The organism is Bacillus sp. B25(2016b), from assembly GCF_001679765.1.
Lineage (GTDB): Bacteria > Bacillota > Bacilli > Bacillales > Bacillaceae_G > Bacillus_A > Bacillus_A thuringiensis_K.
In genome coordinates, this window is record NZ_CP016285.1 from 2,101,954 (window position 1) to 2,202,191 (window position 100,238).

Genomic DNA, 100,238 nt, shown 5'->3' on the forward strand with positions numbered 1-100,238 from the left:
GACGTAAACGCTGCACGTTATGATATTTCCGCCATTTATAGTAGCCAGCCTTAGAAACCTCCGCGATTTGAAGCAACCATCGGAGTGGATAGGCTTGGCGTAATGAATCGATAAGAGAAAATCGTTCTTTCTTTAGGACCATTCCTTCCCGTGTAGATTTGGATTGCGCTTTTTTAAATACTCAACCTGTGCCTTCAAATAAGCATTTTCTTCTTCTAGACTATTAAAATTCTTTCGATTCCAGACACCACGTTGATCATCAAAGGACTCCCCTTGTTGCGCACGTTTTACCCACTCAATAATCTGGGCATCGCTCTTCACACCGAGTTGTTCACGAATTTCTCGCAATGATTTTCTCTCTTCTAATCGAAGACGAACTGCTTCTCGCTTTAGTTCTTCTGTATATTTTTGAAATGATTGTCCTTTTCTTGCCATAAAAAAATCCCCTCCAGATAAAACAGTATTGAGTCCATCATATCAGATGGACTCTTTTTTTACTGTCTACCTATAGGGGATAATACCAGTAAATGCTCTCTTTTCTTATGCTTTGTGAGTTCGTTCATCATAGTATATGTTTTCAGTTATAGATGGTTAATAAACGATAAAAATTTAAAACTTTTTCGTTTAGGCAGGGATTTTATATTTGAGTAAACAAATATACTATGAAGTATTTTTTATACGAATACTGGAGGAGTATAAAATGAGTTTAGCAAGTTACATAGGCTGTAATATAGAAATTCCGTTAACGGATCCGGATTCTAATAATCTAATTGTTTTTGGACCGTGTTTTTCAGATGAAAGTATGCTTGAAATTGTACAAGATTATCAATTCCAAACAAATTACACGTATGAGGTTTCAACTAGTTGGGGAATTGAACTTGTCGAGTGGCAAAATGTAAAGGAAAAAAAGAAGCGAAAGAAAAACTTTTAACTTTATGCAAGATTATGGAAGGTTATTTGGAAGATGGAGACTATTTCGAATTATGTAGTTGTTGGGTTGGTGATGAAGATAAGGAACGAGTAGGGGAATTGAACTTAAAAATAAATCATTTTAATATAGATGAATTATGTATTCCAGAAAGAACATTAGTTAGGATAGAAAAATAAGCTTTGAAATATTTTTTAGAAAAAGGCGATTTCACTTTGGGTGAAGTCGCCTTTTAGTTGTTATATGCATGTTATATAAGAAATGAGAAGTTTATTTGATAAAGGAAAAAAGTATGGAGATAAATAAAATTATGTTTTTTGTTAAGAAATAATAAGTATGGCTCTTCTCAAAAGAACGTAAGTTCGTGTATAATAAGAACAAATGTTCTTTTAAGAGGTAACCTAATTATAGTTTAGAAGTAAATCCGAGTTTAGTGAGTATTAAAAATAACTAAGGGATAGTATGGCTAAATAAATGTATAAATGATCAAGGAGATAAAAAATGAACGATGTAAAGATACAAAAAGAAGAAAGAGAGTGGGTTCCGTTTACAGTAATGTCCGAACAACTTTTAAATATGAGAAAGATTATTGGAGAGAAATTAAAAGTACAAAAACCGCTTTTAACAAATGAAGCAAAAGAGAGAATTTCTGATAAATTATTAACGTCATTATTGTCTGAGAAAGAAATATTGGTAACATATTTTGAAGATGGTTACATACTAACAAGCTACATGACTGTTGTACATATCAATCCGGTAAAACAAATTGTAATTTGTACAGACGCCTTTTATAAAACTTACGTATTTAACGCTATGGATATTATTGAAATAACGTAAAAGAAGCTGAATATTAAATGGCAGCTTCTTTTATTTCTGATTTATGAGACAAATAATACAAGAAAAAGCAGCTAGCTTCGTGCTAGCTGCTGAGCCCCAGGGAAAGGGAGAAAAAGATAGGGTACTCCAAAATCAACAAGAGCTGTCAAACAGCCTGATTATAGTATAGACAAATTAAAATTTTCTATACAGAAAGTTGAACATAAGATTAGGCTGTACCCACTTGGTTTTGATCTGCAAGGTCAGAATCAAATGTATTGGTCGCGCTAACACCGCTAAAAGTATTAACAACAAAACCAACGTTTGATGCGCCGGAACCATTATAAGCTTTCGTATTTTCTTTCGGAGATACGTTGTAGAAATCACCTAAGTTAAATGATCCATTGCTATTTTGTACAACTAAATTTCCTACAACTGAGGGCATAATTTTCACCTGCTTTATAATAAGTTGTTAACATTACTATATGGAGTTATAGTCCAGATGGTTCATACAATAAAAATTGTGGAATAGTAAAACGTTTGGAGCGTGGATTTCAATAAAAGTGTGTTAAAATTAATATAATAAAGTTGAGTAATTTTTTTTAAAAATTTTGTATAATTGATATATATGAAAATAAAGGAGGCAAAATGTAATGAAAGATATTATGAAAAAAGTTGATTTAACAGATGCCAAATCAAGTAATCTTGTTGCATTAATTTATAGTAATGAAGTTATATTAGTTGAAGACGCATTTTGTCCAAATGAAATAAAATTAAAGTTTAATGAAATTGCAATTTTATCTGCAATTAAAACAGCTCATATTGCGAAAGTGTCTATTAGGAAAGAACTTGAAGCGCTTTTTCATGACACGGGTGTTATATTAGTGAAACAAAATGTTGATTATGGCAGTAGCCAATCTATTACCATGCATTTTGAGCAATTTAAAAAATTGCAAGATGAGATTGAACATTTAAATAAAAGTATGTAATAAAGCAGCTAAATAAAGGTTCTATCATAAAGGTGGAATGTGTTGTGTTGAAAAAGTGGTTTAAAAATTATTTGGGTGAATCGCATTGTAAACATAAATATATTTTTATTAAGAGGCAGGATAATGAGGATTTTAAAAAAGGATTTACCAGTGTGAGAAATGTGAAAAAGAGAAGTTGAAATGTAAAAACAATAATGAAATAAACAATGAATTTTTAGATATATAGCAAAAAGTAACCATGATGGTTACTTTTTTTGCTTATGTATGCAATATCAAAACCATTACTAAAGTATGAGTTGAGTTGATACTATAGTAAATCGCTGAATAAAAATGAAGAGAGTAAGATATAGGGAAGGAGGATGAGAGAAATGAAGCGAAAAGAAATTAGTAAATCTGTAATTATTACAGGCGTGACACAAGGGTTAGGACGTGCGATGGTTGATCGATTTCATGAATTAGGGTGGAACATATATGGTTGTGGACGTTCAAAAAATAAAATTGAAGAACTAAAAAAACAGCACAGTAAAATACATGATTTCCAAGTAATTGATGTTTCAGATTCTCAGCAAGTTAATAACTGGGCAAATTATATACTTAATAGACATACGGCTCCCGATCTGATAATAAATAATGCATCGATTGTAAATCAAAATGCACAACTTTGGAAAATTACGGCTCAAGAATTCGAAAATGTAATGAATGTAAACGTGAATGGTGTAGTAAATGTAATAAGAGCGTTTGTTCCCGCAATGGTATCTAGGAAAGAAGGAATTATCATTAATATGAGTTCTAGTTGGGGGAGAGAAGGTGAAGCTGAGCTTGCGCCATATTGTGCCTCGAAATTTGCAATTGAAGGTATCACTAAATCTATGGCCCTGGAATTACCCCATGGCATGGCTGTAGTTGCTTTAGATCCTGGAGGGAGTATTAGTACTCCAATGCTGAAGTCATGTGCGCCACAATATATAAATGAATCGCCTACACCTGAAACTTGGTCACATAAAGCAATTGAATATATATTGAATATAACAATAGATAAAAATGGAGATTCATTGACATGCCCAGCATGCATATAAAAAGCACATTATATCATTCACAAAATTACATCTGAAAAATAAAATAAAAGATTAAGGGTGAGATTTGTTTGTTTTGAAAGCTTTAGAAAATATTTGAATAGGTGATAAAAATGAATCCAAGCAGTTTAAAAGTGACAGGGGCATGGTTTCAAGTAGGGGGGAATCTTACAGCTGCTATTGGAACGACAAGAGGATTTATTGGAGAAGAGAAAGTTGAATCGGAACTTGTTATTGTAGGAAGCTCATTACAAGCCCTCGGGTATATATTACAAATCATTGCGAGCAATTATGATGATGGGGAAGAAAAAAGAGAGAATCAAAGTAAATTACTTGATCAAATAGGAATTGAGTTATTAGCATTAGGAAATATATCAAATGTAATAGGAATATATTTTAATATAAATGAACAATTGAAAGAAAATGATTATCTTATCATTACAGGGAACAGTTTACAATCGATTGGTGCTTTTCTAGGAGTAGAAGCAGCTTTGGTGGATATAAATGTATTACAGAAAATTATTATACTGGGTAACTCCATGCAAAGTTTAGGAGCTGGATTACAAGCGTATCAAGGTGTTTTAAATGTATTGAAAGATGAGAAAGAAAATAAAGATAGTATTTTTGATAAGAAGGATGAGAGAATCATTGCACTCATTGGTATTTGGATACAAGCGACAGGAACGTTAATTTCCGCAATTGGAATAACTGCAATAGAGGAAGAAAATAGGCTAGAAAACAATGAAAAGTCTGAAATACTTATATAAATAGAAGGAGATACATTGATTTTAGAGGCAGGTTAAGATTAAAATGGTAGTAGGTTTTTTTGCGTATATTTTGAAAAGTGATATATAAAATACAAAATAAGGAGTTTTCAAGGGATGATGTATTTATTAGCAATTTTTCTTCCACCTGTTGCTGTATTATTTTGTGGAAAACCAATTCAGGCAATCATAAATTTCATATTAACATTAATATTTTGGGTTCCAGGGGTTATACATGCAATTCTTGTAGTGCATGATAAAAAAGCTGATCGGCGTTTGAAAAAACAAATTCAAGCATATGATGAAATTAATAAGAGGAATCGAAGATAATTCATCTGCAAAATGTTTTTAAAAGAAAGGAGGATTAACCTCCTTTCTTTTTTAGTGGGTGTTAAGTTTAAATTTTTGTGTGGCGGAAAGAATTTTTAATGTAAGTATTATGATAATAACTTTTAGATTGTGCATGTAATAGGCCAGTATAAATGCTTTCTGGTACATTAAAGAAATCATACATACCATTCTTTAATTGGATTCGCAAAATCATAGAAAAAGGATTATAACCAACAGCAACTATATTTTTTGAGGTAACCGGAGATAGCTTCATTATTATGCAACTCCTTATTTTTCATTTTTAATAATTCTTTGTAGGAAACGGTATTGTGGTGTTGAAATCTTTATAATTAAAGAGGTATTATACTTATATGCAATATATTAAATATTTGTTATACGTAATTATAAGGAAGTTCACACGAAGTACATATCGTTGTGCTATTTTTATTTCACCTTTGATTTATAAATAAGAAAATATTGACCATTTGAAAAAAAGGTATATTATTTATACGAGGTATTAAAAATTCACTTTTTACATTCTATGCTTAGAGGGGCAGCGTTATTAGGAAAAATAGAAGTGAAAATAGTTTGTATAAGAAGTATTCTAAAATTTATAATCTGTGAATTAGGAAAATATTGAATGCTCCAGGTCAATATACTTTCTTAATCAAATTCATTTTAGAAGGTGACCTCAATATTTTTAAGTAAATCAACGGGAGAATTGAAAGGCAGGAGAAAGTAACATGTCAGAAAATTATCGTTCTCGAGAGGAACGACGACAAGTTAAAAAGAAAAAACAGCCAGCTTCTAAAACACAAAAACCAAAAGGTAAAACATCATTCTTTCGCAAGTTTTTAATTACTTGTTTATTACTTGGTATTGTTGGTTTAGTGGCGGGGGTTGCTACCTTTTTCGTAATGATTAAGGACGCACCAAAACTGGAAAAAGCAAAACTTGTTAATCCGTTATCCTCAAAAATTTATGATAAAAACGGGGATTTGGTATATGAATATGGAAAAGAAAAAAGGACGAATGTTACGTATGATCAAATACCTAAATTAGTAGAAAATGCATTTTTAGCGACAGAAGATTCACGTTTTTATGAGCATAGCGGAGTAGACTTTAAAGGTACTGCCCGTGCTGTTTTAGTGAGTCTTAAAGGAGATTATGGCTCTCAAGGTGGAAGTACGATAACGCAGCAAGTTATTAAAAACTACTTCTTATCAATGGATAAAACACCAAAGCGTAAGGCGCAAGAAATATATCTAGCTTATAAACTAGAACAACAGTATTCAAAACATGAAATATTAGAGATGTACTTAAATAAAATTAACTTAGGTAATCGTTCATATGGTATCGCAACAGCAGCACAAAACTACTATGGTAAAGAATTGAAGGACTTAACATTACCAGAAGTTGCGATGCTTGCAGGTTTACCGAAAGCACCGAATAACTATGATCCAACGAAAAAAGAAAATGTTCAAAAAGCAACAGAAAGAAGAAATGTTGTTCTAAGTTTAATGAACAGACATGGATATATAACAAAACAGGAAATGGAAGAAGCATCAAAAGTTGACGTAGAAAAGGGGCTTAAGCCTGCAGCTCAACTACAAACAATGCCATACCCTGCATTTATGGATGCAGTTGTGAAAGAAGTAGAAAAAGAATTACCAGATGCTAATATCGGTTCTGACGGTTTAGAAATTTATACAACGTTAGATCCGAAAGCACAGAAACTTGCTGATAATATTTTAAATAATAATATCATTGATTATCCGAACGATAAATTCCAAGGTGCATTCACATTTATGGATACGAAAACAGGAGAAGTTCGTGCTATAGGTAGTGGCCGTGGAGAAAATAAAGCTGTATTTAAAGGGCATAATATGGCAATTGAATTAGATCGTGCAGCTGGTTCAACGATGAAGCCGATTTTCGATTACGCTCCTGCAATTGAATATTTAAAATGGGCTACGTACCATCAAATTGATGACTCTCCATTTAAGTATTCAACGGGTCAAGAAGTTCGAAATGCAGATAGAAGTCATATGGGCCCTATTACAATGCGTGTAGCATTAGAAAAGTCACGAAATATCCCAGCAATTAAGACTGCGAAAGAAGTGGGAATTAATAAATCAAAAGACTTCTCTGAGAAATTAGGAATTACATTTAATGCAGCACCGACTGAATCAACAGCGATTGGTACAAATGAAGTATCACCAACTGAAATAGCGGGCGCTTATGCGGCATTTGGTAATGAGGGTAAATATACGAAACCGCATTTTGTTAAGAAAGTCGTTTATCCAGATGGTAAGTCACAAAGTTTTGGACAAAAACCAAAACAAGTTATGGCAGACTCTACAGCATATATGATTACAGATATGCTTCGTTCTGTAGTTACATCAGGTACTGGTACAGCTGCAAATATAGCATCTTTAGATGTAGCTGGTAAAACGGGTACGACAAACTACTCATCAAAACAATTAGCTCAATATAAAATTCCAGAAAGTGCAACTCGTGATAGTTGGTTTGCTGGATATACACCGCAATATACGATGGCAGTATGGACTGGGTATATGAAAGATGGCAAAGACGAGTATATTAGTAGTAAAAATACGAAAATTGCACAGTTGATTTTTAAAGAAATGATGAGTGAAATGGCTACAGATAAATCACGCTTTAAAATGCCAAGTAGCGTTATTCAAGAAGGTAGTGAGCTACGTATAAAAGGTGAAAAACGTGATTCATCGCCAAATACTAGCGTACCGGATACAACGGAGCAACCAAAACAAGATCAACAGCAAAAAACTGAAGAAGAGAAAAAGCAAGAAGAATTAAAGAAACAAGAAGAACTGAAAAAACAAGAAGAACAAAAGAAACAAGAGGAACTTAAGAAGCAAGAAGAACAAAAGAAACTAGAAGAGCAAAAGAAACAAGAAGAAGAAAAGAAACAAAATGAACAAAATAACGGAAATGGTCAAGGAACGACACCTCCAGCGAATAACGGAGGAGGCCAAGGAACGACACCTCCAGCGAATAACGGAGGAGGCCAAGGAACGACACCTCCAGCAAATAACGGAGGAGGCCAAGGAACGACACCTCCAGCAAATAACGGAGGAGGTCAAGGAACGACACCTCCAGCGAATAATAATGGAGGTCAAGGAACTCCAACCCCACCTGCAACAGTACAACCAAATAATGGTGGAAATGCAGGAGAGGTTCCTGCCAATAATGGACAATAAGAAAAATTTATAGAAAAGTTTTCAAAAAGCACTTAAGATTTGTGGAAATTTACAATCTTAAGTGCTTTTTTCATTTTGCTACAGAAAATGTAATGTTAAGGGCTGGATAGAAGAAAAAGAGTGAATTAACGTAAAGAGAGAAAAGTCTACTTGCAAATGATGGTATGTGTTGGTTATCCTGCAAAGGGACTAACTATGATGAATCATATAAAGTATTAAATAAGTAAAAATTATATTCAAATCTTTAATAAATGTCTTTCTTTAACGGTTACTTTAGTTTGAAAAACAATTAAAAAGTCGAATTTCTTATTTAAGGAATTCGACTTTGTTATGTTAAAACTGGATTAAAGGTTCGCCTTATTAAAATGTAGGGGTAATACAGTGATAGCTATTAAATGTTAAACGTACCATGAAAATTTTGAAAAAAAATTGAAGGGAAATGATAAAAGACTTGAGTCGGAGGTAGTGGAGGATAACTATGGCTATGAATGGGAGTGCTACTGGGGTGTGTACCATGATGCCAAAATGATGGGGTAACTTGACCGGGAATTTGATATTGCTGCCAAGTTGCGGGAAGTTCAATTCCTACATCGGAGCTAGCTGTATGAACTGCAGGAACATGTATCCCAGGAGTCGAAGGAACTACGGCAGTTACTCTTAATAATACCCACATAAAATATTCACTCCTAAGTTGTGTTAATAAATTAGTATATTCTTTTCACACGTATAAAGGTACATATATAGGACTTTCGTTTAAAATATGCGTACAAAGTCTTAAGACTAATGTAAGCTGATGGTGGACTATTTAATATGAAAAGATACGTCTATTTGAGGAGGGAAAAGAGATAAAAAAAATATACAATGAGGGTGTTAATCGTAATATTTTACGAGTGTATGGAGGTATTTTTATGGAACGATTATGGACGAAATCATTTATTCAAATGACTTTCGCAATGTTATTTTTATTTACAGGATTTTATTTACTTGTTCCAACGCTCCCGCTCTTTATTAAAGAGATAGGCGGCAATGAATCGCAAGTTGGACTTATGATGGGGATGTTTACAATAGCTGCTGTTGTAATACGACCGATTATTGGAGGAATGTTAGATCAATATGGTAGAAGATCCTTTATTATTTTCGGACTCATCTTTTTTGGCTTAACGATGTACTCCTATAATATAGCATCGACTATTGTCCTTTTAGTTGTTTTACGTGTTATTCACGGAGTAACATGGGCTGTTTCTACAACAGCTGTTGGAACAGCAATAACGGATATTATTCCAGATTCACGCCGCGGTGAAGGTATGGGTTGGTATGGGATGGCGATGACAATTGCAATGGCGATTGGACCTATGATTGGATTATGGGTTGTGCAAAATTATTCATTTGATGGTCTATTTTTATTAGCGACGTTGTTATCTTTTATGGCAGTTGTATTATCATTAATAACGAAGATCCCATTTACGCCACAAAAAGAAAAAGGGAAAATTCAGCTATTTGAGAAATCCGTATTAACAATCACGATTGTAGTATTCTTTTTATCGTTTGCATATGGAGGAATAACAACCTTTTTACCGTTATTTGCATCATCAATTCATGTAAACCCGGGAACTTTCTTTCTTGTATATGCAATTGCATTAACAATTGTAAGACCAATTTCAGGGAAACTATTAGATAAGTATGGAGAAGTATTCATCATACTTCCAGCATTATGTATTACTATTTTAGCTATAGTTGTTTTAACTATCTCAAATGGTTTGATAGGTGTAATTATCGCAGCAACATTATACGGTATTGGATTTGGTTCAGCGCAGCCAGCTTTGCAAGCGGCAATGCTTACAATTGTCGATCCGAGTAAAAGAGGAGTTGCAAATGCTTCATTTTTTACAGCGTTTGATTTAGGAATCGGGTTAGGTGCTATTTTACTTGGAGTTGTTTCACAAATGTTTGGTTATCGTATTTTATTTTCAGGGAGTGCAATTTCAGCATTGATAGCCTTAATTATTTTCGTCTTCTTTGTAAAACAACGATTAGGAAAAAAAGAGTTTGCGTAAACTGGAGGAATAAAGATGAGAATTTCAATTGATCGTAAAGCTCTGCAATGGTTCCAGGAAGAATTACGTATAAAGCACGGTGAATCTGTACGTTTTACTGTAAGGTACGGAGGGGATAGTTCAATTCAGCCCGGATATTCTTTAGGGGTTGTTGCTGAGAAACCCGATGGCGAAATAGTGTCAGTTGAGAAGGAAGGTATTATATTTTTTGTAGATTCTGATGATCTTTGGTATTTTCAAAACTATGATTTATTTGTAAGTTATCATGAGGAAATGGAAGAAATTCAATTTAATTATGTAAAATAATAACTTTATTAAAAATGAATAAGTTTTATATAAAAATTATATTTAAGAGATAGTGAAATAAATATCATATAGTAACGAGCTGTATTTATGTACAGCTCGTTTTTTCTATTTCTCAAATAAAATTAGAATAATTGTATATTTGGCGGTGTTATATGAAAAATCTTTATATCTTGTTTTTGAAAATACGCAAAGAAGTCTATCCTTTCTTTATAAAATATAAGAATTATTTTCAAAAAATTGTATTGTTACAGTAAGAAAAGTGTAGGAAACTTATCATTATAAAATAAATTGAAATCTTCTAAAAACTCTGATACATTGAAATAGAAATGTAGTTTCACAATATTGTAAAGGCTTACAGTTATGTGCACGAAGATCTATTAGGATTGGAGGAAATAATGATGAAAGCTGAAGAGAAATTTTCCCCGGGATTAGATGGTATAGTGGCAGCGGAGACGAAAATCTCGTTTCTTGACACAGTAAAAGGTGAAATTGTAATTCAAGGGTATGACTTAATCGAACTCTCAAAAACAAAAGAGTATTTAGACATTGTGCACCTTTTATTGGAGGAACACCTACCGAATGAAGATGAAAAAGTAACACTTGAAAAGAAATTAAAAGAAGAATATGCAGTACCAGAAGGTGTATTCAACGTACTAAAGGCATTGCCTAAAGAGACGCATCCCATGGATGGATTACGTACAGGTGTGTCAGCGTTAGCTGGTTACGATAATGATATCGAAAACCGCTCGTTAGAAGTGAATAAAAGCCGAGGGTACAAGCTGTTAAGTAAAGTGCCAAACATTGTAGCGAATAGCTATCATATTTTAAATAATGAGGAGCCAATTGAACCTCTTAAAGAATTATCTTATAGTGCGAATTTCTTCTATATGTTAACTGGTAAAAAACCAACTGAACTTGAGGAAAAGATCTTTGATCGTTCCCTTGTTTTATATAGTGAGCATGAAATGCCAAACTCTACATTTACAGCTCGCGTTATTGCATCAACACAATCAGATTTATACGGTGCTTTAACAGGTGCAGTTGCATCTTTAAAAGGAAGTTTACATGGCGGTGCAAATGAAGCGGTTATGTACATGCTTTTAGAAGCTGGTAATGTTGAGAAATTTGAAGAGTTATTACAGAAGAAACTATATAACAAAGAAAAAATTATGGGCTTTGGACACCGTGTTTATATGAAGAAGATGGATCCAAGAGCACTTATGATGAAGGAAGCTTTAAAACAGTTATGTGATGTAAAAGGTGATTATACACTATATGAAATGTGTGAAGCTGGAGAAAAGATTATGGAAAAAGAAAAAGGAATTTATCCAAATCTTGATTATTATGCAGCTCCAGTATATTGGATGTTAGGTATTCCAATTCAACTTTACACACCAATCTTCTTTAGCTCTAGAACAGTGGGGTTATGTGCGCACGTTATTGAGCAACATGCAAATAATCGTTTGTTCCGTCCTCGTGTAAATTATATTGGCGAGCGACATGTACTTAGTAAATAAGAACAACTGGGGAGTTGTTAGCGCCGCCCGCCAGATGGGTGTTTGACCGACACCCATCATTAATAATAACGAATTTTCGACAGAAAGGGAAGAATAGCATGATTAAAACAAATGAAATTAAGCAAAAAGATGCATTATTAGAAGAGATTACCGATTATGTATTAAATAAAGAGGTTACTAGTGCAGAAGCATTCAGTACAGCTCGTTACGTATTACTTGATACACTTGGATGTGGAATTTTAGCACTGCAATATCCAGAATGTACGAAATTACTAGGACCAGTTGTGCCAGGAACAATCGTGCCAAATGGTACACGTGTACCAGGTACGTCTTATGTACTAGATCCAGTAAAAGGTGCATTTAATATCGGATGTATGATCCGTTGGTTAGACTATAACGATACTTGGCTTGCAGCAGAGTGGGGACATCCATCTGATAACCTAGGCGGAATTTTAGCAGTTGCAGATTATATTAGCCGTGTTCGTATTTCAGAAGGAAAAGAAGCTTTAAAAGTACGTGAAGTATTAGAAATGATGATTAAAGCACATGAAATTCAAGGCGTGCTTGCTTTAGAAAACAGCTTAAACAGAGTTGGTCTTGACCATGTATTATATGTAAAAGTAGCAACAACTGCAGTAGTTGCGAAAATGCTTGGCGGAACACGTGAAGAAATCTTTAATGCATTATCACATGCGTGGATTGATAATTCTAGTCTTCGTACATATCGTCATGCTCCAAATACGGGCTCACGTAAATCATGGGCTGCAGGCGACGCAACGAGCCGCGGTGTTCATCTTGCAATGACTGCTCTAAAAGGTGAAATGGGTTATCCAACAGCATTATCTGCGCCAGGATGGGGATTCCAAGATGTATTATTCAATAAACAAGAATTAAAATTAGCAAGACCACTAGAGTCATATGTAATGGAAAATGTATTATTTAAAGTGTCATATCCAGCAGAATTCCATGCACAAACGGCTGCAGAATGTGCAGTGAAGTTGCATCCGGAAATTAAAGAGAGATTAGATGAAATTGACCGTATTACAATTACAACTCATGAATCAGCAATTCGTATTATTGATAAAGAAGGTCCATTAAATAACCCAGCTGATCGTGATCATTGTTTACAATACATTACGGCAATTGGTTTATTAAAAGGAGATATCGTTGCAGACGATTATGAAGATGCAGTAGCAAACGATCCACGTGTAGATGAATTACGTAATAAGATGGTTGTTGTTGAAAACAAACAGTACAGTTTAGATTACCTTGACCCGAACAAGCGCTCAATCGCCAACGCTGTTCAAGTTCACTTTAAAGATGGCACAGTAACAGAAAATGTGGAATGTGAATATCCACTTGGTCACCGCTTCCGTAGAGACGAAGCAATTCCAAAAGTTGTTCAAAAATTCACTGCAAATATGGCAGGTCATTATTCTAGTAAGCAACAAGAACAAATTCATGAAGTTTGTTTAAATGAAGAAAAACTAGAAAATATGAATGTAAACGAATTTGTAGATCTATTCTTAATTTAATAATAGGGGGGAATTTAGAATGGCTTGGGTTGTGAAAAAGCAGTCAACACAAGAGGAGCTTGCGAATCGATTCCGAGCTTTAGTAGAAGCAAATGAAATTTTGCAAATTCCAGGTGCTCATGATGCAATGGCAGCTCTTGTTGCGAAAAATACAGGTTTTTCAGCTCTTTATTTATCAGGAGCTGCTTATACTGCAAGTAAAGGCTTACCAGATTTAGGTATCGTGACGTCTACTGAAGTGGCTGAGAGAGCAAGAGATTTAGTAAGAGCTACAGACTTACCTGTTCTTGTTGACATTGATACAGGATTTGGTGGTGTACTAAATGTGGCGAGAACAGCTGTAGAAATGGTGGAAGCGAAAGTAGCAGCTGTCCAAATTGAAGATCAGCAATTACCAAAAAAATGTGGACATTTAAATGGTAAGAAACTTGTTACTACAGAAGAATTGGTTCAAAAAATTAAAGCGATTAAAGAAGTTGCACCGAGCTTATACATTGTAGCACGTACTGATGCTCGTGGCGTTGAAGGATTAGATGAAGCAATTGAAAGAGCAAATGCATATGTAAAAGCAGGTGCAGACGCAATTTTCCCTGAAGCGCTTCAATCAGAGGAAGAATTCCGTCTATTTAATAGTAAGGTAAATGCACCTTTGCTTGCGAATATGACTGAATTCGGAAAAACTCCATATTATAGTGCAGAGGAATTTGCGAATATGGGTTTCCAAATGGTTATTTATCCTGTAACTTCACTTCGCGTTGCAGCGAAAGCGTATGAAAATGTGTTTGCTTTAATTAAAGAAACAGGTTCTCAAAAAGATGCACTTTCTAATATGCAAACGAGAAGTGAATTATACGAAACAATTTCATATCATGACTTTGAAGAGTTAGATACTGGTATTGCAAAAACAGTATTATCAGAAGATCAATAGATAAAGCAGCGAAGGCGATGAAAATACATCTTTGGCAAAATAAAATGCTTGATGTGAAAAATCATCGCCTTCTATTTTCAAAAAAGATATTCCACTCATCGTAGACGAGCATAAGCAAAAAGCTATGAAAGCCGAATGATAGGGGGATACATATGGAGAAAACGAAGTTACCATGGGATGAATTTTTTTCACTTAATAAAGATATAAATCATACTTACTTTACACTAGAAGATTTTTCAGGTGATGAAGATTTAATCGCAAAAACGACAGAACAATTCGTTAAACAAGAAATTGTTCCACAAATGGAGAATATTGAACAACATAACTATAAAGTTTCTCGTCAATTATTTGAGAAAGCTGGGGAACTTGGATTATTAGGCATTGAGGTACCAGAAGATTATGGCGGGTTCGAGTTAGGAAAGGCTGTCTCAGGTCTTGTAGCAGAGAAAATGGGTTACGCTGGTGCGTTTAGCGTTTCTTTTAATATACACGCTGGTGTCGGTACATTGCCTTACATATATTATGGAACGAAAGAGCAAAAAGAAAAATATTTACCGAAAATCGCATCGGGAGAATGGATTGGGGCTTATGCTTTAACAGAGCCAAATGCTGGTTCGGATGCATTAAGTGCAAAAACAAGCGCCGTATTGAATGAAGAGGGAACAGCTTGGAAGTTAAATGGTGAGAAGCAATGGATTACAAATGCTCATATGGCAGATGTATACGTTGTTTTTGCGAAGACAAATAAAGGAATGACAGCGTTTATTGTCGAAAGAACATGTGAAGGTGTATCTATTGGATTAGAAGAAAAGAAAATGGGGATTAAAGGTTCTTCAACAGCGACTCTTATTTTAGAAGATGTTGTCATCCCTGCTGATAATGTTTTAGGGGAAGTTGGGAAAGGGCATCACGTAGCCCTTAATATTCTTAACTTTGCTAGACTTAAACTTGCTTTTGGAAATATTGGAACAGCAAAACAAGCAATTGGTTTGTCGGTTCAATATGGAAAAGAGCGAAAACAGTTCCAAACGGAATTAGTAGACTTTACGATGATTCAAGAGAAAATTGCAAATATGATCATTGCTACATATGGAGCCGAAAGTGCAGCTTATCGTACAGCAGGTGTAATCGATGAAGCAATTCATGAGAGCGATGAAGATCTTATGAAGAAAATGTCCCAATTTGCAATTGAATGTGCACTGAATAAAGTAAATGCTTCTGAAACACTTGCTTATATCGTAGATGAAGCTGTACAAATTCATGGTGGTTACGGTTATATGCAAGAGTATGAGGTAGAACGATTATATCGTGATGCAAGAATTAGTCGTATTTTTGAAGGAACGAACGAAATTAATAGATTAACAGTTGCTAAAATGTTATTGAAACAAATCGAACAATTAGAAGACACTGAAGTAGAAAGTAATGTAGCAAATGTAGAAAGAAACCATCGTTACATTTTATTAGCGAAAAAATTGTTGAAACAATCTTTGAAAACGCTCTCTAAAACTCCAGGCCTAAAAATTGACCAAGAACAAGAATATTCACGTGTAATTTCAAATATGTTGACGGACGTGTACGTCATGGAATCAGCGTTTTTACGTACGAGAAAAGCGGTACGTAAAAATGGAGAGGAAAAAGAACGTACGAAGCAACTAATAACGGATGTTATTTGTGAAGAAGGATACCGTAAAGTAGAAGAAGCGGCGATCTCTGTACTTTCAGCGGCTGTTACAGAAGAACAAGATAGACATGTGATTTTAGCTGAAATCCGTCAATTATTAGTGCCTTTATACACGAACGTATTTACGAAGAAGAGAGAAATTGCGAAAGCTATTATAAATCGCGGGAAATATATTGTGTAAATAGGAGGAAAGCGATATGAAAAAGATTGGTTTTATCGGTTTAGGTAACATGGGCCTTCCAATGTCAAAAAATCTAGTTAAATCAGGTTACACAGTATATGGCGTGGACTTAAATAAAGAGGCGGAAGCGTCCTTTGAAAAAGAAGGCGGAATTATCGGTCTATCAATCTCAAAACTAGCAGAAACATGTGATGTAGTTTTTACAAGTTTACCTTCACCTCGCGCTGTTGAAGCGGTATATTTTGGAGCTGAAGGATTATTTGAAAATGGTCACTCGAATGTAGTTTTCATTGATACAAGTACGGTATCGCCGCAGTTAAACAAACAGTTAGAGGAAGCTGCAAAGGAAAAGAAAGTAGACTTTTTAGCAGCACCTGTGAGCGGTGGTGTAATCGGAGCCGAAAACCGTACATTAACGTTTATGGTTGGTGGATCAAAAGAGGTATATGAGAAAACGGAATCTATCATGGGCGTACTAGGCGCGAACATTTTCCACGTTAGTGAGCAGATTGATAGTGGTACAACTGTTAAGTTAATTAATAACTTATTAATTGGTTTTTATACAGCTGGTGTGAGTGAAGCTTTAACATTAGCGAAAAAGAACAATATGGATTTAGATAAAATGTTTGATATTTTAAATGTAAGTTACGGTCAAAGTAGAATTTATGAACGTAATTATAAAAGTTTTATAGCACCTGAAAACTATGAGCCAGGATTTACTGTGAACTTATTGAAGAAAGATTTAGGATTTGCAGTTGACTTAGCTAAGGAAAGCGAACTCCATTTACCGGTAAGCGAAATGTTATTAAACGTATATGACGAAGCGAGTCAAGCTGGATATGGTGAAAACGATATGGCTGCTTTATATAAGAAAGTTAGCGAGCAATTAATTTCTAATCAAAAATAAATTATACAAAGGAGAGAATACAATGATTACAACTGAAATTAAACGAGTAAAAAATCACATTAACGGTGAGTGGGTTGAATCGACAGGTACGGAAGTAGAAGCAGTTCCAAATCCAGCGACTGGAAAAATTATCGCTTACGTTCCACTATCTCCAAAAGAAGATGTTGAAAAAGCTGTTGAAGCGGCAAAAGCAGCATTCGAAACATGGTCTAAAGTACCAGTTCCAAATCGTTCAAGAAATTTATATAAATATTTACAGCTATTACAAGAAAACAAAGATGAGCTTGCAAAAATCATTACGCTAGAAAATGGTAAAACGCTAACGGATGCAACAGGTGAAGTACAGCGTGGTATTGAAGCGGTAGAACTTGCAACATCTACGCCAAATTTAATGATGGGTCAAGCACTTCCGAATATCGCTAGCGGAATTGATGGATCAATTTGGCGCTACCCAATCGGAGTTGTTGCTGGTATTACGCCGTTTAACTTCCCGATGATGATTCCGTTATGGATGTTCCCACTTGCAATTGCTTGCGGTAATACATTCGTATTAAAAACATCTGAAAGAACGCCACTTTTAGCGGAGCGACTTGTAGAATTATTCTATGAAGCAGGATTCCCAAAAGGCGTATTAAATTTAGTACAAGGCGGAAAAGATGTTGTAAATAGCATTTTAGAAAATAAAGATATTCAGGCTGTCTCGTTCGTTGGCTCTGAGCCGGTAGCACGTTACGTATATGAAACTGGTACGAAACACGGAAAACGTGTACAAGCGTTAGCAGGTGCGAAAAACCATGCGATTGTAATGCCAGATTGCAATCTTGAGAAAACAGTACAAGGTGTAATTGGATCTGCATTTGCAAGTAGTGGAGAGCGCTGCATGGCATGCTCAGTAGTAGCAGTAGTGGATGAAATTGCTGATGAATTCATTGATGTATTAGTAGCAGAAACGAAAAAATTAAAAGTAGGCGATGGCTTTAACGAAGAGAACTATGTTGGACCATTAATCCGTGAATCTCATAAAGAGCGCGTTTTAGGCTACATTAATAGCGGTGTAGCAGATGGGGCAACTTTATTAGTAGATGGCCGTAAAATTAATGAAGAAGTTGGAGAAGGTTACTTTGTAGGTGCGACAATCTTTGATGGTGTGAATCAAGAAATGAAAATTTGGCAAGATGAGATTTTTGCTCCAGTATTAAGCATTGTACGAGTTAAAGATTTAGAAGAAGGTATTAAACTAACAAATCAATCTAAATTTGCAAATGGTGCAGTTATTTATACGTCAAACGGTAAACATGCACAAACGTTCCGTGATAATATCGATGCTGGTATGATCGGTGTAAACGTAAACGTTCCAGCACCAATGGCATTCTTCGCATTTGCAGGAAATAAAGCGTCATTCTTTGGTGATTTAGGTACAAATGGTACAGATGGCGTTCAATTCTATACACGTAAAAAAGTTGTAACTGAGCGCTGGTTTTAATATAAAATAAACAGTCAAATTAGTTATTAAATGAAAACCACCACTATTAATAGTGGTGGTTTTCATCTTGTTAATTACTTTTTTCAAAAGCAAGTTTAATACCAAAACCAATTAAGACGACTCCCGTTAACCCTTGAATATAACGTTGCGTCTTCGGTTTTTTCATAAAAGCACTAATTTTATCAATTAAAAATATATAAAAAGCGAACCAAATGGCTGTTAAAACGAGGTAAGTAAGGCCCATTACGAGTAGTTGGATAAACGTATTATGATTTGGATTTAAAAATTGCGGTAAAAACGTTAAAAAGAATACTGCAACTTTAGGGTTTAATAAATTCGTAAGAAACCCTTGTCGAAAGCAAGAGGTGTGTTCATCTTCATTATTCAAAGATATATCGTTCGTATCAATGCCTTCTTTATTTCTTACTGCTAAAAGTGCTTTAATACCAATATAAATTAAATATAGAGCCCCAACGTACTTGAAAATAGAAAATAAAAGAGCTGACTTTACAATAAGTGCAGAAAGACCAATTACAGCAGCTAAAGTATGAATTAATAGTGCAACACATGTACCAAACACTGTTTTTACTCCGCCGACTTTACCAGCAACTAATGTATTTTTTGTAGCCATTGCTGTATCAGGACCAGGTAAAATAATAAGACAAATAGACATAATGATGAAAAGAAAATAATTTTCAATCATAGTCGCTCCTCCTTTTTTATTTTTAGAATATTTGATTAAAAATAGTGTAGCATATATTTGGATTTAATAAAATTAAATTTTATTAAAAATCATTAAATAAAAAAGGCTATATAGTAGCTGTAAGTACACTACTATATAGCTTCGATTTTATACTGCTATTTGCGGGTAGTAAGATTTTCACCGCACAAGATTTAGCTGAAGCAAAGAAGTTAGGTGGGGGATGAACGAGACACCCCCTCATGACAGTTTCATTTTATGCATTAAGTAAGTTAAAGAAACGATTCACATCTTCTTCTGAAACGTCACTTAACTGTTTATATTTATAATTCGGATTTTGATCTTTATCAACGACAACGGAGCGTACTCCTTCGAAGAAATCTTCATGTCTCATGAAATTTTTAGCAAGTATAAGGTCCGTAGCGAAACATTCTTTAACGGATTTATCTTTTCCATCAATAAACTGTTTTAATGTTACTTTTAGTGAAATAGGGGATTTTGATAACAGTGTTTCTTTCGTTTTTAGAGCAAAGGAACTTTCATCTTTCTCCAATGAATGGATGATTTCTTCAATTGTATCGAAAGCAAAATGTGAATTGATTACTTCTATTGAAGGAGCAAGCTCGCTTTCTAAGTTTGGAGCAGTTGCAAATGTACGAATAACTTCTTTTAAATTAGTATGTACATCATCTTCTTTATGCCAATTTACACTTTCAAGTTCAGTAAGAAACTTTGGTAATGAATCAGATGTCATAAAGTAATCAGCAGCATTAATAAATAATACGTCAGAAGCTTTTAAAATCGATGCTGTTAAAGCAACGAATCGTCCTGTATATCCAGGCGCTTTATTTAAGAAATATGCAGCTCCGACGTCTGGGAAGAAGCCGATATTCATCTCTGGCATTGCCCATTTCGTACGCTCAGTTACAATGCGATACTTCGCACCATTTGTAAGACCGACACCACCACCCATTACAATTCCATCTAAACAAGCAATAATCGGTTTTGTATATTGATAAATATATGTATCAATTTCATACTCTTCTTCAAAAAAACGTTCTGCATGTTGCAATGCCACTTCATTGGAATGCGCTTCATAAAGAGTTTTAATGTCGCCGCCTGCACAAAAACCTTTTGTGCCAGCTCCTTTTAACACGATAAGTGCAATACGCTCATCGTGTTCCCATTCTTTCAGTTTTTGTCCGATAGGCTGTAACATGTCATAAGATAAAGAATTAAGTGCTTTTGGACGGTTTAAAGTAATTGTCGCAACGCCGTTTTCACTAACAGAAAATAAAACGTGTTCAGTCATAATGCTTCCTCCCTTACATATCTTCTTATTCTTAATTCTTGATATGTACTGAAATGTCCTTTATAAATTTTGTCAAAAGTTGACGGTAAATATTAATTTGGTCACTGCATATTTTGACGAGTTATCTTTGCAGGATTTCAGAGACTGAGGGGGAATATTACAACATTACTGTAAGTGTAATTATTTGAAGTTATAATGATAAAAGCGCTATTATATAGGTGTGAAATGTTCATTATCAATTCTAAAAGTGTGTTTGAAGAAAAAATAAATCGTACAATTGTAATAAAAAATTTTACACTGAATTAGAAATAGAGAAAGGAGAAATCGGAATGCCAGGACCTTTACTATTGTCGGTTATTATTTTGTCTTTTTTAATGATAGGAATAACGCAGTATTTTCATCATACAGATACGACAGAAGAAGTGAAGGATAAAGTACGTCTCGTATTTCCGATTTTTATAATATCTATTTCATTCTGTATTTTATTAAATAAAGATGGGTACATTGTCGCAGTGTTCTCATTTTTCGTCGCAATCGTTTTAATTACCGTTTTATATTATGTAATGAAAGACTTTATACAAAAATAAAGATGTCATAATAGGCATTTTTATTTTGGGGAAAATATAAAATTTCACATACCGTATTTTATATAAAATACATAAAACATATAACAATAGAAAAGTGTGTACTTTGCTGTGTATGTACTTGTCAATCTTGCATAGCCACTATACTATTAAAATGTAGAGATTATAAAAAGGGGTTGTATCTATCATGAAATTTGAGATGCACACAAAAATTATTTCAAATGAAAAAGAAGTAAGATTACATATTGAAGAAAATATATTTCAATTAATATTGGATGGTTATCACTTATTTACAGTTCAAGAAATATTGCCTTTATATAAATCAAATGAAGAAAGAATTGGAAGTGCAACGATATTGAAGCTAGAGTGGGAGAACGGAAAAACTACAATAAACTATCAACTCGTTTCACTAAAATCAGTAAATTAAAAGGAGTAGAAAAATATGAAGTTATTTCATACAGCGGATTGGCATTTAGGTAAGCTTGTTCATGGCGTGTATATGACTGAAGACCAAAAGATTGTATTAGATCAGTTTGTACAGGCTGTTGAAGAAGAAAAACCAGATGCTGTAATTATTGCAGGGGATTTATATGATCGAGCAATTCCACCTACAGAAGCAGTAGACTTATTAAATGATGTGCTGCAAAAAATAGTTATTGATTTACAAACACCAGTTATTGCAGTAGCTGGTAATCATGATAGTCCGGATCGTATCCATTTTGGAAGTAGTTTAATGAAAAAACAGGGCTTACATATTGCAGGTCAATTTCAATTCCCGTATGAACCTGTTGTACTAAATGATGAATATGGAGAGGTTCACTTCCATCTAATACCGTATGCAGACCCAAGCATAGTGAGGCATGTGTTAAAAAATGAAGACGTACGTTCTCATGATGATGCGATGCGCATTTTTATGAATGAGCTCTCTGAAACGATGGATAAAGAAGCTAGACATGTATTTGTTGGACATGCATTTGTAACTTCTTCAGGAGAAGCGGAGGAGAATACAAGTGATGCAGAACGACCACTTTCAATTGGTGGTGCTGAATATGTAAATAGTCATTATTTTGATAAGTTTCATTACACAGCGCTTGGACATTTACATCAAGCGCATTTCGTACGTAATGAGACGATTCGATATTCAGGTTCACCACTTGCCTATTCAATTTCTGAAGAGAAACATAAAAAAGGTTATTACATTGTAGAACTGAATGAAACTGGTGAAGTAGTAATTGAAAAAAGGTTACTTTCACCACGTCGCAAAATGCGAACAGTAGAAGAGAAAATAGATGAATTATTACAGCACCCAGTAAGTGAAGATTACGTATTTGTAAAATTATTAGACGAAAACCCCGTCTTACAACCAATGGAGAAAATACGATCTGTATATCCAAATGCAATGCACGTTGAAAGAGCGATGCAAAGGCGAGAACTAACAGATACAAATGAAGTAACTGTTTCAAGACATAAAACGGATGATTTATCTCTTTTAAAGGCTTTCTATAAAGAAATGAAAGGGTTAGATTTATCAGAAGAGAAAGAACGCCTATTTATAGATGTATTACAAACAGTGCAAGAACGGGAAGGTGAACGAGGATGAGACCGATTCAGCTTATTATGACAGCATTCGGGCCATATAAACAGAAAGAAGTAATCGATTTTGAAGATCTTGGAGAACATCGTATTTTCGCTATTTCTGGGAATACAGGAGCTGGAAAAACAACGATTTTTGATGCGATTTGTTATGTGTTATATGGTGAGGCTAGTGGAGAAGAACGTAGTGATACGAGCATGCTTCGAAGTCAATTTGCTGATGATAATGTTTATACAAGTGTTGAACTAACCTTTCAGTTAAAAGGGAAACGCTATGAAATAAAACGACAACTTGGACATAAAAAACAAGGGAACAAGACGATCACAGGACATGCAGTAGAATTATATGAAGTAATTGATGAAGAGAAGGTTCCAGCCGTTGATCGTTTTCATGTAACGGATGTAAATAAAAAAGTAGAAGATTTAATTGGTTTAAGTAAACATCAATTTAGCCAAATTGTTATGTTACCCCAAGGGGAATTCCGAAAACTATTAACATCTGAGACGGAAAACAAAGAAGAGATCTTACGTCGTATTTTTAAAACGGATCGTTATAAGTTAATGCGTGAGTTACTTGACCAAAAACGAAAACAATGGAAAGACGTCTTACAAGAAAAGCAGAAAGAGCGAGAGTTATACTTCCGCAATGTTTTTAAATTACCAATCCGTGATGGAGCATTATTAGAGACTTTAGTGGAACAAGAACATGTAAATACGCATCAAGTAGTAGAAGCATTAGAACAAGAAACAGCTGTGTATAAGGCAGAGGTTGAGCAATTACAAGTAGAACAAGATGTTCAAACGAAGCAATTAAAAGATGCTGAAACACGTTTTCATGCAGCGAAATCTGTAAATGATAAATTTATAGATTTACAACAAAAGAATGAGAAATATAACACTTTACAAGAGAACCGTGCAGCAATTGAAAGGAAAGAAAAATTCTTTAAACGTGCGGAACAAGCAAAGCGCTTATTACCATTTGAACAATGGTATGAAGAAGCGATGCAAAATGAGCAGAAAGCTGAAAGTTTGTTAAAACAGATAATTGTCAAACAAGAACAGATAATGAATAGTTTTGAACTTGCTCAGGAGAAGTATGAAGTAGTAAAGAATAAAGAAGCTGAACGAGAAGAGGCTAAAAAACTTGTTCAAAGATTAGAAGAGTTACAAGCGATTATTGCATCATTAGCTGAGAGAAAGTTGAATTTACAAAATGCCGAAATTCAAATAGGGAAATTAAAAGAAAGTATGCAAAAGTTGGATCAACAACTAGAAGAACATACAAACCAAAAACAGAGAATGTCTGATGAAATGCAGCAATTAGAACAAGCACTTGAGCAATATGTAGCTAAAGTGGAAGAACTAACGAATATGCGAGAAGATGCAAAAGTTTTAAAGCAAGCATATGATGTTTGGCAAGAAAAACAAAAATTCGAGCAAGAAAAAGAAGCGGCAAATAATAAAATGCAAGTGGCAGTTCGTGCATATGAAAACATGGAGCGCCGCTGGTTAAGTGAACAAGCTGGTATATTAGCTCGTCATTTACATGACGGTGAATCTTGTCCGGTATGTGGTAGTACGAATCATCCTCAAAAAGCTACAGAGCAAAGTAATGCGATCGATGAAAAAGAGTTAAACGATTTAAGAGATAAGAAGAACATTGCTGAAAAATTCCATGTGCAAGTAGAGGAGAAATGGAATTTCTATCGACTACAATATGAACAAGTGATAGAAGAAGTTGTGAAGCGTGGCTATAACTCCGAAAAATTAGTTGAAACATATAGTGCACTTGTTCAAAAAGGAAAACAATTAGCAGCAGACGTTAATACGTTAAAAGCAAGTGAAGAAACACGTAAGCAGATTGCTGCGAACATGAAAAGCGTAGAAGAAAAAATAGAAGAACTTCAGAAACAAAAACGAGAAGTGGAAACAATGCAGCACCGTACAGAAATCGAGTGTATGCAACTTCGTACGTCATATGAACATGATAAACGAAATATTCCAGAAAACTTACAAACAGTACAAGCTTGGAAAGCACAGTTTAATCAAGCTATGCAGGAACTTAGGTTAATGGAGGACGAATGGAAGAAAGTCCAGGAAGCGTATCAGCATAGGCAAAATGAAAATATACGTATTCAAGCTGAACAAAAAGGTGCTTCTAATCAATTTGAAAGTGCAAAATTAAAGAAAGAAGAGACTTTCGCACGCTTTATGAAAGAGCTAGAACAAAGCGGGTTTACAGATCAATTCACGTATAAAGAAGCCAAATTAAGCGATGCCGAGATGGAGATGTTACAAAAAGAAATTCAAGGTTATTATTCATCGCTTGAAGTACTTGCAAAACAAATTGAAGAGTTAAACTCAGAATTAAAAGATAAAGAGTATATGGATATTACATCTTTAGGTGAACACATAAAAGATCTAGAAATTAATCTCGATATAATTAAAGAAAAACGTCAACGTGCGCAAAATGCGGTAACATATATTTCTGATTTACATGAAAACATTAGACGTATTGACGAACAAATTCACGAGGAAGAAAAAGCCTTCCAAGAACTAGTTGATTTATATGAAGTAATGAAAGGTGATAACGAAAGTCGTATATCATTTGAACGTTACATCTTAATTGAGTATTTAGAACAAATTGTTCAAATCGCAAACGAACGACTACGTAAATTATCAAATGGACAATTTTATTTAAAACGAAGTGAGCGAGTTGAAAAAAGAAACCGCCAAAGTGGATTAGGTTTAGATGTGTACGATGCATACACTGGCCAAACGCGCGATGTAAAAACATTATCCGGCGGAGAGAAATTTAACGCATCACTTTGCCTAGCGCTAGGAATGGCAGATGTCATTCAAGCATATGAAGGCGGTATTTCCATCGAAACGATGTTCATCGATGAAGGGTTCGGTTCATTAGATGAAGAATCATTAACGAAAGCAGTAGATGCCTTAATTGACCTACAAAAATCAGGCCGATTTATCGGTGTCATTTCACACGTACAAGAGCTGAAAAACGCAATGCCAGCTGTATTAGAAGTAACGAAGCAGAAAGATGGATGTAGTCAGACTAGGTTTGTGGTGAAGTAAGCTTAGAGAATGTAGTAGGGAATCTACCGATACTTTTAGTCTCGTATGTAATAAAATAAAACGTCGTCTCTTCATTGGAGACGACGTTTTATTTATATATCTATGAATTATCGGAAGAAGGCGGCGTATTCTCCAAACGATTATAAGCTTGAAAAGCTGAAATTGCCGATATAGCCCCGCCTACTAAAAATAAAGTCGATCCTCCAACTAAGATGATATGACTGACATATGTTTCCCGTGCTTCTTCGACTTCTTCTTGTAACGCTGTAGGCATATGAATTCCCCTTTATAAAAGTTGCTTTATTTCGCTATTTGCCGTGCAGTAAGACGCCCATCTCAAAATTCAGCGGAAGCAAAGAAATTATGAGGGGGGCAGGTTGCCCGTAAAAGCACGATTGGTGAGGGCTGATTAAAGTTTTACTTTATAAATAGTATATACAAACGCCTAAAATGTGTTAAAATAACTGATGATTTTATGCAGTGAGTAATTAGATGAGTAGGATGCGAGTGGCTAAATAAATCTTCATCACAAATTTATGTGAACTTCACATAGAGCACATATTAACATTGTATTATGTATATGTACCAAATAAATAAATAAAGTGAATGTAAGTTCTGTTTTCAAAAATTTAAAATCCTTTTATTTCTATATAAAAGTTTTAATCAAGGGTTTTAAAAAATTTGGAAATAGATCTTATGAATATGGAATTCATATAAAAGGGGAATGTCTTATGACAACATATACGAGTGAAATGAGAAAAACTTTAGTTTCAGAAGAAGATGTAGATATTTTAAAAATTATGGCGCATCCAATCCGACTGCAAATTGTAAATGAATTAAGTACGAGAAAAACTTGTAATGTAACACAATTAACAGAGTTACTGAATATTCCGCAATCTACTGTTTCACAACATTTATCAAAAATGAAGGGTAAAGTGTTACGAGCAGAGAGAAGAGGTTTAGAAATTTATTATCATATTAACAATTTAAAAGCGAGTAAGATTGTTAATGTTTTAGGGTATATAAACTAGTGAAATATTTTTATATAAAATAGCCCCTGCTGTTGAGCAGGGGCTATTTTGTGTTGTTTTATGTATTTGTATTTAAAACTTTATAGTTTTTATGATTTACAATTGTTCGATCAAATTCAAAAGTACCACCGCTTACATTTGTAATTTCAACTAAGACCGATTCAGTATAAAGTTTTAATACAGATCCTGTAATCTTTAAATTATTTCGTTGAAAAAGTATAGTATCCCCTATGTTTGCTTTCATAGTACCTCCTCATTAAAGACAGAAATTTTTTTATTATATATATTAAACCACGGATAGATATATTAGTGAATATTTAGTTTGATTTATCAAAAAAATATTTGTTGTCTATGTGTGCAGAATTAAAAGAGGTTTTAACAAGACGTATTAAAAATGCTTTCATTATGATGGAATTTGTTTGTTAAATCTTCACATTTTAATAAACAATTATGAGCGTATAAAGAAAGTCAGGATTTTGAATTGACTTAATAAAACCGTTTCTTTAATAAATAGTTTTTTGTATTTCGTCCTTCATTTTCTGTAACTGATTCCATGTTTTTGACGCTCTATCTTGTAAGTGCTTACATAAATGAAAACATCTTATACAATGAAGGTGTCAAATCAAAAGAGGTGACCAAAATGAACATAAAAAAATTAAATTTAGCGAATAGCATTGAAATAGAAAGAGGGGGCGGAAAGATATGAAAAAATCAACTGTTAATCCATGGCTTGTTGTCCTTGGCACAGTTATAGTACAGATGGGGCTTGGGACGATATATACATGGAGTTTATTCAATCAGCCTTTAGTTAGTAAATATGGTTGGAGTCTTAACGCTGTTGCGATAACTTTCTCAATTACTAGTCTTTCTTTAGCATTTTCAACTTTATTTGCGAGTAAATTGCAAGAAAAATGGGGACTTCGTAAACTTATTATGATAGCTGGATTAGCATTAGGACTAGGATTAATACTTAGTTCACAAGCATCCTCACTAATATTATTTTATGTACTAGCGGGAGTTGTTGTAGGTTATGCAGATGGTACAGCATATATCACTTCACTATCAAATTTAATAAAGTGGTTTCCAGAGCGTAAAGGTTTAATTGCTGGTATTTCTGTCTCTGCATATGGTTCAGGTAGCTTAATCTTTAAATACGTTAACGCACAGTTGATTGAATCAGTTGGTGTATCCCAAGCATTTATATACTGGGGTTTAATTGTTACAGCTATGATTGTAATTGGTGCTTGTTTAATCCATCAAGCTGCAGATCAAGGAGCAGTTCATGAAACAAAAACTAAGGAATACACAACGAAAGAAATGTTAGGCACAAAACAAGTATACTTATTATTTATCATGTTATTTACATCATGTATGAGTGGCTTATACTTAATTGGTATGGTAAAAGACATTGGTGTTCAACTTGTAGGACTTAGCGCAGCAACAGCAGCTAATGCGGTGGCTATGGTTGCAATCTTCAATACATTAGGTCGTATCATTTTAGGACCATTATCGGATAAAATTGGGCGTTTAAAAATCGTTACTAGTACTTTTGTTGTTATGGCGAGTTCAGTCTTAGTTCTAAGTTTTGTAGATTTAAATTATGGTATTTACTTCGTATGTGTAGCAAGTGTAGCGTTTTGCTTTGGTGGAAATATCACTATTTTCCCAGCTATTGTTGGTGATTTCTTCGGTATGAAAAACCATAGTAAGAACTACGGAATTGTGTATCAAGGGTTTGGATTTGGGGCGCTTGCAGGTTCCTTTATCGGTGCACTTCTAGGTGGATTCAAACCAACGTTCATGGTAATAGGTGTATTATGTGTCGTGTCATTCATTATCGCAATTTTAATTCAAGCACCTAAGCAGAAAAAAGAAAAAGAAGAAGAGTATCGCAGCGTAGCATAAGTATACAAATCTTCTATAACACTATGATTACGAAAAAGCATCCTATTCTATTAATTAGGATGCTTTTTTTATGAGTTATTTTAACAAGGTTAAATTACTTTTGGGATTTTTATAGATGTAAAAGTGAGTGGAATACCCATTTGGAATATAATAAATTGATACATCGTATTCGAAATATATATTAAATCTTAAATGACAAAAAAGACATTCATTAGTATTTGTAAGATATATTTTCAGAAAAATATTGAGAAAATATATACTTGAGTTTTTCATAAAGCATTGTAAATGAACGTATCTCTAGTTTAGTTTCTTCAATTTTAAAAAGAGGACTTTGAATTTTATTTATAATATAAGTACTTTTAATGCGTTTACATATGATTTTATTAAGAAGCATTAAAATGGTTTATCTGAAAAATAAAAAAAGATTGACAAGTTTATTGAGAAACATTATCATTTCGGTGTAAGATGGTAAATGAAAAACATTATCAATAAAATGGATTTTAAAGTAATGCGCACTTGACCAATTAGTTTAGTAAGTGTATTATTTTTTACAACACAACTGATAATGAAAATCAATATCATCGGTGTTACCTAATGAAATTAATGTTTATGTGAAAGGATAGAGAAAATGAACTTAGGGGAATTTGATGGGCAAACAGTTTTAGTAACAGGTGCAGCACAAGGCATAGGCAGTGTCGTTGCCAAAATGTTTTTAGAAAGAGGAGCCAAAGTTATTGCGGTTGATCAAAATGAAGAGGGGTTAAATGTACTCTTAAATCAAAATGAATTAAATAATACACGTATGAAAACGTTTCGTTTAGATGTGAGTGATAGCGCCGCTGTTGAAGACATGGTAAATCATATTACAAATGAAATAGCGCCAATAGATATTTTAATAAATGTTGCAGGGGTTTTACGTATGGGACCAATTCATTCGTTAAGTGATGAAGATTGGAATAAAACATTCTCTGTAAATACGACAGGGGTTTTCAATATGTCCCGAGCGGTAAGTAAAAATATGATGTTAAGAAAATCGGGGGCAATTGTTACAGTCGGTTCAAATGCGGCAAATACGCCAAGAATGGAGATGGCTGCGTATGCTGCGTCAAAGGCCGCAACGACGATGTTTATGAAATGTTTAGGACTAGAGCTTGCGGCATACAATATACGCTGCAACTTAGTTTCTCCAGGTTCTACTGAAACTGAGATGCAAAGATTACTATGGGCTGATGAGAATGGAGCTAAAAATATAATTGCTGGTTCTCAAAATACATATAGACTCGGAATTCCATTACAAAAAATTGCACAACCTTCAGAAGTTGCTGAAGCAGTGTTATTTTTAGCCTCAGATAGAGCGAGTCATATTACAATGCAAAATTTATGTGTCGATGGCGGTGCTACGTTAGGAGTTTAATAAAAATTCAGGAGGTTATTATATTATGAATGAACATATAGCTGTAAAGGAATTGTCAGAAAAACTTTTAGATGATTATAAGACTGAATCTTCATTCTTTTTCGCTTCACCAACTCGAACGATATTAACAGAAGGAGAGTTTACTACAGTAAAGCATCGTGAAATTGAAAGTTTCCCAGAGCTTGTGCAAACGACATTAAGTAATGCGAAACAAGCTGGAAATCCAAATCCTATCGTTGTGGGTGCTTTGCCATTTGATCGTAGAAAAGAAGTCCAACTCATCGTACCAGAATATAGCAGAATTTCTGAGCGGTTACAATTGGATACAACAAATCAGCTTGAAACAAATGAGAACGCAACATTTGAAATGACGCCAATGCCAGACCCTGAAGTTTATATGAATGGTGTGAAGCAAGGAATTGAAAAAATACAGGACGGTGATTTAAAGAAAATCGTTCTATCCAGATCGTTAGATGTTAAATCTTCCGAAAAGATTGATAAGCAAAAACTTCTGCGAGAATTAGCAGAGCATAATAAGCATGGTTATACATTTGCTGTGAATTTACCGAAAGATGAAAAGGAGAACAGTAAAACGCTAATTGGAGCAAGCCCTGAATTACTTATTTCACGTAATGGTATGCAAGTTATTTCTAACCCGTTAGCTGGTTCAAGGCCACGTAGTGAGGACCCAGTAGAAGATAAAAGAAGAGCAGAGGAATTACTTTCTTCTCCAAAAGATTTACATGAACATGCGGTAGTAGTGGAAGCGGTTGCCGCTGCACTTCGTCCGTATTGTCATACATTACATGTTCCAGAAAAGCCATCAGTTATTCATAGTGAAGCGATGTGGCATTTGTCTACAGAAGTGAAAGGTGAACTTAAGGATCCAAATACTTCTTCTTTACAATTAGCAATTGCCCTTCATCCTACGCCAGCAGTTTGCGGAACTCCGATGGAAAAAGCAAGAGAGGCTATACAGCATATTGAGCCATTTGACCGCGAGTTCTTTACAGGAATGCTAGGATGGAGCGATTTAAATGGAGATGGAGAATGGATTGTTACAATTCGTTGTGCTGAAGTACAAGAAAATACACTTCGTTTATATGCAGGAGCTGGAGTTGTTGCTGAGTCAAAACCAGAAGATGAGTTAGCAGAAACATCAGCTAAGTTCCAAACAATGCTAAAAGCTTTAAGGTTAAGAGATAGTTCACTTAATGAAAAATAGGGGGAAGAAAGAATGCTAGTAGGTTATACAGAATGGCCAAAAGAATTTGCCGATCGTTACCGAGAAGCAGGATGTTGGCTTGGTGAAACATTTGGAGGAGTGTTAAGAGAGCGAGCTGAGAAATATGGAAATCAAATCGCGGTTGTAAGCGGTAAGACGCATATAACGTACAGTGAACTTAATAAAAAGGTAGATCGTTTAGCAGCAGGTTTACTGAATTTAGGAATAAAGAAAGAGGACAGAGTTGTAATCCAGTTACCTAACATTATCGAGTTTTTCGAAATATGTTTTGCACTATTTAGAATTGGAGCGCTTCCTGTCTTTGCACTACCTTCACATCGAAGCAGTGAAATTAGTTATTTTTGTGAGTTTGGCGAGGCGAGCGCTTACGTTATTTCAGATAAGGCTCTCGGTTTTGATTATCGAAAACTAGCAAGAGAAGTGAAAGAGAAAGTGCCAAATTTACAACAAGTCATTGTAGTGGGAGAAGAAGAAGAATTTGTGAACATAAATGATCTGTATATGGATCCCGTCTCATTACCAGAAGTTCAGCCAAGTGATGTTGCGTTTCTCCAATTATCAGGAGGGACAACAGGACTTTCTAAATTAATTCCTCGAACGCATGATGATTATATTTATAGTTTACGTGTTAGCGCTGAAATTTGTAATTTAAGTGCAGAGAGTGTCTATATGGCCGTTCTTCCAGTAGCACATAATTACCCGATGAGCTCTCCTGGAACATTTGGAACTTTCTATGCAGGTGGAAAAGTTGTGCTGGGAACTGGGGGTAGTCCGGATGAGGCATTTGCACTTATCGAAAAAGAAAAAGTTACAATTACTGCTCTCGTACCGCCATTAGCAATGATATGGCTTGACGCTGCATCTTCTCGTAATGCTGATTTATCGAGTCTAGAGGTTATTCAAGTAGGTGGTGCTAAGTTTAGTGCTGAGGTTGCAAAACGTATACGCCCTACATTTGGATGTACGTTACAGCAAGTATTCGGTATGGCGGAAGGATTAGTGAACTATACAAGATTAGACGATCCGGAAGAAATTATTATTCATACACAAGGTAGACCAATGTCTGCACTCGATGAAGTACGAGTTGTTGATGAAAATGACAACGATGTAAAACCTGGCGAAGTAGGTAGTTTATTAACACGAGGTCCATATACAATTCGTGGTTACTATAAAGCCGAAGAGCATAATGCCCGATCATTTACAAAGGATGGGTTTTATCGCACAGGTGATCTTGTAAAAGTAAATGAACAAGGATACATCATTGTAGAAGGAAGAGATAAAGATCAAATTAACCGTGGTGGTGAGAAAGTTGCTGCGGAAGAAGTTGAAAATCATCTATTAGCACACGATGCGGTTCATGATGTAGCAATTGTATCTATGCCTGACGATTATTTAGGTGAACGCACCTGTGCTTTTGTTATAGCTCGCGGACAAGTTCCGGCAGTAAGTGAATTAAAAATGTTTTTAAGAGAACGTGGTATAGCGGCTTATAAAATTCCAGATCGAATTGAATTTATTGAATCATTCCCGCAAACAGGAGTCGGAAAAGTCAGCAAAAAGGAACTACGTAAAGTCATTGCTGAAAAACTTATTACAGTAAAACAATAATAAAAACCGGAAGGAAGTGATTAGATGGCTATCCCATCTATTTCAGTATATAAAATGCCAATTGAATCAGAACTACCAAAAAATAAAGTGAATTGGACACCAGATCCGAAACGTGCAGTGCTTTTAATTCATGACATGCAAGAATATTTTCTTGATGCATATAGCGATAAAGAATCACCAAAAGTAGAACTTATTTCAAATATTAAAATGATAAGAGAAAAATGTAAGGAACTTGGTATACCAGTTGTTTATACAGCACAACCTGGTGGGCAAACGTTAGAACAACGAGGTTTATTACAAGACTTTTGGGGTGACGGTATTCCTGCTGGACCAGATAAAAAGAAAATTGTTGATGAACTTACTCCTGATGAGGATGATATATTCCTAACAAAATGGAGATATAGTGCATTTAAAAAGACAAATCTATTAGAAATTTTAAATGAACAAGGAAAAGATCAACTGATTATTTGCGGTATTTATGCGCATATTGGCTGTCTTTTAACAGCTTGTGAAGCATTTATGGATGGTATAGAGCCGTTCTTTGTAGCAGATGCAGTTGCTGATTTTTCACTAGAGCATCATAAACAAGCATTGGAGTATGCATCTAATAGATGTGCAGTAACGACATCAACAAACCTACTGTTAAACGATTTACAAAGTGTAAAAGGTGATGAGAGTGAAGGAACCGCTATACAGGAAGTGCATGAACTAGTTGCACAACTACTTCGTGAGCCAGTAGAGAGTATTGATATTGATGAAGACTTATTAAATAGAGGGCTTGATTCGGTCAGAATTATGAGTTTAGTAGAAAAGTGGCGTCGTGAAGGGAAAGAAATCACTTTTGCAGATTTAGCAGAACGTCCAACTGTTGCAGGTTGGTACAGTTTACTATCTTCACAAACAGCACAGGTGCTGTAACAAATAGACTACATAATAAAGGGGTAGTAAAGAATGCCTAACAGTCAAAAGATTCGTCATTCGTTATCATCTGCGCAGTCTGGTATGTGGTTTGCGCAACAATTAGATCCGCTTAATCCAATTTATAATACTGGGGAATATGTAGAAATAAACGGAAATATTCATCAAGACATTTTTGAATTAGCTGTACGTAAAGTTGTAATGGAAGCAGAAGCACTTCATGTTCGCTTCGAAGAGGATGAAATTGGCCCATGGCAAGTTATTGAAGAATCACAGTTTCATATGCATTTTATTGACGTTCGTAAAGAAGAAAATCCTGAAGAAGCTGCTAAAGTATGGATGAAAAATGATTTATCTATGCCAGTCAATTTGAAAAAAGATACTTTATTTACTGAAGCACTTATTCAAGTCGAAAATAATCGTTTCTTTTGGTATCAGCGCATCCATCACATTGTGATGGATGGCTATGGATTTTCACTTCTTAGCCAAAAAGTAGCAAATGAGTATACATCACTTATAGAAGAAACCAACAAGAATGAAAAGCCATTTGGTTCTCTTGCAAAAGTCGTGCAAGAAGATATTGAGTATCGTGAGTCTAAACAATTTCAGGAAGATCGTATTTTTTGGTTAGAAAAGTATGAAGATGAACCAGAAGTTGTAAGTTTGGCAGAACGAGCACCGAGAACATCAAATGGATTTTCACGAGAAACAGCTTATTTATCTAGTTCTAGCACGAAAACTTTACTAGAAGATATCAATATTTCGTTAACAAGTTGGCCGGAATTCATTGTCGCTATAACAAGTATTTATATGCATAAATTAACAGGTGAAAATGATATTGTTTTAGGTTTACCGATGATGGGACGTCTAGGTTCTGTATCTATTCATACACCAAGTATGGTAATGAATTTAGTTCCACTTCGTATTACAGTAACTCCAAATATAACTTTTGCGGAATTATTGCAACAAGTTTCTAAAGAAATCCGAGATGTACGTCGCCATTATAAATACCGTCATGAGGAATTAAGAAGAGACTTAAAGTTACTAGGTGAAAATCAAAGGTTGTTTGGACCGTTAGTGAATGTTATGCCTTTTGATTACGGGCTTAACTTTGCGGGGAATCGTGGTATTACACATAATTTATCAGCGGGACCTGTCGATGATTTATCAATAAATGTATATAAACGTTTTGATCAAAATGAGCTAATGATTCATTTTGATGCAAATCCTGAAGTATATAATGGCGCGGAGCTAGCATTGCATAAAGAAAGATTTATGAATTTATTTGAATTAGTAGTAAATAATTATGAGAAAAACGAGTCGATTGGAAAAATAAACATTACTCTGCCTGGAGAAAATCATAAAGTTTTATTGGAATGGAATGAAACGAAGGAAGACGATGAATTAATCAGTCTGCCTATATCATTTGAAAAACAAGTGAAAAAAAATCCCAATAAACTAGCGATTACTTGTGACGGTGTAAACCTTACGTATAAAGAGCTAAATGAACGAGCGAATGAACTAGCACATTATTTAGTAGAAGAAGGAATACGACCAAACCAGTTTGTAGCTTTAGTATTCCCTAGATCAATAGAAATGGTAGTTAGTATGCTAGCAGTCTTAAAGGCTGGTGCAGCGTATTTACCAATAGATCCAGAATACCCAGGAGAAAGAGTTAATTATATAGTAAATGATGCAAAACCAGTTTGTATCATAACACATTCATCTGTTTCATCTAAGTTAGTTATAGAAAATGATATGGAAAAAATTGTATTAGATGAAGAGGAAACGAAACTAGCGTTACATACATATTCTCGTATGAATATAGCATGTAAGAATGATGTATCACTTTTAAACCCAGCCTATACAATATATACTTCAGGCTCAACAGGAAACCCAAAAGGTGTAATTGTTCCTATGAGAGGTTTAAGTAACTTTTTAATGGCTATGCAACAAAAGTTTTCATTAAATGAAAATGATCATTTATTAGCAGTTACAACGTTTGCATTTGATATTTCTGCACTAGAAATTTATTTACCTCTTATTAGTGGTGCAAGTTTAACAATTGCACAAAAAGAAGACATACAAGAGCCTTCTGCATTAACGACACTTTTACATGAAGAAAGAGTGACCATTATGCAGGCTACACCGACGCTTTGGCAGGCGTTAGTAACTGATTACCCAGAGAAGCTACAAGGGCTAAACATACTTGTTGGTGGTGAAGCTCTTCCAGCACATTTAGCAAATAAATTAAAAGAATTAGGTTGCTCAATAACCAATTTATATGGACCAACTGAAACGACGATTTGGTCTACTTTCATGAACATTGATGAAGGTGAAAAGGGTATACCTCCTATTGGAAAGCCAATTTGCAATACAGAAGTGTATGTATTGGATGCAGGGTTACAACCAGTTCCACCTGGAGTTATTGGGGAATTATATATTGCAGGGGAAGGACTTGCAAGCGGATATTTAGGAAAACCTGAGTTAACAGCTGAACGATTTGTTGCAAATCCTTATGGAGAACGAGGACAGCGCATGTACCGTACAGGTGATCTAGTAAAATGGCGCAATGATGGTGTGTTAGAATATGTGAGCCGCGCAGATCATCAAATTAAAATTCGTGGTTTCCGAATTGAATTAGCTGAAATTGAAATGGTATTACAACGACATGAAAATATTCAACAAGCGGTTGTAATGGTACGAGAAGATCGCCCAAATGATAAGCGCATCATTGCGTATATCGTTGCAGAAGAAAAGGAACTGATTAATCTTTCACAAATTCGTTCTTATGTTTCAGAAAGTTTAGCGAATTATATGATACCATCAGCATTTGTTGTGCTAGAAGAATTACCATTAACGCCAAATGGTAAGGTGGATAGAAAGAAATTACCTGCTCCTGATTTTAATGGAATGAACAATGAGAGGGTTGCTAGAAATCCGAAAGAAGAAATATTATGTGATTTATTTGCAGAAGTACTCGGTGTTTCTCGAATTAGCATTGATGATAATTTCTTTGAAATGGGTGGACATTCCCTTCTAGCATCTCGTTTAATGGCAAGAATTCGTGAAACGTTAAGTGTGGAATTAGGAATCGGGAAACTATTTGAATCACCAACTGTTGCCGAACTGGCGAAACAATTAGACCATGCCAAAAGCGCAAGACCAGCTATTCAGAAAGCAAGTAGGCCAAATGAAGTTCCACTTTCATTTGCACAGCGCAGGTTATGGTTCTTAAATTGTTTAGAAGGTCCAAGTCCTACTTATAATATTCCGCTAGTCATTCGTATGAATGGAATATTGAATCGAGAAGCATTACAAGGTGCTTTTTATGATGTAGTTGAGAAACATGAAACACTTAGAACAATTTTCCCTAACGTATTAGGTAGTTCCTATCAGAAAATTTTAGATATGGAAAACTTAAATCTACAAATGGTTATAACTAATACATGTAAAGATGAATTAGAAAGTGTACTTTCAGAGGCGGTAAGATATAGCTTTAACCTCGATTTTGAGCCGGCAGTTCGTTTGCAACTTTTTACAGTGAGTGAAAACGAACATGTATTATTAATTCTATTACATCATATTGTAGGTGATGGCTGGTCATTACAGCCGTTAACGAGAGATTTTACAGCGGCGTATAAAGCGCGATGTCAAGGTGAAAGAATTCAGCTGGAGTCACTTCCCGTTCAATACGCAGATTATGCACTTTGGCAACAGCAATTGCTAGGTGATGAAACGACACCAGAGAGTCTTATTTCAACACAATTAGATTTTTGGAAAGAAGAACTTAAAGGTTTACCAGACCAAATGGAGTTACCTACAGATTTCCAGCGTCCAATTGAGACGAGTTACCGCGGGGAAACAATTCATTTTCATATAGATGAAGAAATGCATAGTAGGTTAGTAGAGCTTGCACGTGAAAATGGAGCTAGTTTGTTTATGGTATTGCAAGCAGGGCTTAGTGCACTATTTACAAGATTAGGTGCAGGCACTGATATACCAATTGGAAGTCCGATTGCTGGAAGAAATGATGATGTACTCTCTGACATAGTCGGCTTATTTGTAAATACATTAGTGTTACGTACAAATACATCAGGAGATCCAAGTTTTAAAGAATTATTGAATAGAGTAAAGCAGACAAATCTTGCAGCTTATGAAAATCAAGATGTTCCATTTGAACGACTCGTTGAAGTGTTAAACCCAGTGCGTACTCGAAATAGTCATCCGCTATTTCAAGTTATGTTAGCTTTCCAAAATACGCCAGAAGCAATCTTTGATGCCCCGGATATAGAAGCGAACCTTGAAATTCAAAGCGTCGGTTCTGCAAAATTTGACTTAACATTTGAAATTAGTGAGAGTAACGGGGGTGACGGTACTCCGAACGGTTTACATGGATTACTAGAGTTTAGTACCGATTTATATAAACGTGAAACGGTTCAAAAACTAATAGAACGATTCATTTTGTTATTAGATGATGCAGCGAAACATCCGGATCGATCCATTGGCAGATTAGAAATATTAACTGTAGCAGAGAAAAATACAGTGTTAGAAAAGTGGAATGGTGGTTTTCAAATTGCACCAGAAATGACATTGCCACAATTATTTGAAAAGCAGGCTCATATAAATCCAAATTCTATTGCTGTTGTCTTTGAAGATAAGAAATTAACTTATGAAGAGTTAAATAGAAAAGCAAATAAAATAGCTCGATTCCTAATAGCAAAAGGGATTGGTCCTGATCAACTCGTTGCTTTAGCGATGCCAAGATCATTAAACATGGTTGTAAGCTTATTAGCTGTTCTTAAAGCTGGTGCTGGATACCTTCCGTTAGATCCAGATTACCCAGCAGACCGTATTTCATTTATGCTACACGATGCGAAACCATCATGTGTTTTAACGAATTCAGAAGTGGAAATTGAATGTAATGAGGCACTAAAAGTTTTAATTGATAATGTAAAAGTAATAGCAGAAGTTGAGAAATATAGTGAAGACAATATTGATGAAGTGGAACGTATTAAGCCATTATCTCCATCACATATTGCTTACGTTATTTATACGTCAGGGTCAACGGGTAGACCGAAAGGCGTTATGATACCTCATCAAAATGTAGTAAGACTTTTAGGAGCAACTGATCATTGGTTCCAGTTTGACGAAAACGATGTTTGGACGATGTTCCATTCATATGCTTTTGATTTCTCGGTTTGGGAAATTTGGGGACCTTTATTATACGGAGGGCGTTTAGTTGTAGTGCCACATACTGTAAGTCGCTCACCGAAAGAATTTTTACAGCTTCTTGTTAAAGAAAAGGTTACGATTTTAAACCAAACTCCATCAGCGTTCTATCAATTGATGCAAGCAGATCGTGAAAATGAAGAGATTGGCCAAAAATTATCTTTACGATATGTTGTTTTTGGAGGAGAAGCACTTGAGCTAAGTCGCTTAGAAGAGTGGTATAGTCGACATCCTCATAAAGCACTAAAGCTTATTAATATGTACGGTATTACGGAGACGACAGTACATGTTAGTTATATTGAATTAGATGAAACTATCGTCTCTTTACGAGCAAATAGTTTAATTGGGTGCAGTATACCTGACCTTAAAGTGTATGTGTTAGATAACTATTTACAACCAGTGCCACCTGGAGTAGTTGGAGAAATGTATGTTGCAGGTGCAGGGCTTGCGCGTGGATATTTAGGAAGAGCAGGATTAACGGCTGAACGCTTTATCGCAGATCCATTTGGCAAGCCAGGTACAAGAATGTATCGTACAGGAGACTTAGCTCGCTGGCGTAAAGATGGGACGCTAGATTATATAGGACGTGCAGATCATCAAATCAAAATTCGTGGATTCCGAATTGAATTAGGAGAAATAGAAGCAGTCATAATGAAGCACCCTAAAGTTGAGCAAGTAGCCGTTATTGTACGTGAAGATCAACCAGGGGATAAACGGTTAGTTTCTTATATCGTTGCATCAAATAATGAAGCGATTGATACGAATGAAATGCGTCAGTTTGCTAGTGGTAGTTTACCAGATTATATGGTTCCATACGCTTTTGTAGTAGTAAATGAGTTACCTTTAACTCCAAACGGTAAATTAGATAGAAAGGCATTGCCAGCTCCAGAATTTATCGCATCATCTTCTAGTCGTGGTCCAAGAACACCGCAAGAAGAAATGTTATGTGACTTGTTTACAGAAGTGCTAAGTGTACCTCAAATTGGAATTGATGACGGATTCTTTGATCTTGGTGGCCATTCACTCCTTGCAGTGCAACTTATGAGCCGCATGAAAGAGGCGCTTGGAGTGGAACTAAATATTGGCACTTTATTTGCAGCACCGACTGTTGCAGGGTTAGCTGAAAGACTTGAGATGGGGAATGGTCAAAGTGCACTTGATGTGTTGCTTCCTTTACGAGCAAGTGGCGATCAATTACCACTATTTTGTGTACATCCAGCTGGTGGATTAAGTTGGTGCTATGCAGGACTTATGAAATCTTTAGGAACAGATTATCCAATCTATGGTGTACAAGCACGAGGTATTGCTAAAAATGAAGAACTTCCAAAAAGTTTAGAGGAGATGGCGGCGGATTACTTGAAACATGTTCGTGAAGTACAGCCTTATGGACCATATCGTTTACTAGGTTGGTCGCTTGGAGGAAATGTTGTGCATGCAATGGCGGCGCAATTACAAAATGAAGGGGAAGAAGTAGAATTACTCGTTATGCTTGACTCTTATCCTGGACACTTCTTACCGAATACGGAAGCGCCTACTGAAGAGGAAGCGTTAATCGCATTACTTGCTTTAGGCGGATATGACCCAGATAACATGGATGGTAAACCACTTACAATGGAAAGTGCAGTTGAAATCCTTCGTAAAGATGGAAGTGCATTAGCAAGTCTTGAAGAAGAGACTATATTGAACTTGAAAGAAACATATGTAAATTCAGTAGGGTTGTTAGGGAAATATGTACCGAAAGTTTATAACGGAGATATCTTATTCTTTAGATCTACTGTTATACCAGACTGGTTTGATCCTATTTCTCCAAATACGTGGCTAAATTATTTAGATGGGCAAATTGTGCAGCACGATATTGATTGTAGACATAAAGATCTATGTCAGCCAGGTCCACTTACGGAAATTGGACAAGTATTAGCGAAATATTTGCAGAATAAGAAAGGGGTAAGTAGAGTATGACGAATCCATTTGAAAATGATAATTACACATATAAAGTATTAATAAATGAGGAGGGCCAGTATTCTCTCTGGCCTGCTTTTCTCGATGTACCTATTGGCTGGAATGTCGTATATGAAGAAGCTAGTAGGCAGAGTTGCTTAGAATATGTTGAATATAACTGGAAAGATTTGAATCCACAAGGTAATCAAGTTCGCGAAAAAACATTAGTAGGAAAACGATAATGAAAGAAAAACTAAATCCAAAAGTAGTTGTAAGTATCGTTTATATAACTGCGATGTTTATGGCTGCGATGGACGCAACGATTGTAAATGTAGCACTGCAAACGATAAGTAGAGAACTACAAGTACCTCCATCTGCAATGGGGACGGTTAATGTTGGGTATTTAGTTAGTTTAGCTGTTTTCCTTCCGATTTCTGGTTGGTTAGGAGATCGTTTTGGTACGAAAAGAGTGTTTTTAATTGCTCTTTTCGTATTTACAATTGCATCTGCTTTATGCGGAATGGCTAACGATATTACTTCATTGAATATTTTCCGTATTATTCAAGGTGCTGGCGGAGGGCTTTTAACACCGGTTGGAATGGCGATGTTATTTCGAACATTTTCACCAGAGGAAAGACCGAAGATTTCCCGGTTCATTATACTTCCAATTGCTGTAGCACCAGCAATTGGTCCTATCATCGGTGGTTTCTTTGTAGATCAAATGTCTTGGCGTTGGGCATTTTATATTAATCTACCGTTTGGAATCGTTGCATTGCTATTTGGACTTCTATTTTTAGCAGAACATGTTGAAAAATCAGCTGGTCGCTTTGATTCGCTCGGCTTTATTTTATCAGCACCAGGATTTGCGATGCTCATATATGCACTCAGCCAGGGACCATCAAAAGGGTGGATTTCTCCAGAAATTATGAGTACTGGGATAGCTGGGGTTGTATTCATTACATTGTTTATAATTGTAGAACTGAAAGTAAAGCAACCGATGTTAGATTTACGCTTATTAAAAGAACCAGTCTTTAGAAAGATGAGCCTTATATCATTATTTTCATCAGCTGGTTTATTAGGAATGTTATTTGTTTTTCCTCTTATGTATCAAAATGTGATAGGAGTTTCTGCACTGGAATCAGGACTTACGACATTTCCAGAGGCGATTGGATTAATGATTTCTTCACAAATTGTACCATGGTCATATAAGAAATTAGGAGCTCGAAAGGTAATTTCTATTGGATTAATTTGTACCGCGGTTATCTTTGTTTTATTAAGTTTTGTAAATCACGATACGAATCCGTGGCAAATCCGGGCATTATTGTTTGGTATCGGTATTTTCTTAGGTCAATCTGTCGGTGCGGTTCAATTTTCTGCCTTTAACAATATCACGCCGCCTTCTATGGGGAGAGCGACTACTATATTCAATGTGCAAAATCGACTAGGTTCAGCAATAGGAGTAGCGGTTTTAGCTAGTATACTAGCTGGTTTTGGAGGTAATAACGTTCAATCCGATTTTTTACCATATCAAGCAGCATTAATTGGGTCAGCAATATTTTTGCTCATAGCACTACTATTTTCTTTACGTATTTCCGATAAAGAGGTAATGTCAAAGAAGAAAGAAAAAACATTATCTGTATCAGAAAAAGAGAAAGTACTTGTCAATGAATAACAATATACGTATGCTTTTTTATGAAAATTGATATTCGTTGAATAAAGGAGAGTTTACATGATAGAAAGTAAAGTTGTAGATTCTATTCCAACTTTGAATGAGAATGATTGTCAAATATGGTGGGCAAGAATTTCGGATTTACAATCATGGCATTACAATTTACTAAATGATATAGAGCGAGAGAAAGCAAATTCGTATCATCATTCGGCAGATCGAGCTCGTTTTATAATAGGTTGCGTAATAAGTAGATTAGTTCTCGGCAAGATACTTTCTATGTCACCAGTCCAAGTACCAATTGATCGAATGTGCTCAGTATGTAAATTGCAGCATGGAAGACCACAATTACCAGAAGGTATGCCGCAATTATCCGTTTCGCATTCAGGTGAGTGGGTTGTCGTTGCATTTACAAAATCTGCACCTGTTGGCATAGATGTAGAACAAATGAATCCAAGTATAGATGTTATGAAAATGGCAGAAGGTGTATTAACAGACATTGAAATAGCGCAAGTTATGAAACTGTCAAATGAACAGAAAATAGAAGGTTTTTTAACATATTGGACTCGAAAAGAAGCGGTGCTGAAAGCGACAGGTGAAGGACTAATGATTCCACCAGTACATATTACAGTATCAGCTCCAAATGATCCTCCAAACTTGTTGGTTTTTAAGGATAGACAAGAGTTAGCAAGTAATACAGTGATGGAAGATGTAAGGCCTAGTTTAGATTATAGGGCTTCTGTTGCAATATTCAGTAAGGAAGTGACTGAAATTACGCAATTAGACGCAGCAGCACTTTTAAATCTTAAATAAAAAAATTACAGAAGAGGTGTTCCTCATGTTAGTAGCGGAAAATAGAAAGAATGAATTCACTTATAATGTACAAGCAATTAAAAATATTTTATTTTCTGGAGATACATCATCCATTCATGCTTTAGAAAAGCTTTTAAATGATACAGTTCAGTTTGATGTTCTTGAACAAGAGGCACTTGGTAGACAGTACATTCCGAAAGAAGCAAAGAATTTCTTTGATAAAGATGGAACATTTCTTTACCGTGTATCTAATGTTAGTTATAAAGGAAAGGTGTTATCTGAAAATCTAATTTTTGCAGACACTTCGTTTTTACCGGACGCAATAAAGAGTGAATTAGAGAGTAGAAATATTCCTGTTGAAAAGCTTATAGAAAAGATGGAAGTAAGAAGAAACGTATTATATGAAGGATATCAGCCATCTGGAAATATTATTGAATTGTTTGATGGATGTTCTGTTACAGCGAATGTGTATCCAACTAGAAAGTATCAAATTGTAAGTAACTGCAAATGTGTATTTTATATTTGTGAAGTGTATCATGCAGAGAATATAAAGCGATTGCTTAAATAAAAACAAGAAACCAGCCTATAAAATGGCTGGTTTCTTGTTTTTATTTAACAGCTTCTTTTAATTCTTTACCCGCTTTAAATGCAGGAACTTTACCAGCGGCGATTTGAATTTCTTCGCCAGTTTGCGGATTACGTCCTGTACGAGCAGATCTTTCGCGTACTTCAAAAGTTCCAAACCCGATTAGTTGAACCTTATCTCCAGATTGTAATGCATTAGCAATTGTGTCAAATACGGATTGTACAGCTGCAGAAGCGTCCTTTTGAGAAATATCAGCTGATTGGGCTACGTTTTTAATTAATTCTGTTTTGTTCATGTTTTCACCTCATAAAAAAATTTTTGGAATGAATGTTTTAGTATAATAGATAGTAAAGATAAAGCTATCACTATGATTAGAAAGAATACTATATAATTATGTTAATTTCGTTGCAAGAGACTGAATCCCTTCTATTATTTAGGGATTAATTAAGAATCGATGCATATAAAAAGCTTTAATATGAGGATGAGGGGGAGTATACGAATGATTTTTCGTGAAAAAAATGAGAAGGAAAGTATTTTAATTCGTCAACATGATCATGGTTTTTTAGCTGGAGAGATTGCAAAGCATATAAAAGAAGACTTTTTTGAAGATAAAACATATTTAAAAGAAACAGTTGATGCAATATATGAGCATGACAGAGGATGGATAGAGCTTGATAAAGTACCAATTTTGAATGATGCTAAAAATATTCCATATACATTTATGGATTGTCCAAGCCCATTACGTTTTGTTTTTTATACGATTGGGTTGAATGAAATTGAAAATTCTAATCCATACGGGGCATTGCTTTGTAGTAAACATTTTTTATCATTTCCACTAAACGAGGAAGATGAAGAAATGATGTCATTTTATAAACATGAATTAGAACGACAAAAAAGAATTTTGAAAACGTTAACAAAGGAACAGTTTGCGATGTTCGATAAGCATTATAGATTATTAAAGTTTTGTGATGAACTTTCTTTATACGTATGTATGAATAAGCCTGGTGTCAAAAAGAAAGATGAAATTGACTTATTTAAAGATGGTTTTGAAGGAACAGAAATGTTTAATAGTAAAGAGGAGAAACTTATTCAAGCTGAATGGGTGGACGAGGAAACAATTCGGATTACACCATTTCTATTTCAAACGGAATTTTATACGTATGTAAAATATAAAACGATAAATAAGCATGAAATGAAAGAAAAAGGGATTGCAAAGGCTGATAGAGAATCAGAAATGAAGAAACAAACCATTCGTTTCATACAATAAGGAGGTAATATAAATTGAAAGATTATATATTAAAACAGTGTGATTACCATGCTTGGGCTAATACTAGATTATTCAATCGATTAAAAGAGTTACCAAACTATGAGACAATTTTTAATGAGCAGATACAGTGTGTATTCCCATCCATTAAGGATACTTTTGTGCATATTTATATTACAGATCAAGTGTGGTTACATATATTGCATGGTAAAAGTATGAATGAAGCAATACAAGACCGAGAAGATTTACGAAAACAAATTGAAACTAAATCGTTACATGAATTAGAAAAAATGTTTGAAAACATGGCAAATCAATATAAAGAGTTTTTAATTACAATACAAGATGTGAATGCTGTATTTGTTATTGAGAATCCATACGTAGGGAAATTAGAAACTTCGATTTTAGAATTAGTGCAACATGTCGTAAATCATGGTACATATCATAGAGGAAATATAACAGCGATGATCCGTCAACTTGGTCATTCGTCGACAATGATGGATTTTGTACTGTATTTACATATGGTTAAAAAGCAGGGAGAGTAATATAGTTTGTAAGAAGGAGAGGCTGTAATTGTAGAAGTCTCTCCTTCTATTTTATCCGGCATTAATGGTAGATCGACCGATTAAAATTTTACTTTCTTTATTAAGAAGCTTTATTTTCTTGTAATTGCTTAGCGTATTGTACAGCCTTATATGCATTGACTCTACCATTTTTCCAGTACGTACCTGTACCACTAATTTTATCAGAAGTTGACTCAATAATTTGGCGGATTTGTGTATTGCTATATCCTTGATTTGCTAAAAGAGCAGCGACTCCTGCAACATGAGGTGTTGCCATAGATGTACCACTTAATGATTGATACGTGCTTCCTTTATATGTTGAATATATATTTGAACCTGGTGCTGCAACATCTACCCAGCTACCATAAGTAGAAAATGAAGATTTTCTATCTGATTGATCTGTAGAAGCAACTGCAATTACTTCGCTGTAATAAGCAGGGTAATTAGCTTTTGTGTTTCCAGCATTTCCAGCAGCTGCAACTATAACAGAGCCTTTATTCCATGCATATTGAACGGCTTGTTGTAATGCAGTACCACCATTTGGAGCTCCTAAACTTAAACTAATTACTTTTGCACCCGAATCAGCAGCTTCCCGAATACCTTGCGCTACAGCATCAAGAGTACCACTTCCTTGATTATCTAATACGCGGACAGCATAAATTGAAGTTTGTGGGGCAACACCAGCAATTCCGACACTGTTATTTGTAAGTGCTCCAGTAATTCCAGCGCAATGTGTACCATGACCATTACCATCATCAGATGTATTGTCATTATCAACATAATCATGCCCGTAAATTACTTTCGAAGCCAAATCAGGGTGTGATCCTTGAACTCCTGTATCAATAATAGCTACTTTTACACCAGGATCACTTCGTTGGCTATCCCAAGCCTGTGGAGCTTGAATCTTTTGCAATCCATATTGATTTTTAAAATATGGGTCGTTTGGAGTCCAAAAGGCGTGAACGTAATAATTCGGTTCTGCATATTCCACATCTGGATTATTTTTATAACTCTTTATTTTTTCTTTTACAGTACCTTTCGAAAATTGTACGACTTCAAAACCTAACTTATCATCTTTAGATAAGACATTAGCTCCGACAGATTTATGAAAAGATTGCACATTACTTAAAGATGCATTTTGCTTGAACTTAACGATTAATTGGTTAGGAACGTAATCAGTAGATGAAGTTTCAGCACTTGAAGTATTTGTGTTAAAGAAGAAACCACCAATAATAAATGACAAAACAGATAGGAAAGCAATGATTTTGTTTTTCAAAAGATTTTTCCTCCCTTTTCTTGGATGAGTTTTTCAGCGACTCTTTAATGTCGCATTCCTTTTCAACTATATAGTTAGACCATACGATTTATGACATTTATGTGAAAAACTTTTGGAGGAATAAAAAGGAGTAAACATTGATATAAATATATTTTTAATGACAGTAATTAAGTAAAAGAGGGGATGAAAAAAGGAATGCTCAACATGTATGAGTCATTCCTTTTTTCATAGATTAACTTGCCTGTTTTTTATTACTTTCTTTCAATTTCTCTGCTTGTAAAAAGCGATTCGTTTCAGCAACAACAATACTACTTAATCCAATTAGACCAATCAAGTTTGGAATTGCCATAAGTCCATTTGCAATATCAGCAAATGTCCATACGATTCCTAGTTTTAAATTAGCACCAATTGCAATCATGACAATAAAGATTGCTTTATAATATTTAACTGCACTTTCTCCGAATAAATAAGCTACACATTTTTCTCCATAATACGACCAGCCTAAAATAGTAGAGTAGGCAAATAAAATAATTGCGATACCGAGAATCATACTACCAGCAGTACCGAATACAGATTGGAATGCAAGTGTTGTAGCTTCAACGCCAGTTTTACCAGATTTCCAAGCGCCTGTAGTAATTAATACTAGTCCTGTAATTGTACATACAATAAACGTATCTAGAAAAGTACCAGTCATTGAAACTAAAGCTTGCTTTGCAGGCGAATCAGTTTTTGCAGCCGCAGCAGCAATTGGTGCACTCCCTAAACCAGCTTCGTTCGCAAATACACCACGCGCCATTCCGATTTGGATAGCTGATGCAACTGTTGCCCCAATAAAACCACCAGCAGCTGCCGTACCATTAAATGCACCAGAAAAAATAAGTGAAAATGCTTCTGGAATTTGGTCGTAGTGATAGAAAATAATTATAAGACCAGCAATTATATAAAAGAAAGCTTTTATCGGAACGACATAACCCGTCACTTTCCCGATTTTTTTTACACCGCCTAAAATAACAATTGCGATTAAAAATGCCATTAGTATACCAGTTAAAGCAGGAGGGAAAGAGAAATTAATTCGCATTGCCTCTGCAACTGAGTTAGATTGCACCATATTACCAATACCGAAAGAAGCAGTTGTACCAAATATAGCGAATAATATAGCAAGCCATTTCTTACCTAAACCACGCTCTAAATAATACATTGGTCCACCTGAATATTCACCATTTTCATTACTAACACGGTATTTCACTGCAAGTATTGCCTCGGCATACTTTGTTGCCATACCGAATAAAGCGGTAATCCACATCCAAAATATTGCACCAGGACCACCAATTGTAACAGCTGTTGCAACACCTGCGATATTTCCCATACCAATCGTTGCGGCCATAGCTGTCATAAGTGCTTGGAAGTGACTAATATCTCCAGAAGAAGAGGTATCTTCTGATTTTTTAAATGCTAGTTTGTGAGCGTATAACAGTTTACTAAACTGTAAACCTTTCAAACGCACTGTGAGAATGATACCAGTTCCAACGAGTAGCAACAAAGTTGGTAATCCCCACACGTATTGATTCATTTGTTCTAATACTTTACTTACTGTCTCCATCTTTATTCTCCTTTATTTAGAAAAAATAAAAACCACTTCAAGTAAATGAAATGGTCTCTGGAGAAACAAGGGATAGAAAAATAAACCGATACAATCGGCTTTTTCTTTCGCTTGTCTCTGTCCTTTTACCTGAGAGATTATCCGCTAAAGTAGCGGATTTGCTCCTTCGGTGCTCGTTTTCCTCCGCGCTCTATGAAAGCGAGAGGGAGTCTCTCCAGAGATTCGTCCCCATGCAGTTCTACTTGTAACCAAGACCTGAGAGTTTCAAAGTTGGTATAACAACTTTTTGCCCCGTCGGTAGATCAATAGACCTTCTCCTGAATGGTTCATCCGAATTATAAAATTTATAAACACATTGATTGTAAATCAATAAAAACATTATAGACATACAAATTGTGAATTGCAATCATTTTTTATTTTAAAATAGTAAATAGTTTTATTTTTTTGTAATTCCTAATTTATCTTTAACTTCATTTAAAGTAGAGAAAGCGATGACAATATGTTGATCCGCAAGTCCTAAAGCTTGTTTTGTTTTTTCAATAGTTTCATCGGTTGGAGTAGAGTTATTTGCTCCGTCTATAATTAAATTTGCTGCATTTTTCATGAAATTTGATGCGGATTTAAACTGAGTTGTGAACTGAAGTAGTTGTTTTTGTATATCTATATCTGTTATGTTTTCTTCAATTTTAAGCGTGTCTATTTCGTTCATAATTGTTTCGTACTGCTTGGAAACAGCACTCATTGTAACTAATAGTTTATTTCGATCTACTGAATCTCCATTCGTGTGAATCTCTTCCCAGGCAGGTAACCAATCTTTTTCGATGATGTCATTATAATGAGTAGTCAATTCATTGATTTTAGGCTGTAATTTAGTTTTGAAAGTTTTTGTCTCCGCTGTTTCTACAGTTGCTTTTTCATTGTTATTTTTAACATTAGTAGCGTAGAGAATCGTACCGAAAATGATGAAAATAGAAATAACAACTGTCCATTTAGTAAAAAGTAATTTCTGCAATATGTAACGCCTCCAAAATTTAAAAACTTATAATTATAATATATAACAATAATGTTGCTTAAAGTAGAGAAAATAGGCTAGAAATAATTTAAATTATTTCTTTTCTATACATAAATAATTAAAGTTAGTAAAATGATGAAAGTTATATGCGAGAAAAGAGGGTTTTTAGTGAAAATGAATAGAAGAAAACTAGTTTCAAATATTTCAATGGCTATGTTATTAGTTGTTTTAATTGCATTCATATTTATGGATAAAGAATCTAAAATTAAAGGTTTTCCAGTACCAATGTCAGCAATTCATATTAACGATGATAAGGAAGAGGACTATCAATATATAAGTGTAATGCCTATTACAAAGGCCAGTGGATGGGAGAGCTTAGGGGAAAACGGGCATACTGTTACTTTTAAAAAAGGGGAGAGGAATGTAACTGTAATACATTATCCGGGAGAACTAACGTTTTATTTATTTGAGAAAAAGGTGAATATGGGAGATAAGATAAAGATGTAATTCGTTAAGGGTTACATCTTTTTTTGATTCTGAATTATTTGAAATAAAATTAGATAGATGGTTTGATAGATGTAGTGATAAATATGATAAGTTCTATATGTTGATAAAAAGCATCGAAGAGACCATAAAAACATTATGTAAATTAAAAGTTGTAAGTGGAAGATAAATTATATCTTAAGGGGGGAATTAAAAATGTTACTAAAAACAATTTACTGTGAAGTGGAAGAAGAGAAAAAAGAGTTATTTTCAAACGCACAAGAAAAATGGCGCGATATACAGCATCTAGATGGATTTCATGGACAATTTGGTGGATGGAATAAAGATGAGGCATGTGTATTTACTTTATGGGAAAATCGAAATGCATATCAATCATTTATGAATGGTGCTCACGATACAATTTATTTAAATAGTAATCAAGAGGATACGTTTCTTTCATGTGAAATTGAATTATTTCAAACGTTGTATGATATAACTGATACGCATTTAAAAGACGTTGTTACAGAAGGATCATTCGTAAGAGTTGCTATATGTGATGTAAAGGTGGAAAAGGAAAATCATTTTTTACATAAGCAAGAAACAATTTGGAATAAAGGAATGGAAAAAGCAAAAGGAATGTTAGGTGGAGTAGTTGGGAAGTCTTTAAAAAATGAAAATCGTTACATAGTGTTAACGTATTGGAAAGATGAAAAGACGCATCAACATTATGTGGAAGAGATTTTCCCAGATTTATATAAATTAGCTAATATTCATGAAGATACAGAAGAGATAAAAGGAAAACAAGCTGTATGTAAGGAAGAATGGCTTGTATATTAAACAAAGAAAAAGTGCATAAATGAATGTATAATAAAGATATTTTCTTATAAACAAGTAATTAATAGAAGACGTTATATACCCTTTCATGTTAATATATTTAAGTTATAATAGGAGGCTTACCCTTTTGTATTGTACGGTAGAAGCAGTGTGAGCTTGAAATTTTTTTAGAAAAGGATGTGCCTAATTTGCGTATCAATAAATTTATTAGTGAAGCTGGAAAAGCGTCTCGACGTGGAGCGGATAAACTAATTAATGAGAGAAGAGTAATTATTAACGGTAAGGTTGCAAAAATTGGTGACCAAGTGAACCCAGGTGATGATGTACGAGTAAATGGAGAGCAGCTTCGAATTGTTCGAGATCATGTATATATCGCTTTAAATAAACCAGTAGGTATTACATGTACCAGTGAAAAAGCTGTAAAAGGTAATATTATCGATTTAGTGAACCATCCTTTACGAATTAGTCACATTGGTCGTCTTGATAAAGACTCAGACGGTTTAATTTTGTTAACGAATGATGGTGATATTGTTAATGAAATTTTACGTGCTGAAAATAAACATGAGAAAGAATATATCGTTTCAGTAGATAAGCCTATTACCCCTGATTTCTTAGAAAAAATGGCAGCTGGTGTGAAAATTTTAGGAACGAAAACACTTCCTTGTGAGATCACACAGTTATCAAAATATGAGTTCAAAATTATTTTAACACAAGGGCTAAATCGTCAAATTCGTCGTATGTGTGAAGCTTTAGGTTATCAAGTATACACGTTAAAACGTACGAGAATTATGAATATTGAATTGAATAATTTACCCGTTGGACAGTGGAGAGATTTAACGAAGAAAGAGAAAAGACGTCTATTTGCAGACTTAAATTACGAACCACAAGATTGGTAAAATTGTGAAGTGAAACCAAAAAAATTTGGTTTAACTTTTTTAAATTAAATAAATAATTTTTTTAAACACTTGCAAAAATAAAATGAATAAGATATATTAAATAACAATAAATGGATGTTTTACAAAAGCGAAGAAAAGGACACGAGTTATTTTCCCCGGTTATACAGAGAAGGAAGGAAAGCTGAGAACTTCCTAACGCAGAAAAATAACTTACCACCTTAGAGCTGCACTAGGGAAACGAAGTATCTAGTGCCGTGTAAGCGACGTTATCGCAAAAGAAGCCATTATGTTTTTTGTGATGGGAATCTGGGTGGAACCACGGATATAAGCATATTCGTCCCTATATTTAGGGATGAATATGCTTTTTTTGCATTCAATTTCATAATAAGCGAAGAAAAGGACACGAGTTATTTTCCCCGGTTATACAGAGAAGGAAGGAAAGCTGAGAACTTCCTAACGCAGAAAAATAACTTACCACCTTAGAGCTGCACTGGGGAAATTAAGTATCTAGTGCCGTATAAACGACGTTACCGTAAAAGAAGCCATTGTTTGTTCACAATGGGAATCTGGGTGGAACCACGGGTATAAGCACGCTCGTCCCTATTTTAGGGATGAGTGTGCTTTTTATTATGAAATGGAGAGATGAAAAATGAAAGAACAAATGATTGAAATTAAATTTCCAGATGGTAGCGTGAAAGAATTTGTAAAAGGAATTACTTTAGAAGAAATTGCGGGATCCATTAGCAGTAGTTTGAAAAAGAAAGCAGTCGCGGGGAAAGTAAATGATGGATTATATGATTTACGCCGAAATATTGAAGAAAATGCGGAAGTGGAAATCATTACTATAGATTCAAATGAAGGGGTAGAAATTGCAAGACACTCAGCAGCACATATTTTAGCGCAAGCTGTAAAAAGAATGTATGGTGATATAAATCTTGGAGTAGGGCCTGTTATTGAAAATGGATTTTATTATGATATGGATCTTCCAAGTAGTGTAAACATGGAAGATTTACGAAAAATCGAAAAAGAAATGAAAAAGATCACAAATGAAAATATAAAGATAGAACGAGTTGAGGTTTCTCGAGAAGAAGCAGCTAAACTGTTTCAAGAAATGAACGATCTCTTGAAATTAGAACTTTTAGAAGCAATTCCTAGTGGGGAAAGTGTAACACTATATAAACAAGGGGAATTTGTAGATTTATGTAGAGGACCACATTTACCATCTACAGGTTATTTGAAAGCATTTCAATTAACTCACGTTTCCGGTGCATATTGGCGAGGTGATAGTAATAACCAAGTGCTTCAGCGTATATATGGCGTTGCATTCTCTTCTCAAAAAGAATTAGAAGAGTATTTACATTTCGTTGAAGAAGCAGCAAAAAGAAATCATCGTAAGTTAGGCAGTGAGCTTGAGTTATTTATGTTTTCTGAAGAGGCTCCGGGGATGCCATTTTATTTACCGAAAGGACAAATGATTCGTAACGAATTGGAAGCATTTTTAAGAGAAATTCAAAAAGAGTATAAGTATCAAGAAGTACGCACTCCGTTCATGATGAACCAAGAAGTATGGGAGAGATCAGGGCACTGGGGACATTATAAAGATAATATGTATTTCTCTGAAGTAGATAATAAAAGTTTTGCATTAAAACCGATGAACTGTCCAGGGCACATGCTTATGTTTAAAAATAAATTGCATTCTTATCGTGAATTACCGATTCGTATGTGTGAATTTGGTCAAGTACATCGCCATGAATTTAGTGGTGCATTAAACGGGTTATTAAGAGTACGTACTTTCTGCCAAGATGATGCACATTTATTTGTAACTCCAAAACAAATTGAAGATGAAATTAAATCAGTAATGGCGCAAATTGATTACGTATATAAAACTTTTGGATTCGAATATGAAGTAGAGCTTTCTACTCGTCCAGAAGATTCAATGGGTGATGATAAATTATGGGAGCAAGCAGAAGCAGCATTAGAAAATGTATTACAATCGCTAAATTATAAATATAGACTAAATGAAGGTGACGGTGCATTTTACGGGCCGAAAATTGATTTTCATATTAAAGATGCTTTAAATAGAAGTCACCAGTGCGGAACAATCCAGCTTGATTTCCAAATGCCAGAGAAATTTGATTTAAATTATATAGATGAAAATAATGAAAAGAAAAGACCAGTTGTTATTCATCGGGCAGTTTTAGGTTCATTAGATCGCTTCTTAGCAATATTAATTGAGCACTTTGGAGGTGCGTTCCCGGCATGGGTAGCACCAGTTCAAGTGAAAGTAATTCCAGTTTCAAATGCAGTACATGAACAATATGCCAGTGAGGTTGCACATAAATTAGCACAAGCTGGGATTCGTGTTGAACAAGATGCACGAGATGAAAAACTAGGATATAAAATAAGAGAAGTACAAATGCAAAAAGTACCGTATGTTCTTGTTATTGGCGATAAGGAAATGGAAAAAGGAGCTGTAAATGTACGTAAATATGGGGAAGAGAAGTCAGAAGTTGTTGCGCTAGATGTGTTTGTGGCAAGTATTGAAGAGGAAATAAAGAATAGAAAATATTGATTGTAAAGAACACACACTCTTAGAAATTAGTGTGTGTTCTTTTTTATCTTACAAAAATGTAAGGTAAATGTAAGCGAAATCGAGGGAACGAGTTGTAGAAAAATGAGAATATGAAGTAGGAAATAGGAAATAGATTCATGTTAAGGGTGTAACTCTTATTGAATGAATAATTAAAAAATTATTAAGGATTTACATGACAAAATAATAAGAAATATGTGAGAAATTAATTTTATACAAAAGGGATGGAGTGAAAGAGATGTCAGCAAATGTAGTTACTGTAGAAAGTGTAGAAAAAACGTATGGAAAAAGAAATGAGAATCAGTCAAAAGCATTAAGGGGTGTATCGTTAAGTATTAAAGAAGGAGAATTTGTCGGGATCATGGGACCTTCTGGGTCTGGAAAAACGACGTTACTTAATGTGATAAGTACACTTGACCAAGCGACAGGTGGTAGTGTGACGATAGCTGGTACAAATATTACTTCTATGAAGGGCAATGCGTTATCTGATTTTCGCTCTCAAAAATTAGGTTTCATTTTTCAAGATTTTAATCTACTAGAAAACTTATCAATTTATGAAAATATAGCTTTACCACTTTCTTTGCAAGGCGTACCATCAAGTGAGATTACTGGGAAGGTAAATGACGTTGCGAAGAAATTAGGCATCACTGAAATTTTAAAAAAATATCCGACGGCTGTTTCTGGAGGACAAAAGCAAAGAACAGCGGCAGCACGAGCTTTAGTACATAATCCAGTAATTGTATTAGCAGATGAACCGACAGGAGCGCTTGATAGTAAAAATGCAAAAAGTTTATTAGAAGCGATGCAAGATTTACATGAAAATCACAATGTAAGTATTTTAATGGTTACACACGATGCATTTAGTGCAAGTTATTGTGAGCGTATTTTATTTATTCAAGATGGTCTTCTTTATAAAGAATTAAATCGTCAAGGCACTCGAGAGAATTTCTATCAAGACATTTTAGGTGTGCTCGCTCATATGGGCTCAGCTGCTGAGTCTAAGTAGGGGGCGAAACTATGTTATTTAAATTATCACGTCATAGTATGAAAAAGATGTTAAAAGATTATATGGTTTTACTTATTGGCCTCGTTATTAGTATTAGTATTTTCTACATGTTCCAAACGATGGCGATGAATAGTGAATTTACGAAAGATAATAGCCTAATTAGTAGTATTAGACTCGTCTTTTGGGTAGGTGCAATACTATTATCTTTCATTACTGTATTTTATATTATATATGCCAACTCTTTCTTACTCACGTTAAGAAGAAAAGAACTCGGTATGTACATGATGCTTGGTGCAAAAAAGAAAAAAGTAGCACAGTTATTATTTATTGAAACATTCGGTATGGGTATTGTCAGTATTATTATCGGTATTTTAGTAGGGATGTTACTTGCAAGTGTAGCAGGAAACTTTTTAATGAATGGAATGGAAATTTCAGCAAAAGGTAGTTATGCATCTGTATACACACCAGCAATTTTAGTTACAGCTATTTTCTTCTTAATACTATTTTTCATTACTGGCTTAATGAACGGTGTCCGATTGTTACGTAAAACTGAACTAGAGTTAATTCGTGAAGATGAAACACTAGATGAAGTGAAGAAAAGTAAAACTCGCATTATAATAATGACAGTACTTGGTGTATTACTAGTAAGTACAGGGTACTATTTTATGATCAATGTAAAAATATATGCTGAATTAGGTTTTATTATAGCAACCATCGTTACAACACTTGGAACATATTTTATCTTTAGTTCATTACTCCCATTTTTTGTGATGAAAATTAAGGGGAATAAAAAACGAAATGAAACGGGCTTAAATAGTTTTACATATGCACAGCTACGCTTTCGAGTAAATAGTTTATCGAGAGTATTAGGTACTGTAGCGATGTTAATTGCATTAGGCGCAGGTGCGATGACGGCAGGTATGGCTTTCCAAAAAAATGTAGGTATTATGACAGACCTTTCTCGTGTATATGATGTCGTAATTCATGATCCAAATGATCAAGATAAAGCGGCCTTAAAAGAAATGGAAATTGTTGAAGAAAGCAAGTACAACTATAAAGTAGATGGGGAAGCGGTTTATTACTTACGTAATGATTTAACAGCGAAACCACCACTAATTTCCGAACGTTTTGATACGAAAACTTTAAAAGAGCCTGCGCGTAAACGGGTGGCTGAACCTTTAACTGAACCTATATATTCTGCTTTGGAAGCTCCTGAAGTAGCAAAATTTCCTCGTATGCCAAAAGATTGGGAAGATGCGATTGTAAGAGAGATACAAATTACACATAATCAATTCAACGGAAAACCTGTAAGAATTGCAGATGAAGCGCATTATAAAGGAATTCAAGGAACAGAACACACTGTAACATTAGCAAAAGTAGATGATATGAAAAAGTATAAACCGTTATTGATTGAAATAGATAAGAGACAAAAAGAACAAATTGAAAAAACAACAGGTACAAAAGTAGACATATTTACGAAAATGACAATTTATCAGTTAACGAGCAGTTTCATGAGCGGAACAATGTTTATGGGATTTTTCCTCGGAATTGCCTTTTTAGCAATGATGGCGAGTTCCCTTATGTTCAAAATATTAACAGGTGCTTCTCGTGATGTACGCCGTTATGAAATGTTACGAAAAATCGGTGTAAGACGCAGTATGTTAACGAAAAGTATATATAAAGAAATTTCGTATTTATTTATCTTCCCAGCGATCATTGGCATTTCTCACGTTTTAGTTGGGCTTAACTTATTCAGCTTTATATTAGTTGACCCGTTTGTGAAAGTGTGGGTGCCAATAGGAATCTTCTTAGTCATTTATTTTATGTATTACTGGATAACTGTTCAACTTTATAAAGGTATGGTAATGCCGAAAGAAGAAGTAGCTAAATAGTTTATGAAAAGAGTCCTTGTGTTGAGAATAAGGGCTCTTTTTTATGTTTTTTATAAATAAGGAAAAGATTGGATAATGGTTGAAAAATATAATATTATTTCTAATAAATTACTAAAATGATAATGTTTTAGTAAGAGAAACGATCTGAAGTATGAAAGAAATACTACAGTTAGTTGGAAACAAAGTGTATGCACGTTTTTTCTAGGGAATATTTTAGAGCGAATTAGTTCTATAATTGCTGGAATCATTCTTTCTATAGAGAGATAGAAAGAATAAAAAAGATAGCTGAAAACAAATTGTTTTCAGCTATCTTTTTTGTTTAATTTAGTGATGTCCAGCTAGTAGAGTAAACGCTATTATTAGGAGAAAACCACTAGTTGCCCACATTAGAAATGTAAGGAAAGAGAGCTGTTTCTTAGCTTTCCAAAGCATTTCATGAATTGTGACATATCCAAGTGAACCGATAGCACTTCCCATAATGAGGCCTTGCAGGTGAAGAGCTTTTCCTTCCATCAAAATTCCAAAAACTGTGCCAGTACCGAGAATAAGAGAAAGTAATAAAGTCGTTAATAAAAAGGAAATATATTTATGTTTTGTAAAAAGAAATGGAATAATTAAAGCTAATCCTTCTGGAATATGGTGAACGACAATTGCTATTAAAAAGGGAATGGCAGAGTCATTATGATTTATAAAAGCTGTACCTAACGCAAATCCACTAGGTATATTATGAATAAATATAGCGAAAGAGAGAAAAAGGAAGGTTTGCCATGCTTGTTGATCTTTTTTATGTATCATTGGATGGTGACAATAGTTATCTAATAAGCTCATAACTAAAATACCGATAGCTATACCAAGTATAGGCCCAACTATTTCGTAGCTTGAAAATGTTTCAGGAATAATTTCAAGGGATAAAAGCCCAAGTAAAATACCACCACATAATGCGTATAAACGATGCATCTTTTCTTCAATAAGTTGGCGTGTTGCTACTCCAACAGCACCTCCTAATAGTAATCCACCGAACGAAAAAAATGTTACAATCATTGGAATCCATAAACGTTCCATAGTATCACACTCCGATTCTATTCCCTTATTTTTAGCTTACGAAAAGGAAAGTTAGATTAGTCCAAGTAATTGTGTTTGATTATAGAGAAAAAAGTAGTGATTCGTTATAATTTATATATTAATTTTAAGTGAGAAAATGAAAAGGGGAATTGGTTATGCAACAAATTAAAAAAATAGGAAACTCATTTTGGTATATGACACCTGTTTCTGAAACAGATAGACCTATCTTAGGAATGGTCGTTGGACAAAAAAAAACGTTAATGATTGATGCAGGGAATTCAGAAGAACATGCACAATTATTTTTAGAAATGTTAAAAGAACAAAATGTATCGATTCCTGATTTTGTAGCACTAACGCATTGGCATTGGGACCATATTTTTGGATTATCCGTATTAAGGAATGCATTAACTATTTCGCACGCTGAAACGAAAAAAGAAATGCAGGCAATAGTATCTTATGAATGGACAGATAAAGCGTTGGATGCACGCGTAAAAGAGGGTACTGAAATTGAATTTTGTGCGGATTGCATCAAGAAAGAGTTTGAAGAAAAAGCGAGAAATATTAACATTATTCCTCCAACCTTAACGTTCCAGGGTCAAATGGAATTAGACCTTGGTGAAGTGACATGCGTGTTAAAACATGTGGGCGGAGATCATGCACATGATTCTGTTGTTATGTACATAAAAGAAGAAAAGATATTGTTTTTAGGAGACTGTATATATGCAGATATTTTTTCTTCGAAGTGGAACTATACGACGAAAAGAACGTTTGCATTAATAGATGAATTAGAGAAATTTGATGCTGAGACATATATTCTTTCTCATGGGACAGCTATAAATCGAGAAGAGTTTTTACAAGAAATTCATTTGCTAAAAACAGTAGGAACATATACAGAAGCTTATAAAGGCGATGAAGAGAAGATAAAGGCAGCGTATAAACAAGAGCTAGATAGAGAATTGAATGAAGATGAGCTAGAAACAATAACGTATTTTGTCAATGGTTACGAAATGAATAATCTGTAAGACACTACATTAATCAAATATAATTAAATTGCACAAAAAGAGTATTGAAATTTAATTCAATACTCTTTTTAATAGTTAAATATCTAGTTACAACCAATTTCTAAAATTAGGGCTCGTTATCTGAAGTTATATCACTTTATAGGGGTTCAGATAGAAGCTTTCTTTGCTAATTCAGTAATATACTCAAAGAAAACATCATGTTTTACATCATAAACGACATTTACAGGTCGTCCATCAGTAGTTTCCTCTGTACGTCCTTGGCTTGGTCCGTATGTATGAACGATACTATTAATCGTTTCAGTTTTTGCAAGGCTAGTGTTTCCGACAAAAGCGGTAGTTAGTACATCCCATAAATAGTAAGTAGAGTTCGTTGAGAAGTGAATGAGAGGGGGGACCATTGCATAGCATTGACCAAGGAAATCCATACCAATATACTTTCGCTCTTTTGCCCACTGTTCACGTATGTTTATAGTTAACGGAACTTGGTTTGTACTTTCTAGTGTCACTAAGTCGATTTTAATTTTTGCATCCCATACACGAGCCACCGCTTCAGGGTCCCAAAACGAATTCCACTCAGCTGTTCCATCATGCTCTGGTTCATGTACATTGCCAGCTTTAAGAAATGTACCACCCATCCAAACAAGGCGTTCAATTTGATCTTCGATTATGGGAGCTTCATATAATGCACGAGCAAGGTCAGTTAGGGGCCCGGTAAATAATAAAGTTGTTTTTTCTTCCGTTTGTAGAAGCGTTTCTATTAAATGATGATGCGCAGGTTTTGTCGCCACGGGTGTTACAACTTTTCCAGACTCATTTAAAATTGGTAAAGCATCTACATAAAATGCATGCATCCGCCAGTCTTTCGGAAACGGGTTTTGCCCGCGAGAGTTTGAAGCGGCTACGGCAATATTACCTTTGCCGAAGCGATCGATAATTTTACGACTGGCAGACATTGCGGGTTCTAAATAGCAGTCTGCTGGGATAACAGATACACCGGTAAGCTCAACGTTTTCCATTTGAAGTAATAAAAATAATGAAATTAAATCATCTACGCCGCCATCATGATTGAAGTACACTTTTTTCTTCATTGTAATCTCCATCCTATATGATTTAGTTAGAAATTAAATATGAATTGAGGAGAAGTCATCAATAATTTCCACAACTTCAATTTCTCCATTAATCAGTAGTTCAGGAAGCTCATTTCTAATATTTCCTTTCCAATACTCTCTAGCTTGTTCGAATTTTTGAGAAAAAGGAATACCATCTTCTTTCGGTAAAAGATTACCGTCACCTTCAAAAGAACTTCCGATTACTCGTAGTTTAACAATCTGTAAAACTTCTCGATTGTAAGAATCAAATAATGCTTTCCATTTTAAAGCATCTTCATAGCTTTTAGCAGCATATAAGCAAGATAACCTGGAAGGGTATTTAGGGAATTCTTGTAGTCTAACCATTTCTACAATTGTTTCTCTAACTGCTCTAATTGTTTGATCCATATAACTCATAATTACTTTAGCATTTTCATTATTTATATGTAATTCTTCATTTTTATAGTGATTATTTAAAATTTGTATGCCATCTTCACCACTAGCATTTAATTGTTCTCTTTCAAAAAAGAAGTGATATAGAGTATTGTGTTGATTTTTGTTAACAGGAATGATTTGTCCGATATGCATTTTTTTCTTTGTTACGATATGATATACGAAAAATTCTTGTTCATTCATGGTTCTCCTCCTAGTAGTAATGTTTAAATTTAGTAATTCAACATCGAAATATATAAAACCTTTATAAGTAAAAGTTAGAATTTGAGATGAAAGTAAAGAGAATATATGAAAACGTTTTAAGTTTGTTCACAAAATGTTCACTTACGAAGGGGTTTCCAATGTCGATATAATGACAAAGAATCAAAGAGAAAGGATGATGAAATTTGCCAACAACAAGAAAGGAAAACCTCCAATTTGGCATGATGATGTGCCTTGGGATGGTTATCGTAATGACGTTTTACAATTTACTAATGAATGAAGCAGGAGGACCAATTTATATTAAAGAGATTGCATTAGAACTATTGATTGGATATATTATTGCGCTATTAATTGAAATATGTATCGTTGGACCTTGTGCGAAAAAAATTGTATTTATGTTACCATTTGATAAATCTAAGAAAATAAATATTATCGTTGCGATGGCGACAACTATGGTAATCGGAATGGTGTTCTTTATGTCATTTTTCGGTATGGCTATGATGCATTTACATGGTGGACTACAAGGAGATTCATTTGTTTCAATTTATGTTTCAATTTTTATTAAAAATTTCATAATGGCATATCCATTACAATTAATTATTATGGGACCGCTTGTGCGTTTCTTATTTGCAAAGTTTGTTATGAAAAAGAAATCTTTTAATGTAGCGTAATTGTAATTTAAAAAACATTATATACAAATAAAAACCACACCTCGCATTTTTGAGGTGTGGTTTTTTGTTCATTCCTAGTTATTTTCATAGTGATGTGACATTTGTCCTTTTGCCATTATAGGATTATAGCTTTTAATTAAGTCAGAAATAAAAGATGAGGAGATGATTTTTTGAAAGGTATTATATTTGCTGTTTTTGCGGGGATATTTATAACACTTCAAGGAACCTTTAATGCGAAACTTAGTTCACATATCGGTATATGGTCGACGAGTATTATAACCCATTTAATTGGATTCATTATTGCAACAACTGTATTTTTGTTAAAGAAAGAAGAGAAAGTAACAGATTTAAAGAGTGTGAAAAAAGTATATTTAGCAGCGGGTTCATTTGGTGGATTCATTATTTGTGCAGAAACTATGGCGATATATTCATTAGGAGTTACATTGACAGCTGGTACACTAATGGTTGCTCAATTGTTAACGGCAACAGTTATTGAAATGAAAGGACTGTTTCATATAAAAAAGATACAGATGGAGAGATATCATATTGTGGGAACAATAGTAATGATTATAGGTATTGTTTTATTTAATATGTAAATGAAAGGGGGAAATGAATATGTGGGATAGATCAAGTTTAATTACGCATTATTTAAAAAACAATAAAACGCTCGAGGTATTTTCAGAAATAGATACAGCTTATTTTCAAATAAATCACTTTGAAAAAGGCGAGCTTATTTGCAATATAGATGACGAAATGGATCGTTTATATTTTGTTGTTAAAGGTAAAGTAAAAGTTTATACGATTACACCTGAAGGGAAGAAACTAATTCTTCGCTTTATCAATCCATTGGCCATTGTTGGTGATATTGAATTAATTCAAAATAGCAAAGCACATAATGTCGTTGAAGCTTGTTCAGATGTTGTAGCAATCTCTATTTCTAATACGGTTATTAGAAACAAGTTATTACATGATCCTATATTTATGAAGTTCTTGCTTGAAAACATTGCGAACACGTTAAAAATATCGACTCGTTTTACTGCTCTTAATTTACTGTATCCTGTAGAAGTACGTGTAGCTAGTTATTTACTTTCAATTTCAACAGATAGTAACGGGAATATGTATAAAGGGGATTTGGATGCAACTTCGGTAACGAGTATTGCAGATTTTATAGGGGTAAGTTATAGGCACGTAATTCGGGTATTACAAAGATTTTATAATGAAAAACTAATTGAAAAGAGTAATGGAGTTATTGTAATTAAGGATTTTTCTAGAATGAAGGAAGTCGCTAAAGATAATATATATGAGCAATGAAAGGGAGAGGAAGATTTTGATTGGATTTAGTTTAGCCATATTAGCAGGAATATTAATTAGCTTACAATCTGTTTTTAATGCAAAAGTAAATGAAAATGTAGGACAGTGGTTAACGACTACATGTGTCCTTGGAATAGGTCTCATTAGTTCTATTCTATTTTATATCATTACAGAAAACAGTAGTAACATTAAAGTGTATACTACAAATTATTTGTTTTATGTAAGTGGACTGTTTGGCATCGGGTTAATTATTTGCATAATGGGTGCAATAAAGAGCTTAGGTCCAGCATATACGGTGCTAATTAGTCTTATTACTCAATTGGTCGTTGCGTTATGCATTGATACATTCGGATTATTTGGAATGGAGAGTATTCCATTACAAGTAAATAAATTAGTTGGTATAGGTTTATTAATTGTGGGAGTAGGAATTTTTAAAAATCTATTTTTGAATAAGAAAGCTATTCATATAAATGAGGATAGTGTCTAAAGAATATAAAGGGAAAAAGTGTGAATGGTCAGAACTTATACATTTAGATAGTAATAAGTGAGCGATGAGGAGAGAGGATAAATGAATCAGTTAATGTTGCAGGATGGTGTACACTATTTGAAAATCAATGGGATATTGCATTGGTGTAAAGTTGCAGGGGCAGCTCATAATACAGTTCCTCTCATTATTGCACATGGTGGTCCAGGTGGCAATCATTATGTATTCGAAAGAACACTTGGGTTGAGGTTAGAAGAGAATATGACTGTTGTTTATTATGAACAAAGAGGATGTGGTAGAAGTGAGGCACCACAGGATGACGGTGAGTACTCAATCAATACTCTAGTCGAAGATTTAGAGGAATTAAGAAAGCAATTACATGTAGAGAAGATAAATTTGTTAGGATATTCTTTTGGTGGGCAACTTTGTTTAGAGTATGCTTTGAAATATCCGAAAAATGTTGAACAAATGGTATTACAAGCACCATCGTTAGATGATTTAAATGATATGTATACTGTGCAGATAGAAGGTTTTCTACAAGTAACGAAAGGGGAAATGAAAGAAGAAATATTGATAATAAGTAAGTCAGAAATTCCTTTAAAAGAAAGGTATAATCAAGTTTGGAGTATAGTTGATACAAAAGCTGTAGATCGATTATTGTTTAAAAATGAAGAATTTGCAAAGCTAAATCGGAGTCTTTGGGAGGAAAGTCAGTTAAGTAATACAGGGAAGATGAGCAAAGTTATTTTTGGAACAAAATCATCTTTACCGCTTATTGAGCGTATTAAAGGTTTAGAAATTGATACGTGTGTCATAGCTGGAGCGCATGACTATAACACGGGTGTAGGAATGAGTTATAGAATAACGAGACAATTGAAAAATGGTAAACTTGTTATATTTGAAAATAGTGGACATTTCCCAGATATCGAGGAGACGGATAAAGTATGTGAAACGATTATTGAGTTTTTGGAACGATAGGGAGGATCGCTAGTATTTCAGAAAACCCTCAAGCTAAGAGTATACGAAATTTTATACAGTTTTTCGGATAATTCAATAACAAACGAGATCCATAAAATGGAACCAGAATAGAAATTTATAAAAAATGTATAGATCCCTAGAATAAAAAAGGAAGAATTCTTATGAGAGTAAGTGTTCCTCCTTTTCCTTGCTACCAAAAATGATACGTTATGTTAAACAGTCATGAATAAGTATTCATCCCTATTTTCATTGTTTATAAGTGTAATTGCTAATGGTACAATCAGGATGATATAGGAATATCATCCTGATTGTGTTTTATGGAACATCATTTCTGATAATCAGTACTGCAATGGGACAAAATAACTTTCTATGAAATTATTTATATTGGAGCTGAAACACATGGATTATATAAGTTATTTAAGAAATATGGTTGGACATGAAAAAGTAATTATGGTGGTCGCAGGTTGTTTTGTGTTGAATGAAAAGAATGAAGTACTTCTGCAATTACGATCTGATAATGGGAAATGGGGACATCCTGGCGGGTTTATGGAATTTGGCGAGACAGTTGAAGATACAGCAAGAAGAGAAGTGTTTGAAGAAACTGGTTTAAAATTAGGAAAACTTGAATTTTTTAATGTGTATTCTGGAAAAAAATACGAAAAAAAGCTATCTAACGGTGATCAAGTTGCCTTAGTGAAATTAACTTATATTTGTAAAGATTTTCATAGAACATTACATACTGATAACGAAGAAAGCTTACAGCTAAAATTTTTTCCCCTAGATAACTTGCCTGAACTATGGCAAAATCAACAAGAAGTTTTCGATGATTTATTAAAGTTTATGAAAATAAAAAACTAATTCCCCCTCCTTTTTTGATATTATTTTACTGCCTATGACGATAATTAGATAAATAATCTATCCTTATGGGCAGCTTATTGTAATTTTTTATTTGGGTTATTTTTCTTCAAAAATGCATTGGATTTTCATAGAAAATTGTGATGTGATGAAAATTTTAGCTAGATGGTTATGAACTGGTACCCCATAATAAAAAAGCAGGAACATTTTGTACATATCAAATATGTTCCTGCCTTTTGTTTTATTAAGATTAACATCTATGACTTAAAAATAAATTTATTGATTTTGAAGTTATGTGGATTGAATTCGATGTGTTTGAGTAGTGGTTTTAGGCAACGAGAATATAACCGAAAATAAAATATTACTAAACGTATATAACTAATGAATACAATGTCTTTTTCAGTTATTAAGTTGTAAATCATTTTATGATAAAATCTTTTACATAATTTAATAAAGGGGTAGTATTCAATGGGTTATTTCTCAAATGGTTTATTAGTTTTGTTTGTGCTAATCGTATGCAGTTGTATATTTTTTGGTTGATAATATAATGAGAGTCTTATATAAAAGAAGTTATCTTAAGTGAGATAACTTCTTTTTATTTTATATTGAGAAGGAATTCTATCTTTCTTATTGAAGTTTGTTCTAGTTATTTTTACATCGATCAGATTTGTGTAAAGGGAATTTTATGAAATATAAACAAGCCAGAGAATAGGGAGTATTTACATGGAAAATAGTATACGCTACACAAGCGAACATCCTGCAGATTTTAATGGATTATTATCCTTATACGAATCTTTAGGATGGAATTCTCTTAAATTAACGGTTAACGAGCTAGAAAGAATGTGTAAGCAAAGTTGGTATGCAATTTATGTTTTTGATGATGAGAGGTTAGTAGGGATGGGGCGTGTCATATCAGATGGAGTCATAACAGGCATTATTTGTGGAGTTGGTGTATTGCCAAAATATCAGTCTAGTGGCATCGGAAAAGAAATAGTGAAACGATTAATCCAGCACTGTGAACAAAACAAGGTTATTCCACAACTTATGTGTGTAGAAAAATTGCAATCTTACTATGAATCTATGGGGTTTGAGGCATTCTCTATTGGGATGACAAAACATATTATAAGATAGAGGTGCTTTATCCCGCTATTTGTCGGGTAGTAAAACCCCACGGATTAAAGTTTCACTTTATATTTTCAGTTTACTCGTACATATTTTCAAACTTCAACATAAAGGAGAATGGCTGTATGGAGATTGCTACAGGAGTAGAAATGTTACAACTTGAATTTCAAGAATTTGTTATTCATCCAATTCTTTTATGGAATGATGAAATGGCAGTATTAATAGATACGGGTTTCCCAGGACAAATTGAAGATATACAAGTAGAGATGGAAAAGGTTGGGGTATCATTTGATAAGTTAAAAGTCGTGATTTTGACGCATCAGGATATTGATCATATAGGTAGTCTTCCAGAATTGTTGCAGCACTGTCGAAGTAATATTAAAGTTTATGCGCACGAACTAGATAAGCCATATATCGAGGGGGATTTACCTTTATTGAAGGACGGAAATGTAGAGAACCGACCAAAAGGAAAAGTGAGTGATACTGTGATTGACGGGCAAGAACTTCCGTATTGCGGTGGAATACTAATTCTTCATACTCCAGGGCATACTCCGGGTCATATTAGTTTATATTTGAAACAAAGCAAAATTCTTATTGCAGGAGACTCTATGTATAGTGTGAATGGGATGTTAGGAGGAATTCACGCCCGAACAACTATAAATATTAAGGAAGCAAAGCAGTCTTTGAAGAAGTATTTAAATTTACATATTGAATCTGTAGTTTGTTACCATGGGGGATTAAGTAAGGAGAATATAAATGTTCAACTTCAAAATTTGTAAAGTTAAAATGGAGTTTTTTGTTAAGTGACGTTGAAGTATAATCTGGTTATTAGTATATAAATAAATTATAGAAGAGCATGTTTGAAAAAATTAAACATGCTCTTTTATTAAAGTAAATCAGTTTAATATGAATGACCTAACCCATTCCAATAAAAAGAAACGATTTCTTGTGCTAATTCATCTATATTTGCCAGAATAGGATTGTGATTTTCATCTTTAAAATTCCCAATTGATAATAAAGATACGAAAGCATGAGCCACAAATTTAGCGTTTCCTTTCGGAATTTCTCCCATGTGCATCGCAGTATCGAGTGCTTTTTCTAGCACTTCATACATATTATTTTCAGCATTTTTTAATTCCTTCAATTGTTCTTCAGATAACGACAGTTTAGCATCTTTCATAAAATTTTTCATATCAATATCCATCGTTGCGTGTAAGTAAACTTTGGCGAAGTCTAATAATCTTTCTTCTAAAGTTTTGTTTGTAGAGAGTATTTGAGACATATTCTCTCGTATACGTATCATCATTTGGGTCATAGTAGCGGTAAATAAATCGGCTTTTGTTGAATAGTAATAGTAGACGGTTGCTTTCGTAACACCACAAACTTTTGCGACTTCATCCATAGAAACGACTTGATAATTTTGTGTAAGAAATAAGCGAGTTGCCACTTCTAAAATGGTTTCTTTTGTAGATTTTGTATTTTTATTTTGCCGTGGCCTTCCGAGAGGACGTTGTTTTTGTTCCAAATCCATTCGCTCCTGACATTTATTCTTGAGATAATTATAACATAATTTTCAATCATTCTTGATTAATTAACCTACCAGTATATATAATTAATAATGAAGGAAAAAAGGAAGGTGGGTTTTTATGAAAAAGCACCCGTTACATATGTTAGGGAGGCTTGTAGCAGGGAAAAATACGCAATGGATCACTTTATCGGTGTGGGTTCTTATTACATTATTACTTTCATTTACGTTACCACAAGTAAATAGTACGAAAGAACCGAATCCAAAAAATTTACCTGAAACAGCTATGTCACAGCAAGCGGAAGCGCTTATGAAAAAAGAGTTTCCGAATAATGCAGGGAATCCGTTGTTAGTAGTATGGTATAGAGATGGTGGATTACAGTCACAGGATTATAAACTCATACAAGACGTTTATAAAGAGTTAAAAGTTAGTCCTTTAAAAGAACAATCAACGTTACCACCATTTGATACAATCCCAGAGCAAGTATTATCAAAAAGTGCATCAAAAGATGGTACATCGTTTGTTACACCGGTATTCTTTAATAAATCTGCTGGTACGGATATATTAAAAGGAAATCTTGAAGAGTTTAGAGAAATAGTGAATAGTAAGGTGGATGAAGATCCATTTAAACAAAAAATAAGTGAATCTGGTTTACATGTTCGATTATCTGGACCTGTAGGTATTCAAACGGATGCAGTTAGTTTATTTAGTCAAGCAGATGTGAAATTGCTAGTGGCTACAGTACTACTAGTGTTAGTTTTGTTAATTTTACTGTATCGTTCACCAATTTTAGCGATTTTACCTATACTTGTTGTTGGCTTTGCATACGGTATTATTAGTCCTACACTCGGTTTTTTAGCTGATCACGGATGGATTAAAGTAGATGCCCAAGCAATATCAATTATGACAGTATTATTGTTTGGCGCTGGAACGGACTATTGTCTATTTTTAATTTCGAGATATAGAGAGTACTTGTTAGAAGAAGAAAGTAAATATAAAGCATTACAACTTGCGATTAAAGCTTCTGGCGGTGCAATTATAATGAGTGCGTTAACTGTTGTACTTGGTTTGGGAACATTATTACTTGCTCATTATGGTGCCTTTCATCGATTTGCAGTACCATTTAGTGTTGCTGTATTTATAATGGGAATCGCGGCTTTAACGATTTTACCAGCACTATTATTAATTTTCGGTAGGATTGCATTTTTCCCGTTTATACCGAGAACAACTTCAATGAATGAGGAGTTTGCAAGAAAGAAAAAGAGGGCTATAAAAGTTGAAAAATCAAAAGGCTCCTTTAGTAAAAAACTTGGAGATGTAGTAGTACGAAGACCGTGGACAATAATTATGCTAACTGTGTTTGTATTAGGTGGATTGGCTTCGTTCGTACCACGTATTCAATACACATATGACTTATTAGAATCGTTTCCAAAGGATATGCCTTCACGCGAAGGGTTTACGTTAATTAGTGATCATTTCTCAGCTGGTGAACTAGCACCAGTAAAAGTTGTTGTTGATACGAAAGGAAAAGAGCTTCCTATTAAACAAGAACTAGAGAAATTTTCTTTCATAAATACAGTGAAAGAGCCAAAAGAGGGAAAAGAAAATAAGCAAATACAAATGTATGAAGTTTCTTTAGCGGAAAATCCATACTCAATTGAAGCGTTAGATCAAATTCCTAAATTGAAAAGTAATGTAGAAAAAGTATTAAAAGATGCTGGGATTAGTAATGCTGAAGAGCAATTGTGGATTGGTGGAGAAACAGCTTCATTATATGATACAAAGCAAATTACTGAACGTGATGAATCAGTAATTATTCCAGTAATGATTAGCATTATCGCTTTATTATTACTTGTCTACTTACGATCGGTTGTTGCGATGATTTATTTAATTGTAACTGTTGTCTTATCATTCTTCTCAGCGTTAGGAGCAGGATGGATATTACTTCATTACGGTATGGGAGCGCCGGCCATTCAAGGTGCGATACCGTTGTACGCATTCGTATTTTTAGTTGCTTTAGGTGAAGATTATAATATCTTTATGGTTTCAGAAATATGGAAAAACAGAAAGACACAAAATCACTTGGATGCAGTAAAAAATGGTGTAATACAAACAGGTAGTGTTATTACATCGGCAGGTTTAATTTTAGCAGGAACTTTTGCAGTGTTAGGTACACTTCCAATTCAAGTATTAGTTCAATTTGGTATTGTAACTGCAATTGGCGTATTACTAGATACGTTTATTGTAAGACCGTTACTTGTACCCGCAATTACAGTTGTGTTAGGCCGATTTGCTTTTTGGCCAGGTAAACTTTCAAGAAAGAGTGAAGAAATACAAAAGGTGGATGCATAGTTAAAAAAGCCAAGGATATTTTCCTTGGCTTTTTCAATGTAGTTAATTAATTTTTTGAAGTCAAATCATCAGCTGCAGCGTGATCAGCATCTTCAATTGTTGTTTCGGGCATTCCGTATAAGCCGTTCATTGCTTGTTCTTCAATAGTAAGGTTTGCAGTATTATTATTTTGAATAGATGTAGTATTTTCAGTAATATTTTCTTTTTTATTCATATTTTTGTTATTCATGTATGTATCCTCCAAATTTCATTTGATTTATCTATAGTATGTGGATGGATTTCAAGAAATATGTGAATTGATTCTTACATATGTTATATAATTAAATAAATAATTAGGGTGAAATGTAAACTGTTAGGAGTGAACAATTATGGTGAAAGCAAGGGAAATAGCCTTCTAAAATAAAAAGAAAATTTTAGGAGGCTATTAGAATGAAGTTTCATGTAATTGATAGAGAAGATTGGAATAGAGAGCAGTATTTTGAGCATTATTTAAAGTTGAAATGTACATTTAGTATGACTGTTAATGTTGATATCACGATGTTATTAGAGGAATTATATCAAAAGGGAATAAAATTTTATCCCGTTTTTATATATTTAATTTCTAGAGTAGTAAATAATCATAAAAAATTTCGAACATGTTTTAACGATGAAGGAGTTTTAGGCTATTGGGAGGAAATGATACCGAGTTATACAATCTTTCATAAAGATGATAAGTCTTTTTCAAGTATATGGACGGATTATTCAAGTGATTTCCGCACTTTCTATAAGAATTATGAAGACGATATGAGATGCTATGCTAGTGTTCATGTTTTTTTCACGAAAGAAAATATTCCACCTAATGTATTTCCGATTTCTAGTATACCTTGGACTAGTTTTACTGGATTTAATCTTAATATTAATAATGATGAAAATTTTCTATTGCCAATTATAACTTGTGGGAAATATTTTAATGAAGGAAACAAGGTTATGCTACCAGTTTCATTGCAAGTACATCATTCGGTTTGTGATGGATATGATGCGAGTCAATTTATAGAAGATTTACAGCAGTTAAGTAATACTTGCAACGAGTGGCTTAAGTAATATTTAATTTTTAATTATATAAAGTGAAACTTTAATCAGTGGGGGTTTTGTTCAGCCCCCACTGATTATTAGCCCGACCCCCACCTAACTTCTTTGCTTTCGCTGAATTTTGAGGTGGGGGTCTTACTGCCCAGCAAATAGCGGGATAAAATTGAAAATGAATAAAAGAAGAGACCATGTTGGTATTACATGGTCTCTTCTTTTATTCATTAATACTAAGTAATTGTGGAAAATATAGGGTGATTTGTAGTTTAATAGTAAAGAGAGTGATTAGTATTAATTTTCTTTGTTTTTAAAATTTTAAGTATATAAATGTTTAACAGGGGGGGGATAAAGTGAAATTCGTAAGCATTAAAAAAGATGAAATCTTAATTGGGGATATGGCAAAATTGTATTGTAAAGTATTTGAGAAAATAAATTTCAATGAAATGATCGAGCGAATGAATAGGCATATAGAATATACAGGTTTTAAAGGTATAGTAGCAATAAATGATGAAAATGAAGTAGTTGGCTTTACTTATGGTTATCGCTCAATGGAGGGACAGTACTATAATCAATTAATGAGAGAAGCGTTACATCTAGAGCAAGTAGACGAATGGTTACAAGATTGTTTTGAATTTGTAGAGTTAGCAGTCCACCCACAATATCAAAATGAAGGTCTTGGAACGAAATTACATAATGAATTACTAGAAGGGATTCCAAATAGAACGAGTGTTTTAACAACACAAATAAACAATGAAAAAGCACGTTCGTTATATGAAAGATTAGATTGGATAAATGTATTGGAGCCATTTCATCCAAGTACAAATGATGTTCCATATGTAATAATGGGAAAAGCATTAAAAACAAAAGTGAATTGATAATTATGCCATTCACAAAAATGGTTGGTTTGTAATAATGAAGGGGAAAACGAAAATGACGAGAATATCTATAGAAAAAGCTACAATTTTAGATGCTGAGAAATTAACAGAAATAATGAAAAGAACATTTGATGCAGAAGCAAAACAATGGCTATACGGCCAAGATGATGTCATTGATTATAACATTCAACCGCCAGGGTATTCTTCAGTTGAAATGATGGAATATTCCATTGAAGAATTGGATTCTTTCAAAGTTGTAATGGATAAAGAAATAATTGGAGGGATAATAGTTACGATTTCTGGTAAGTCGTACGGTCGAATTGATCGTATTTTTGTAGCTCCTGTTTATCAAGGAAAAGGAATTGGATCACATGTTATGAAATTAATAGAAAAGGAATATCCAAACATAAAGATTTGGGATCTCGAAACATCTAGTAGACAAATTAATAATCATCACTTTTATAAAAAGATGGGCTACCAAATGATTTTTGAATCGGAAGATGAGTATTGTTACGTGAAAAGAATAAAAACAAGCTCAAACAAAGAGAGTGTAGTTACAAATAAAGATATGAAAAATAGTCAATACGAAAACTGTAATTTAGCAAATACAGGGTATTATCAAGTGAATTTAAAAAACAGTTCATTTGTTGGTAGCAATATAATGAATACGAATATGAGTAATTGCAATGTAAGTCAATCAAAGTTTAGAAATATAAATTTTAGAAGTTTATCATATGCAGATTTAAATCTTTCTGGCAGTAAATTTAATTTGGTGACTTTAGGTGGAGTACAATTCAAAAATACAAGTCTCGGAGATGAGAAGGAACCTATTGTATTCGATAAATGTGACTTGGAAGGTAGCACCATAAGTAACAGTAATCTGAAAAATATTGAAATAGAAAATTGTGATATAGTCGGAATGGGAATAAATGGTATTAAAATTGAAGATTTGCTTAATTTATATAGCAAAGTGAAAAGTTAATCATATAGATATAGTTGTTAATCTTTTTGGGAATTAAATATTATATCGGAATAATTATGTAAAAATGACATAAAGAAATACGGACGAGAAGGTCATTCATGAACATTTCTAGAATACACACAAATATATTGTTATTTATATGGAGGAGAGAAAGATGGGGGTTAACGTTAGAGCAGTAGAAATACAAGATGCTAGAGCAATTCATTGTATATGTATACAAGATGACGTTTTACCGTATATGGTTTTCTTACCTAGCATGCGTGTAGAAGCTATGGAAAATAGAATTCGAAATTTAGCACCAAATCAATTTGAATTTGTTGCAGAATATGATGGAGAAGTTGTTGGATTTGTAAGTTTAACACAAAGTCCAGGCCGAAGATCTCATTCAGGCGATTTATTCATTGGGGTAGACAGTGAATATCATAATAAAGGAATTGGGAAAGCACTTCTTATGAAGATGCTTGATCTGGCTGATAATTGGTTAATGTTAGAGAGAGTAGAACTAGGTGTGTTAGAAACGAATCCAAAAGCAAAAGCTTTATATGAAAAATTTGGATTTGTAGAAGAGGGGGTAAAGATAGGGAATTTGAAAGCTCACGGAAAGTTTATTAATGAAATTATGATGAGTCGTTTTAGACCGAATGGTTTAATTGTACATAATTGATAGTTAAAAGCATGACAGTATACTGTCATGCTTTTTCATTAGAATTTGGCTGTAATAAAAATAATGCTAAACCAATAAAAATAACGGCAATTCCTAGTCCTTGTTGTAAAGAAATGGTCTCATGTAATATAAAGTACGCTAGCATACAAGTGCCAATTGTTTCACCTAAAATACTCATTGAAATTACAGTAGCACTCATCCATTTTAATAACCAATTAAAAATGGTTTGTCCTAAAATTGTAGCAATGAAAGCTAATCCAATAAAGCACAACCAAGTTTGTGTAGAGTAATGGATGAAAGATTCTTGTTGCGTGAAAGCAAATATTCCAAGAAAGCCAGCACTACTTCCATAACTAATTACCGAATAGGGTATAAGTGACAAATCTTTACGGACGTGTTGGCTAATGAAAAAATAAGCAGTAATGATACCAGCAGCGATAAATGCTAAAATATCTCCATATAAAGCTTCTCCACTAATTTGGAAATCTTGCCAGCCAATGATGATACTACCTGAAATGGCGATGAGGCAACCAATAACCGCTCCTTTCGTAAATCTCTCCTTAAATAAAAAATAACCACCAATTATTGAGAACAAAGGTTGTAACGTTACGATAACTGTAGAGCTTGCTACAGAAGTATATTGTAATGATTCAAACCATAGTACATAATGTGCAGCTAAAAATAGCCCAGATATGAATCCGAATGTCCATTGTTTTTTCGTTAAAGTTTTTAGCTCATTTCGACTATTTTTATTAAATAGTAATAACGGTAACAGGATCAGTGTGGCAAAGAATAATCGGTAAAAAGCAATGATTGTCGCAGGAGCAGCTGCCAATTTTACAAAAATTGCTGAAGTTGATAAGGCGAATACACCAAAAAATAAGATGAAATATGAAAGAATAGGTGATTTCAAAGTTTGTCCCTCCGATAGATTGTTTATTATAATAAACTTAGTGCGATATAATATACAAAGGTAAGTATATAAGTCCCGGAGATAATAGGAAAGGATTATTTGCCTTTGTTTAGTATGTCAGCACAAAGACAATGAAATATGCATTATGATGGACGAAAGGAAGTTTTACTATGATACATGATAGGCTTGGACAAACGGTATTAAGTTATCGTAAGAAAAATAATATGACAATTCGTGAATTCGCTGAGTATGCAGGGATTAGTACATCACTAATTAGCCAAATTGAAAGAGGACATGCTAATCCTTCTTTAAATGTTTTGGAGTTAATTGCAAAAGCATTAAATGTACCGCTGTTTACACTTTTTATTAACGATATTGATACAGATTCGCTCATTTCCAAGAAAAAAGATCGAAAAAAAGTATATCGGGAAAACAATGATCACATTGTATATGATGTATTAACACCTGATTTTATGAAAGCACGTATTGAAATGCTAATGATGGATTTAAATAAACAAGCAAACACAACAGAAAGCCATTATTCCCATGAAGATAAGGAAGAGATTGCTGTTATTATGAAAGGGGAAGTATACGTAGAATTGGAGGGAAAAGAATATTTTTTAGAAGAAGGCGATGTTGTACGTATTCCACCAAATGTGAAGCATCGATTTTTGAATAAAAGTGATGAATCGAATCACATTTTATTTGTCCTGACACCATCTTTAGGATGAAAATATAGTGATTTTAATTAGGGGAGAAAGAAAATGGAAAACAAAAGTATTTTAAAAGGCGGCCTTTCAATTATTTCTCAATGCAAAAAAGAAACAAATGATATTTGGCATGCGCATTTTGGAGCAGCTGCAATTGCTAGTTATTTTAATCATATAAAGAGAGCTCCAAATTATAAAGATATAACATTAGAAAAATTCCGGTATGTTATTCATTCTTAATGAACTTTAATAATCTGAAAAAAGAAGCTTAATCTAGTTTCTTTTTTTGTTAGTAGTATATTATTTTTTCAAATATGTAAGATTTTACATGCGTATTTTACTTTTACTAATTATGTAAGTAGGCTATACTGAAATACATACATTTTATTTTTGGAGAGATGTAAAACGACATGGAACTAGCGAAATTGGAAAAAGTAATTGAAATAAAAAAAGAAGAACTTTTATATTTAGTATCGGATTATGGAATTCAACATGAAAAAGTATTGGCATTGAGTCAAGAACTAGACAAATTAATCAATTACTTTATGTTTTTAAAATAAAGAGAACTATGACGGGGTTTGTAAATGTTATAGTTCTTTTTTATTAGGTAATTTGAAAATATATTCAAATATATTGTCTAATTTCTTACAGAATGCGCAACTTGCTAGTCGAATATAAGGACTTTTGGTTATAATAAAAAGGAATTATTAATTGTATCGGTTAGGAGCGCAGCACATATGAAAACAGTTGTTGTTATCGGTGGAGGTATAACGGGACTTTCTACTATGTTTTATTTAGAAAAATTAAAAAAGGATTATAATATCGATTTAAATTTAATTCTTATTGAGAAAGAAGAGTATTTAGGTGGTAAAATCCATAGTGTGGAAGAAAAGGATTTCATTATGGAGTCAGGAGCGGATTCAATCGTTGCTCGTAATGAATATGTTATGCCACTTGTAAAAGATTTAAATTTAGAAGATGAAATGGTATATAATGAAACGGGTATTTCTTACATATATTCTGAAAACATGTTACATCCGATTCCTTCTGATACTATATTTGGGATACCTATGAGCGCCCGGTCGTTGTTTAGCAGTACGCTAGTCTCAACGAAAGGGAAAATCGTAGCTTTAAAAGATTTCATAACGAAAAATAAAGAGTTTACGAAAGACACATCACTTGCTCTATTTTTAGAAAGTTTCTTAGGGAAAGAGTTAGTGGAAAGACAAATTGCTCCTGTGCTTTCAGGCGTATATTCTGGTAAATTGAATGAGCTTACAATGGCATCTACATTACCATATTTACTGGATTATAAAAATAAGTATGGAAGTATTATTAAAGGTTTTGAAGAGAATAAAAAACAATTTCAATCAGCAGGAAATAAAAAATTCGTATCATTTAAAGGTGGACTATCTACGATAATTAATCGCTTAGAAGAAGTGCTGACTGAAACTGTCGTAAAAAAAGGTGCTATAACGACGGCTGTAAGTAAACAAGAAGATCGATATGAGATTTCTTTTGTAAATCATGAAACAATACAAGCTGATTATGTTGTTTTAGCAGCTCCACATGATATAGCACAAACTTTATTACAGTCTAATGAGTTAAATGAGCAGTTTAATACATTTAAAAACTCATCTCTTATAAGTATTTACTTAGGATTTGACATACTAGATGAACAACTACCAGCTGACGGCACAGGGTTTATTGTAACGGAAAACAGTGATTTACATTGTGATGCTTGCACATGGACAAGTCGAAAGTGGAAACATACATCGGGTAAACAAAAATTATTAGTAAGAATGTTTTATAAGAGCACCAATCCGGTATATGAAACAATCAAAAATTATAGTGAAGAAGAATTAGTACGAGTTGCTTTATATGATATTGAAAAAAGTCTCGGAATTAAAGGTGAACCAGAAGTAGTCAAAGTTACAAATTGGAAAGATTTAATGCCGAAATATCATTTAGAACATAATCAAGCGGTTCAAACATTGCAAGAAAAAATGACGAATCTTTATCCAAATGTATATTTAGCTGGTGCCTCATATTACGGTGTCGGAATTGGTGCGTGTATTGGAAATGGAAAGAATATAGCCAATGAAATAATGGCTACATTAAATAAATAATACTGTAGAATAAATAAAAACTGTCCCTTCAGCAAAATGGAGGAACAGTTTTTATTTATTTTATTTGAATCGAAATTGTATTGTTTTTTACATTGTTTTCTTTTATTGTTAATGTTATTTCTCCAGACTCTTTAAATGAATACGGTGATAGTTGATAAATATCTTTTATATCATGTTTTTCTTGTAATTTATTTACCGGTATTGATACGATATTTGGCTTCCATGTTTCTTGTTTTCCTGAAGGATATTCTATAAGTATTACCGGATTTTTTAACTGTATTGTTTTCCAAGAGACGAAATATAGTTGTACTTCTGTATCTTTTTTTAATAATTCTTCGGAGAAATAACCGAATTCGCCTACATTACCGAAAACAGTATAATTTTGATTTTTTAATTTAATATCTAAATAACTAGGTTGATATGTTACTGCATGATAAGTTCCATATGAAAGTGAGAGTATGGCAGCGATTAAAATACCGATTGAAAATGTCCTAAAGCTATTGCCTTTAAAGCTAGTCATCATGAATGAGTTTGGTGTGAATTTTTTTGCGAATAAAAAAATAAGTAATATGAGTAAGAGGGATAAGCCGATGAATATATACATAGGAAATTTACACCTCCACAATAAAAAAATAAATTAACTATATTTTACCATAAATGTATGGGGTAGGGTGGTTGTTTAGAAGGAGAAAATGAAGAAACAATTTCTTTACAGTTCTTGATAATTTAAAATTAGATTTATGGAAATTATAGCGTCATGTTTGATTGGCAATCAGAAGGTATCCAATTCGTGTATATAGAATAAAGAGGGAATGCGCCATTAGAAATGTTTGATTTATGGAACAATAAGGACTTTACTAATTATACATATTTTTTCTGATATAATGAACGAGTAGAGAGAAAGGAGTGATCCTATGGCATTTCCTATATTAGAAACAGAACGCTTACGTTTAGTTGAAATAGAACAATCTTATTGTCAAAAAATATATGAAATCTTTTCATTGGATGAAGTGACGTGTTATTACGGTATGAATTCTTTTACGGAGTTTGGACAAGCTTCACGTATGATCGAATCTTTTTCAAAAAATTACTTTGAGAAAAAGGCAATACGATGGGGAATTGTGTTAAAAGAAACGAATGTTTTAATAGGAACAATTGGACTAAACAATTTACAATTATGGAGCAAACGATCTGAGATTGGATATGATCTGCATCCTCATTATTGGGGAAATGGTTATGCTTCAGAAGCAGCTCGAGAAATTATTGATTATGGATTTAAAGATTTAGGTTTGTTTAGAATTGGAGCTATTACATATCCTGAAAATGTTACTTCTTGTAGAATGTTATCTAAAATTGGCTTCCAAAAGGAAGGTCTATTGCGCGGATATATTCATCAAGGAAATAAGCAACACGATGCATTATTGTATTCTATAGTACGAATTGATATTGAGGACATAAATTTATAATAAAAAAACCTCTTAATTAAAAGAGGTTTTTTTTATTATAAATTAACCTAATTTAGGTAATAAACGTTCTCCGCTTTTCATGCTACTTTTACATAAAGGGCATTTAGGCTCTTCTTCAAATGAAAAGTTCTTTCTCATCCATCCTAAACAATCCTCTGATTCACATTCCCAAACAGGGGTTTGTTCTGGTGGTACTTCTGCTACATCGTTCTTTCGATTGCGATACATGTAACCACTCCTTTTATGTAAAAAATTTTAGTTATATATTAAAAAGGTTGTTAACCTTGCTGGTAACAACCTTTTTATTGTTTGAATTATAGCTTTACAACGTTTTTAGCTTGAGGTCCGCGGTTACCTTCTTCAACTTCAAAGCTAACTTCTTGACCTTCGTCAAGAGACTTGAAGCCGTCGCCAGTGATAGCTGAGAAGTGAACGAATACATCGTTACCGTCTGCAACTTCGATGAAACCGAAACCTTTTTCGCTGTTAAACCATTTTACTTTACCTGTTAATGTCATGGTAATGCCTCCTAAAAGTAGAAAAATTACAATATGATCGGCCTTATTTGAATGAAAATAAAATTTCACATATTATCAAAAACCCATAAGGAGTACAAACTGTCCCTGATTGATACTTGATAATATGCAAAGAAAATATAGTGTTAAATTGACCTTAATTACTATCTTACAACAAATGGTGGGAAATAGCAAGTGCTGGTAATACCACTGAGTAATCTGGGTGATAATAGTAAAGGCACAAAGGCACCTCTTTTATTTATATATTATTCCTAATATGGATTTATGCAAAATCATGTAAGAAAAACTTAGAGTAAATATTAATAATGTATTTTTTTGTGGTAAAATATGGTTGTTTACTGTTGGTAGTTAAATATTATAAAAGGAGAAAAGAAAGTGAAAAATAATTCATTTTTAATAATTGAAGCAGCAAAAGCAGGGAGAAAAAAGGTCCATCCAGTCTTTGTTGTAATATTAGCCATTATATTTTTGACTTTAGGCGAACTTTTTATGTTATTTATGTTATTTTTACCGAAAGCTGAAACGATATTCATGAAAGGTATTTATGACAATGTTAGAATGGTGTTAACGTTTGGCGGAGCTATATTTATTTTATTTATATGGGTTCGTTTTGTAGAAAAAAGACCTTTTTCATCCATTGGCTTTTGGAAAGAGAAATGGATGAGAAAGTATTTAAAAGGTGCGTTAATAGGGTTTTTATTTATTTCAACGCCAGTTATTCTACTATTATTAATGGGGAGTGTGAAATTGCAAGTACAACATATTACCTCAACAGTGATAGTAGGAATAGTAGGATCTCTAGTTGCATTTTTAATACAAGGGGCAACGGAAGAAATTATTGTACGAGGTTGGTTATTCCCGGTTCTTTCTGTTAGAAGTCGTATATGGGTTGGAATAATTGTAACTTCATTTTTATTTGGATTTCTTCATCTACTTAATCCAGGAATTACAATATTATCTATATCGAATATAATATTAGTGGGTGTTTTCGCAGCTTTATATGTATTGAAAGAAGACGGTCTGTGGGGAATATGTGCATGGCACTCAATTTGGAACTGGGCTCAATATAATGTATATGGTTTTGCAGTTAGTGGCACAACTGTATATTCTACTCCAATTTTTAAGTCTATAACAAATGGACCAGAAACATTGCATGGAGGCACGTTCGGAATTGAAGGTAGTATCATTACAACAATCATGCTCACTATTGCTTCAATTGTTTTATGGAGAAAGTTATGGGGAAGAAAAGTGAAACAACGAAATTTTAGTTAATGAAAGAGGGAGAAACTATGGGGATAATAGCATTTGAGGGAGCAAGCGCTGTTGGTAAAAGTACCACGTGCCGTGAATTAGAAAAGAATTATGGTGCTTATATAATACCTGAAGTGAATTCTTTATTTGAAAGGCCAAAAAATGAACATAGAACATGGTATTTTGAAAAACAAGTTGAGCGCTGGAATATAGCTGTTCAGAAGTCAGAGCAATATGAATTAGTAATACTCGATGGCGATATATATCAGCCACTTAGTTATAATTGGTGTTTTCATTTTGATATATTTAATCAGCCATTATCTTTAATAGAAAATTTTTATAAAGAAAAGATGATAAATAGGGAAATTGGTTTTCCAGATCAATATTTTTATTTATATACGAACGATGAAGAACTTAGAAAACGGAAAGTATCTGATGAAACGAAAAGAAGGAGAAACTTTGAAAAACATTTACATATATCAAAATCGTTTCAGCGTTATTATGAAAATTTAAATACTGTTACAGATGGGTATTGTAAATTAATTGAGGCAAAAAGTGTAAGAAATAATGAATTAGAAATAGTGAGAAACTCAAAAAATTTGAACGTGTGTGAAGAAGGACGTTTTGATGTTTCGAGGTTAGATGCTATTACGAAGTGGTTAAAAGAAAATCGTGCATAAAGTAAAAACAACGAGTGTTGTAGAACGCAATCGTTGTTTTTTTGTTTCTTTATAAATATAAAGGAAAAATTTGTAGAATATTTTCAATATTTAACAGAATAATCTTTTAATTTAAAAGGAAAAGAAATACAATATGAGGAAGTATATATAAATAATATGATAGGGGATGGGATGCGATATTTGGAATGAAGTAACAGTTTTTATATAAGAAATAATTAGGTAGTCAGAACAGAGAAATTTGGGAGGAAACAAGCGAGATGAAAACATTTTTGAAAATAATAGGTGTTATAGCTGGTATGGCGGTAATTGGAGTAGGTTTAACATATGGTATGCTGCATTATTTAAATAATAGTAAACCAGCTGCGAAAAAGGCATCACCAGCTGCTCCAGCAGTAGAAGTATTAGCTGATAGTAACGTAAAAGCAGAAGATGCAAAGCTTTTAGAAAATGGAAATTATTCATTGCCGAATAGTGGTTTTAATAAAAATTTTAAATGGACAGATGAGAACATACAGACAGCATTACATGAAATGGCACATCAAAAAGCGAAAGCTGATCAAAAGTGGGGCTATATTTTTATTACACAAGAGCGGATTGAAAGCTTAATTGATATTGTAAAGAGTAATGATCTTGTACAGGGAAGTACATATGTAGAAATTTTAGAACGATGGAAACAAGGAAAATATGAAAAGGTTGATGGGGATCATAATAAGATTTGGAAATTACAAAGTGGGAATTTAGGAGAAGGAAAAGGAGTAATGTCGGTAGCTGAGCAAAAAGAATTAATTAATCAAGTGTTTATGAACAAAGGTACATATTCAGGTAGTAAATTAATTGCAGGTGGGGGACAGACTAATAAATAGTATACTAATTAATGAAAGAGAGTAATTGCTTATTAGGCAATTACTCTTTTTCTATGTACGTCTTAATATTTTAGTCTCGTTCAAGTAAGGAAAGGAACGATTGTAATACCGGGGAAATCCATCTAGATTTATGATAGATTACATAACTTTGAATAACTGTTGGAGTTTCGATAGGTTGAAAACATAGTTGTCCTTTTTGGCAACTTTCTTGTACAACGATATAAGGAAGAATTGAAATGCCTAACTCACACATAACGGATTGTTTAATGACTTCAACATTGGAAGTTTCAAATGTTTTAGCTGGAATATTTCCACTTTGACGTAAAAAACGATCTACCATTGGCCTATAGCCGCAGCTTTGTTCTGTAAAAATGAACTGGGTGTCCTGTAATAACTGGAATGGATTTGTATGTGCAGAGGAATAAGCTGGTAAAATCCATCCAAATGTTTCATTACTAAAAGTACGCGTAATAAAATCATTATGTTCTATACTTTCTCCAATTATGAAGACAACGTCTGTTTCTCCTTCACGTAATTTTTGTAATGCTTGTTCATTTGTGTTTGTTTCAAGTACGATATTTACTTTTGGATTTTTCTGTTTGTAAGTACGTAATAATTGTGGTAATCGGTATACCGCTAATGATTCATTAGATGTAATACTTAATGTACCTTCTAAATAATCTGTATTTTGGGGGATTTCTCGCGCTTTTTCATATATTGAAAGTAATTCTAATGCATAAGGATGAAATTGATGACCTGCTTTTGTAAGTAGCACTTTTTTCCCTAACCGATCGAAAAGAGGAATATGTAAATCGTTCTCTAAAGCTTTCATATGTGCTGTAACAGTAGATTGCGCATAACCTAGCGCATGCGCAGCCTTAGAAAAATTACCATACTTCACAATGGCGCAAAATGTTTTAACATGTCTCATTTCCATAAGCGATCCCTCTTTTATTATCATGATTTGTGAATGATTATATCATGTATTTTAATTTTCCAAATGATTAAATTCTGTATAAAATGAAATTGTAGAAATATTCATTCAGGTGATATTGGAGGAGAAAAGATGAAAAAAAAGGGCTATCATGTAGCTGTTGTTGGGGCTACAGGTGCGGTAGGGCAAAAAATTATTGAACTGTTAGAGAATGAAATGAAGTTTAATATAGTTGAAGTTACATTGCTTTCGTCAAAACGATCCGCTGGTAAGAAAGTAAGATTCAAAGGACGAGAGATAATTATAAAAGAGGCAAAAACAACTAGCTTTGAAGGTGTAGATATTGCCTTTTTTAGCGCTGGGGGAGAAGTATCTAGACAATTTGTAACTCATGCAGTTTCTAGTGGTGCGATTGTAATTGATAACACAAGTGAGTACCGAATGGCACAAGGTGTACCGCTCGTTGTTCCGGAAGTGAATGCGCATACTTTAAAGCAGCATAAAGGTATCATTGCAGTTCCAAATTGTTCAGCGTTACAGATGGTAACAGCACTTCAGCCGATTCGAAAATCATTCGGTTTAGAAAGAATCATCGTTTCAACATATCAAGCCGTATCGGGTTCTGGCATTCATGCGATTCATGAATTACAAGAGCAGGCTAAGTCTATGCTTGCTGGTGAAGAAGTGAAAAGTAATATATTACCGGCGAAAAAAGATAAAAAACATTACCCAATAGCGTTTAATGTACTGCCTCAAGTAGATATATTTACAGACAATGATTTTACTTTTGAAGAAGTAAAAATGATTCAAGAAACGAAGAAAATATTAGAAGATGAAAACCTGAAAATGGCAGCTACTTGTGTACGTGTTCCAGTTGTATCAGGGCATTCAGAATCGGTTTATATAGAACTGGAAAAAGAAGCAACCGTTACGGAAATTAAGGAAGTATTAATGGATGCACCAGGTGTTATTTTGCAGGATAACCCTAGTAAACAGCTGTATCCAATGCCATTATATGCAGAAGGGAAAATAGATACATTTGTCGGAAGAATACGTAAAGATCCTGATATGCCAAACGGATTCCACCTCTGGATTGTTTCTGATAACCTATTAAAAGGTGCGGCTTGGAATTCAGTTCAAATCGCAGAGACTTTAGTAGAAAAGGGAATACTTTAATCTAGTTTGAAAAACCGGGGAATCGATAATCATTTTCCGGTTTTTATCCCGCTATTTGCTGGGCAGTAAGACCCCCACTGATTAAAGCTTCACTTTATTTAATAATTGTTTTCTTTATTTCGCCCAACTTTAATTTAAATTAGTCGTTATTGAATTTTTATAAATATCTACTTTATGTGCAGTGAAGCGTAAGGTTTTGGATTCTGCATGAATTGTTAGGTTAATAATAATCGATAACGGCATTTCGACCGTTTTCACAATATCTTCTATAGCAATATACTCATTTTCTGCTTTGTTATAATAAACAACAGAACGAATTACTGCCTCGTTATTTTCAATGTCAATTTCACACATCATAGGGAATTTTTCACCATTATGTAAGAATAGTTCGCCTAGTACGATTGAACCGTTTAGCTCCTCTGTAAAATTAGTAGTTGCTGCTGGTTTTACCCATGTTTCGTCATGTTCTTCGTTTTCCTCTTCATCTATTGCCCATTCCCAAATGGGGTTTTGTTTTAGGTCTTCAATAGTTAATTCATCAATTGGTTTGCAATTGCTCATACATAATTCTCCTGTTGCTTTGATAAATAAGTTTCTTAATCTCAAAAATTAGATGATTGCTTACGAGTAAGTTCAATATAGTATTTTGCTCATTTGATATTAAACTATTTTATTTTGAAGTAAAGCTTCTGTAGCAATATTAACAAAAAAATAATTATTTAGTAAATAATTATTAGTGGAGGTTTTAAAGTGGCATGGAGTTAAGGTAAGGTAGTAAAAAACATCAAGAATGAATGGGATTCATTTGGTACGATATGGATATGTTTAATAAGAGGGGGAATTTGATGTATCAAGTAAAGGGGTATTTTTCATCGCTCAAAGGAAGTCATTATGAAATTGGTAAGCAACAAGGTGAATTTGTGAAACAACATTCTTATCTTATTCCGCAATTTATAGAGCAAGAAAACTTAATATCGCATAACCATTGGACAGAATCTAGAAATATATTAAATCAATATTGTTCTGGAATTAATGAAGAAATTGAAGGTTTTTGTGAAGTGTTAAAAATTCCTTCAAAAAATATGATGTATTACTATCAAACACTATTGAAAGCAGGTTGTAGTCATTGTGCAGTATTACCTAAAAAGACAGATTTAACTCACACTTATGTATTAAGAAATTATGATTTGTCACCAGTAATAGATGATATGCGTTTTTGCTCGACGCATGTTGAAGGTGCGTATGCACATAGTGGCTTTTCTACTCAATATTTTGGTCGAACAGAAGGGGTTAACGAACATGGATTATCTGTTACATTTTCAGCATGTGGTCAACCAGTAGGAAACATTGCAGGTTTAAGAAAGCCAATGGTAAATGGTTTACAGTGTTTTGCGGTAATTCGATTGTTGTTGGAGAAATGTAAAAATGTGCAGGAAGCTAAATCACTAATAGAAGAAATACCAATTGCTAGTAATATTAATTTAATAGTAGCTGATCCTTTAAACGCAGCACATATTGAAATATTTGACGGTCATAAATCCACAACAACGATTGATGGTGACAACCAAGCTTTTATTGTATCAACAAACCATGCAGTTAGTTCATCAATTCAGAAATTAAATAATAGGAAATTAGAACAATCTACAAAGAGATATCATGTTTTACATGAGCATTTAAATGGATATGAACAAGTGAGCATAGAGTCTTTAAAAAAGTTAGTAGAAGAATATCCTGATGGACTGACTGTACATAACTATGAAGAATGGTTTGGAACTTTACATTCTGTATTATTCGATTTACATGATCGTACAATGAAGATTTGTTTCGGATCACCACTTTTAAACGACTGGTACTCATTGAAAGTTGGAGGAAGTATGCCGTTTTCTGAGGTGAACGTGAACTTTAAAAATAAAACTTATACTGACTTTTGGAGGGAAGATAAGAATGAATTGATGCCTAAAAGATAAATGAGATAAGATGATAATGAAGAGAGTGCATTTACACTGGAGGGATTACCAATGCTAAAAGTTATGTTACCATTTATTCTTATCTTTTTTCTTGTCATTGCGATGTATATTGCTTATCAAAAGAGAAAAAAAACCGGGATAAAAGGATTGAAAAGTGCGTTAACTTCTATTTGCTTCTTTTCACTCGCAATTTTAAATATGTTTGCATATTGGTTTCACTTTGGCGGTGCTTTTACTTGGTTATTTTCAATTGTATTATTGCTAGTTGGTGCATATTTTACTAAATATATTCCAATATCTAAAAAGGTACATTAAAATCTATAAGAGTTTAATATAATGTTTACTTTGTTTTGAAAAGAGATTATTCTACTAGATCGTTGTGAAACGGTTTCATAGGATAATCTCTTTTTTTTAGTTTTGGAAAGAACTTACTGTGCTTTTTAGTTGTTCAATAAATTCTTGAGTTGCAGCACACATATATTTATCTTTTCTATAAATTAACCCTATTTCAATTGTTGGAGTAGGGTTTTCTATTTTAATAGCTTGAATGTTATTATTTTGTAAAAAGTCTATATATGGTTTGGGTAACACTGTAATTCCCATTCCTTTGGAAACCATTTGGATTAAAGATTCCATCGTGCTAATTTCTAAAATTGGTCTTGGTTTAAAGTTGAATTTTTGACAATAAGATGTAATTAGTTCGGTTAAAAAGAAATTTTTAGGTAAAAGAATTAAAGGATAGTTCTGTAATTCAGCAATAGATACATGATTACGTTCAGCTAATCGATGACCAGTGGGCACGACTAATGTAAGATCGCTTTTGTATAGAGGGATAGAGATAATCTCTTTATCTTGCACTGGGAGAAATGTAATTCCAATATGTAGTTCGTTTTGTAATAATTTTTTACGAATATCTCCTGTACGAAGCCCTAATACAGAAAGCTCTATATTAGGATATAAATTATTAAAATTTAAAATAGCTGGTGGTAGTAAGTAATTTACAACGGTTAACAAAGCCCCTATTGTTAAGGAACCTTGCTGTAATCCGTTTAGGTCTTGAATAGCTGAACGAGCTTGTTCGACTTCATGAAAAATGGTTTTACTATGTGATAATAAAATCTTCCCTGCTTCAGTTAGAGATATTTTTTTACCAATTCGATCGAAAAGTGGCATTCCTACTTCATGCTCTAATGCACGTATTTGTTGACTTAGAGAAGGCTGTGAAATATTTAATTTCTCAGCTGCTTTTGTGAAATGTAATTCTTTTGAAACAGCTAAAAAGTATTCAAGTTGTCGTAATTCGATTGAAATCACCTCAAGTATAATAATAGGTTATACCTATCATTATTATATAAATAATTGAATTGAACAATGATTTTAGAGGTTTTATAATCATCTTTAAATAACAGAGAGGGTTGTAAAAATTAATTGAGAGAAAATACATGTAACACCTTTAAAGGAGGAAATAGAATGGCTAATGAATATCAATTATTATCTTTAAATATAGGATTACCAAAAGAGGTTACATACGGCGGAAAGGTAATTCATACAGGCATAAATAAGAAACAAGTAAAGGAACCGGTATATTTATCCTTTGTAAAATTTAATGGGGATGGACAAGCTGACTTAGTTCATCATGGAGGAGTAGATAAAGCAGTTTGTGTTTATACTGGTGATCACTATCCATACTGGGAAAAAGAATTGAATCAAGATCTTGTATATGGGGCTTTCGGAGAAAATATAACAGTTAGTGGTATGAGCGAAGAGGATGTTTGTATTGGTGATACGTTTGAGCTAGGACAGGCAATCGTACAGGTAACACAACCAAGGCAACCTTGTTTTAAATTAGCAAAAAAATATAATATTCCAAAGTTACCACTATATTTTCAAGAAACAGGATATACAGGATTTTATTTTCGTGTATTAAAAGAAGGATGGGTATCATCAGTCGACACCTTAAAAAGACTACAGTCTGATCCAAAAGGTGTTTCAGTAGCATTCGCTAACCGTATTATGCATAAGGAAAAACAAAATATTGAAGGGGTAAAAAGGATATTAGAAGTAAATGCACTTTCAAATAGTTGGAGAAAGTCTTTTGAAAAGCGTATAAGTGGAGAAGAAATTAATACGAAGGAAAGACTTGAAGGGATAAAAGAATAAAAATATTTTATTATAAATAGTGTATTTCTATTAGTAAAGGCTAATTAGAAAGCGCTATTTTTATAAAATAAACTAATTAATATCCGAAAATCTTAATATTTTTTTATTCGACTTATTTTCAAATAGTCGAAACATAAAATTAATTAGACTTTTTTTTTATGTTTTATGATAGTATATTGATTGGTAAGACCTCTATTTTTAAGAGTAGGTCATATAAGTATATCTAATTTAATGGAATTTAACATTTGGAGGTACAACATGGGGAATGTTGAAAAATTGGCAAGTCTTCTAATAGAAGAACCGAAAAGAGAGCAGTTATTTCCTTTATTTGAAGAAGTGTTTGGAATTACAACTCAAACATTGAATGATTTTTCGGATAAAGGATATTGGGATGATACATATAAAGCTTTATCATTTTTACAAGAAGATAAAGTGATTGCAAATGTTGCGGCATTTTCACTCCCATTATTAATTAATGGTGAAAAAATAAATGCGGCGGGTATTCAATCAGTAATGACACACCCTAATTTCCGTAGACAAGGGCTAATGACACAATTAATGAGTAAAATGATAGAAGAAATTGATAAGAAATGTGAATGTGCATTATTGTTTACGGAAAAACCTGAACTATATACAGCATTTGGATTTAAAGTTGTGCAGGAATATTTGATGACTATACCATATGATAAAAATATTAATAATAACCATTCACTACTTAAAAAGTTAGATTTCTATAATATAGAGAATAGACAGTTAATACATGAAACTATTGATAGTAGCCAAAGACTTTCAAATGGTTTTTCAACTTTAAACTTCCATCCTTCATTTTATTTGAATATGTATGATTCAGAATGGAATGAGAAACTGTATTATTCAGAGAAACTAGATGCTTTAATCGTTTATGAAGTAGACAATGAAAAGTTGAAATTATTTGGAGTATTTGCGCCAGTACTTCCGGTTTTAGATGAATTATGTGGAGAAATCAATGAAAGGTTTACGGAAATCGAATTTTATTTTTCTCCGGATCAATTAGGGGTTGAGGATGTACAGTTTACAGAATTACAGTCTAGCAAGTATTTAATGGTTCGAAGTGATAAAGAGTTAGATTTTAAAGGTTATAAATTCCCAGTATTAGCGGAGTTTTAAATGTCTATATAAATGCTTTGTTATGGAGGAGCTATGAATATATCGTATATACCAGAAAGTATTGAGCAACTCACTATAATGAATGTACCTGAATACTATAAAATTAATGACAATCATGCGTTTATTGTCCGTTCGAAAGCAGAAACCGATTTTTGGCTTAAAACACATTATGGTTTTGAAGTAATGAATGGTCATGTATTTTATAATGAGATGATGACAGACTTTCAAGCTGAAGTTCAGTTACGTATGAATCCAAATTCAAAATTCGATCAAGCAGGTCTTTTTGTTATGATTTCGGAGAACTGTTGGCTGAAAACTTCATTAGAATATATTCCAGATGGTCCATCTCACTTAGGTGCTGTCGTAACGAATAATGGATATTCTGACTGGTCAACGCAAGATTATCCAACTGAAGCAGCTAAGCAACAACTTCGTTTTCGCATTATTCGAAAACGCGGTGATTATACAATATATGTGAAAAAGAGCCATCAATGGGAACAAATAAGAATCGCTCATTTAATGGAGGATATAGGGAATGAGCCTATTAAAATAGGTTTTTACACGTGTAGTCCTTCTAAAAATAAGGGATTTGAGACTGAGTTTTTAAATTTTACAATTGAAGAAATATAGATGAAAAACCGTATTCTTTTTATTAAGAATGCGGTTTTTGTATTTACATAATATAAAGCATATGTATTGACCAGAAAGTCATTAATACTTATCATTTAATAATGTTAAATATTAATTTACATAATATAATAGAAGTAATGAAGAAATTGCAAAAAATATCGCTTAAATAAGGAGGGATATGAATTATTCAGTGGTAATTTCATAGGAAAAGGAGATTATGTATGAAATCATTTCGTAAGTTATTACAGTATTTAAAACCATACATGTTCTTCGCTATTATTGGACCGCTATTTATGGTACTTGAGGTTGCGATGGACTTAATTCAACCGACTATTATGCAACATATCATTGATGTTGGGATTGCAAATCGGGATTTAAATTATGTAATAAAAATGGGGCTTCTTATGATAGGAGCAGCAGCACTCGGTTTAGTTGGAGGGCTTGGGTGTATGATGTATTCTACAAAAGCAGCTGTTAATTTCGCTACAGACATACGAAAAGATGTGTTTGCGACAATAGAAACATTTTCTAGTAATAATCGTGATTCATTTGGAACAGGTAAATTATTAACGATTGTGACGAATGATATCACTTCCATCCAATCGGCAATGACAATGACATTACGTGTTCTCGTTCGTGGTCCGCTGTTGTTTATTGGAAGTATAATTATTGTTTTTGTAACAGCGCGAGAGTTATTTCCAATATTACTTGTAGTTATTCCAATTTTATTACTTGCGATTATTTTAATTGCAAGCAAAGCAAGTGGTACATTTAAAAAGGTGCAAGAGGCATTAGACAAAGTCAATACAAAGTTACAAGAAAATTTATCTGGTGTGCGTGTTATAAAAGCGTATGTAAGACAAAAATATGAAATCGCTCAATTTGGAAATGTAAATACAAATTTAACGAAGATAAATATTCGAGCTGTGCAGCTTATTTCTTTAATGATGCCAATCATTATGCTAGTTGTAAGTGGCGGGATTGTCGCAACATTATGGATTGGTGGAGAAAAAGTATTCAATGGAACGCTTCAAGTAGGAGCGATTTTGGCATTTATTAATTACTTGAATATCATTTTAATGTCACTTATGTCGATTAGCATGGTATTTATTCAAATTGCGCGAGCTTTTCCATCTGCGGATCGTGTACAGCAAGTGTTAAATACAGAGGTTGATATTATAAGCGGAGCGAATGCGATCGAACCTGAGAAAATCGAGGGGAATATTCAATTTAAAAATGTTAGTTATAGCTATACGAAAAATAATGAATACGTTTTAAAAGATATTTCGTTTAGCATACAAAAAGGTGAAAAAGTAGGGATTATTGGATCGACTGGAAGTGGTAAATCTACCTTAGCGAAGCTGTTACCACGTCTATATGATGTTGATCAAGGTGAAATATGTATAGATGGAATAGATGTTAAAACATATGATTTGCAAAAACTCCGTGCTTCAATAGGGTTTGTACCTCAGAAGGCTTTGTTGTTCTCAGGTAGTATAGAAGAGAATTTACGTTATGGTAAAGAAGATGCAACACATGATGAGCTGGAAGTAGCAGCTGCATCAGCTTGTGCGACTGAGTTTATCAATAAGCTGGGAGAATCTTATCAATATAATTTAACACAAGGTGCGACAAATTTATCAGGTGGACAAAAACAACGTCTATCAATTGCAAGGGCACTTGTGAGAAAACCACCGATTCTCATATTAGATGATTCTACATCAGCAGTTGATGCGAAATCAGAGGCTACTATTCAAACAGCTTTAAAAACAAAATATAAAGGCACAACGACTTTATTAATTGCGTCCAAAATTTCTTCCATAATGGATGCGGATAAAATACTTGTATTAGATAATGGTGAATTAGTTGGCAATGGTACACATGAACAATTATTAGAACAAAGTGAGGTTTATCAGGAAATTTATCTTTCCCAAGGTGGTAATTTGCATAAAGAAGGTGGGGAAGAACATGCGTAATTTTCAAGGGCAATTTGCTAATAAAGGTGGACGAAACACGCCAAAGATGGGGAAAGCTAAAAATGCTCAAGGAACTGTAATGCGGATATGGAACTATATGGGCTATCAAAAAGCTGCTCTTATGTTTGTTATATTTCTAGTCGTTGTTACTACTTTACTTGGATTATTAGGTCCCTATTTTATGGGAGTCATTATAGATCAATATATTGTACCGAAAGATTTAAGTGGTACAGCAAGAATGTGTATGTTACTTATCGCGATTTACGGTGTAACTGTACTTTTAACATGGTTACAAACATTTGTCATGATTAACGTTGCATTAAAAACAATTCAAAAAATAAGACAAGATATTTTTGAGAAAATCCAAACGCTTTCTTTACGGTTCTTTGATGTGCGTTCTCAAGGTGATTTAATGAGCCGGGTGACAAATGATATAGATAATTTGAATCAAGCTTTGACACAAAGTGTTGTACAAATTATTTCATCAGCGTTAACTTTTATAGGTGTAACGATTGCGATGTTCGCTTTAAATTGGATTTTAGCAATTGTAACTTTAATTACAGTACCTATTATGTTTTACGTTACAAAAAAACTAGTTGCATATAGTGGTAAAAACTTTGCGAAGCGTCAAAAAGATTTAGGTGAATTAAATGGATTTATTGAGGAAGCAATTACAGGTGCGGATGTTACGACGTTGTACGGAAAAGAAAAAGAAACTGTACAAAATTTCAATAAAATTAATGAACAGCTAAGAGTTTCAGCTACGAAGGCTGATACATTTTCAGCTTTTATTTTTCCAAGTATGAACTTTATTAATAACTTAGGTATGGGGCTTGTCATTGGGACTGGATCAGTTATGGTCTTAAACGGAATGACAACAGTAGGTGTTATTGCAGCTTTTATTAATTATTCTCGTCAATTCTCAAGACCGTTAAGTCAATTTGCGACTTTAATGAATACAATTCAAGCGGCAGTTGCTGGTGGAGAACGTGTTTTTGAGATTATGGATGAGGTACCAGAAATTCAAAATAAAAAAGACGCATTTGTTGTACAAAATTTACAAGGGCATGTTGCACTTGAGAATGTTTCATTTGGCTATGCAGAGAATAAAACGATTTTAAAAGAAGTGAGTCTTAAAGCGCAGCCAGGAGAGACAATTGCTTTAGTTGGTCCGACTGGATCAGGGAAAACAACAATCATTAATTTGTTAACTCGCTTTTATGATATACAGCAAGGACAAATTCATATTGATGAAAAAGATATAAAAGATTATGATATTAATTCTTTACGAAGTAAAATAGGAGTAGTTTTACAGGATACGTATTTATTTGCTGGTTCGATTATGGATAATATCCGTTATGGACGCTTAGATGCTACTGATGAAGAAGTCATCACTGCGGCTAAGGCAGCATCTGCACATACTTTTATTAAGCATTTGCCAAATCAATATGAAACAGAAATTGCTTCAGAAGGATCGAATTTAAGTCAAGGACAGAAACAACTTCTTGCGATTGCACGAGCAATTTTAGCAGATGCAGATATATTAATTCTCGATGAAGCGACATCTAATATTGACACAAGAACAGAATTACAAATACAAGCAGGACTAAATAATTTAATGAGAGGTCGCACAAGTTTTGTGATCGCTCATCGACTTAAAACAATTGAAAAAGCAGATCAAATCCTTGTTATAAAGGATGGAAGAATTTTAGAAAGAGGGGATCACGAATCTCTTATGAAAGATAAAGGATTCTATTTTGATTTGTATACGAGTCAGTTTAAAATATAGTAAAAGCATTGATATGTTGCGGTTTCTCTTGAGAGGAGAAACCGCATTTTTTATATTTATAAATATTACTATTCAAATAGTTTTTCACTACATGTTTTAACAGTATCCTCCTGCATTCCAGGCAAAACATGTGAATAGCGATTTAATGTTATGAACATATGTTTATAACTGAAGTGTTCACTTACAGTCTTTGGATGTATACCTTGTTTCAAAAGTAGCGTAGCATGTGTATAACGTAAATCATAAAATCGAACCTTAAAAATTGGAATTTAAATAAAAAGAGCACTGTTAAAAGCGCTCTGAGACAAACCATATATTTAGAGAGGAATCAAGATAATATATGGATATTGTGTGAGAATGTTGTAGGTTTTAATTAAAAATAAAGCACACATATAAGTGTGCTTTTATGAACGCTTTAGATTTGTATGACTATATAGTCATACAATAAAATATGCTTGTTTGATATAAATGTGTGTAAAATCTATAAAAAGATATTGTGTATAAGGAACATATTAAATGTTAATTAGCCAAGTCTTTTGTTTTTATCCTGTTATTTGCCGGGCAGTAAGACCCCCACCTCAAAATTTAGTGGAAGCAAAGAAGTTAGGTGGGGGCTGGACTGCCCGTAAAAGCCCGATTGGTGAGGGCTCATTAAAGTTTCACTTTATTAACGAATTTGCGCAACTGTTAACGCTGCAGAACGAATATCTACTGTACCTATTACTTCAACGGGGACAATTTGAATTAAATCACCAGGGTTTAAGTTAATTAGAATGACACCACTTGATACATCGACTTCACCAGTTCCGATAATATTAGAACGGACTGCGGTTCCGGATCCTGCAATAACATTAGTCGATGAATTTAATGTCAAGAAAAAGCGTGCTGCTTCCGGGGCTACTGGAACGTTATCAAGGCTAATCGTTAATGTATAGCTAATTTGATAAATACCAGCTACCTGAATTTTAATACCAGTTCCAGTACTAATTGTATCATTGATTACAGGGACAGTAATGTTAGGATTTGGGCCTGTACTAGGTAATAGTAGTGGTGTAAATAATGTTGCAAATTGAGGTGAAGTAGCATTGAAGGCAAAACCTAGGGCAGGTAGTGTACTAGATGCTTGTGCTTCACAATTAAAATTAGCGAATTTACGAATGGATGAGCGCATATTTTCACTCCTTTCTTGTATTTAGATTTCGTGAGTATTAACTTCACATTTTGGACAAGCATAATACAATATATGAAAATTTATAGTAGATAGTGCATAAGCGTTACTATTACGGATAAAGCTATGAATAATAATAAATACTATATGGAAAAAGCAGTTAGCTAATTTAGCTAACTGCTTAGTAGGTTCTCCAAGAGCAAATAGACGAAAAATTATTGCGCTATATAAAAGATCACTATAGATAAGTGCTCTTTTTGAGAGTGAGTATAAATTTCTATCATTCTATCTAGTATATGCACTGTATTATGTAGTTGCTACTAAAATTGATATGAACTTTTAAAATTAGAGGTTTCTTTTAATGAAACCTCTAAAAAGACAACTAAAGTTACGTTATAGTAAATTCAATTGCGATAGGAGTGCCTCCATCTAGGACAGCTCCTCCTACAATAGTAGCAGCTGTAGTAGTTACACCAGTAATAGTATCACCTGTTTGAATAACACCATTAATATAAAGTGTTAAAAAGGCATATGAAGCAGGGAATGTTGTTACAGCACCAGTATCATCAGTGAAGTCTGTGTTAGCAAAAGTTAAATCTGCTCCAGCAGCAGTTCCTGTTGCTGCTGTACTTACAAATCGTCTTCCAGCTATAAAAGGTTTAACGATAGGCATTTATATTCACCCCTTTTTGAGAATTAACTCAGACAAGTTTTTTTGAAAGTTTTGTCCTGTATCGTATATTATGCTGTGCTTCTACTAAGAGATACGGCTTGTATACTAGTAAATAAATATAATTATTATGCGTTTTACAAGTTAGATTCTTATAAGTAATTAAGTGATTAAGGTTGGATTTTGTATATGGTACGTTCAGGTTAAAAAAGAGCTCTTTTAGAAAGAGCTCTTCATCAAATTATTATCTTAGTGTTGGAGGGAAACTGGCGGCCTCAGTGACAGATGGTAGAAGTAATTTACGTGGTATTGTAATAAATTCAAGCGCAATTTGCTTTGGATAAAAAAATATTTGAGTTAAATCTAGAGCATGTATTAATAGTATCATGAAGCTTGTAAGAATTATAAAACTACCCCAAAAGAAACCTTTTGAAGTATTGCGAAAATCTTTTATTAAAGAAAAGAATGAAAAAATGCGGTAACAATGAGAATTAAAAATTTATACTTATCAGACATTGTGATCCTCCTAAAGAACAGTAATTTATATTATAACGTATTTTTTTTCTATAATTATAAAAAGATTTTCAAATGCCTATGTTGTAGACTTATTGTTTTCATTTTGCATACAATCGTATAATATTAAATTGAATAATATTGAAGAGCTTTATTAAGCTAGCGTCACAAAACAAAATTAATATTATAAAGTGAGAAACATTCTAGTTTATTTCGTAGTCCCAATCCATAAATTAGAACTACGAAATGGATTATTAATAAAAACATTTTAAGATTATTATAATAATGATGTGGTGTATACAGAAAAGAGGATGAAAAAAAGCATCCAGAATGAGTTGATAGCTAGTGGATAACAATTGAAATAGCACTGAAAACTAATAAAACAGCCATAATGATGTTAAATAATTGATTATGTTTTAATAAAAGTTTTTGAAACATGGAACCAAAAAGGCTCCAACTAAATGTACTCAGTAAACCGACTATACCTAGAAATAATGAGAAAAGTAGAAAACTTGAATATGAATTGTAGTAAGGGAGTATAAAAGTAGAGACTACTGTGAGTCCGAATAATATTCCTTTAGGGTTAAAAAATTGAAGGAAAATACCCACTGTAAATAAGTTTTTATTATTTTTTTCATTGTGATCTGCACCGCCTTTACTAGTGATTATTTTAAAGGCTAAATATAGCATATACGTGACACCTAAAATTTTTAAAGGAAATTCAATTATAGGGACAATATTAATTAATACAATATTAAAGAAACTACATAAAGAAGTGAGGATGAAAAAACCGAATGCTACTCCAAAGCAAAAGTTTATGCTTCTCTTTAATCCATGTTGATTTGCGTATGTCATAGCTAAGAAATTGTTAGGACCAGGTGTGAAGCTACTTATAAATACAAATAACAAAAAAGAAAATATAGGCATTTCAACCTCCTTATTTTTTGTGTGTTATAATGACCAAAAAGAACAATATAACGTTTTTTATTATACATAACGGTCGTTATATTGTATACAGTGTAGGAGTGTTTTTTATGGAAGAAATTCAACTTATTCTGGCAAAAAATTTAAAATCAATACGTGAAAAAGAAAAATTAAGTTTAGAAAAGGTCTCTCAATTAACAGGTGTAAGTAAAACAATGATTGGACAAATAGAAAGAGGAGATTCAAGCCCGACAATAACGACAATATGGAAAATTGCTAATGGTTTGAAAGTATCCTTTACCTCTTTAATCAATAATCCAAAGCCTGATACGAAAGTAGTTTTACGAAATGATGTTCAAGTATTGTCTGAAGACAATGGGAAATATAAGGTGTATCCCTCATTTCCTTTCCAAGATGATAGGAACTTTGAAATCTATATGGTTGAAATTGATACAGAAGGGAAATTAAGTTCAGAAGCGCATAAAGAAGGAACAGAGGAGTTTATAACAGTATTTGAAGGGGAATTGACAATTGACATAAATGATTGTCAATATACGTTAAATAATGGGGACTCAATTCGCTTTAAGGCGGATAGACCGCATACTTATACTAACTCAGGAAGAACATTAACTCGGTTAAGTATGACTATTTATTATCCAGCTTTATAAGCTGGCAATAATATGAAGAGTAAAAGTGTATTGTTAAAACCATCTATAAGAGATGGTTTTATTTTTTTGAATATAAAAAAAGACACTCAATTGAGTGTCAATATAGTATTGCTCTCGCGTATAGGATTGGAGATGTTCCTCAAATACATATTGAGATGGTCTGTAAAAAAGAAACAATCTTCATCTTTAATGTAACATCGACATGGGGGAAGTGTAAATTGATAATATATATACGGAAAATTTAGTATAGATGTTTTCTACTATGGATATAGTACAATTTACTTTTATTACGTAATCACTATCGTAATATTTACCAATTGAGTATTTAGGTTGTTTATTATAAAAAGAATGAATCATTTTTTAATCAATTCGTATAATTGTAAGAGAGGCACCTGTTGATCCACCTCCAACTAAATTCACGACAGATAATATACCAAATAATTGTAGTGAAATTGTATTACCAGCATTTAAATTAGTAATTAAATTATTACTATAATTTGAAGTTGATAAAGCGGGAGAAAAAATAGAGCCAGGAATTGGCGTAGAAGCGTTTAATAGTAGTCTAGTTCCAGCAAGTAGAGCGGTTGTCGTATTAACTTGATAGGTTAAATGATATCTTCCAGTTACAGGAATTGTAAATACGTCATTTGAAGCGTTAACTGTAAAATTACCAAGACTTTGGTTATTTGAAAGTGGAATGTTTGTTCCTCCTAATATGACTGAAACAGGACCACCTGATGTATTATTAGCGAACATAGAGTTGGTTGTAACGATAGACCCAGTACTGCCGGTAGGCCCAGTAGACCCCGTAGACCCAGTAGATCCAGTACTGCCTGTAGGCCCAGTACTCCCAGTAGACCCAGTACTGCCGGTAGGCCCAGTACTCCCAGTAGACCCAGTACTGCCGGTAGATCCAGTATTCCCGGTAGGCCCCGTAGGTCCAGTAAGCCTGTAAGGGAAAATAATGTCAAGAGCCATTGATATTAATTCCTTTTTTCTAATTTCATTATTATCTTGAATATAAATCACCTCAACTTTTTAAATAAGAATGTTATAGATTTAGTACTTTTTAAATAGAATGATTAATTTATTATATTAATTAAAGCGGTTATAGCAACGGTAAAATGTTTAATATATGTAATAATTCTTTGGGAAGAAAAAAGAGAATAGTTATAAATTTTTTCTTTAATGATAGGGTCATAATGATGTGTATGAATTAAAAAACATGTGGAATGAGGTATTAAATTGAAACGCAATGACAATTTATCATTGAATAAGGGGATGATAGGACCAGAAAATATTGGACCTACCTTTCCGATTCTTCCACCAATTTATATTCCAACCGGAGAAACAGGACCGACTGGACCAACAGGGATAACAGGCCCAACCGGAATAACAGGAGCAACCGGAGAAACGGGGCGGACCGGAATAACAGGCCCAACCGGAGAAACGGGGCCGACCGGAATAACAGG

At 33.6% G+C, this 100,238-nt stretch carries 97 protein-coding genes, 3 pseudogenes, 1 riboswitch and 2 other annotated features; of the genes and pseudogenes, 71 read left to right on the forward strand and 29 right to left on the reverse strand.

Annotated elements, in window-relative coordinates; all coding sequences use genetic code 11:
• Positions 1 to 435, reverse strand: a pseudogene (locus BAQ53_RS10845) (transposase); the annotation flags it as partial.
• Between the two features lie 265 nt (positions 436 to 700).
• On the opposite strand from BAQ53_RS10845, the gene BAQ53_RS26610 reads away from it, so the two are divergent.
• Both BAQ53_RS26610 and BAQ53_RS10855 read left to right on the forward strand, forming a co-directional pair.
• Positions 701 to 931 carry a KH domain-containing protein gene (locus tag BAQ53_RS26610; RefSeq protein ID WP_000050497.1) on the forward strand — a complete coding sequence of 77 codons (231 nt, stop codon included), beginning with the start codon at positions 701 to 703 and terminating at the stop codon, positions 929 to 931.
• Between the two features lie 498 nt (positions 932 to 1,429).
• Positions 1,430 to 1,765 (forward strand): YolD-like family protein, encoded by a 336-nt coding sequence (locus tag BAQ53_RS10855; protein ID WP_001999741.1) that lies wholly within the window; start codon positions 1,430 to 1,432, stop codon positions 1,763 to 1,765.
• A 208-nt stretch (positions 1,766 to 1,973) separates the two neighbouring features.
• On the opposite strand, the gene gerPF is transcribed toward BAQ53_RS10855, so the two are convergent.
• Positions 1,974 to 2,189 carry a spore germination protein GerPF gene (gene gerPF, locus BAQ53_RS10860; RefSeq protein WP_001141569.1) on the reverse strand — a complete coding sequence of 72 codons (216 nt, stop codon included), beginning with the start codon at positions 2,187 to 2,189 and terminating at the stop codon, positions 1,974 to 1,976.
• Between the two features lie 208 nt (positions 2,190 to 2,397).
• On the opposite strand from gerPF, the gene BAQ53_RS10865 reads away from it, so the two are divergent.
• The 5 genes and pseudogenes from BAQ53_RS10865 (at position 2,398) to BAQ53_RS10885 (ending at position 4,900) form a co-directional block, all read left to right on the forward strand.
• The gene (locus BAQ53_RS10865; protein ID WP_000651907.1) at positions 2,398 to 2,733 is read left to right on the forward strand and encodes a hypothetical protein; all 336 of its coding nucleotides are present in this window, start codon (positions 2,398 to 2,400) and stop codon (positions 2,731 to 2,733) included.
• A 44-nt stretch (positions 2,734 to 2,777) separates the two neighbouring features.
• A pseudogene (locus BAQ53_RS10870) lies at positions 2,778 to 2,959 on the forward strand (hypothetical protein).
• 142 nt (positions 2,960 to 3,101) lie between these two features.
• Positions 3,102 to 3,809: an SDR family oxidoreductase gene (locus tag BAQ53_RS10875; RefSeq protein ID WP_000823067.1), complete on the forward strand. Its 708-nt coding sequence runs from the start codon at positions 3,102 to 3,104 to the stop codon at positions 3,807 to 3,809.
• A 110-nt stretch (positions 3,810 to 3,919) separates the two neighbouring features.
• On the forward strand, positions 3,920 to 4,573 hold the full coding sequence (locus tag BAQ53_RS10880; protein WP_001070042.1) for a DUF6944 family repetitive protein: 654 nt from the start codon (positions 3,920 to 3,922) through the stop codon (positions 4,571 to 4,573).
• A gap of 114 nt (positions 4,574 to 4,687) precedes the next feature.
• On the forward strand, positions 4,688 to 4,900 hold the full coding sequence (locus BAQ53_RS10885; protein ID WP_000990219.1) for a YqaE/Pmp3 family membrane protein: 213 nt from the start codon (positions 4,688 to 4,690) through the stop codon (positions 4,898 to 4,900).
• A gap of 67 nt (positions 4,901 to 4,967) precedes the next feature.
• Here BAQ53_RS10885 and BAQ53_RS10890 read toward each other — a convergent pair whose 3' ends face one another.
• Positions 4,968 to 5,174, reverse strand: coding sequence for a KTSC domain-containing protein (locus tag BAQ53_RS10890; protein WP_000777844.1), 207 nt, complete (start codon positions 5,172 to 5,174; stop codon positions 4,968 to 4,970).
• Positions 5,175 to 5,643: 469 nt separating this feature from the next.
• Here BAQ53_RS10890 and BAQ53_RS10895 point away from each other — a divergent pair, with 469 nt between their 5' ends.
• A complete protein-coding gene (locus tag BAQ53_RS10895; RefSeq protein ID WP_001293948.1) occupies positions 5,644 to 8,142 on the forward strand; it encodes a transglycosylase domain-containing protein in 2,499 nt (832 codons plus the stop codon).
• A gap of 391 nt (positions 8,143 to 8,533) precedes the next feature.
• On the opposite strand, the gene BAQ53_RS10900 is transcribed toward BAQ53_RS10895, so the two are convergent.
• Complete coding sequence (locus BAQ53_RS10900) at positions 8,534 to 8,815, reverse strand: hypothetical protein (protein ID WP_000270088.1); 282 nt, start codon at positions 8,813 to 8,815, stop codon at positions 8,534 to 8,536.
• 235 nt (positions 8,816 to 9,050) lie between these two features.
• On the opposite strand from BAQ53_RS10900, the gene BAQ53_RS10905 reads away from it, so the two are divergent.
• The 8 genes from BAQ53_RS10905 to BAQ53_RS10940 all read left to right on the forward strand — a co-directional run bounded on the left by BAQ53_RS10905 (position 9,051) and on the right by BAQ53_RS10940 (position 18,734).
• The gene (locus BAQ53_RS10905) at positions 9,051 to 10,196 is read left to right on the forward strand and encodes an MFS transporter (protein WP_000440667.1); all 1,146 of its coding nucleotides are present in this window, start codon (positions 9,051 to 9,053) and stop codon (positions 10,194 to 10,196) included.
• Positions 10,197 to 10,211: 15 nt separating this feature from the next.
• Positions 10,212 to 10,502: a HesB/YadR/YfhF family protein gene (locus BAQ53_RS10910; protein WP_001222842.1), complete on the forward strand. Its 291-nt coding sequence runs from the start codon at positions 10,212 to 10,214 to the stop codon at positions 10,500 to 10,502.
• Between the two features lie 395 nt (positions 10,503 to 10,897).
• A complete protein-coding gene (gene mmgD / locus BAQ53_RS10915; RefSeq protein WP_002041090.1) occupies positions 10,898 to 12,019 on the forward strand; it encodes a citrate synthase in 1,122 nt (373 codons plus the stop codon).
• A gap of 98 nt (positions 12,020 to 12,117) precedes the next feature.
• Positions 12,118 to 13,554, forward strand: coding sequence for a 2-methylcitrate dehydratase (prpD, locus tag BAQ53_RS10920; protein ID WP_000598123.1), 1,437 nt, complete (start codon positions 12,118 to 12,120; stop codon positions 13,552 to 13,554).
• 19 nt (positions 13,555 to 13,573) lie between these two features.
• Positions 13,574 to 14,482 carry a methylisocitrate lyase gene (gene prpB / locus BAQ53_RS10925; RefSeq protein ID WP_000312639.1) on the forward strand — a complete coding sequence of 303 codons (909 nt, stop codon included), beginning with the start codon at positions 13,574 to 13,576 and terminating at the stop codon, positions 14,480 to 14,482.
• Positions 14,483 to 14,634: 152 nt separating this feature from the next.
• A complete protein-coding gene (locus BAQ53_RS10930; protein ID WP_208906839.1) occupies positions 14,635 to 16,344 on the forward strand; it encodes an acyl-CoA dehydrogenase FadE in 1,710 nt (569 codons plus the stop codon).
• A gap of 16 nt (positions 16,345 to 16,360) precedes the next feature.
• Positions 16,361 to 17,251, forward strand: coding sequence for an NAD(P)-dependent oxidoreductase (locus BAQ53_RS10935; protein ID WP_000719411.1), 891 nt, complete (start codon positions 16,361 to 16,363; stop codon positions 17,249 to 17,251).
• A gap of 22 nt (positions 17,252 to 17,273) precedes the next feature.
• Entirely contained in the window at positions 17,274 to 18,734 is a 1,461-nt protein-coding gene (locus BAQ53_RS10940) for a CoA-acylating methylmalonate-semialdehyde dehydrogenase (RefSeq protein WP_000633347.1), read from the forward strand.
• Between the two features lie 70 nt (positions 18,735 to 18,804).
• Here the strand turns inward: BAQ53_RS10940 and BAQ53_RS10945 are convergent, their stop codons facing one another.
• Positions 18,805 to 19,437, reverse strand: coding sequence for a LysE family translocator (locus BAQ53_RS10945; protein WP_000572334.1), 633 nt, complete (start codon positions 19,435 to 19,437; stop codon positions 18,805 to 18,807).
• A gap of 253 nt (positions 19,438 to 19,690) precedes the next feature.
• Positions 19,691 to 20,746 carry an enoyl-CoA hydratase/isomerase family protein gene (locus tag BAQ53_RS10950; protein ID WP_208906840.1) on the reverse strand — a complete coding sequence of 352 codons (1,056 nt, stop codon included), beginning with the start codon at positions 20,744 to 20,746 and terminating at the stop codon, positions 19,691 to 19,693.
• Between the two features lie 329 nt (positions 20,747 to 21,075).
• Here BAQ53_RS10950 and BAQ53_RS10955 point away from each other — a divergent pair, with 329 nt between their 5' ends.
• From BAQ53_RS10955 to BAQ53_RS10970, 4 genes are all read left to right on the forward strand, one after another.
• Positions 21,076 to 21,333, forward strand: coding sequence for a hypothetical protein (locus BAQ53_RS10955; RefSeq protein ID WP_001119404.1), 258 nt, complete (start codon positions 21,076 to 21,078; stop codon positions 21,331 to 21,333).
• Positions 21,334 to 21,517: 184 nt separating this feature from the next.
• Complete coding sequence (locus tag BAQ53_RS10960) at positions 21,518 to 21,757, forward strand: DUF2584 family protein (protein ID WP_000667346.1); 240 nt, start codon at positions 21,518 to 21,520, stop codon at positions 21,755 to 21,757.
• Between the two features lie 15 nt (positions 21,758 to 21,772).
• Positions 21,773 to 22,930: an exonuclease SbcCD subunit D gene (locus BAQ53_RS10965; protein ID WP_208906841.1), complete on the forward strand. Its 1,158-nt coding sequence runs from the start codon at positions 21,773 to 21,775 to the stop codon at positions 22,928 to 22,930.
• Positions 22,927 to 26,016 carry an AAA family ATPase gene (locus BAQ53_RS10970; RefSeq protein WP_208906842.1) on the forward strand — a complete coding sequence of 1,030 codons (3,090 nt, stop codon included), beginning with the start codon at positions 22,927 to 22,929 and terminating at the stop codon, positions 26,014 to 26,016. Before BAQ53_RS10965 ends, BAQ53_RS10970 begins: the two co-directional genes overlap by 4 nt.
• Positions 26,017 to 26,116: 100 nt before the next feature.
• On the opposite strand, the gene BAQ53_RS10975 is transcribed toward BAQ53_RS10970, so the two are convergent.
• A complete protein-coding gene (locus BAQ53_RS10975; RefSeq protein ID WP_208906843.1) occupies positions 26,117 to 26,290 on the reverse strand; it encodes a hypothetical protein in 174 nt (57 codons plus the stop codon).
• A gap of 457 nt (positions 26,291 to 26,747) precedes the next feature.
• On the opposite strand from BAQ53_RS10975, the gene BAQ53_RS10980 reads away from it, so the two are divergent.
• A complete protein-coding gene (locus BAQ53_RS10980) occupies positions 26,748 to 27,047 on the forward strand; it encodes an ArsR/SmtB family transcription factor (RefSeq protein WP_000214801.1) in 300 nt (99 codons plus the stop codon).
• A gap of 58 nt (positions 27,048 to 27,105) precedes the next feature.
• On the opposite strand, the gene BAQ53_RS10985 is transcribed toward BAQ53_RS10980, so the two are convergent.
• Positions 27,106 to 27,291: a YkvS family protein gene (locus BAQ53_RS10985; RefSeq protein ID WP_000646581.1), complete on the reverse strand. Its 186-nt coding sequence runs from the start codon at positions 27,289 to 27,291 to the stop codon at positions 27,106 to 27,108.
• 458 nt (positions 27,292 to 27,749) lie between these two features.
• On the opposite strand from BAQ53_RS10985, the gene BAQ53_RS10990 reads away from it, so the two are divergent.
• The 10 genes from BAQ53_RS10990 (at position 27,750) to BAQ53_RS11035 (ending at position 44,355) form a co-directional block, all read left to right on the forward strand.
• Positions 27,750 to 28,952, forward strand: a complete 1,203-nt coding sequence (locus BAQ53_RS10990; protein ID WP_000750122.1) for an L-lactate MFS transporter — start codon at positions 27,750 to 27,752, stop codon at positions 28,950 to 28,952.
• A 628-nt stretch (positions 28,953 to 29,580) separates the two neighbouring features.
• On the forward strand, positions 29,581 to 30,366 hold the full coding sequence (gene dhbA, locus BAQ53_RS10995; RefSeq protein WP_208906844.1) for a 2,3-dihydro-2,3-dihydroxybenzoate dehydrogenase: 786 nt from the start codon (positions 29,581 to 29,583) through the stop codon (positions 30,364 to 30,366).
• Positions 30,367 to 30,391: 25 nt separating this feature from the next.
• Positions 30,392 to 31,591, forward strand: a complete 1,200-nt coding sequence (dhbC, locus tag BAQ53_RS11000) for an isochorismate synthase DhbC (protein WP_202822686.1) — start codon at positions 30,392 to 30,394, stop codon at positions 31,589 to 31,591.
• A 12-nt stretch (positions 31,592 to 31,603) separates the two neighbouring features.
• Positions 31,604 to 33,220 (forward strand): (2,3-dihydroxybenzoyl)adenylate synthase, encoded by a 1,617-nt coding sequence (locus BAQ53_RS11005; RefSeq protein WP_151522071.1) that lies wholly within the window; start codon positions 31,604 to 31,606, stop codon positions 33,218 to 33,220.
• A gap of 24 nt (positions 33,221 to 33,244) precedes the next feature.
• Complete coding sequence (locus BAQ53_RS11010) at positions 33,245 to 34,138, forward strand: isochorismatase family protein (RefSeq protein ID WP_151522070.1); 894 nt, start codon at positions 33,245 to 33,247, stop codon at positions 34,136 to 34,138.
• A gap of 33 nt (positions 34,139 to 34,171) precedes the next feature.
• Positions 34,172 to 41,329 carry an amino acid adenylation domain-containing protein gene (locus tag BAQ53_RS11015; protein WP_202822688.1) on the forward strand — a complete coding sequence of 2,386 codons (7,158 nt, stop codon included), beginning with the start codon at positions 34,172 to 34,174 and terminating at the stop codon, positions 41,327 to 41,329.
• Positions 41,326 to 41,550 carry an MbtH family protein gene (locus BAQ53_RS11020; RefSeq protein WP_000184059.1) on the forward strand — a complete coding sequence of 75 codons (225 nt, stop codon included), beginning with the start codon at positions 41,326 to 41,328 and terminating at the stop codon, positions 41,548 to 41,550. The genes BAQ53_RS11015 and BAQ53_RS11020 overlap by 4 nt, the downstream gene beginning before the upstream one ends.
• Positions 41,550 to 42,980, forward strand: coding sequence for an MDR family MFS transporter (locus tag BAQ53_RS11025; protein WP_089148494.1), 1,431 nt, complete (start codon positions 41,550 to 41,552; stop codon positions 42,978 to 42,980). Before BAQ53_RS11020 ends, BAQ53_RS11025 begins: the two co-directional genes overlap by 1 nt.
• 57 nt (positions 42,981 to 43,037) lie before the next feature.
• Positions 43,038 to 43,787, forward strand: a complete 750-nt coding sequence (sfp, locus tag BAQ53_RS11030) for a 4'-phosphopantetheinyl transferase Sfp (RefSeq protein ID WP_089148495.1) — start codon at positions 43,038 to 43,040, stop codon at positions 43,785 to 43,787.
• Between the two features lie 25 nt (positions 43,788 to 43,812).
• Positions 43,813 to 44,355 carry a cold-shock protein gene (locus BAQ53_RS11035; protein WP_208906845.1) on the forward strand — a complete coding sequence of 181 codons (543 nt, stop codon included), beginning with the start codon at positions 43,813 to 43,815 and terminating at the stop codon, positions 44,353 to 44,355.
• A gap of 40 nt (positions 44,356 to 44,395) precedes the next feature.
• Here the strand turns inward: BAQ53_RS11035 and BAQ53_RS11040 are convergent, their stop codons facing one another.
• On the reverse strand, positions 44,396 to 44,668 hold the full coding sequence (locus BAQ53_RS11040; RefSeq protein WP_001043905.1) for an HU family DNA-binding protein: 273 nt from the start codon (positions 44,666 to 44,668) through the stop codon (positions 44,396 to 44,398).
• 204 nt (positions 44,669 to 44,872) lie between these two features.
• Here BAQ53_RS11040 and BAQ53_RS11045 point away from each other — a divergent pair, with 204 nt between their 5' ends.
• Positions 44,873 to 45,640 carry a DUF3891 family protein gene (locus BAQ53_RS11045; protein ID WP_000577280.1) on the forward strand — a complete coding sequence of 256 codons (768 nt, stop codon included), beginning with the start codon at positions 44,873 to 44,875 and terminating at the stop codon, positions 45,638 to 45,640.
• Between the two features lie 14 nt (positions 45,641 to 45,654).
• The gene (locus BAQ53_RS11050; protein WP_089148496.1) at positions 45,655 to 46,179 is read left to right on the forward strand and encodes a DinB family protein; all 525 of its coding nucleotides are present in this window, start codon (positions 45,655 to 45,657) and stop codon (positions 46,177 to 46,179) included.
• A 100-nt stretch (positions 46,180 to 46,279) separates the two neighbouring features.
• Here BAQ53_RS11050 and BAQ53_RS11055 read toward each other — a convergent pair whose 3' ends face one another.
• The 3 genes from BAQ53_RS11055 to BAQ53_RS11065 all read right to left on the reverse strand — a co-directional run bounded on the left by BAQ53_RS11055 (position 46,280) and on the right by BAQ53_RS11065 (position 50,085).
• On the reverse strand, positions 46,280 to 47,473 hold the full coding sequence (locus BAQ53_RS11055) for a S8 family peptidase (protein WP_000790911.1): 1,194 nt from the start codon (positions 47,471 to 47,473) through the stop codon (positions 46,280 to 46,282).
• Positions 47,474 to 47,705: 232 nt separating this feature from the next.
• Complete coding sequence (locus BAQ53_RS11060) at positions 47,706 to 49,073, reverse strand: alanine/glycine:cation symporter family protein (RefSeq protein ID WP_000451045.1); 1,368 nt, start codon at positions 49,071 to 49,073, stop codon at positions 47,706 to 47,708.
• A gap of 107 nt (positions 49,074 to 49,180) precedes the next feature.
• Positions 49,181 to 49,301, reverse strand: a riboswitch (glycine riboswitch).
• Between the two features lie 208 nt (positions 49,302 to 49,509).
• Positions 49,510 to 50,085 (reverse strand): hypothetical protein, encoded by a 576-nt coding sequence (locus BAQ53_RS11065; RefSeq protein ID WP_151522207.1) that lies wholly within the window; start codon positions 50,083 to 50,085, stop codon positions 49,510 to 49,512.
• 132 nt (positions 50,086 to 50,217) lie between these two features.
• Between BAQ53_RS11065 and BAQ53_RS11070 the strand changes: the two genes are divergently transcribed.
• The 6 genes from BAQ53_RS11070 (at position 50,218) to BAQ53_RS11095 (ending at position 57,786) form a co-directional block, all read left to right on the forward strand.
• Positions 50,218 to 50,592 carry a hypothetical protein gene (locus tag BAQ53_RS11070; RefSeq protein WP_139032744.1) on the forward strand — a complete coding sequence of 125 codons (375 nt, stop codon included), beginning with the start codon at positions 50,218 to 50,220 and terminating at the stop codon, positions 50,590 to 50,592.
• Between the two features lie 192 nt (positions 50,593 to 50,784).
• Positions 50,785 to 51,405, forward strand: coding sequence for a YdbC family protein (locus BAQ53_RS11075; protein WP_000925137.1), 621 nt, complete (start codon positions 50,785 to 50,787; stop codon positions 51,403 to 51,405).
• Positions 51,406 to 51,590: 185 nt separating this feature from the next.
• On the forward strand, positions 51,591 to 52,298 hold the full coding sequence (locus BAQ53_RS11080) for a pseudouridine synthase (protein WP_208906846.1): 708 nt from the start codon (positions 51,591 to 51,593) through the stop codon (positions 52,296 to 52,298).
• Positions 52,299 to 52,419: 121 nt separating this feature from the next.
• Positions 52,420 to 52,643 (forward strand) — a binding site (T-box leader).
• A gap of 37 nt (positions 52,644 to 52,680) precedes the next feature.
• Positions 52,681 to 52,903, forward strand: a binding site (T-box leader).
• A gap of 44 nt (positions 52,904 to 52,947) precedes the next feature.
• On the forward strand, positions 52,948 to 54,870 hold the full coding sequence (gene thrS / locus BAQ53_RS11085; protein WP_000663060.1) for a threonine--tRNA ligase: 1,923 nt from the start codon (positions 52,948 to 52,950) through the stop codon (positions 54,868 to 54,870).
• Between the two features lie 256 nt (positions 54,871 to 55,126).
• Positions 55,127 to 55,894: an ABC transporter ATP-binding protein gene (locus BAQ53_RS11090; RefSeq protein ID WP_208906847.1), complete on the forward strand. Its 768-nt coding sequence runs from the start codon at positions 55,127 to 55,129 to the stop codon at positions 55,892 to 55,894.
• A gap of 11 nt (positions 55,895 to 55,905) precedes the next feature.
• Positions 55,906 to 57,786 carry an FtsX-like permease family protein gene (locus BAQ53_RS11095; protein WP_000897851.1) on the forward strand — a complete coding sequence of 627 codons (1,881 nt, stop codon included), beginning with the start codon at positions 55,906 to 55,908 and terminating at the stop codon, positions 57,784 to 57,786.
• Between the two features lie 324 nt (positions 57,787 to 58,110).
• On the opposite strand, the gene BAQ53_RS11100 is transcribed toward BAQ53_RS11095, so the two are convergent.
• Entirely contained in the window at positions 58,111 to 58,848 is a 738-nt protein-coding gene (locus BAQ53_RS11100; RefSeq protein ID WP_046946324.1) for a ZIP family metal transporter, read from the reverse strand.
• 155 nt (positions 58,849 to 59,003) lie between these two features.
• Between BAQ53_RS11100 and BAQ53_RS11105 the strand changes: the two genes are divergently transcribed.
• Positions 59,004 to 59,870, forward strand: a complete 867-nt coding sequence (locus BAQ53_RS11105; protein WP_089148500.1) for an MBL fold metallo-hydrolase — start codon at positions 59,004 to 59,006, stop codon at positions 59,868 to 59,870.
• A 146-nt stretch (positions 59,871 to 60,016) separates the two neighbouring features.
• On the opposite strand, the gene BAQ53_RS11110 is transcribed toward BAQ53_RS11105, so the two are convergent.
• Together BAQ53_RS11110 and BAQ53_RS11115 are read right to left on the reverse strand one after the other, a co-directional pair.
• The gene (locus tag BAQ53_RS11110; protein ID WP_208906848.1) at positions 60,017 to 60,970 is read right to left on the reverse strand and encodes a nucleoside hydrolase; all 954 of its coding nucleotides are present in this window, start codon (positions 60,968 to 60,970) and stop codon (positions 60,017 to 60,019) included.
• 21 nt (positions 60,971 to 60,991) lie between these two features.
• A complete protein-coding gene (locus tag BAQ53_RS11115) occupies positions 60,992 to 61,594 on the reverse strand; it encodes a DUF2441 domain-containing protein (RefSeq protein ID WP_001005206.1) in 603 nt (200 codons plus the stop codon).
• Between the two features lie 203 nt (positions 61,595 to 61,797).
• Between BAQ53_RS11115 and BAQ53_RS11120 the strand changes: the two genes are divergently transcribed.
• The 8 genes from BAQ53_RS11120 to BAQ53_RS11155 all read left to right on the forward strand — a co-directional run bounded on the left by BAQ53_RS11120 (position 61,798) and on the right by BAQ53_RS11155 (position 67,812).
• Positions 61,798 to 62,283: a DUF2798 domain-containing protein gene (locus BAQ53_RS11120; protein ID WP_046946319.1), complete on the forward strand. Its 486-nt coding sequence runs from the start codon at positions 61,798 to 61,800 to the stop codon at positions 62,281 to 62,283.
• Positions 62,284 to 62,453: 170 nt separating this feature from the next.
• A complete protein-coding gene (locus BAQ53_RS11125; protein WP_046946318.1) occupies positions 62,454 to 62,879 on the forward strand; it encodes a DMT family transporter in 426 nt (141 codons plus the stop codon).
• Between the two features lie 19 nt (positions 62,880 to 62,898).
• Positions 62,899 to 63,594, forward strand: a complete 696-nt coding sequence (locus BAQ53_RS11130; RefSeq protein WP_000263514.1) for a Crp/Fnr family transcriptional regulator — start codon at positions 62,899 to 62,901, stop codon at positions 63,592 to 63,594.
• Between the two features lie 16 nt (positions 63,595 to 63,610).
• On the forward strand, positions 63,611 to 64,081 hold the full coding sequence (locus BAQ53_RS11135) for a DMT family transporter (RefSeq protein ID WP_061884138.1): 471 nt from the start codon (positions 63,611 to 63,613) through the stop codon (positions 64,079 to 64,081).
• A gap of 81 nt (positions 64,082 to 64,162) precedes the next feature.
• Entirely contained in the window at positions 64,163 to 65,056 is an 894-nt protein-coding gene (locus BAQ53_RS11140) for an alpha/beta fold hydrolase (RefSeq protein ID WP_208906849.1), read from the forward strand.
• 399 nt (positions 65,057 to 65,455) lie between these two features.
• On the forward strand, positions 65,456 to 65,914 hold the full coding sequence (locus BAQ53_RS11145) for an NUDIX hydrolase (RefSeq protein ID WP_208906850.1): 459 nt from the start codon (positions 65,456 to 65,458) through the stop codon (positions 65,912 to 65,914).
• Between the two features lie 720 nt (positions 65,915 to 66,634).
• Positions 66,635 to 67,042: a GNAT family N-acetyltransferase gene (locus tag BAQ53_RS11150; RefSeq protein ID WP_208906851.1), complete on the forward strand. Its 408-nt coding sequence runs from the start codon at positions 66,635 to 66,637 to the stop codon at positions 67,040 to 67,042.
• 116 nt (positions 67,043 to 67,158) lie between these two features.
• Entirely contained in the window at positions 67,159 to 67,812 is a 654-nt protein-coding gene (locus BAQ53_RS11155; protein WP_208906852.1) for an MBL fold metallo-hydrolase, read from the forward strand.
• Between the two features lie 122 nt (positions 67,813 to 67,934).
• Here the strand turns inward: BAQ53_RS11155 and BAQ53_RS11160 are convergent, their stop codons facing one another.
• Positions 67,935 to 68,558 carry a TetR/AcrR family transcriptional regulator gene (locus BAQ53_RS11160; protein ID WP_000436039.1) on the reverse strand — a complete coding sequence of 208 codons (624 nt, stop codon included), beginning with the start codon at positions 68,556 to 68,558 and terminating at the stop codon, positions 67,935 to 67,937.
• Between the two features lie 121 nt (positions 68,559 to 68,679).
• Between BAQ53_RS11160 and BAQ53_RS11165 the strand changes: the two genes are divergently transcribed.
• Positions 68,680 to 70,911, forward strand: a complete 2,232-nt coding sequence (locus tag BAQ53_RS11165; RefSeq protein ID WP_208906853.1) for an MMPL family transporter — start codon at positions 68,680 to 68,682, stop codon at positions 70,909 to 70,911.
• Positions 70,912 to 70,957: 46 nt separating this feature from the next.
• Here BAQ53_RS11165 and BAQ53_RS11170 read toward each other — a convergent pair whose 3' ends face one another.
• Entirely contained in the window at positions 70,958 to 71,140 is a 183-nt protein-coding gene (locus BAQ53_RS11170; protein WP_001060656.1) for a DUF4021 domain-containing protein, read from the reverse strand.
• Between the two features lie 200 nt (positions 71,141 to 71,340).
• Here BAQ53_RS11170 and catA point away from each other — a divergent pair, with 200 nt between their 5' ends.
• From catA to BAQ53_RS11190, 4 genes are all read left to right on the forward strand, one after another.
• Positions 71,341 to 71,991, forward strand: a complete 651-nt coding sequence (catA, locus tag BAQ53_RS11175; protein ID WP_202822694.1) for a type A chloramphenicol O-acetyltransferase — start codon at positions 71,341 to 71,343, stop codon at positions 71,989 to 71,991.
• A 335-nt stretch (positions 71,992 to 72,326) separates the two neighbouring features.
• On the forward strand, positions 72,327 to 72,851 hold the full coding sequence (locus BAQ53_RS11180) for a GNAT family N-acetyltransferase (RefSeq protein ID WP_000673978.1): 525 nt from the start codon (positions 72,327 to 72,329) through the stop codon (positions 72,849 to 72,851).
• A 37-nt stretch (positions 72,852 to 72,888) separates the two neighbouring features.
• Positions 72,889 to 73,833, forward strand: a complete 945-nt coding sequence (locus tag BAQ53_RS11185) for a GNAT family N-acetyltransferase (RefSeq protein WP_208906854.1) — start codon at positions 72,889 to 72,891, stop codon at positions 73,831 to 73,833.
• A 154-nt stretch (positions 73,834 to 73,987) separates the two neighbouring features.
• Positions 73,988 to 74,497 carry a GNAT family N-acetyltransferase gene (locus BAQ53_RS11190; protein ID WP_000538742.1) on the forward strand — a complete coding sequence of 170 codons (510 nt, stop codon included), beginning with the start codon at positions 73,988 to 73,990 and terminating at the stop codon, positions 74,495 to 74,497.
• Between the two features lie 25 nt (positions 74,498 to 74,522).
• Here BAQ53_RS11190 and BAQ53_RS11195 read toward each other — a convergent pair whose 3' ends face one another.
• Positions 74,523 to 75,410 (reverse strand): DMT family transporter, encoded by an 888-nt coding sequence (locus BAQ53_RS11195; RefSeq protein WP_000841802.1) that lies wholly within the window; start codon positions 75,408 to 75,410, stop codon positions 74,523 to 74,525.
• A 170-nt stretch (positions 75,411 to 75,580) separates the two neighbouring features.
• Here BAQ53_RS11195 and BAQ53_RS11200 point away from each other — a divergent pair, with 170 nt between their 5' ends.
• The 4 genes from BAQ53_RS11200 to BAQ53_RS11215 all read left to right on the forward strand — a co-directional run bounded on the left by BAQ53_RS11200 (position 75,581) and on the right by BAQ53_RS11215 (position 78,249).
• Positions 75,581 to 76,141: a helix-turn-helix domain-containing protein gene (locus tag BAQ53_RS11200; RefSeq protein ID WP_000581041.1), complete on the forward strand. Its 561-nt coding sequence runs from the start codon at positions 75,581 to 75,583 to the stop codon at positions 76,139 to 76,141.
• Between the two features lie 33 nt (positions 76,142 to 76,174).
• The gene (locus BAQ53_RS11205) at positions 76,175 to 76,360 is read left to right on the forward strand and encodes a hypothetical protein (RefSeq protein ID WP_000428904.1); all 186 of its coding nucleotides are present in this window, start codon (positions 76,175 to 76,177) and stop codon (positions 76,358 to 76,360) included.
• A 170-nt stretch (positions 76,361 to 76,530) separates the two neighbouring features.
• Positions 76,531 to 76,680: an aspartyl-phosphate phosphatase Spo0E family protein gene (locus tag BAQ53_RS11210; protein WP_000417698.1), complete on the forward strand. Its 150-nt coding sequence runs from the start codon at positions 76,531 to 76,533 to the stop codon at positions 76,678 to 76,680.
• A 177-nt stretch (positions 76,681 to 76,857) separates the two neighbouring features.
• Positions 76,858 to 78,249 (forward strand): protoporphyrinogen oxidase, encoded by a 1,392-nt coding sequence (locus BAQ53_RS11215; RefSeq protein WP_000860363.1) that lies wholly within the window; start codon positions 76,858 to 76,860, stop codon positions 78,247 to 78,249.
• Between the two features lie 55 nt (positions 78,250 to 78,304).
• Here BAQ53_RS11215 and BAQ53_RS11220 read toward each other — a convergent pair whose 3' ends face one another.
• Positions 78,305 to 78,853: a hypothetical protein gene (locus tag BAQ53_RS11220; RefSeq protein WP_000275250.1), complete on the reverse strand. Its 549-nt coding sequence runs from the start codon at positions 78,851 to 78,853 to the stop codon at positions 78,305 to 78,307.
• A gap of 310 nt (positions 78,854 to 79,163) precedes the next feature.
• On the opposite strand from BAQ53_RS11220, the gene BAQ53_RS11225 reads away from it, so the two are divergent.
• The gene (locus tag BAQ53_RS11225; RefSeq protein WP_208906855.1) at positions 79,164 to 79,715 is read left to right on the forward strand and encodes a GNAT family N-acetyltransferase; all 552 of its coding nucleotides are present in this window, start codon (positions 79,164 to 79,166) and stop codon (positions 79,713 to 79,715) included.
• A gap of 42 nt (positions 79,716 to 79,757) precedes the next feature.
• Here the strand turns inward: BAQ53_RS11225 and BAQ53_RS11230 are convergent, their stop codons facing one another.
• On the reverse strand, positions 79,758 to 79,943 hold the full coding sequence (locus tag BAQ53_RS11230) for a cold-shock protein (protein ID WP_000286203.1): 186 nt from the start codon (positions 79,941 to 79,943) through the stop codon (positions 79,758 to 79,760).
• Positions 79,944 to 80,029: 86 nt separating this feature from the next.
• A complete protein-coding gene (gene cspD / locus BAQ53_RS11235) occupies positions 80,030 to 80,233 on the reverse strand; it encodes a cold-shock protein CspD (protein WP_000176366.1) in 204 nt (67 codons plus the stop codon).
• Positions 80,234 to 80,626: 393 nt separating this feature from the next.
• Here cspD and BAQ53_RS11240 point away from each other — a divergent pair, with 393 nt between their 5' ends.
• The 3 genes from BAQ53_RS11240 to BAQ53_RS11250 all read left to right on the forward strand — a co-directional run bounded on the left by BAQ53_RS11240 (position 80,627) and on the right by BAQ53_RS11250 (position 83,045).
• The gene (locus BAQ53_RS11240) at positions 80,627 to 81,523 is read left to right on the forward strand and encodes a CPBP family intramembrane glutamic endopeptidase (protein WP_061884144.1); all 897 of its coding nucleotides are present in this window, start codon (positions 80,627 to 80,629) and stop codon (positions 81,521 to 81,523) included.
• The gene (locus BAQ53_RS11245) at positions 81,523 to 82,182 is read left to right on the forward strand and encodes an AAA family ATPase (protein WP_199717811.1); all 660 of its coding nucleotides are present in this window, start codon (positions 81,523 to 81,525) and stop codon (positions 82,180 to 82,182) included. Before BAQ53_RS11240 ends, BAQ53_RS11245 begins: the two co-directional genes overlap by 1 nt.
• Positions 82,183 to 82,439: 257 nt before the next feature.
• Complete coding sequence (locus tag BAQ53_RS11250) at positions 82,440 to 83,045, forward strand: PRK06770 family protein (protein ID WP_000846985.1); 606 nt, start codon at positions 82,440 to 82,442, stop codon at positions 83,043 to 83,045.
• Positions 83,046 to 83,115: 70 nt separating this feature from the next.
• On the opposite strand, the gene BAQ53_RS11255 is transcribed toward BAQ53_RS11250, so the two are convergent.
• Positions 83,116 to 83,982, reverse strand: a complete 867-nt coding sequence (locus BAQ53_RS11255) for a LysR family transcriptional regulator (RefSeq protein WP_000425906.1) — start codon at positions 83,980 to 83,982, stop codon at positions 83,116 to 83,118.
• Between the two features lie 129 nt (positions 83,983 to 84,111).
• Here BAQ53_RS11255 and BAQ53_RS11260 point away from each other — a divergent pair, with 129 nt between their 5' ends.
• Complete coding sequence (locus BAQ53_RS11260; RefSeq protein ID WP_000726549.1) at positions 84,112 to 85,155, forward strand: aspartate-semialdehyde dehydrogenase; 1,044 nt, start codon at positions 84,112 to 84,114, stop codon at positions 85,153 to 85,155.
• Positions 85,156 to 85,284: 129 nt separating this feature from the next.
• Here BAQ53_RS11260 and BAQ53_RS11265 read toward each other — a convergent pair whose 3' ends face one another.
• On the reverse strand, positions 85,285 to 85,716 hold the full coding sequence (locus BAQ53_RS11265) for a hypothetical protein (RefSeq protein WP_061884147.1): 432 nt from the start codon (positions 85,714 to 85,716) through the stop codon (positions 85,285 to 85,287).
• 284 nt (positions 85,717 to 86,000) lie between these two features.
• On the opposite strand from BAQ53_RS11265, the gene BAQ53_RS11270 reads away from it, so the two are divergent.
• Entirely contained in the window at positions 86,001 to 87,122 is a 1,122-nt protein-coding gene (locus BAQ53_RS11270) for a C45 family autoproteolytic acyltransferase/hydrolase (protein WP_061884148.1), read from the forward strand.
• Between the two features lie 51 nt (positions 87,123 to 87,173).
• The gene (locus tag BAQ53_RS11275) at positions 87,174 to 87,437 is read left to right on the forward strand and encodes a hypothetical protein (protein ID WP_000921852.1); all 264 of its coding nucleotides are present in this window, start codon (positions 87,174 to 87,176) and stop codon (positions 87,435 to 87,437) included.
• A gap of 96 nt (positions 87,438 to 87,533) precedes the next feature.
• Here the strand turns inward: BAQ53_RS11275 and BAQ53_RS11280 are convergent, their stop codons facing one another.
• Complete coding sequence (locus tag BAQ53_RS11280) at positions 87,534 to 88,436, reverse strand: LysR family transcriptional regulator (RefSeq protein ID WP_046946310.1); 903 nt, start codon at positions 88,434 to 88,436, stop codon at positions 87,534 to 87,536.
• A gap of 156 nt (positions 88,437 to 88,592) precedes the next feature.
• Here BAQ53_RS11280 and BAQ53_RS11285 point away from each other — a divergent pair, with 156 nt between their 5' ends.
• From BAQ53_RS11285 to BAQ53_RS11305, 5 genes are all read left to right on the forward strand, one after another.
• Positions 88,593 to 89,282 (forward strand): MOSC domain-containing protein, encoded by a 690-nt coding sequence (locus tag BAQ53_RS11285; protein ID WP_001262998.1) that lies wholly within the window; start codon positions 88,593 to 88,595, stop codon positions 89,280 to 89,282.
• Positions 89,283 to 89,540: 258 nt separating this feature from the next.
• On the forward strand, positions 89,541 to 90,428 hold the full coding sequence (locus BAQ53_RS11290; protein WP_208906856.1) for a GNAT family N-acetyltransferase: 888 nt from the start codon (positions 89,541 to 89,543) through the stop codon (positions 90,426 to 90,428).
• A 33-nt stretch (positions 90,429 to 90,461) separates the two neighbouring features.
• Positions 90,462 to 91,058, forward strand: a complete 597-nt coding sequence (locus BAQ53_RS11295) for a DUF1349 domain-containing protein (RefSeq protein WP_001027685.1) — start codon at positions 90,462 to 90,464, stop codon at positions 91,056 to 91,058.
• 221 nt (positions 91,059 to 91,279) lie between these two features.
• Complete coding sequence (locus BAQ53_RS11300) at positions 91,280 to 93,034, forward strand: ABC transporter ATP-binding protein (protein ID WP_000834795.1); 1,755 nt, start codon at positions 91,280 to 91,282, stop codon at positions 93,032 to 93,034.
• Positions 93,027 to 94,823, forward strand: a complete 1,797-nt coding sequence (locus BAQ53_RS11305; RefSeq protein ID WP_001243553.1) for an ABC transporter ATP-binding protein — start codon at positions 93,027 to 93,029, stop codon at positions 94,821 to 94,823. The genes BAQ53_RS11300 and BAQ53_RS11305 overlap by 8 nt, the downstream gene beginning before the upstream one ends.
• A gap of 667 nt (positions 94,824 to 95,490) precedes the next feature.
• Here BAQ53_RS11305 and exsF read toward each other — a convergent pair.
• The 4 genes and pseudogenes from exsF to BAQ53_RS11325 all read right to left on the reverse strand — a co-directional run bounded on the left by exsF (position 95,491) and on the right by BAQ53_RS11325 (position 98,101).
• The gene (exsF, locus tag BAQ53_RS11310) at positions 95,491 to 95,994 is read right to left on the reverse strand and encodes an exosporium protein ExsF (RefSeq protein ID WP_001257879.1); all 504 of its coding nucleotides are present in this window, start codon (positions 95,992 to 95,994) and stop codon (positions 95,491 to 95,493) included.
• A 385-nt stretch (positions 95,995 to 96,379) separates the two neighbouring features.
• On the reverse strand, positions 96,380 to 96,664 hold the full coding sequence (locus tag BAQ53_RS11315) for a DUF4183 domain-containing protein (RefSeq protein ID WP_001123247.1): 285 nt from the start codon (positions 96,662 to 96,664) through the stop codon (positions 96,380 to 96,382).
• Between the two features lie 241 nt (positions 96,665 to 96,905).
• Positions 96,906 to 97,177: pseudogene (locus BAQ53_RS11320) on the reverse strand (hypothetical protein).
• A 339-nt stretch (positions 97,178 to 97,516) separates the two neighbouring features.
• The gene (locus BAQ53_RS11325; protein WP_001121277.1) at positions 97,517 to 98,101 is read right to left on the reverse strand and encodes a LysE family translocator; all 585 of its coding nucleotides are present in this window, start codon (positions 98,099 to 98,101) and stop codon (positions 97,517 to 97,519) included.
• A gap of 29 nt (positions 98,102 to 98,130) precedes the next feature.
• On the opposite strand from BAQ53_RS11325, the gene BAQ53_RS11330 reads away from it, so the two are divergent.
• The gene (locus tag BAQ53_RS11330) at positions 98,131 to 98,766 is read left to right on the forward strand and encodes a helix-turn-helix domain-containing protein (protein ID WP_003301221.1); all 636 of its coding nucleotides are present in this window, start codon (positions 98,131 to 98,133) and stop codon (positions 98,764 to 98,766) included.
• Between the two features lie 360 nt (positions 98,767 to 99,126).
• Here the strand turns inward: BAQ53_RS11330 and BAQ53_RS11335 are convergent, their stop codons facing one another.
• A complete protein-coding gene (locus tag BAQ53_RS11335; protein ID WP_208906857.1) occupies positions 99,127 to 99,795 on the reverse strand; it encodes a BclA C-terminal domain-containing protein in 669 nt (222 codons plus the stop codon).
• Between the two features lie 216 nt (positions 99,796 to 100,011).
• On the opposite strand from BAQ53_RS11335, the gene BAQ53_RS11340 reads away from it, so the two are divergent.
• On the forward strand, positions 100,012 to 100,238 hold a 227-nt coding region (locus BAQ53_RS11340; protein WP_208906947.1), incomplete at its 3' end, for an exosporium leader peptide-containing protein.

Excerpts from the sequence above, each read along its gene's own strand:
- BAQ53_RS26610 (WP_000050497.1), top strand. The coding sequence starts at position 701 with ATGAGTTTAGCAAGTTACATAGGCTGTAATATAGAAATTCCGTTAACG.
- BAQ53_RS10855 (WP_001999741.1), top strand. The coding sequence starts at position 1,430 with ATGAACGATGTAAAGATACAAAAAGAAGAAAGAGAGTGGGTTCCGTTT.
- gerPF (WP_001141569.1), bottom strand. The coding sequence starts at position 2,189 with ATGCCCTCAGTTGTAGGAAATTTAGTTGTACAAAATAGCAATGGATCA.
- BAQ53_RS10865 (WP_000651907.1), top strand. The coding sequence starts at position 2,398 with ATGAAAGATATTATGAAAAAAGTTGATTTAACAGATGCCAAATCAAGT.
- BAQ53_RS10875 (WP_000823067.1), top strand. The coding sequence starts at position 3,102 with ATGAAGCGAAAAGAAATTAGTAAATCTGTAATTATTACAGGCGTGACA.
- BAQ53_RS10880 (WP_001070042.1), top strand. The coding sequence starts at position 3,920 with ATGAATCCAAGCAGTTTAAAAGTGACAGGGGCATGGTTTCAAGTAGGG.
- BAQ53_RS10885 (WP_000990219.1), top strand. The coding sequence starts at position 4,688 with ATGATGTATTTATTAGCAATTTTTCTTCCACCTGTTGCTGTATTATTT.
- BAQ53_RS10890 (WP_000777844.1), bottom strand. The coding sequence starts at position 5,174 with ATGAAGCTATCTCCGGTTACCTCAAAAAATATAGTTGCTGTTGGTTAT.
- BAQ53_RS10895 (WP_001293948.1), top strand. The coding sequence starts at position 5,644 with ATGTCAGAAAATTATCGTTCTCGAGAGGAACGACGACAAGTTAAAAAG.
- BAQ53_RS10900 (WP_000270088.1), bottom strand. The coding sequence starts at position 8,815 with ATGTGGGTATTATTAAGAGTAACTGCCGTAGTTCCTTCGACTCCTGGG.
- BAQ53_RS10905 (WP_000440667.1), top strand. The coding sequence starts at position 9,051 with ATGGAACGATTATGGACGAAATCATTTATTCAAATGACTTTCGCAATG.
- BAQ53_RS10910 (WP_001222842.1), top strand. The coding sequence starts at position 10,212 with ATGAGAATTTCAATTGATCGTAAAGCTCTGCAATGGTTCCAGGAAGAA.
- mmgD (WP_002041090.1), top strand. The coding sequence starts at position 10,898 with ATGATGAAAGCTGAAGAGAAATTTTCCCCGGGATTAGATGGTATAGTG.
- prpD (WP_000598123.1), top strand. The coding sequence starts at position 12,118 with ATGATTAAAACAAATGAAATTAAGCAAAAAGATGCATTATTAGAAGAG.
- prpB (WP_000312639.1), top strand. The coding sequence starts at position 13,574 with ATGGCTTGGGTTGTGAAAAAGCAGTCAACACAAGAGGAGCTTGCGAAT.
- BAQ53_RS10930 (WP_208906839.1), top strand. The coding sequence starts at position 14,635 with ATGGAGAAAACGAAGTTACCATGGGATGAATTTTTTTCACTTAATAAA.
- BAQ53_RS10935 (WP_000719411.1), top strand. The coding sequence starts at position 16,361 with ATGAAAAAGATTGGTTTTATCGGTTTAGGTAACATGGGCCTTCCAATG.
- BAQ53_RS10940 (WP_000633347.1), top strand. The coding sequence starts at position 17,274 with ATGATTACAACTGAAATTAAACGAGTAAAAAATCACATTAACGGTGAG.
- BAQ53_RS10945 (WP_000572334.1), bottom strand. The coding sequence starts at position 19,437 with ATGATTGAAAATTATTTTCTTTTCATCATTATGTCTATTTGTCTTATT.
- BAQ53_RS10950 (WP_208906840.1), bottom strand. The coding sequence starts at position 20,746 with ATGACTGAACACGTTTTATTTTCTGTTAGTGAAAACGGCGTTGCGACA.
- BAQ53_RS10955 (WP_001119404.1), top strand. The coding sequence starts at position 21,076 with ATGCCAGGACCTTTACTATTGTCGGTTATTATTTTGTCTTTTTTAATG.
- BAQ53_RS10960 (WP_000667346.1), top strand. The coding sequence starts at position 21,518 with ATGAAATTTGAGATGCACACAAAAATTATTTCAAATGAAAAAGAAGTA.
- BAQ53_RS10965 (WP_208906841.1), top strand. The coding sequence starts at position 21,773 with ATGAAGTTATTTCATACAGCGGATTGGCATTTAGGTAAGCTTGTTCAT.
- BAQ53_RS10970 (WP_208906842.1), top strand. The coding sequence starts at position 22,927 with ATGAGACCGATTCAGCTTATTATGACAGCATTCGGGCCATATAAACAG.
- BAQ53_RS10975 (WP_208906843.1), bottom strand. The coding sequence starts at position 26,290 with ATGCCTACAGCGTTACAAGAAGAAGTCGAAGAAGCACGGGAAACATAT.
- BAQ53_RS10980 (WP_000214801.1), top strand. The coding sequence starts at position 26,748 with ATGACAACATATACGAGTGAAATGAGAAAAACTTTAGTTTCAGAAGAA.
- BAQ53_RS10985 (WP_000646581.1), bottom strand. The coding sequence starts at position 27,291 with ATGAAAGCAAACATAGGGGATACTATACTTTTTCAACGAAATAATTTA.
- BAQ53_RS10990 (WP_000750122.1), top strand. The coding sequence starts at position 27,750 with ATGAAAAAATCAACTGTTAATCCATGGCTTGTTGTCCTTGGCACAGTT.
- dhbA (WP_208906844.1), top strand. The coding sequence starts at position 29,581 with ATGAACTTAGGGGAATTTGATGGGCAAACAGTTTTAGTAACAGGTGCA.
- dhbC (WP_202822686.1), top strand. The coding sequence starts at position 30,392 with ATGAATGAACATATAGCTGTAAAGGAATTGTCAGAAAAACTTTTAGAT.
- BAQ53_RS11005 (WP_151522071.1), top strand. The coding sequence starts at position 31,604 with ATGCTAGTAGGTTATACAGAATGGCCAAAAGAATTTGCCGATCGTTAC.
- BAQ53_RS11010 (WP_151522070.1), top strand. The coding sequence starts at position 33,245 with ATGGCTATCCCATCTATTTCAGTATATAAAATGCCAATTGAATCAGAA.
- BAQ53_RS11015 (WP_202822688.1), top strand. The coding sequence starts at position 34,172 with ATGCCTAACAGTCAAAAGATTCGTCATTCGTTATCATCTGCGCAGTCT.
- BAQ53_RS11020 (WP_000184059.1), top strand. The coding sequence starts at position 41,326 with ATGACGAATCCATTTGAAAATGATAATTACACATATAAAGTATTAATA.
- BAQ53_RS11025 (WP_089148494.1), top strand. The coding sequence starts at position 41,550 with ATGAAAGAAAAACTAAATCCAAAAGTAGTTGTAAGTATCGTTTATATA.
- sfp (WP_089148495.1), top strand. The coding sequence starts at position 43,038 with ATGATAGAAAGTAAAGTTGTAGATTCTATTCCAACTTTGAATGAGAAT.
- BAQ53_RS11035 (WP_208906845.1), top strand. The coding sequence starts at position 43,813 with ATGTTAGTAGCGGAAAATAGAAAGAATGAATTCACTTATAATGTACAA.
- BAQ53_RS11040 (WP_001043905.1), bottom strand. The coding sequence starts at position 44,668 with ATGAACAAAACAGAATTAATTAAAAACGTAGCCCAATCAGCTGATATT.
- BAQ53_RS11045 (WP_000577280.1), top strand. The coding sequence starts at position 44,873 with ATGATTTTTCGTGAAAAAAATGAGAAGGAAAGTATTTTAATTCGTCAA.
- BAQ53_RS11060 (WP_000451045.1), bottom strand. The coding sequence starts at position 49,073 with ATGGAGACAGTAAGTAAAGTATTAGAACAAATGAATCAATACGTGTGG.
- BAQ53_RS11070 (WP_139032744.1), top strand. The coding sequence starts at position 50,218 with ATGATGAAAGTTATATGCGAGAAAAGAGGGTTTTTAGTGAAAATGAAT.
- BAQ53_RS11075 (WP_000925137.1), top strand. The coding sequence starts at position 50,785 with ATGTTACTAAAAACAATTTACTGTGAAGTGGAAGAAGAGAAAAAAGAG.
- thrS (WP_000663060.1), top strand. The coding sequence starts at position 52,948 with ATGAAAGAACAAATGATTGAAATTAAATTTCCAGATGGTAGCGTGAAA.
- BAQ53_RS11090 (WP_208906847.1), top strand. The coding sequence starts at position 55,127 with ATGTCAGCAAATGTAGTTACTGTAGAAAGTGTAGAAAAAACGTATGGA.
- BAQ53_RS11095 (WP_000897851.1), top strand. The coding sequence starts at position 55,906 with ATGTTATTTAAATTATCACGTCATAGTATGAAAAAGATGTTAAAAGAT.
- BAQ53_RS11100 (WP_046946324.1), bottom strand. The coding sequence starts at position 58,848 with ATGGAACGTTTATGGATTCCAATGATTGTAACATTTTTTTCGTTCGGT.
- BAQ53_RS11105 (WP_089148500.1), top strand. The coding sequence starts at position 59,004 with ATGCAACAAATTAAAAAAATAGGAAACTCATTTTGGTATATGACACCT.
- BAQ53_RS11110 (WP_208906848.1), bottom strand. The coding sequence starts at position 60,970 with ATGGAGATTACAATGAAGAAAAAAGTGTACTTCAATCATGATGGCGGC.
- BAQ53_RS11115 (WP_001005206.1), bottom strand. The coding sequence starts at position 61,594 with ATGAATGAACAAGAATTTTTCGTATATCATATCGTAACAAAGAAAAAA.
- BAQ53_RS11130 (WP_000263514.1), top strand. The coding sequence starts at position 62,899 with ATGTGGGATAGATCAAGTTTAATTACGCATTATTTAAAAAACAATAAA.
- BAQ53_RS11140 (WP_208906849.1), top strand. The coding sequence starts at position 64,163 with ATGAATCAGTTAATGTTGCAGGATGGTGTACACTATTTGAAAATCAAT.
- BAQ53_RS11145 (WP_208906850.1), top strand. The coding sequence starts at position 65,456 with ATGGATTATATAAGTTATTTAAGAAATATGGTTGGACATGAAAAAGTA.
- BAQ53_RS11150 (WP_208906851.1), top strand. The coding sequence starts at position 66,635 with ATGGAAAATAGTATACGCTACACAAGCGAACATCCTGCAGATTTTAAT.
- BAQ53_RS11155 (WP_208906852.1), top strand. The coding sequence starts at position 67,159 with ATGGAGATTGCTACAGGAGTAGAAATGTTACAACTTGAATTTCAAGAA.
- BAQ53_RS11165 (WP_208906853.1), top strand. The coding sequence starts at position 68,680 with ATGAAAAAGCACCCGTTACATATGTTAGGGAGGCTTGTAGCAGGGAAA.
- BAQ53_RS11170 (WP_001060656.1), bottom strand. The coding sequence starts at position 71,140 with ATGAATAACAAAAATATGAATAAAAAAGAAAATATTACTGAAAATACT.
- catA (WP_202822694.1), top strand. The coding sequence starts at position 71,341 with ATGAAGTTTCATGTAATTGATAGAGAAGATTGGAATAGAGAGCAGTAT.
- BAQ53_RS11185 (WP_208906854.1), top strand. The coding sequence starts at position 72,889 with ATGAAGGGGAAAACGAAAATGACGAGAATATCTATAGAAAAAGCTACA.
- BAQ53_RS11190 (WP_000538742.1), top strand. The coding sequence starts at position 73,988 with ATGGGGGTTAACGTTAGAGCAGTAGAAATACAAGATGCTAGAGCAATT.
- BAQ53_RS11200 (WP_000581041.1), top strand. The coding sequence starts at position 75,581 with ATGATACATGATAGGCTTGGACAAACGGTATTAAGTTATCGTAAGAAA.
- BAQ53_RS11205 (WP_000428904.1), top strand. The coding sequence starts at position 76,175 with ATGGAAAACAAAAGTATTTTAAAAGGCGGCCTTTCAATTATTTCTCAA.
- BAQ53_RS11210 (WP_000417698.1), top strand. The coding sequence starts at position 76,531 with ATGGAACTAGCGAAATTGGAAAAAGTAATTGAAATAAAAAAAGAAGAA.
- BAQ53_RS11215 (WP_000860363.1), top strand. The coding sequence starts at position 76,858 with ATGAAAACAGTTGTTGTTATCGGTGGAGGTATAACGGGACTTTCTACT.
- BAQ53_RS11220 (WP_000275250.1), bottom strand. The coding sequence starts at position 78,853 with ATGTATATATTCATCGGCTTATCCCTCTTACTCATATTACTTATTTTT.
- BAQ53_RS11225 (WP_208906855.1), top strand. The coding sequence starts at position 79,164 with ATGGCATTTCCTATATTAGAAACAGAACGCTTACGTTTAGTTGAAATA.
- BAQ53_RS11230 (WP_000286203.1), bottom strand. The coding sequence starts at position 79,943 with ATGTATCGCAATCGAAAGAACGATGTAGCAGAAGTACCACCAGAACAA.
- cspD (WP_000176366.1), bottom strand. The coding sequence starts at position 80,233 with ATGACATTAACAGGTAAAGTAAAATGGTTTAACAGCGAAAAAGGTTTC.
- BAQ53_RS11245 (WP_199717811.1), top strand. The coding sequence starts at position 81,523 with ATGAAAGAGGGAGAAACTATGGGGATAATAGCATTTGAGGGAGCAAGC.
- BAQ53_RS11250 (WP_000846985.1), top strand. The coding sequence starts at position 82,440 with ATGAAAACATTTTTGAAAATAATAGGTGTTATAGCTGGTATGGCGGTA.
- BAQ53_RS11255 (WP_000425906.1), bottom strand. The coding sequence starts at position 83,982 with ATGGAAATGAGACATGTTAAAACATTTTGCGCCATTGTGAAGTATGGT.
- BAQ53_RS11260 (WP_000726549.1), top strand. The coding sequence starts at position 84,112 with ATGAAAAAAAAGGGCTATCATGTAGCTGTTGTTGGGGCTACAGGTGCG.
- BAQ53_RS11265 (WP_061884147.1), bottom strand. The coding sequence starts at position 85,716 with ATGAGCAATTGCAAACCAATTGATGAATTAACTATTGAAGACCTAAAA.
- BAQ53_RS11270 (WP_061884148.1), top strand. The coding sequence starts at position 86,001 with ATGTATCAAGTAAAGGGGTATTTTTCATCGCTCAAAGGAAGTCATTAT.
- BAQ53_RS11275 (WP_000921852.1), top strand. The coding sequence starts at position 87,174 with ATGCTAAAAGTTATGTTACCATTTATTCTTATCTTTTTTCTTGTCATT.
- BAQ53_RS11285 (WP_001262998.1), top strand. The coding sequence starts at position 88,593 with ATGGCTAATGAATATCAATTATTATCTTTAAATATAGGATTACCAAAA.
- BAQ53_RS11290 (WP_208906856.1), top strand. The coding sequence starts at position 89,541 with ATGGGGAATGTTGAAAAATTGGCAAGTCTTCTAATAGAAGAACCGAAA.
- BAQ53_RS11295 (WP_001027685.1), top strand. The coding sequence starts at position 90,462 with ATGAATATATCGTATATACCAGAAAGTATTGAGCAACTCACTATAATG.
- BAQ53_RS11300 (WP_000834795.1), top strand. The coding sequence starts at position 91,280 with ATGAAATCATTTCGTAAGTTATTACAGTATTTAAAACCATACATGTTC.
- BAQ53_RS11305 (WP_001243553.1), top strand. The coding sequence starts at position 93,027 with ATGCGTAATTTTCAAGGGCAATTTGCTAATAAAGGTGGACGAAACACG.
- exsF (WP_001257879.1), bottom strand. The coding sequence starts at position 95,994 with ATGCGCTCATCCATTCGTAAATTCGCTAATTTTAATTGTGAAGCACAA.
- BAQ53_RS11315 (WP_001123247.1), bottom strand. The coding sequence starts at position 96,664 with ATGCCTATCGTTAAACCTTTTATAGCTGGAAGACGATTTGTAAGTACA.
- BAQ53_RS11325 (WP_001121277.1), bottom strand. The coding sequence starts at position 98,101 with ATGCCTATATTTTCTTTTTTGTTATTTGTATTTATAAGTAGCTTCACA.
- BAQ53_RS11330 (WP_003301221.1), top strand. The coding sequence starts at position 98,131 with ATGACCAAAAAGAACAATATAACGTTTTTTATTATACATAACGGTCGT.